General features: G+C 71.2%; 92 protein-coding genes and 2 pseudogenes (2 of these 94 cut by a window edge). 62 read left to right on the forward strand and 32 right to left on the reverse strand.

Features of this window, described 5'->3' with window-relative positions:
• Positions 1 to 1,434, forward strand: partial view of an excinuclease ABC subunit UvrA gene (gene uvrA, locus ACZ4N5_RS24805; RefSeq protein WP_467759249.1) — the 3' portion only. Its footprint begins 1,053 nt before the window's first position; 1,434 of the gene's 2,487 nt are visible here — the last part of the coding sequence; its start codon lies off the left edge, out of view; it ends in the stop codon at positions 1,432 to 1,434.
• On the opposite strand, the pseudogene ACZ4N5_RS24810 reads toward uvrA, so the two are convergent.
• A pseudogene (locus ACZ4N5_RS24810) lies at positions 1,407 to 1,618 on the reverse strand (transposase); the annotation flags it as partial. The gene uvrA and the pseudogene ACZ4N5_RS24810 sit on opposite strands and share 28 nt — an antisense overlap.
• 165 nt (positions 1,619 to 1,783) lie before the next feature.
• Positions 1,784 to 2,971, reverse strand: coding sequence for an MFS transporter (locus tag ACZ4N5_RS24815; RefSeq protein ID WP_467759250.1), 1,188 nt, complete (start codon positions 2,969 to 2,971; stop codon positions 1,784 to 1,786).
• Between the two features lie 266 nt (positions 2,972 to 3,237).
• On the opposite strand from ACZ4N5_RS24815, the gene ACZ4N5_RS24820 reads away from it, so the two are divergent.
• Positions 3,238 to 4,128: a LysR family transcriptional regulator gene (locus ACZ4N5_RS24820; RefSeq protein WP_467759251.1), complete on the forward strand. Its 891-nt coding sequence runs from the start codon at positions 3,238 to 3,240 to the stop codon at positions 4,126 to 4,128.
• Between the two features lie 165 nt (positions 4,129 to 4,293).
• Here the strand turns inward: ACZ4N5_RS24820 and ACZ4N5_RS24825 are convergent, their stop codons facing one another.
• A complete protein-coding gene (locus ACZ4N5_RS24825; protein WP_467759252.1) occupies positions 4,294 to 6,075 on the reverse strand; it encodes a PucR family transcriptional regulator in 1,782 nt (593 codons plus the stop codon).
• Positions 6,076 to 6,358: 283 nt separating this feature from the next.
• Here ACZ4N5_RS24825 and dnaK point away from each other — a divergent pair, with 283 nt between their 5' ends.
• From dnaK to ACZ4N5_RS24890, 13 genes and pseudogenes are all read left to right on the forward strand, one after another.
• Positions 6,359 to 8,263: a molecular chaperone DnaK gene (gene dnaK / locus ACZ4N5_RS24830; protein ID WP_467759253.1), complete on the forward strand. Its 1,905-nt coding sequence runs from the start codon at positions 6,359 to 6,361 to the stop codon at positions 8,261 to 8,263.
• Between the two features lie 8 nt (positions 8,264 to 8,271).
• Complete coding sequence (locus ACZ4N5_RS24835) at positions 8,272 to 8,883, forward strand: nucleotide exchange factor GrpE (protein ID WP_467759254.1); 612 nt, start codon at positions 8,272 to 8,274, stop codon at positions 8,881 to 8,883.
• Between the two features lie 6 nt (positions 8,884 to 8,889).
• Entirely contained in the window at positions 8,890 to 9,843 is a 954-nt protein-coding gene (locus tag ACZ4N5_RS24840) for a DnaJ C-terminal domain-containing protein (RefSeq protein ID WP_451174127.1), read from the forward strand.
• Positions 9,840 to 10,247 (forward strand): chaperone modulator CbpM, encoded by a 408-nt coding sequence (locus tag ACZ4N5_RS24845; RefSeq protein ID WP_467759255.1) that lies wholly within the window; start codon positions 9,840 to 9,842, stop codon positions 10,245 to 10,247. Before ACZ4N5_RS24840 ends, ACZ4N5_RS24845 begins: the two co-directional genes overlap by 4 nt.
• Complete coding sequence (clpB, locus tag ACZ4N5_RS24850) at positions 10,238 to 12,877, forward strand: ATP-dependent chaperone ClpB (protein WP_467759256.1); 2,640 nt, start codon at positions 10,238 to 10,240, stop codon at positions 12,875 to 12,877. Before ACZ4N5_RS24845 ends, clpB begins: the two co-directional genes overlap by 10 nt.
• The gene (trxA, locus tag ACZ4N5_RS24855) at positions 12,874 to 13,320 is read left to right on the forward strand and encodes a thioredoxin (protein ID WP_467759257.1); all 447 of its coding nucleotides are present in this window, start codon (positions 12,874 to 12,876) and stop codon (positions 13,318 to 13,320) included. Before clpB ends, trxA begins: the two co-directional genes overlap by 4 nt.
• A gap of 5 nt (positions 13,321 to 13,325) precedes the next feature.
• Positions 13,326 to 13,589: a UBP-type zinc finger domain-containing protein gene (locus ACZ4N5_RS24860; RefSeq protein ID WP_467759258.1), complete on the forward strand. Its 264-nt coding sequence runs from the start codon at positions 13,326 to 13,328 to the stop codon at positions 13,587 to 13,589.
• Positions 13,589 to 15,403 (forward strand): FAD-dependent oxidoreductase, encoded by a 1,815-nt coding sequence (locus tag ACZ4N5_RS24865; RefSeq protein ID WP_467759259.1) that lies wholly within the window; start codon positions 13,589 to 13,591, stop codon positions 15,401 to 15,403. Before ACZ4N5_RS24860 ends, ACZ4N5_RS24865 begins: the two co-directional genes overlap by 1 nt.
• Before the next feature lie 207 nt (positions 15,404 to 15,610).
• Positions 15,611 to 15,971: pseudogene (locus tag ACZ4N5_RS24870) on the forward strand (short-chain fatty acyl-CoA regulator family protein); the annotation flags it as partial.
• 43 nt (positions 15,972 to 16,014) lie between these two features.
• Positions 16,015 to 16,434, forward strand: coding sequence for an aspartate 1-decarboxylase (gene panD, locus ACZ4N5_RS24875; protein WP_467759260.1), 420 nt, complete (start codon positions 16,015 to 16,017; stop codon positions 16,432 to 16,434).
• A gap of 50 nt (positions 16,435 to 16,484) precedes the next feature.
• Entirely contained in the window at positions 16,485 to 16,829 is a 345-nt protein-coding gene (locus ACZ4N5_RS24880) for a GNAT family N-acetyltransferase (RefSeq protein ID WP_467759261.1), read from the forward strand.
• Complete coding sequence (locus ACZ4N5_RS24885) at positions 16,829 to 17,503, forward strand: aspartate/glutamate racemase family protein (RefSeq protein ID WP_467759262.1); 675 nt, start codon at positions 16,829 to 16,831, stop codon at positions 17,501 to 17,503. The genes ACZ4N5_RS24880 and ACZ4N5_RS24885 overlap by 1 nt, the downstream gene beginning before the upstream one ends.
• A gap of 886 nt (positions 17,504 to 18,389) precedes the next feature.
• On the forward strand, positions 18,390 to 18,614 hold the full coding sequence (locus tag ACZ4N5_RS24890) for a hypothetical protein (protein WP_261706625.1): 225 nt from the start codon (positions 18,390 to 18,392) through the stop codon (positions 18,612 to 18,614).
• 275 nt (positions 18,615 to 18,889) lie between these two features.
• Here ACZ4N5_RS24890 and gndA read toward each other — a convergent pair whose 3' ends face one another.
• On the reverse strand, positions 18,890 to 20,329 hold the full coding sequence (gene gndA / locus ACZ4N5_RS24895) for an NADP-dependent phosphogluconate dehydrogenase (RefSeq protein ID WP_467759263.1): 1,440 nt from the start codon (positions 20,327 to 20,329) through the stop codon (positions 18,890 to 18,892).
• Between the two features lie 498 nt (positions 20,330 to 20,827).
• Here gndA and ACZ4N5_RS24900 point away from each other — a divergent pair, with 498 nt between their 5' ends.
• On the forward strand, positions 20,828 to 22,021 hold the full coding sequence (locus tag ACZ4N5_RS24900) for a transglycosylase family protein (RefSeq protein ID WP_467759264.1): 1,194 nt from the start codon (positions 20,828 to 20,830) through the stop codon (positions 22,019 to 22,021).
• A gap of 15 nt (positions 22,022 to 22,036) precedes the next feature.
• Here the strand turns inward: ACZ4N5_RS24900 and ACZ4N5_RS24905 are convergent, their stop codons facing one another.
• The gene (locus ACZ4N5_RS24905) at positions 22,037 to 23,416 is read right to left on the reverse strand and encodes a DMT family transporter (RefSeq protein ID WP_467759265.1); all 1,380 of its coding nucleotides are present in this window, start codon (positions 23,414 to 23,416) and stop codon (positions 22,037 to 22,039) included.
• Between the two features lie 210 nt (positions 23,417 to 23,626).
• On the opposite strand from ACZ4N5_RS24905, the gene ACZ4N5_RS24910 reads away from it, so the two are divergent.
• The 8 genes from ACZ4N5_RS24910 to ACZ4N5_RS24945 all read left to right on the forward strand — a co-directional run bounded on the left by ACZ4N5_RS24910 (position 23,627) and on the right by ACZ4N5_RS24945 (position 34,482).
• Positions 23,627 to 24,376, forward strand: coding sequence for a (2Fe-2S)-binding protein (locus ACZ4N5_RS24910; RefSeq protein WP_467759266.1), 750 nt, complete (start codon positions 23,627 to 23,629; stop codon positions 24,374 to 24,376).
• A gap of 86 nt (positions 24,377 to 24,462) precedes the next feature.
• On the forward strand, positions 24,463 to 25,614 hold the full coding sequence (gene glgA / locus ACZ4N5_RS24915) for a glycogen synthase (RefSeq protein ID WP_467759267.1): 1,152 nt from the start codon (positions 24,463 to 24,465) through the stop codon (positions 25,612 to 25,614).
• A gap of 81 nt (positions 25,615 to 25,695) precedes the next feature.
• Entirely contained in the window at positions 25,696 to 26,925 is a 1,230-nt protein-coding gene (gene glgC / locus ACZ4N5_RS24920) for a glucose-1-phosphate adenylyltransferase (RefSeq protein ID WP_467759268.1), read from the forward strand.
• A gap of 297 nt (positions 26,926 to 27,222) precedes the next feature.
• Positions 27,223 to 29,556, forward strand: a complete 2,334-nt coding sequence (locus ACZ4N5_RS24925) for a GH92 family glycosyl hydrolase (RefSeq protein ID WP_467759269.1) — start codon at positions 27,223 to 27,225, stop codon at positions 29,554 to 29,556.
• Between the two features lie 155 nt (positions 29,557 to 29,711).
• Complete coding sequence (locus ACZ4N5_RS24930) at positions 29,712 to 31,040, forward strand: wax ester/triacylglycerol synthase family O-acyltransferase (protein ID WP_467759270.1); 1,329 nt, start codon at positions 29,712 to 29,714, stop codon at positions 31,038 to 31,040.
• A 101-nt stretch (positions 31,041 to 31,141) separates the two neighbouring features.
• Complete coding sequence (locus tag ACZ4N5_RS24935; protein ID WP_467759271.1) at positions 31,142 to 32,656, forward strand: SDR family NAD(P)-dependent oxidoreductase; 1,515 nt, start codon at positions 31,142 to 31,144, stop codon at positions 32,654 to 32,656.
• Positions 32,657 to 32,782: 126 nt separating this feature from the next.
• On the forward strand, positions 32,783 to 33,448 hold the full coding sequence (locus tag ACZ4N5_RS24940) for a hypothetical protein (RefSeq protein ID WP_467759272.1): 666 nt from the start codon (positions 32,783 to 32,785) through the stop codon (positions 33,446 to 33,448).
• A 74-nt stretch (positions 33,449 to 33,522) separates the two neighbouring features.
• Positions 33,523 to 34,482, forward strand: a complete 960-nt coding sequence (locus tag ACZ4N5_RS24945; RefSeq protein WP_467759273.1) for a hypothetical protein — start codon at positions 33,523 to 33,525, stop codon at positions 34,480 to 34,482.
• A gap of 67 nt (positions 34,483 to 34,549) precedes the next feature.
• On the opposite strand, the gene ACZ4N5_RS24950 is transcribed toward ACZ4N5_RS24945, so the two are convergent.
• Both ACZ4N5_RS24950 and ACZ4N5_RS24955 read right to left on the reverse strand, forming a co-directional pair.
• On the reverse strand, positions 34,550 to 35,377 hold the full coding sequence (locus tag ACZ4N5_RS24950; protein WP_467759274.1) for an SDR family oxidoreductase: 828 nt from the start codon (positions 35,375 to 35,377) through the stop codon (positions 34,550 to 34,552).
• A gap of 415 nt (positions 35,378 to 35,792) precedes the next feature.
• Positions 35,793 to 36,353: an HD domain-containing protein gene (locus ACZ4N5_RS24955; RefSeq protein WP_467759275.1), complete on the reverse strand. Its 561-nt coding sequence runs from the start codon at positions 36,351 to 36,353 to the stop codon at positions 35,793 to 35,795.
• Positions 36,354 to 36,879: 526 nt separating this feature from the next.
• Between ACZ4N5_RS24955 and ACZ4N5_RS24960 the strand changes: the two genes are divergently transcribed.
• Positions 36,880 to 37,056: a hypothetical protein gene (locus ACZ4N5_RS24960; protein ID WP_467759276.1), complete on the forward strand. Its 177-nt coding sequence runs from the start codon at positions 36,880 to 36,882 to the stop codon at positions 37,054 to 37,056.
• A gap of 156 nt (positions 37,057 to 37,212) precedes the next feature.
• Here ACZ4N5_RS24960 and ACZ4N5_RS24965 read toward each other — a convergent pair whose 3' ends face one another.
• On the reverse strand, positions 37,213 to 38,553 hold the full coding sequence (locus ACZ4N5_RS24965; protein ID WP_467759277.1) for an amidase: 1,341 nt from the start codon (positions 38,551 to 38,553) through the stop codon (positions 37,213 to 37,215).
• A 122-nt stretch (positions 38,554 to 38,675) separates the two neighbouring features.
• The gene (locus tag ACZ4N5_RS24970; protein WP_467759278.1) at positions 38,676 to 39,719 is read right to left on the reverse strand and encodes a LacI family DNA-binding transcriptional regulator; all 1,044 of its coding nucleotides are present in this window, start codon (positions 39,717 to 39,719) and stop codon (positions 38,676 to 38,678) included.
• Between the two features lie 221 nt (positions 39,720 to 39,940).
• On the opposite strand from ACZ4N5_RS24970, the gene ACZ4N5_RS24975 reads away from it, so the two are divergent.
• The 10 genes from ACZ4N5_RS24975 to ACZ4N5_RS25020 all read left to right on the forward strand — a co-directional run bounded on the left by ACZ4N5_RS24975 (position 39,941) and on the right by ACZ4N5_RS25020 (position 53,775).
• Positions 39,941 to 41,230 carry an ABC transporter substrate-binding protein gene (locus ACZ4N5_RS24975; RefSeq protein ID WP_467759279.1) on the forward strand — a complete coding sequence of 430 codons (1,290 nt, stop codon included), beginning with the start codon at positions 39,941 to 39,943 and terminating at the stop codon, positions 41,228 to 41,230.
• 6 nt (positions 41,231 to 41,236) lie between these two features.
• Positions 41,237 to 42,217 (forward strand): carbohydrate ABC transporter permease, encoded by a 981-nt coding sequence (locus ACZ4N5_RS24980; protein WP_467759280.1) that lies wholly within the window; start codon positions 41,237 to 41,239, stop codon positions 42,215 to 42,217.
• The gene (locus ACZ4N5_RS24985; RefSeq protein ID WP_467759281.1) at positions 42,214 to 43,131 is read left to right on the forward strand and encodes a carbohydrate ABC transporter permease; all 918 of its coding nucleotides are present in this window, start codon (positions 42,214 to 42,216) and stop codon (positions 43,129 to 43,131) included. The genes ACZ4N5_RS24980 and ACZ4N5_RS24985 overlap by 4 nt, the downstream gene beginning before the upstream one ends.
• A gap of 120 nt (positions 43,132 to 43,251) precedes the next feature.
• Positions 43,252 to 44,484, forward strand: coding sequence for a glycoside hydrolase 5 family protein (locus ACZ4N5_RS24990; protein WP_467759282.1), 1,233 nt, complete (start codon positions 43,252 to 43,254; stop codon positions 44,482 to 44,484).
• Positions 44,485 to 44,607: 123 nt separating this feature from the next.
• On the forward strand, positions 44,608 to 46,650 hold the full coding sequence (locus ACZ4N5_RS24995; protein WP_467759283.1) for an endo-beta-N-acetylglucosaminidase: 2,043 nt from the start codon (positions 44,608 to 44,610) through the stop codon (positions 46,648 to 46,650).
• A 63-nt stretch (positions 46,651 to 46,713) separates the two neighbouring features.
• A complete protein-coding gene (locus ACZ4N5_RS25000; protein WP_467759284.1) occupies positions 46,714 to 49,731 on the forward strand; it encodes an alpha-mannosidase in 3,018 nt (1,005 codons plus the stop codon).
• A gap of 111 nt (positions 49,732 to 49,842) precedes the next feature.
• Positions 49,843 to 51,198 (forward strand): L-fuconate dehydratase, encoded by a 1,356-nt coding sequence (locus tag ACZ4N5_RS25005; protein WP_467759285.1) that lies wholly within the window; start codon positions 49,843 to 49,845, stop codon positions 51,196 to 51,198.
• Positions 51,195 to 51,959 carry an SDR family NAD(P)-dependent oxidoreductase gene (locus ACZ4N5_RS25010; RefSeq protein WP_467759286.1) on the forward strand — a complete coding sequence of 255 codons (765 nt, stop codon included), beginning with the start codon at positions 51,195 to 51,197 and terminating at the stop codon, positions 51,957 to 51,959. The genes ACZ4N5_RS25005 and ACZ4N5_RS25010 overlap by 4 nt, the downstream gene beginning before the upstream one ends.
• The gene (locus ACZ4N5_RS25015) at positions 51,956 to 52,939 is read left to right on the forward strand and encodes an aldo/keto reductase (protein WP_467759287.1); all 984 of its coding nucleotides are present in this window, start codon (positions 51,956 to 51,958) and stop codon (positions 52,937 to 52,939) included. Before ACZ4N5_RS25010 ends, ACZ4N5_RS25015 begins: the two co-directional genes overlap by 4 nt.
• Positions 52,936 to 53,775: an amidohydrolase family protein gene (locus tag ACZ4N5_RS25020; protein ID WP_467759288.1), complete on the forward strand. Its 840-nt coding sequence runs from the start codon at positions 52,936 to 52,938 to the stop codon at positions 53,773 to 53,775. Before ACZ4N5_RS25015 ends, ACZ4N5_RS25020 begins: the two co-directional genes overlap by 4 nt.
• A 33-nt stretch (positions 53,776 to 53,808) precedes the next feature.
• On the opposite strand, the gene ACZ4N5_RS25025 is transcribed toward ACZ4N5_RS25020, so the two are convergent.
• Positions 53,809 to 55,242 carry a lipase maturation factor family protein gene (locus ACZ4N5_RS25025; protein ID WP_467759289.1) on the reverse strand — a complete coding sequence of 478 codons (1,434 nt, stop codon included), beginning with the start codon at positions 55,240 to 55,242 and terminating at the stop codon, positions 53,809 to 53,811.
• Positions 55,243 to 55,359: 117 nt separating this feature from the next.
• Between ACZ4N5_RS25025 and ACZ4N5_RS25030 the strand changes: the two genes are divergently transcribed.
• From ACZ4N5_RS25030 to ACZ4N5_RS25040, 3 genes are all read left to right on the forward strand, one after another.
• Complete coding sequence (locus ACZ4N5_RS25030) at positions 55,360 to 56,640, forward strand: DUF6777 domain-containing protein (protein WP_467759290.1); 1,281 nt, start codon at positions 55,360 to 55,362, stop codon at positions 56,638 to 56,640.
• Between the two features lie 78 nt (positions 56,641 to 56,718).
• On the forward strand, positions 56,719 to 58,794 hold the full coding sequence (locus tag ACZ4N5_RS25035) for a SpoIIE family protein phosphatase (protein ID WP_467759291.1): 2,076 nt from the start codon (positions 56,719 to 56,721) through the stop codon (positions 58,792 to 58,794).
• A gap of 38 nt (positions 58,795 to 58,832) precedes the next feature.
• Positions 58,833 to 59,693: an Fpg/Nei family DNA glycosylase gene (locus ACZ4N5_RS25040; RefSeq protein ID WP_467759292.1), complete on the forward strand. Its 861-nt coding sequence runs from the start codon at positions 58,833 to 58,835 to the stop codon at positions 59,691 to 59,693.
• A gap of 11 nt (positions 59,694 to 59,704) precedes the next feature.
• Here the strand turns inward: ACZ4N5_RS25040 and ACZ4N5_RS25045 are convergent, their stop codons facing one another.
• From ACZ4N5_RS25045 to ACZ4N5_RS25055, 3 genes are all read right to left on the reverse strand, one after another.
• On the reverse strand, positions 59,705 to 60,385 hold the full coding sequence (locus ACZ4N5_RS25045) for an anti-sigma factor family protein (protein WP_467759293.1): 681 nt from the start codon (positions 60,383 to 60,385) through the stop codon (positions 59,705 to 59,707).
• 219 nt (positions 60,386 to 60,604) lie between these two features.
• Positions 60,605 to 61,120, reverse strand: a complete 516-nt coding sequence (locus ACZ4N5_RS25050) for a hypothetical protein (RefSeq protein ID WP_467759294.1) — start codon at positions 61,118 to 61,120, stop codon at positions 60,605 to 60,607.
• A gap of 135 nt (positions 61,121 to 61,255) precedes the next feature.
• Entirely contained in the window at positions 61,256 to 61,804 is a 549-nt protein-coding gene (locus ACZ4N5_RS25055) for a sigma-70 family RNA polymerase sigma factor (protein WP_355847025.1), read from the reverse strand.
• Between the two features lie 274 nt (positions 61,805 to 62,078).
• On the opposite strand from ACZ4N5_RS25055, the gene ACZ4N5_RS25060 reads away from it, so the two are divergent.
• Positions 62,079 to 63,227, forward strand: a complete 1,149-nt coding sequence (locus ACZ4N5_RS25060; RefSeq protein WP_467759295.1) for a CapA family protein — start codon at positions 62,079 to 62,081, stop codon at positions 63,225 to 63,227.
• 13 nt (positions 63,228 to 63,240) lie between these two features.
• Here the strand turns inward: ACZ4N5_RS25060 and ACZ4N5_RS25065 are convergent, their stop codons facing one another.
• Positions 63,241 to 63,705, reverse strand: coding sequence for a universal stress protein (locus ACZ4N5_RS25065; protein ID WP_467759296.1), 465 nt, complete (start codon positions 63,703 to 63,705; stop codon positions 63,241 to 63,243).
• 100 nt (positions 63,706 to 63,805) lie between these two features.
• Here ACZ4N5_RS25065 and lysX point away from each other — a divergent pair, with 100 nt between their 5' ends.
• Together lysX and ACZ4N5_RS25075 are read left to right on the forward strand one after the other, a co-directional pair.
• Entirely contained in the window at positions 63,806 to 67,084 is a 3,279-nt protein-coding gene (lysX, locus tag ACZ4N5_RS25070) for a bifunctional lysylphosphatidylglycerol synthetase/lysine--tRNA ligase LysX (RefSeq protein WP_467759297.1), read from the forward strand.
• A gap of 85 nt (positions 67,085 to 67,169) precedes the next feature.
• Entirely contained in the window at positions 67,170 to 68,015 is an 846-nt protein-coding gene (locus ACZ4N5_RS25075; protein WP_467759298.1) for a polysaccharide deacetylase family protein, read from the forward strand.
• A gap of 110 nt (positions 68,016 to 68,125) precedes the next feature.
• Here ACZ4N5_RS25075 and ACZ4N5_RS25080 read toward each other — a convergent pair whose 3' ends face one another.
• Positions 68,126 to 68,788: a class F sortase gene (locus ACZ4N5_RS25080; RefSeq protein ID WP_467759299.1), complete on the reverse strand. Its 663-nt coding sequence runs from the start codon at positions 68,786 to 68,788 to the stop codon at positions 68,126 to 68,128.
• Positions 68,789 to 69,119: 331 nt separating this feature from the next.
• Here ACZ4N5_RS25080 and ACZ4N5_RS25085 point away from each other — a divergent pair, with 331 nt between their 5' ends.
• Positions 69,120 to 69,611 carry a hypothetical protein gene (locus tag ACZ4N5_RS25085; protein WP_467759300.1) on the forward strand — a complete coding sequence of 164 codons (492 nt, stop codon included), beginning with the start codon at positions 69,120 to 69,122 and terminating at the stop codon, positions 69,609 to 69,611.
• 130 nt (positions 69,612 to 69,741) lie between these two features.
• On the opposite strand, the gene ACZ4N5_RS25090 is transcribed toward ACZ4N5_RS25085, so the two are convergent.
• Both ACZ4N5_RS25090 and ACZ4N5_RS25095 read right to left on the reverse strand, forming a co-directional pair.
• Positions 69,742 to 70,269 (reverse strand): hypothetical protein, encoded by a 528-nt coding sequence (locus tag ACZ4N5_RS25090; RefSeq protein ID WP_467759301.1) that lies wholly within the window; start codon positions 70,267 to 70,269, stop codon positions 69,742 to 69,744.
• Positions 70,270 to 70,494: 225 nt separating this feature from the next.
• On the reverse strand, positions 70,495 to 71,259 hold the full coding sequence (locus ACZ4N5_RS25095; RefSeq protein ID WP_467759302.1) for a bestrophin-like domain: 765 nt from the start codon (positions 71,257 to 71,259) through the stop codon (positions 70,495 to 70,497).
• A gap of 894 nt (positions 71,260 to 72,153) precedes the next feature.
• Here ACZ4N5_RS25095 and ACZ4N5_RS25100 point away from each other — a divergent pair.
• The 4 genes from ACZ4N5_RS25100 to ACZ4N5_RS25115 all read left to right on the forward strand — a co-directional run bounded on the left by ACZ4N5_RS25100 (position 72,154) and on the right by ACZ4N5_RS25115 (position 77,610).
• Complete coding sequence (locus ACZ4N5_RS25100) at positions 72,154 to 73,101, forward strand: SCO0930 family lipoprotein (protein WP_467759303.1); 948 nt, start codon at positions 72,154 to 72,156, stop codon at positions 73,099 to 73,101.
• A 466-nt stretch (positions 73,102 to 73,567) separates the two neighbouring features.
• Positions 73,568 to 74,380, forward strand: coding sequence for an SAM-dependent methyltransferase (locus ACZ4N5_RS25105; RefSeq protein WP_467759304.1), 813 nt, complete (start codon positions 73,568 to 73,570; stop codon positions 74,378 to 74,380).
• Positions 74,377 to 76,512 carry a putative bifunctional diguanylate cyclase/phosphodiesterase gene (locus ACZ4N5_RS25110; RefSeq protein ID WP_467759305.1) on the forward strand — a complete coding sequence of 712 codons (2,136 nt, stop codon included), beginning with the start codon at positions 74,377 to 74,379 and terminating at the stop codon, positions 76,510 to 76,512. The genes ACZ4N5_RS25105 and ACZ4N5_RS25110 overlap by 4 nt, the downstream gene beginning before the upstream one ends.
• Before the next feature lie 318 nt (positions 76,513 to 76,830).
• On the forward strand, positions 76,831 to 77,610 hold the full coding sequence (locus ACZ4N5_RS25115; protein WP_467759306.1) for an oxidoreductase: 780 nt from the start codon (positions 76,831 to 76,833) through the stop codon (positions 77,608 to 77,610).
• A gap of 332 nt (positions 77,611 to 77,942) precedes the next feature.
• Here the strand turns inward: ACZ4N5_RS25115 and ACZ4N5_RS25120 are convergent, their stop codons facing one another.
• Positions 77,943 to 78,833 (reverse strand): LysR family transcriptional regulator, encoded by an 891-nt coding sequence (locus tag ACZ4N5_RS25120; protein WP_467759307.1) that lies wholly within the window; start codon positions 78,831 to 78,833, stop codon positions 77,943 to 77,945.
• 120 nt (positions 78,834 to 78,953) lie between these two features.
• Between ACZ4N5_RS25120 and ACZ4N5_RS25125 the strand changes: the two genes are divergently transcribed.
• The 5 genes from ACZ4N5_RS25125 (at position 78,954) to ACZ4N5_RS25145 (ending at position 84,321) form a co-directional block, all read left to right on the forward strand.
• Positions 78,954 to 79,625, forward strand: coding sequence for a succinate dehydrogenase (locus ACZ4N5_RS25125; protein WP_467759308.1), 672 nt, complete (start codon positions 78,954 to 78,956; stop codon positions 79,623 to 79,625).
• 2 nt (positions 79,626 to 79,627) lie between these two features.
• Positions 79,628 to 81,589, forward strand: coding sequence for a fumarate reductase/succinate dehydrogenase flavoprotein subunit (locus ACZ4N5_RS25130; RefSeq protein ID WP_467759309.1), 1,962 nt, complete (start codon positions 79,628 to 79,630; stop codon positions 81,587 to 81,589).
• Entirely contained in the window at positions 81,586 to 82,335 is a 750-nt protein-coding gene (locus ACZ4N5_RS25135; protein ID WP_467759310.1) for a succinate dehydrogenase/fumarate reductase iron-sulfur subunit, read from the forward strand. Before ACZ4N5_RS25130 ends, ACZ4N5_RS25135 begins: the two co-directional genes overlap by 4 nt.
• Positions 82,336 to 82,600: 265 nt before the next feature.
• Positions 82,601 to 83,371 carry a GNAT family N-acetyltransferase gene (locus tag ACZ4N5_RS25140; RefSeq protein ID WP_467759311.1) on the forward strand — a complete coding sequence of 257 codons (771 nt, stop codon included), beginning with the start codon at positions 82,601 to 82,603 and terminating at the stop codon, positions 83,369 to 83,371.
• The gene (locus tag ACZ4N5_RS25145; protein WP_467759312.1) at positions 83,371 to 84,321 is read left to right on the forward strand and encodes a lysophospholipid acyltransferase family protein; all 951 of its coding nucleotides are present in this window, start codon (positions 83,371 to 83,373) and stop codon (positions 84,319 to 84,321) included. Before ACZ4N5_RS25140 ends, ACZ4N5_RS25145 begins: the two co-directional genes overlap by 1 nt.
• Positions 84,322 to 84,531: 210 nt before the next feature.
• Here ACZ4N5_RS25145 and ACZ4N5_RS25150 read toward each other — a convergent pair whose 3' ends face one another.
• Positions 84,532 to 86,904, reverse strand: coding sequence for an ATP-binding cassette domain-containing protein (locus ACZ4N5_RS25150; protein WP_467759313.1), 2,373 nt, complete (start codon positions 86,902 to 86,904; stop codon positions 84,532 to 84,534).
• Between the two features lie 187 nt (positions 86,905 to 87,091).
• Positions 87,092 to 87,592, reverse strand: a complete 501-nt coding sequence (locus ACZ4N5_RS25155) for a methylated-DNA--[protein]-cysteine S-methyltransferase (RefSeq protein WP_467759314.1) — start codon at positions 87,590 to 87,592, stop codon at positions 87,092 to 87,094.
• A gap of 206 nt (positions 87,593 to 87,798) precedes the next feature.
• Between ACZ4N5_RS25155 and ACZ4N5_RS25160 the strand changes: the two genes are divergently transcribed.
• Together ACZ4N5_RS25160 and ACZ4N5_RS25165 are read left to right on the forward strand one after the other, a co-directional pair.
• Positions 87,799 to 88,572 carry a nuclear transport factor 2 family protein gene (locus ACZ4N5_RS25160; protein ID WP_467759315.1) on the forward strand — a complete coding sequence of 258 codons (774 nt, stop codon included), beginning with the start codon at positions 87,799 to 87,801 and terminating at the stop codon, positions 88,570 to 88,572.
• Between the two features lie 78 nt (positions 88,573 to 88,650).
• Positions 88,651 to 89,619, forward strand: coding sequence for an aldo/keto reductase (locus ACZ4N5_RS25165; RefSeq protein ID WP_467759316.1), 969 nt, complete (start codon positions 88,651 to 88,653; stop codon positions 89,617 to 89,619).
• Here ACZ4N5_RS25165 and ACZ4N5_RS25170 read toward each other — a convergent pair.
• Positions 89,606 to 89,815 (reverse strand): hypothetical protein, encoded by a 210-nt coding sequence (locus ACZ4N5_RS25170; RefSeq protein WP_467759317.1) that lies wholly within the window; start codon positions 89,813 to 89,815, stop codon positions 89,606 to 89,608. The genes ACZ4N5_RS25165 and ACZ4N5_RS25170 overlap by 14 nt on opposite strands.
• A gap of 654 nt (positions 89,816 to 90,469) precedes the next feature.
• Here ACZ4N5_RS25170 and ACZ4N5_RS25175 point away from each other — a divergent pair.
• Complete coding sequence (locus ACZ4N5_RS25175) at positions 90,470 to 92,530, forward strand: ricin-type beta-trefoil lectin domain protein (protein WP_467759405.1); 2,061 nt, start codon at positions 90,470 to 90,472, stop codon at positions 92,528 to 92,530.
• 69 nt (positions 92,531 to 92,599) lie between these two features.
• Here ACZ4N5_RS25175 and ACZ4N5_RS25180 read toward each other — a convergent pair whose 3' ends face one another.
• The 3 genes from ACZ4N5_RS25180 to ACZ4N5_RS25190 form a co-directional block, all read right to left on the reverse strand.
• A complete protein-coding gene (locus ACZ4N5_RS25180; protein WP_467759318.1) occupies positions 92,600 to 93,847 on the reverse strand; it encodes a polysaccharide deacetylase family protein in 1,248 nt (415 codons plus the stop codon).
• 221 nt (positions 93,848 to 94,068) lie between these two features.
• Complete coding sequence (locus ACZ4N5_RS25185; protein WP_467759319.1) at positions 94,069 to 94,815, reverse strand: DUF4232 domain-containing protein; 747 nt, start codon at positions 94,813 to 94,815, stop codon at positions 94,069 to 94,071.
• Positions 94,816 to 94,958: 143 nt separating this feature from the next.
• Positions 94,959 to 96,350, reverse strand: coding sequence for a serine/threonine-protein kinase (locus tag ACZ4N5_RS25190; protein ID WP_467759320.1), 1,392 nt, complete (start codon positions 96,348 to 96,350; stop codon positions 94,959 to 94,961).
• Positions 96,351 to 97,063: 713 nt separating this feature from the next.
• Between ACZ4N5_RS25190 and ACZ4N5_RS25195 the strand changes: the two genes are divergently transcribed.
• On the forward strand, positions 97,064 to 97,969 hold the full coding sequence (locus ACZ4N5_RS25195) for a pyridoxamine 5'-phosphate oxidase family protein (protein ID WP_467759321.1): 906 nt from the start codon (positions 97,064 to 97,066) through the stop codon (positions 97,967 to 97,969).
• A gap of 286 nt (positions 97,970 to 98,255) precedes the next feature.
• A complete protein-coding gene (locus tag ACZ4N5_RS25200) occupies positions 98,256 to 99,248 on the forward strand; it encodes an Acg family FMN-binding oxidoreductase (RefSeq protein WP_467759322.1) in 993 nt (330 codons plus the stop codon).
• Between the two features lie 114 nt (positions 99,249 to 99,362).
• Here the strand turns inward: ACZ4N5_RS25200 and ACZ4N5_RS25205 are convergent, their stop codons facing one another.
• From ACZ4N5_RS25205 to ACZ4N5_RS25215, 3 genes are all read right to left on the reverse strand, one after another.
• Positions 99,363 to 99,875 (reverse strand): universal stress protein, encoded by a 513-nt coding sequence (locus tag ACZ4N5_RS25205; protein WP_467759323.1) that lies wholly within the window; start codon positions 99,873 to 99,875, stop codon positions 99,363 to 99,365.
• Between the two features lie 55 nt (positions 99,876 to 99,930).
• Positions 99,931 to 100,155 (reverse strand): hypothetical protein, encoded by a 225-nt coding sequence (locus ACZ4N5_RS25210; RefSeq protein ID WP_467759324.1) that lies wholly within the window; start codon positions 100,153 to 100,155, stop codon positions 99,931 to 99,933.
• A gap of 79 nt (positions 100,156 to 100,234) precedes the next feature.
• A complete protein-coding gene (locus ACZ4N5_RS25215) occupies positions 100,235 to 100,957 on the reverse strand; it encodes a CBS domain-containing protein (protein WP_467759325.1) in 723 nt (240 codons plus the stop codon).
• Positions 100,958 to 101,269: 312 nt separating this feature from the next.
• Between ACZ4N5_RS25215 and ACZ4N5_RS25220 the strand changes: the two genes are divergently transcribed.
• Complete coding sequence (locus ACZ4N5_RS25220; protein ID WP_467759326.1) at positions 101,270 to 102,274, forward strand: Acg family FMN-binding oxidoreductase; 1,005 nt, start codon at positions 101,270 to 101,272, stop codon at positions 102,272 to 102,274.
• 117 nt (positions 102,275 to 102,391) lie between these two features.
• Here the strand turns inward: ACZ4N5_RS25220 and ACZ4N5_RS25225 are convergent, their stop codons facing one another.
• Positions 102,392 to 103,153: a GerMN domain-containing protein gene (locus ACZ4N5_RS25225; RefSeq protein ID WP_467759327.1), complete on the reverse strand. Its 762-nt coding sequence runs from the start codon at positions 103,151 to 103,153 to the stop codon at positions 102,392 to 102,394.
• 552 nt (positions 103,154 to 103,705) lie between these two features.
• Here ACZ4N5_RS25225 and ACZ4N5_RS25230 point away from each other — a divergent pair.
• Positions 103,706 to 104,257, forward strand: a complete 552-nt coding sequence (locus ACZ4N5_RS25230; protein WP_467759328.1) for an RNA polymerase sigma factor — start codon at positions 103,706 to 103,708, stop codon at positions 104,255 to 104,257.
• A 169-nt stretch (positions 104,258 to 104,426) separates the two neighbouring features.
• On the opposite strand, the gene ACZ4N5_RS25235 is transcribed toward ACZ4N5_RS25230, so the two are convergent.
• Both ACZ4N5_RS25235 and ACZ4N5_RS25240 read right to left on the reverse strand, forming a co-directional pair.
• Positions 104,427 to 105,776, reverse strand: coding sequence for a jacalin-like lectin (locus ACZ4N5_RS25235; protein WP_467759329.1), 1,350 nt, complete (start codon positions 105,774 to 105,776; stop codon positions 104,427 to 104,429).
• 32 nt (positions 105,777 to 105,808) lie between these two features.
• Positions 105,809 to 107,188 (reverse strand): glycoside hydrolase family 43 protein, encoded by a 1,380-nt coding sequence (locus ACZ4N5_RS25240; RefSeq protein WP_467759330.1) that lies wholly within the window; start codon positions 107,186 to 107,188, stop codon positions 105,809 to 105,811.
• Positions 107,189 to 107,483: 295 nt separating this feature from the next.
• Between ACZ4N5_RS25240 and ACZ4N5_RS25245 the strand changes: the two genes are divergently transcribed.
• Positions 107,484 to 108,017: a phosphatase domain-containing protein gene (locus tag ACZ4N5_RS25245; protein WP_467759331.1), complete on the forward strand. Its 534-nt coding sequence runs from the start codon at positions 107,484 to 107,486 to the stop codon at positions 108,015 to 108,017.
• A gap of 42 nt (positions 108,018 to 108,059) precedes the next feature.
• Here the strand turns inward: ACZ4N5_RS25245 and ACZ4N5_RS25250 are convergent, their stop codons facing one another.
• Positions 108,060 to 108,275 (reverse strand): dodecin, encoded by a 216-nt coding sequence (locus tag ACZ4N5_RS25250; RefSeq protein ID WP_261707589.1) that lies wholly within the window; start codon positions 108,273 to 108,275, stop codon positions 108,060 to 108,062.
• 232 nt (positions 108,276 to 108,507) lie between these two features.
• Here ACZ4N5_RS25250 and ACZ4N5_RS25255 point away from each other — a divergent pair, with 232 nt between their 5' ends.
• A complete protein-coding gene (locus tag ACZ4N5_RS25255; RefSeq protein ID WP_467759332.1) occupies positions 108,508 to 109,770 on the forward strand; it encodes an extracellular solute-binding protein in 1,263 nt (420 codons plus the stop codon).
• A gap of 86 nt (positions 109,771 to 109,856) precedes the next feature.
• Here ACZ4N5_RS25255 and ACZ4N5_RS25260 read toward each other — a convergent pair whose 3' ends face one another.
• The gene (locus ACZ4N5_RS25260) at positions 109,857 to 110,909 is read right to left on the reverse strand and encodes an Acg family FMN-binding oxidoreductase (RefSeq protein ID WP_467759333.1); all 1,053 of its coding nucleotides are present in this window, start codon (positions 110,907 to 110,909) and stop codon (positions 109,857 to 109,859) included.
• A gap of 374 nt (positions 110,910 to 111,283) precedes the next feature.
• On the opposite strand from ACZ4N5_RS25260, the gene gap reads away from it, so the two are divergent.
• Together gap and ACZ4N5_RS25270 are read left to right on the forward strand one after the other, a co-directional pair.
• Complete coding sequence (gene gap, locus ACZ4N5_RS25265; protein WP_467759334.1) at positions 111,284 to 112,297, forward strand: type I glyceraldehyde-3-phosphate dehydrogenase; 1,014 nt, start codon at positions 111,284 to 111,286, stop codon at positions 112,295 to 112,297.
• Between the two features lie 370 nt (positions 112,298 to 112,667).
• A protein-coding gene (locus tag ACZ4N5_RS25270; protein WP_467759335.1) for a bifunctional acetate--CoA ligase family protein/GNAT family N-acetyltransferase crosses the window boundary here: on the forward strand, positions 112,668 to 115,343 show its 5' portion. 36 nt of this gene lie beyond the right edge of the window; only the first 2,676 of its 2,712 coding nucleotides appear in the window; it begins with the start codon at positions 112,668 to 112,670; the stop codon falls past the right edge of the window.

Here is a 115,343-nt window from a genome sequence, read left to right on the forward strand (position 1 = left end):
CTCGGATATCTCAGCCTCGGGCGCCGCTCGACGACCCTGTCGCCCGGCGAGGCGCAGCGCCTGCGGATCGCCACCCAGCTGCGCTCGGGGCTGTTCGGCGTCGTCTACGTCCTCGACGAACCCTCCGCGGGCCTGCACCCGGCTGACGCGGAACCGCTGCTGGACGTGCTGGACCGCCTCAAGGCGGCGGGCAACTCGCTGTTCGTCGTGGAGCACGACATGGACGTCGTACGGCGGGCGGACTGGGTGGTCGACATCGGCCCCGGCGCGGGTGAGGGCGGCGGACGCGTGCTGTACAGCGGCCCGGTCGCCGGTCTTGAGAGGGTCGGGGAGTCGGCCACGAGCCAGTACCTGTTCGGGCGCGCCCAGCCGCTCGATCACCGCCCGCGCACACCGCACGGCTGGCTGCACCTGAGCGGCGTCTCCCGCCACAATCTGCACGACGTGTCCGTCGACGTACCGCTCTGCGTACTGACGGCGGTGACGGGCGTGTCCGGTTCCGGAAAGTCGACGCTGGTGACGCAGGTGCTCGCCGAGGTCGTCCGCGGCCACCTCGGACTCGTACCCGAGGAGCCCGACGAGGCGCAGCTGGAGGTCGACGTCCAGGACGCGTCGGGGGTCGAGTCGTTCGACCGGCTGGTCCTGGTCGACCAACCGCCCATCGGCCGGACTCCCCGGTCCAACCTGGCCACGTACACAGGGATGTTCGACGCGGTGCGCAAGCTGTACGCGGCGACGGACGAGGCCAGGGCGCGCGGTTACTCGGCCGGACGGTTCTCCTTCAACGTGCCCGAAGGGCGCTGCGAGACCTGCCAGGGCGAAGGATTCGTCGCGGTCGAACTGCTCTTCCTGCCCGGCACCTACGCGCCGTGCCCGACCTGCCAGGGCGCCCGGTACAACGCCGAAACGCTGGAAGTCACCTACCGCGACAAGAACATCGCGGAAGTGCTGGAGCTGTCCGTCGACGCCGCCGCCAAGTTCCTGTCCGACGTCCCGGCCGCCTCCCGCAGTCTGGAGACGTTGCGCGAGGTGGGACTGGGGTACCTGCGGCTGGGGCAGCCCGCGACGGAACTCAGCGGTGGTGAGGCGCAACGCATCAAACTGGCCACCGAACTGCAGCGAGCCCGCCGCGGGCACGCGCTCTACCTGCTCGACGAGCCGACGGCGGGGCTGCACCCCTCGGACATCGCGCTGCTGCTGCGACAACTGCACCGGCTCGTCGACGCCGGCAACACGGTCGTCCTCGTCGAGCACGACCTGGACACGATCGCCATCGCCGACTGGGTCATCGACCTCGGGCCGGGCGGCGGCGACGCGGGCGGGCGGGTGGTCGCGGCGGGCCCGCCGGCCAAGGTGGCGAGGGCGCGCCGCAGCGCCACCGCGCCCTATCTCGCGGCCCGGCTCGCGCGCTGGCATCGGCGGACCAGCTCGTAGACCCGGCCCCACGGCCCGTACTCGACGGGCACGTCCCGCCACGGAACACCGGTACGGACCCGGAACGGATGCCGTCGATCGACTGACGTCGAGGCCAGACAGGAGGCCGCGCCTCCCTGGCACCCTTCGGCAACAATAGCTCCGGCACCGCGCACTGCTCGTCCGTGAGATCTCCCCGCCCCATGAACCGTGATCATTCACAGCCCAAGATCCATTTTCGATACACGGCCCGCGTGCGCCCGGAACCTGCGGTGCACCGGGTTCAGTCGAAGGACGTGCCGTCACGCGCGCCCGCACCGAGTGCCCAGGTCCGCGCCTCCCGGACAACCGGTGATACGCCGCAGGGAGGTCAGGAGGCGCGAGCGGAGCGAGCGGGGAGCGTGCCGGGACCGGGTGCGCGGTCGCGCAACGCGACGGCGACCGACACAACGGCGCCGCAGGAGAGGACCGCCGCGAAGCCGATCATCGCGGTCTGCACGGCGAAATGCCGCAGGGCGATGCTGAACAGGACGGAGGGCAGGCCCATTCCCAGATACGCGACGACGAAGAACATGGCGAGGACCCCTGCGCGTGAGGCGGGCTCGGCCACTGAAACGGCACGTTCGACGCCTCCCTTGAAGAGCAGCCCGGAGCCGGCTCCCGACAGGGACACGGCGACCAGGTAGAGCCAGAGCGCCGGGTGGTAGAGGGCGACGGCGCACAGGACCAGGCCGACCGGGAAGACCACCGCCCCCACGGTCAGGACCCGGGGCAGTGGGAGGCGGCCCAGCACCAGCTGGGCGGCCGCCGCGGAACCGAACATGAGGAAGGCAGCCAGGCCGACCATGAGGTGCGAGTCGGTGTGCAGGGTGCCGTGGAGCACGCTCGCCCCGAGGGAGGAGATCAGGCCGAGGATCGCGAAGGCGAAGGCGCCCAGCGCGCCGGCCGCGCCGAACGTCCGCCGGCCGCCGGGGCGCAGGACGAACCTGCTGGGCGGTTCGGCCGCGGGCAGCTCCAGGTCCACGGTCTCCGGGGTGGACAGCACCAGCGCCAGGCACACGGCCATGGCGAGCGTGAAGATCGCCTGGGTGGTGATCAGGGGCGTGGGAAGCCACTCGGCGGCAGCTCCGGCGACCAGGGGGCCTGCGGCCAGACCGCCGAGGTTGGCGGCGGTGGCCACGATGCCGGGCAGCACCGAACCCGTCCGTTCCGGCCGGGCCTCGTGGTGGAGGTCGTGCAGGTACGTCGTCGCGGTCGAGGCCATCAGCCCCAGTCCGACGCCGTTCAGGATTCTGCCCGCGATCAGCCCCGGCAGGTCCCGCCACGCGATCAGTACGACCGACGCGACGATGCCGACCAGCAGCGCCGGGACGATGATGCGCCGCCGGCCGAGCCGGTCCGACAGGTGTCCCAGTCCGAGGAAGGCGGCCGCTGCGCCCACGACCATCGAGGCGTACGCCACCGTGACCGTGGTCGCGCCGAAGTGGTCCCGGGCCTCGTACAGCGGCCACAGCGGGGTCGGCGCGGTGCCGAAGGCCATCAGCACGGTGAAGGCCACCGCCACGAACCAAAAGCCGGTCGTGTGCGAGGCACGGCGCCGGGCGGGGGCTCGGGGCGGCAGGTCGGCGGGAGCGGGTGCTGGTATCCGGTGGGTCGGGTCGCCGGGAGCGTGGGCTGTGGGACGGCTGAGCGGCGTCGGTACGGCAGGCAGGGGTACCCCTCCTCGGGCGGAAGTGGATGGCGTTTTCCATCCTCCTCACCAGCGGGGATCAATGCCAACGAATGTTTTTGCTGGGCTCGAGCAATGCGAGTGATACTTCTCGTGTGGAGCTACGTCAGCTGGAGCACTTCATCGCGGTCGCCGAGGAGCTGAGTTTCACGCGTGCCGCCCGTCGGTTGCACGTGGTGCAGTCCGGGGTGTCCGCCGCGATCCGCTCCCTGGAGCGCGAGCTCGGCTGCGCGCTGTTCGAGCGCACGTCGCAGCAGGTCCGGCTCACCGGGGCGGGCGCGGCGCTCCTGCCGGAGGCTCGGGCCACCCTGCACGCCGCCCAGGCGGCTCAGGACGCCGTGCGCGAGGCACAGGACACGCTGCGCGGCACGGTGAACGTGGGCGCCATGGCCTCGGTCGAGGTGGTGGACCTGCCTGCGCTCCTCGGACAGTTGCACGCGCGGCATCCGGCGATCGACGTCCGGCTGCGGCTGGCGACGACCGGATCGGCGGGACTGGCGCACGCGCTGCTCAGCGGGGACCTGGACGTGGCCTTCCTGTCGCTGCCCGAGCACAAACCCGCCGGGATCGACGCACGGGAGCTGGCCACCGTGCCGCTCGTCCTGGTGGTGAGCGCCGCCCATCCGCTCGCGCAGCGGGGGGAGGTGGCACTTGCGGACCTCGCGGGGGAACCCTTCGTGGACTTCCCGCCGGGCTACGGCAACCGCGAGGTGGTCGACCGGGCGTTCGCTGCGGCGGGCGTCGTACGCCGGGTGGCTCTGGAAGTGCCCGACATCGACATGGGGGCGGCACTGGTCCGGCACGGTCTGGGCATCGCCTTCCTGCCCGCGTTCGCCGTTGCCCGCACCCCCGGCCTGCACGTCCTGGACGTCCACGGCACCATGCTCCGCTGGAGCATGCATCTCGGCACGTCGTCGACCCGGCGGCCCAGCTCGGCCCTGCGGGCGCTGCTCGACCTGGTCGACCTCCACGTCATCGCCCTGTGACGCCCGGGCCGCGGCCCGGGCGTCACAGGGCGATGACGTGGCCCGGGCCTCTCCCGTCGGTGGTGTCTGTCCGGGCCCCTGCGGCCGCCTCGCTCCGGCCGCGACATCTTGGGCAGCTCGCCCTACTGCCACTGACTCCGATCGCACAAAGATTCCAGCGAGGCATCAGCCGGGGCCGCCCAGCACGATCTTCCACACTCGGGTCGCCACCTGGAGGTTCAGCCGGTCCTCGACGTTCGCGAGGTCGTTGCCGCTGATGTCGCGGATGCGCTGGAGCCGATAGCGCAGCGTGCTGCGGTGGATCGCGAGGGAGTCCGCGGTCTCGTCGTAGTTGCCGCCGCAGTCGAAGTACCGGGACAGGGTCTCCACCATGGCCGTGTGGTGCCGGGAGTCATAGTCGATGAGCTGCCCGAGCCACTCCTGGACGAACGTCTCCAGTTCCCGGTAATCGTTGCCAGGCCCCAGGATGCGGTAGAGGCCGAGCTCGTCGAAGAACGTCGTGCCGTAGCGCTTGCGGGAGTGGCGGCGCACTTCCAGGGCGCGCTGCGCCTCCTGGTAGTGGTGGGGGATGTCGGTCAGGGAGTCGCAAGGGGCGCTCACCCCGATCGTCCCGGACCGTGTCCCGGTCTCCCGGGCGAGCGCCTCGTACAACGCGCGGGCGTGCGGTCTGTCGTCGGCGACCAGGACCACGTGGTCGGAACGTCGGGTCAGCAGCGAGCGCATGCCCACGGCAGCGGCCGCCCGTCCTACGGTCTGCGCGAAGGAATCGTCCGCAGTCCGGTTCGGCCACTGCACCACGACGATGTAGTGGCTGCGGTGCAGGTCGTGTCCGACTACCTCGGACCGGGCGTAGGCGCTCGCCTCGTCCGTCCCTGCCAGGAGGTCGTCGACCAGCTCGCGATGCAGCCTCAGTTCCACTTCGGCCAGATTGCGCAGGTGCGTCAGCTCCGGGGCGAGCGACGCGGCGGCGTGTTCCAGCGCGAGCACGGTGTGCTCGTCGGCCTCGCCCCGGGCATCGACCAGGGCCAGCACGCCCAGGATCTCGCCGTGCGGGCGGACCAGGGTGATCAGCCGGTCCTTTATCCGCACCGGCCCGGCCTGACGGGCGACGGCGTGCAGCATTTCGTCCTGGCGCGCGGGGTCCGGTTCGGGATAGGGGTCGGGGCGGCTGGGGCCGGTCCAGGACCTCAGCCGACCGAAGCGGTCCTCGGCCAGCGCGGGGAGTCCAGTGAGCCTGTGCAGTGCGCGGGTGATGGCTTCCTCGCCGCCGCTCGAGGCGGCGACGTCGGCCAAGAGCCCGTGAACGGCTCGCTGGTACCCCAGCTCAGCCACGACGCAGATCAGCCGCCGCTGGAGGGCTGTGCGTTCGTCTCTCAGCCGGTGCAGTTCCAGCGTGTCCTCGCGTTGCCGGCGGTGTGCGAAGGCGACTGACAGTGCAGCAGCGGTGTGCCGGACGAGCGTGGCGAGCAGGGATCGCTCGGCCTCGGTGGGCCGGGAGCGGGACGTCACCACGAGGTATCCGTGGAGCCTCTCAAGTCCCCGTAGCCCCAGGGCCCGGCCCCAGGGCCTGCCGGGTACGGTCACAGGGCCGTCGTGCCCGGCCAGCTCCCGCACCCTCCGGCCCACGACCGAGGCATGCGTCTGCCCGTTCCTCGGGCTGGGAACCAGGTCGCCGTCCACCTTGAGGTATCCGGCCTCGGCGCTGTATGGCCCCGCGGCGGCTATGTGGTCCATGGCCAGGCGCAGGATCTCGCCTTCGTCCGGGGTGTCGAACAGGGCGCGGGAGAGCACCATCAGTTCGCGGAGGGCATGATCGGCCGGGGTTGGAGCGGGTGGGCGGGACCCTCTCCGCGAGGCCGCGGGGTGCCGCCCGGCGCTGCCCCGCGGAAGGCTGCCCTCCCGGCCGGAGCAGCGGCGGTACAGGTGGTGCGCCCGGCTGCTGGCCATGGGATCACTCCGTTCTCCTCGAGCCTACAGGCGAGCGGTGGTACCTGCTTCAGGGCTGCCTCATCCGAGGGGTTCGGATTCCTCCTCTCGTACTCGTGGGGCGACCGGACCCGTGCATTCCTGACTCGCCAGGCGCAGGCGTGGAGCCACCCGGTTCGTCACCCTGGGGAGTGCTCGAGACGCTCCGTGCGCACAGGTAGGAAACCGGCGGAGGTCCCACCCCCTACCTGAACGAACGTGATCCGGAGAGTCGACGCAGGCGCCGTACCGGGAGGAGTTCCTCATGGCCAAGGCAGTGGGCATCGACCTGGGCACCACCAACTCGGTAATCGCCGTGTGGGAGGGCGGCGAGCCGTCCGTCGTGCCCAACAGTGAGGGCAACCGCACGACACCGTCCGTGGTGGCCTTCACCGACACCGGGGAACGTCTGGTGGGCCAGCTGGCCCGGCGCCAGGCGATCCTCAACCCGAAGGGCACCATCTACTCGGCCAAGCGGTTCATCGGCCGGCACTTCGACGAGATCTCCGACGAGGCCAGGGCGGTGGCGTACGACGTCGTCGAAGGCGACGGCGGGGCGGCTCGCTTCAAGGTGCGCGACAAGCTCTATGCGCCTGAGGAGATCAGCGCACAGGTGCTGCGCAAACTCGCCGACGACGCCTCCAAGCAGCTCGGGGAGAAGGTCACGGAGGCGGTCATCACGGTGCCCGCCTACTTCAACGACGCTCAGCGCACCGCCACCAAGGACGCCGGACGGATCGCGGGACTGGAGGTGCTGCGGATCATCAACGAGCCGACCGCGGCGGCCCTCGCGTACGGCATGGACAAGAAGGAGCACGAGACCGTCCTCGTCTTCGACCTGGGCGGCGGCACCTTCGACGTGAGCATCCTCGACGTCGGCGACGGTGTGGTGGAGGTGCGCTCCACCGCCGGCGACAGCCACCTGGGCGGCGACGACTTCGACCGGCGTCTGGTTGATTACCTCGCGGACGACTTCCAGAAGGAGAACGGCATCGACCTGCGCAAGGACCCGCAGGCGCTGCAACGACTGTTCGAGGCGGCGGAGAAGGCCAAGACCGAGCTCAGTTCGGTGACGCAGACGCAGGTCAGCCTGCCGTTCATCACCGCCGACGCCTCCGGGCCCAAGCACCTCACCGACTCGATCATGCGGTCCACGTTCGAGCAGATCACCGGCGACCTGGTGGAGCGCTGCCTGGGACCGGTCCAGCAGGCCATGGCCGACGCCAAGGTCGGCGAGAGCGACATCGACGAGGTCATCCTCGTAGGCGGCTCCACCCGTATCCCGGCGGTCCAGGCTCTGGTCCGTCGGCTGACCGGCGGCAAGGCACCCAACATGAGCGTCAACCCCGACGAGGTCGTGGCCCTGGGTGCCGCGATCCAGGCCGGGGTGCTCAAGGGCGAGGTCAAGGACGTCCTGCTGCTCGACGTCACACCCTTGTCGCTGGGCCTGGAGACACGCGGCGGAGTGATGACGAAGATCATCGAGCGGAACACCACCATCCCGGTGCGCCGCAGCGAGACCTTCTCCACCGCCGAGGACAACCAGCCCGCCGTCGATGTGGTGGTCCTCCAGGGCGAGCGCGAGCGGGCCGCCGACAACCGGGTGCTCGGCCGGTTCCAGCTCTCCGACATCCGGCCGGCGCCGCGGGGCGAACCACAGATCGAGGTCACCTTCGACATCGACGCCAACGGCATCCTCAACGTCAAGGCCCGCGACCGGGACACCGGCAAGGAACAGGGCATCACCATCAGCGAGAGCTCCAACCTGGACCGCAGTGAGGTCGAACGCATGGTCCAGGAGGCCGAGCGCAACCAGGACCAGGACCATGCACTCCGCGAGGCCGTCGACGCCCGCAACGAACTCGACGCCATCGCGTACCAGGTCGAGAAGCGTCTCACCGAACTGGGCGACGCAGCGCCCGCGCACGAGAAGGCACGCGCCGAGATGCTCGTGTCCGACGCCCGGGCGGCGGTCAAGGAAGAGGCGGGCGTGGAGCGCGTGCGGCCCCTGACCTCCGAACTCCAGCAGGTGTTCGCCGGGCTGGCGGCCCATCAGGGCGCCGCCACCGCGGACGGCGGTCCCGGCCAGGATGCCGCCACCGGTGGTCCCACGAGCGGCGGCGCCGGTGGCGACGATGATGTCATCGACGCCGAATTCGACAAGGGCTGAGGCGCGCCATGCCCAACCACCCCCAGGAACCCGACCGGGCCGGTTCGGATCCGGTCGGACCGGTCCCAGACGGCGCCGTACGCCCTCCTCGCGGGGATTTGCCGCAACCGGGCCCGCCGACCCGGCCGGAAGCGGCGAACGGCGAACCGGGACCCGACGCCGCCGGCCCCGCGCCCGCCGAGGACGAGTACATGACCGCGATCCGGGAACTGGAGGACCGCTGGCGGCGCGCACTCGCCGACCTCGACAACCTTCGCAAGCGTCACGCCAGGGAACTGGAGCGCGAACGAGCCGTCGAGCGGTCCCGCACGGCGGCCGCCTTCCTGCCCGTCCTCGACAACCTCGAACTCGCCCTGACCCATGCCGGCGCCGATCCGGGCGCGATCGTGGAGGGCGTCCGGGCCGTACGCGACCAGGCGGTGAACGTCCTCGAACTGCTCGGCTACCCGCGGTACGCGGAGACCGGCGTCGCCTTCGACCCGGCCCGGCACGAGGTGGTCGGCGTCGTCCAGGACCCGGACGCCCCACCGGGCACGGTCGTCGAGGTGCTGCGCCCCGGCTACGGCGACGGCGAGAGGCAGCTCAGGCCGGCCGCGGTGACCGTCGCGAAGCGGGAGTGACCGGCGATGGCACGGGACTACTACGAGGTGCTCGGCGTGTCGCGGAGCGCGAGCCAGGACGAGATCCAGCAGGCGTATCGCAAACTCGCCCGCAGGTACCACCCCGACGTCAACAAGGACCCCGCGGCGGAGGAGCGTTTCAAGGACCTCAACGAGGCACACAGCGTCCTGTCCGATCCCAAGACCCGGGCCCGCTACGACCGCTTCGGCGAGGACTTCCGCAAGATCCCCGAGGACTTCGACGAACGGGTCGCGGCCGGAGCGGGCGGCGGCTTCCGTGGTCGGAGGACCGCGGGCGCGGGCGGCCCCCGTGTCCGATACGCCACCGGCTTCGGCGACGACTTCGGCGCGGAGGGCATTGACATCGAGGACCTGCTCGGCTCCATGTTCGGAGCCGGCGCCGCCCCAGGCGGCGTCCCCGGCGCGGACCAGGAGGCCGAGCTGCCGCTCACCGTCGAGGAGGCGTACCGAGGCGGCCGTCGCACCGTCACGCTCGCCGGTCCCACCGGGCAGCCGCGGCGGTACGAGGTCGACGTGCCCCCGGGCGTCACCGACGGACAGCGCATCCGGCTGGCGGGCGAGGGCGGCCGGGGCAGTGGTGATGCCACCGCGGGCGACCTGTACCTGCGGGTGCGCATCCAGCCCCACCCCCGGTTCCGGCTGGACGGCCGCGACGTGCACATCCAGGTCCCGGTCGCCCCCTGGGAGGCGGCCCTGGGTGCGACCGTGCCGGTGCCCACGCCCGGCGGCAGCACGGCCAAGGTCACGGTGCCCGCGGGTTCGTCCAGCGGCCGGCGGCTGCGGCTGCGTGGCGAGGGCATGCCGAACCCGCGCGGCGCGAACGGCGACCTGTACGCCGAACTCCGCATCATGGTGCCGCCCACCCTCGGCGACCGGGAGCGCGAACTGTTCGAGGAGCTCGCCGCCACTTCCTCGTTCGACCCCAGGAGGACGCGATGAACGACCGACCCACGGGAGCGGCAGGCATCGGCTGGGCCGGCGGGGGCGCCCGTCCGGTACGAACGGGCGCCGACATCACCGCCTCGACGGTTGTCCGGTACGCGCTCGTGCCCGCCCCCAGGCTCTCCCTCGACGCCGTGGCCCGTCGCTCGGGCCTCCACCCCGATCTGATCCGCCGGTTCGTCGCCCTCGGCCTTGTCGACGCCGAACGCGACGCCGCGGGGCACCTGGTGTTCGACCCCACGGCCCCGGCGGTCCTTGCCCGCATCCAGCGGCTGCGCACCGGACTGTGCCTCAACTACGCATCCATCGGCCTGGTGCTCGACCTGCTCGACCGCATCAGCCTGCTCGAAGCCGCCCTGCGCGGCCGCGGCACGAGGAGTGAAACACCCCCATGGACATGAACCGTCTCACCCAGAAGTCCCAGGAAGCCCTCCAGGAGGCCCAGACCGCGGCCGTCGGCATGGGGCACACCGAGGTCGACGGGGAACACCTGCTGCTCGCGCTTCTCGATCAGGAGGACGGTCTGATCCCGCGGTTGCTGCAACAGGCCGGCACCGAGCCGATGGAATTGCGCGCTGCCGTGCGCGAGGAACTCTCCCGCCGCCCGAAGGTCACAGGCCCCGGCGCGGCGCCCGGCCAGGTCTTCGTCACCCAGCGCCTCTCCCGGCTGCTCGACGCCGCCGAACGGGAGGCCAAACGCCTCAAGGACGAGTACGTGTCCGTGGAGCACCTCCTGCTCGCACTGGCTGAGGAGAGCTCTTCGACCGCCGCCGGGCGACTGCTCAAAAAGGCCGGCATCACCAGGGACTCGTTCCTGAGCGCGCTCACCCAGGTCCGCGGCAACCAGCGCGTCACCTCCGCCAACCCCGAAGTGGCCTACGAGGCTCTGGAGAAGTACGGCCGCGACCTGGTCCTCGAGGCTCGGTCCGGGCGGCTGGACCCGGTCATCGGCCGTGACGCGGAGATCCGCCGCGTCACCCAGATCCTCAGCCGCAAGACCAAGAACAACCCCGTCCTCATCGGCGACCCCGGCGTCGGCAAGACCGCCATCGTCGAGGGCCTGGCCCAGCGCATCGTTCGCGGCGACGTCCCCGAGGGCCTGCGCGACAAGACGGTGTTCGCCCTCGACATGGGCTCCCTGGTCGCCGGTGCCAAGTACCGCGGCGAGTTCGAGGAACGCCTCAAGGCCGTGCTGTCCGAGGTGAAGGCCGCCCAGGGGCGCATCCTGCTCTTCGTCGACGAACTCCACACCGTCGTAGGAGCGGGCGCCGCCGAAGGGGCCATGGACGCGGGCAACATGCTCAAGCCGATGCTCGCCCGCGGCGAACTCCACATGATCGGCGCCACCACCCTCGACGAGTACCGCAAGCACATCGAGAAGGACGCCGCCCTCGAACGCCGCTTCCAACAGGTCCTGGTCGGCGAGCCGAGCGTGGAGGACACCATCTCCATCCTGCGCGGACTGCGCGAACGCCTGGAGGTGTTCCACGGCGTGAAGATCCAGGACACCGCGCTGGTCTCCGCGGCCACCCTCAGCCACCGCTACATCACCGATCGATTCCTGCCCGACAAGGCCATCGACCTCGTCGACGAGGCGTGCGCCCGGCTGCGTACCGAGATCGACTCGATGCCCGCCGAACTCGACGAGATCACCCGCCGCGTCACCCGCCTGGAGATCGAGGAAGCGGCCCTGTCCAAGGAGACCGACCCCGCCAGCAAAACCCGCCTGGAGGAGCTGCGCAGGGAGTTGGCCGACCTGCGCGGCGAGGCAGACGCCAAACACGCCCAGTGGGAGGCCGAACGGCAGGCGATCCGCCGTGTGCAGGAACTGCGCCAGGAACTGGAGCAGGTCCGTCACGAGGCGGAGGAGGCCGAACGCGCCTACGACCTCAACCGCGCCGCCGAACTCCGCTACGGCCGGCTCCAGGACCTGGAGCGCCGACTTGCCGCAGAGGAGGAGCAACTGGCCGCCAAGCAAGGGCAGAACCGGCTGCTGCGCGAGGTCGTCACCGAGGAGGAGATCGCCGAGATCGTCGCCGCCTGGACCGGCATCCCGGTCGCCCGCCTCCAGGAGGGCGAACGCGAGAAACTGCTGCGCCTCGACGAGATCCTGCGCGAGCGCGTCATCGGCCAGGACGAAGCCGTCAAGCTCGTCGCCGACGCCATCATCCGCGCGCGCTCCGGCATCCGCGACCCTCGCCGCCCCATCGGCTCGTTCATCTTCCTCGGCCCCACCGGCGTCGGGAAGACCGAGCTGGCCAAGACGCTCGCCCGGACTCTGTTCGACTCCGAGGAGAACATGGTCCGCCTCGACATGAGTGAGTACCAGGAGCGGCACACCGTCAGCCGGCTCATGGGCGCACCGCCCGGATACGTCGGCTACGAGGAAGGCGGCCAGCTCACCGAGGCCGTACGCCGCAAGCCGTACTCGGTCGTGCTGTTCGACGAGATCGAGAAGGCGCACACCGATGTCTTCAACACCCTGCTGCAGATCCTCGATGACGGCCGCATCACCGATGCGCAGGGCCGCACCGTCGACTTCCGCAACACCGTGATCATCATGACGTCCAACATCGGCTCCGAGCACCTCCTCGACGGCGCCACCGCCGAAGGTGAGATCAAGCCCGACGCCCGCGCCCTGGTGATGGGCGAGCTGCGCGGGCACTTCCGCCCGGAGTTCCTCAACCGCGTCGACGACATCGTGCTGTTCAAACCGCTCGGCGAGCGGCAGATCGAGCGGATCGTGGAGCTGCAGTTCGACGAACTGCGGCAGCGGCTCGCCGAACGCCGCATCACCGTCGAACTCACCGACGCCGCCCGGGAAGTGATCGCCCACCAGGGCTACGACCCGGTGTACGGGGCCCGGCCACTGCGCCGCTACATCTCCCACGAGGTCGAGACACTGGTCGGACGCGCCCTGCTGCGCGGCGACGTCCAGGACGGCGCGACGGTCCGCGTCGACGCCGAACACGGAGAGCTGGTGGTCACCTACGACCAGCCCGAGGACGTGAAGGGAGCGCGGGCGGCATGAGCACGATGCAGGCGACGACCGTCAGTTGTCCGAACTGCCGGCGCACCAACCGGGTGCCCGTGGCCGCGGAGGGCCGCCCCAAGTGCGGCCACTGCAAGCAGCCCCTGCCGTGGATGGTGGACGCGGGCGACGACGACTTCACCGAGGTCGCCGAGCGGGCCGACGTCCCCGTCGTGGTCGACCTGTGGGCCACCTGGTGCGGCCCCTGCCGCATGGTCAGCCCCGCGCTGGAGAAGGTCGCCACCGATCTCGCCGGCCGCATCAAACTCGTCAAGGTCGACATCGACAAGAACCCGCGGCTGTCGCAGCGTTTCGAGGTCCAGGCGGTACCGACACTGCTCGTCCTCGACCAGGGCGAGACGGTCGCCCGGCAGGCGGGGGCGGCGCCCGCCCCCGTTCTGCGCCAGTGGGTGGAACAGTCGATCACGGCCCGGGAAGGGTGATCCGGATGACCCTGCACGCAGACCCCCACCTCGCGCTTGTCCGGCCGGTCCAGCCGCTGACCCCAGAAGGGTGTCAGGAGTGTCTGCTGTTCGGCTCCCCGTGGGTCCACCTGAGGCTCTGCCTGACCTGCGGGCACGTCGGCTGCTGTGACTCCTCGCCGAACAAGCATGCGCGTAAGCACGCAGCTGCCGCCGCACATCCGATCGTGCAGTCGTTCCAGCCCGGCGAGGAATGGCGCTGGTGCTACGTTCACGAGGCGTTCGTCTGATGTCCGGTGACCAGCCGCTGCCGGGCGGAGAACCGGTGCCGGAGGAAGCGGACGAGGCCGTCTTCTGGGAGACCCCGGACATCCACGGCGCGTATCCGCGCCTGACGGAGGACCAGACAGCACGTCTGGCGGAGCACGGGCAACGCCGGAGCATGGTTCCGAACGACGTGCTGATCCGGGAGGGGGAGCGCTGCGAGACGTTCTTCGTCGTCCTCAGCGGTACCGTCGCCGTCGTCGAGGGCTACGGCACTCCCGAGGAGCACGTGCTGCGCGTGCACGGCCCCGGTCGTTTCATCGGTGAACTCGGGCTGCTGAACGGGCAGGTGGCCTTCTACACCGCTGTCGCCAGGGAGCCGGGCGAGGTCCTCGTCGTCTCCTTGGACCAGTTGCGCCACCTGGTGTCCCAGGACTCCACCATCGGGGACGTTGTGCTGCGCGCGTGTCTGGGCCGTCGCGCGCTGCTCGTCGGACAGGGCGTCGGCTTCCGCATCATCGGCTCGCGCTACTCGCCCGACACCAGGCGGCTGCGCGAGTTCGCCGTCCGCAACCGGCTGCCGCACCGCTGGATCGACCTGGAGACCGACGAGGAGGCCGAGGACTTGCTGCGCCGCTTCGGCGTCGGCCCGGAGGAGACACCGCTCGTCATCTGGCGGGACACCGCCCTGTTGCGCAACCCCAGCAACGCGGAACTGGCCCGGCTCATCGGCCTGCCGTCACTGCCCGCCGGAAACCGTCACGGCGACGTCCTCATCGTCGGCTCCGGACCCGCCGGCCTCGCTGCCGCGGTGTACGCCGCCTCCGAGGGCCTGAGCACCACCGTGGTGGAGGCGATGGCCACCGGCGGCCAGGCCGGCACGTCGTCCCGCATCGAGAATCTGCTCGGCTTCCCCGCCGGCATCTCCGGCGCCGAACTCACCGAACGCGCCGTGCTCCAGGCCGACAAGTTCGGCGCCAGGATCAGCATTCCGGTAGAGGCGACCGGTCTCCATCCCAAGGACGAGGACCACTACGTGGTGGCGTTCGCCGACGGCAGCGAGATCGCCGCCCGCGCCGTCGTCCTGGCCACGGGTGCCCGCTATCGCCGGCTCCGGGTGCCCGGCATCGAACGCCTGGAGGGAACGAGCGTCCACTACTCGGCGACCGTCTACGAGGCCCAGCAGTGCCGCACCGACCCGGTGGCCGTCGTCGGCGGAGGCAACTCGGCGGGCCAGGCGGTGCTGTTCCTCGCCGGGTACGCGCCGAAGGTGTGCCTGCTGGTCCGAGGCCCCAGCCTTGAGGCCAATATGTCCCGCTACCTGGTCGACCAGGTCGAACGCCATCCGCGGGTGGAGGTCATGCTGCACACCGAGGTCACCGAGGTCATCGGCCAGGAGGTGCTGGAGGAGCTCGACGTGGTCGACAACCGCACGGGCGGGCACCGCCGACTCGCGGTACGGGGCCTGTTCGTCTTCACCGGCGCCGACCCCCACACCGAGTGGCTCGCCGGCACCATCGCCCTCGACTCCCGCGGCTTCGTCCTCACCGGCCCGGAGGCCCAGGAAGCCTGCGCCTACCCCGAGGTGTGGGACCGCCGCGGGCGCTCCTGCATGACTCTGGAGACCAGCCTGCCCGGGGTCTTCGCGGTAGGGGACGTCCGTAGCGGCTCGGTGAAGCGGGTGGCCTCGGCGGCCGGTGAGGGCGCGATGGCCATCCACTTCGTGCACCGGCACTTGGGGCATTCGGCCGCACCCGGCACCACGGGCACGTCCGTTGCCGCGGGCGGCTCGGACGTCTCCCCACGCATACGTCACAAGGAGTCCGCATGGCTCGCATGACGAATGGCGGGCGATGAGATCACGAGAAGAAAGACGGAGGCGATGGCGGTGGCCGTGCCCGTCCGGCGGCACCGCGGTGGCGGTCTGAAGGAAAGGCCCGTCTGGGCACCCACCCCTCTCAGCCCCCTGGTCTCTCAGCCCCCTGGTCGAGGTCGACGAACTGCTCAACCCGATGAGCGGCCTGCTGGAGTCGGCGGTGGGCGCGACACCGGGCGTGCCGTCACCCGGCACCGCGGCGGCTGGGGCGAACCCGGCAAGACCTTCGCCATCGTCCTCGGCTGCGAGATTCGCCACGCCCCACCGCCTCGTCCACGCCGGCCTCGACCTCACCAATGTCTCCGCCGCCACCGACGTCGGCATGGGCTGCCGCGTCTGCGAACGCCTCGACTGCCCCCAGTACGCCGCACCACCTCTCGGCCACCAGCTGCGGATCGACCAGGACCTGGCCGGCTCTCGTCTTCTCGCGCGGCATCAGGAAAGTCAGCAACCGGTCAGTGTGAGTCCTCGAACACCTGGCGACAGCAGACCGAATATGCGAAACGATGTAATCTCCGAAGACGGCCCTTGACCTGCGATAGCAGGCAGGGAGCAGACGAATCGGGAGTTTCTTCGTGCTTCGTACCATGTTCAAGTCCAAGATCCACCGTGCCACGGTCACCCAGGCCGACCTGCACTACGTCGGATCCGTCACCATCGACGCCGATCTGCTCGACGCCGCCGATCTGCTGCCGGGCGAGCTCGTCCACATCGTCGACATCACCAACGGCGCCCGCCTGGAGACGTACGTCATCGAGGGGGAGCGCGGATCGGGAGTCGTCGGGATCAACGGAGCGGCGGCCCATCTTGTGCACCCCGGTGACCTGGTGATCATCATCAGTTACGCTCAGGTCACCGACGCCGAGGCTCGGACGCTGCGGCCTTCCGTCGTGCACGTGGACCGCGACAACCGGATCGTGTCCCTCGGTGCCGACCCGTCCGAGCCGGTACCGGGCTCGGACCAGCAGCGCAGCCCACAGGCCGTCACCGCCTGATCCGCGACGGCATCGCAGGACCCCTGGAACCGAGGACCCGAGGAGTGCCCGTGAGCGACATCGAGATCCGCGACGACCGGCCGGCCGGCCGCCTTGAGGCGTTCGCCGGTGACCAAGTGGTCGGGCACATCGAGTACTTCGTCCTGGAAGAGCCCGCGCGAGCCCTCGTCCCCGTGCACACCATCGTGGAACCGGCGCACGAGGGCCAGGGCATCGCCGGCTCCCTCGCCCGAGAGCTGTACGGCATCGCCGCACGCGAGGGCGTTGTCGTCGCGCCGCTCTGCCCGTACGTCGTGAAGTGGGCGGAGCGGCACCCCGAGGAGGCTCCGGTGGCCGACCCGGCGCTGCTGAACGCGGCGGTGGAGTGGCTCACGGCGCATCCAGGACGTTTCTGATGGCCGGGGCGCCGCTCCCGCCCCGGTCCGGACCGCTCGCCCTGCTGCACACCTCACCGACGCATGTCCCCGTCTTCGACGCGCTGCGCGACGAGGCCCACCCGGGCCTGGAACTGCGCCACTTGGTCGACGAGGAACTGCTGGCGAGGGCCCGGCGCGAGGGGCCCGAGGCGGTGGCCGACGACGTGCGGGCGCTGCTCGCCAGGGCCGTCGCCGACGGCGCGCGGGTCGTCCTCTGCACCTGCTCGACCATCGGTGCGGTCGCGGAGCGGGCCGACGCCGGGGTGCCCGTGCTCCGCGTGGACCGTCCGATGGCCGCCGCGGCGGTGGCAGCGGGCCCCCGGATCGTCGTCCTCGCGACGGTGACGAGCACCCTGGGACCGACCGTCGCCCTGGTCGAGGAGGAGGCCCGCCGCGCGGGTCGCCCCGTGGACGTCCGTACGGCGCTGGTCGCGGACGCGTGGGCGCTGTTCGAAGCGGGTGACACGGACGGCTGCGCCCGCGCGGTGGCCGACGCCGCCGACGCGGTCACCGACGTCGATGCGATCGTCCTCGCGCAGGCGTCCATGACCGCGGCCCAGCGGTTCACGACCACCTCGGTGCCGGTGCTGTCGAGCCCGAGCCCGGGGCTCGCCGCGGCGGCGGACGTGTTCCACGCGGCGCACGCCGGGTAGGCCGCGCCCGGCCGGCGGGTGGGCCCCGTCCGACCAGCGGGTGGGTCCGGCCCAGCCTTCGGGTAGGCCCCGTCCGACCAGCGGGTGGGCACGGCCCCGCCAGCGGTGGGCTTCGCCCGGCCAGGGGTGGGCTCCGCCCCGCCAGCAGGCGCGCCCGGCCCGGCCAGCAGGTGGGCCCCGCCCGATCAGTGGGTGGGCTCCGCCCGGCAGGGAGGCCCCGCCCGGCCGGCAGGTGGGCCCGGCCCCGCCAGCAGATGGGCCCCCGCCAGTGGTCGCGCGCCGCATCACCCGTGGGCCGGCCAGCCGTTCGTGGTGCACCCGGGTTGGCCCACCCGGTCGCCGTCTCTCGCACGACGGGGTGAGTGGGGTGAGTGGGCGCGCCCCCGCCGGGTACGCGTGGGACAAGTCCAGAGCCGACGCATCGACTGGCTGGAGGACCACCATGTCGCATCCGTATCCCGACCCCGTGAAGCCGGGACCCACCCCGGGGCCGAGCCCCGACCGCCCGGAGCCCTTCCCGGACCCGACGCCGAAACCGGGCGGTCCCGATCCCGTCCCCGGTCCCAACCCGGATCCCGCCCCCGGGCCGGAGCCCGTCCCGTCGCCCTCCCCGATCCCGAAACCGCCGGGCCCCGACCCGGTACCGGAACCCCAGCCCCGGCCCGGACCGCTGTCCTGACGGACGTCCGGCGTTCGGCCTCTACGGGTGCCCGGCCGGAGGCGTGAGCGACCGGGGCTCACGCGCCCGGCCGGGGGCGCCGCACGGATGCCGCGTCTGCGCACGAGTTCGCGGCCTCTCGGTCGCGCGTCACGCGGAACGAGGGCGAGGGCGAGGGGGAACGAGCCCTGATGACCAAGGCCCGCGCCTGTTCAATACACTCCGCCGATGAACAACATACGGTGCACTCAGTGCGGTGTGGTGGGGCTGGAGCCGGGCTTCGTCGAGGACTCCGGACAGGGCGCTCGCGGGTTCGCCCGGTGGATCGAAGGCGCCCTTGAGCGAGGCCCGCTCGGTGGTGCCAAGAGGATGGGCCGACCGCACTGGCAGATAGATGCCTTTCGCTGCCCCAACTGCGCACACCTGGAACTGTTCGCCGCCCAGCGGGACTAGGTTCGCCGCCCGGCAGGGCGAGGTCCGTCCGGCACATCGGCCGCCGGCACCGTGAGCACGCCGACACCCTGTTCGCCCCCCCCCGAGCACGCCAGAGCCGCCACGACCCCGCTCGGGGAACGTGACGGCTTCGGCGAGGGCGAGGTGTCCGGGCCTGGTGACAGGACTGGGCCCGGCCCCGGCGACAAACCCGCGGGCCCGAACGCAGCCCTACGCCCCACCCCAGTAGAGAGTCCTGGGCCCAGGCGACAACCCTACGGCACCGGCGGCAGCCCTTACGCCTCGACCTCCGACCGGTCGCCGCCCCACAGCGTGTGGAACGAACCCTCGCGGTCCGTCCTGCGGTACGTGTGCGCCCCGAAGAAGTCCCGCTGCCCCTGGGTGAGGGCGGCCGGCAGGCGTTCGGCGCGCAGGGCGTCGTAGTAGGCGAGGGCCGCGGAGAAGCCGGGAGTGGGCACGCCCTGGCGGGTCGCGGCGACGAGGACCTCGCGCCAGTCGTCCTGGGCCGCGGCGATCTCCCGGGCGAACGTCTCGTCCGACAGCAGGCTCGGCAGGTCGGGCCGGGCGTCGTAGGCGGCGCGGATGCGGTCGAGGAAGGCCGCCCGGATGATGCAGCCGCCGCGCCAGATCGAGGCGACGGAACCGAGGTCGATGTTCCAGTCGTACTCGTCGCTGCCCGCGATGATCTCGTGGAAGCCCTGCGTGTACGAGACGATCTTCGACGCGTACAGCGCCTGCTCCACCCGGTCCGCGAAGGCCGCGGCCTCGGACGCGTCGAGCTGCTGCGCCTTCGGGCCGGCGAGGTCGCGCGAGGCGGCGCGCAGGTCGGCGTGTCCGGACAGGGAGCGGGCGAAGACCGCCTCGGCGATACCGGACACCGGCACGCCCAGGTCCAGCGCGATCTGCACGGTCCAGCGGCCCGTGCCCTTCTGCTCGGCCCGGTCCTGGACCACGTCCACGAACGGCTTGCCCGTCGCCGCGTCCACGTGCGACAGCACCTCGGCGGTGATCTCGATCAGGTAGGAGTCGAGCCGGCCGGTGTTCCACGTGCGGAAGATGTCCGCGATCTGCGCGGGGGAGTACCCGGCGACGTCGCGGAGCAGCTGGTAGGCCTCGCCGATCAGCTGCATGTCGGCGTACTCGATGCCGTTGTGGACCATCTTCACGAAGTGCCCGGCACCGTCGGGACCGACATGCGTGACGCACGGCGACCCGTCGGCCGCCTTCGCGGAGATCTTCTCCAGCATCGGGCCGAGCGAGGCGTACGACTCGACCGAGCCGCCCGGCATGATGCTCGGCCCGTGCAGCGCGCCCTCCTCGCCGCCGGAGACGCCCGTGCCGACGAAGTGGATGCCCTGCTCGCGCAGCGCGCGCTCACGGCGCCGGGTGTCCGCGAAATGCGCGTTGCCGCCGTCGATGATCATGTCGCCGGGCTCCAGGAGCGGGGCGAACTCCTGGATCACCGCGTCGGTCGGATCGCCCGCCTTCACCATGATCACCAGACGTCGGGGCCGCTCCAGCGCCGCCACGAACTCCTTCGCGGTCTCGGCCGCGACGAACGTGCCCTCGTGGCCGAACTCCTCCACCAGCGCGTTCGTCTTCGCCACGGTGCGGTTGTGCACGGCGACGCCGTAACCGTTGCGTGCGAAGTTGCGGGCGAGATTGCGCCCCATGACCGCGAGACCCGTGACGCCGATCTGGGCTGAAGTGCTCATTCGGTTGGCTCCTAAGAAGTGCGGTAAGTCCGGTGGCCGATACGAAAAAAATCCCGGTATCGGTGCGACCGGTCGTACTCGTCCGTGCTGCTCGCCAGTATTGCCCCAGGCCATCCTGACGTGTCGGAGGTGTCCACGCAGGAGAACGTCACGGCGCCGCGAGGGCGGATTTCGGACAGGCCGTACGGCGCGGGCTGCCGGCGGCGAGGGACCCGGGCGCCCCGGACGCGGGTCCCGCTCCGGCGTGTTCCCGTCCGTCGACTCGGCCGGCCGCCTGTCGCCGGACACAGGAACCCGATGTCGACAGGCGTCGGAGGGGCGGGCGGCGGACCCCGGTCCCGCGGCGGCCCGGTCACCCACCGTGCGGAGCGCGTTCGCGCCGACGGCAGTACGGGACCCGGCCAACTGCCTTTTGGGAGCGACCGGTTGCCGCCTTGTCCTGGCCTGTTCCCAGCGCTTACTTTTGCCGCTCCTGACGCATGTCTAGGGGGCTCCCTCATGGCCGTACGCGGTCGGCACCGCCGGTATCAGCCGAACAGGATCAATCGCGCCTCACTCACCGTCACGGCGGGCGGCGCCGGCATCGCGCTCCCGCTCGTCGGAGCCGGAGTCGCCCACGCGGCCGATGTCGGGACCTGGAACAAGGTCGCCGCCTGCGAGTCCAGCGGCAACTGGAGCATCAACACCGGCAACGGCTATTACGGCGGACTGCAGTTCACCCAGTCCACCTGGGAGGCGTACGGCGGCAAGGCCTACGCCCGGCGCGCGGACCAGGCGACGAAGGACCAGCAGATAGCCGTCGCCGAGAAGGTGCTGAAGGGCCAGGGGCCCGGCGCCTGGCCGGTGTGCTCGGTGCACGGCGGGCTGACCAGAGGTGGCGCGAGCCCCGACATCAGCCCGGCCGGGACCGCGCCGCGGACGGCGAAGCAGCGCTCGGTGCGGGACGTGAAGCCGCAGACCACGCCGCAGTCGCAGGCCGGGACAGCCGAGATGTACACCGTCGTGCACGGCGACACGCTCTCCGGCATAGCCGACTCCCGGCATGTCCAGGGCGGCTGGCAGGGGCTGTACGCCGCGAATCACAGCACCGTCGGCTCCGACCCGGACCTGATTCTGCCGGGCCAGCGGCTCACCCTGCGCGGCAAGGCCCAGGCGCCCGCGCAGCACGCGCCGACGAAGGCGCCGTCGAAGACGCCCGCGCGGACGCCGGCGAAGAAGACCTCGACCCACACCACGTCCCCGCACAGGACCACCCCGCACAGGACCACCCCGGACAAGGCCGAGACGCACTCCCTCGTGGCCCCGGTGCAGGCGGCGACCGGCACGCCCTACCGTGCCGCTGGCTCCCACTGGTCGAAGGGCTACCACACCGGCGTCGACTTCCCCGTGCCGACCGGTACCTCCGTCGCGGCTGTCGCGGCCGGCCATGTGGTCAGCTCGGGCTGGGGCGGGTCGTTCGGCTACCAGGTGGTGATCCGGCACGCCGACGGCCGCTACACGCAGTACGCCCACCTCTCCGCGATCTCCGTCAAGGCGGGGCAGAGTGTGGTGGCCGGTCAGCGCATCGGCCGCTCCGGGTCCACGGGAAACAGCACGGGCCCGCATCTGCACTTCGAGGTGCGGACGGGGCCCGGCTTCGGTTCGGACATCGACCCGGTGGCTTACCTCCGGGCCGGCGGAGTCAGGGTGTGACGCGGGGGCGGTGCGTCAGGATTTGACGCGGGTGCGGTGGTGGTTGACGAACGGCATCGGCACGTAGGGCACACCGAGCATGGCGGTCAGGAAGGGCAGCTCGTCCCCGGCCGCCGGGTCCTGCGCGGCGACGACCTCCATCGCCGGCACGGCAGCCTTGAGCGGAGCCGGTACGAACACGCCACCCACGACAGGCTGCGGAGCCGCCAGGAACACGGCCTCGCCGCCCGTCTGCGGAGCCGGTGGCACCACGCTTCCGGCACCCGGTTGCGAAGCCGGTACGAACCCGTCGTCGCCCCCGGAGGAGGGCTTGGGCAGCCCGGCCAGCAGCTTCTCCACGGTCGCCTCGGTGACCGTGAGAACGCCGAGGTCGGACACGACCGCGACGGCCGGCTCAGGGAGCCGCGGGACCGAGACGGCCGGGACGACCGGCTCGGGGAAGTGCGGCTCCGCGACGGCCACCGGAGCCGCCTCGTCGGCGGGCCGGTGCGCGTCGTCATTCGGCTGTCCGGCGTCCGCCTCTGGCACGGCCGCGAGCTCCGGGGGAGCGGTCGCGGTTCGGTCACTGCTGCCGATCCGCTCGATGGTGAGCAGGATCAGACCGCCCGCCGCGACCACGCCGCAGCCCAGTGCGAGCGCGGTGCCGGTCGCGCCGTAGCGGAAGGTTTCGCCGAACATCGTGATGCCGACGGCGGCCGCCACGACGGGGTTCACGACCGTCAGAGTGGCCAGCGGCGCCTCCAGGCCGGCACCCCGGTAGGAGGCCTGCGAGATCAGCATGCCGGCCGTCGCGAAGACGCCTATGGCCGCGAGGCTCGACAGGTTGGCGAGCGACACGTGCTGCGACCAGTCCACCGCGACGGTCTTGGTGAACACGGACGACATGCTGAAGGCGACGCCCGCCGCGACCGCCAGCAGCACACTGCGCACCGCCGCGTGCCGGTGCGCCGCGCGCCCAGCAGCCATGAGGGCCGCGACCGCGCCGCCCGCCACCACGGCCAGCGCCAGGCGCTGGACATTGCTCAGGGACTGTGCGTCGGACGCGCCGACCAGGGCCAGCAGACCGGCGAGACCCATCGTGGCCATGATCGCGCCGCGCCAGGCGGCCGCCCCGGCCCTGCGGCCGACGAACAGGGCCGCCATCGGAAGCGCGAAGACGATGGTCAGCGCACCGAGCGGCTGTACGAGGCTCAGCGGACCGAACGCGAGGGCGAACACATGCAGCAGCCCGCCCAGGCCGGTCAGCGCGACGGCGGCCCACCAGCCCGGCCTGTGCAGCGGCGCGTAGGTCTGGCCGGGAGAGGTCATGGCGACCTGCTCCTGAATGATCGCGCCACCCGCATACGCGACGGCTGAGACGAACGACAGCACCACGGACAAAGCGAGGGCACTCATGAGTCCCTCCTCTGCGTACGGCGCGGAGCAGCAGCCCGGCGCGACGAACGGTCGGCTTCCATGCAAACAACGATGCCGTGCGATTTAGTTCTCGTCGTCGTCCCTGAGCAGTCATTGGGTCCTACTGCCGATGGAGTACGAATCGCCCCTTGTCCTCCCCAGGGTGGGCGACACCACGGCCCGATCCACTGGTGGTTACCCCTAGGGGGCTTGGTACTACTGCTCTTCGTGGACCTCGACCCCCAACTCGCTGCGCTCGACGCGCTCGGCGGATTCTTCGTACTACGCACCGGCGTACCGCCGCGCGGCCCCCTCCCTACCCTCGCGAGCGCCTTTGCCAACCCGCAAGCCGGGACGCCTGCGGAGGTTTACGGAGATCCGATAACTTTTCGCGTCCGGAAGGTCGCCCAGAGTATTCGGGCTCCGGAGTCACGGATCGCGGTCTCGGTGGCGCAGCAGGGTCTCGCGGCCCGCTTCTGGTCGATCGCGCTCGGTGCCGCCGCGCTCTGCGGCCGACTGCCCGACCTCGATCCGGAGCTGCTGCGCTGGGACCCCGACGCCAGTGCTCCGGACGACCTCTGGCTCTCCGAGGTCCGCACCCGGCCCGTGACCGATCTCGACACGGTCGTACGCGCCGGACTTCTCGTCCCGCTGAACGCGGCCCTGCGCTCACGCCACCGCGTCTCACCGGGCCTGTTGTGGGGCAACGCCGGCTCCGCCCTGGCCGGTACCGTCCGTCAGCTGGACCGCTGGGCGCTCACCCACGGACGCCCGGACGTGGGGGAGCGGGCCAGGACCCTGGCCGGCCGGCTCTTCGAGCACCCCGACCTCTCCGGCACCCTCGACCCCAGGACGCTCCGGCGCCGCAGTTGCTGTCTCTACTACCGGGTGCCCGGCGGCGGAGTCTGCGGCGACTGCTGCTTCGACCGCCCACCGCGGCCCGCGCCCCGCCGGACCTGACACAGGGGCTTACCGCGTGGTCTTCCGTATCGGCTTCAACTGAGTGACCATGAGGGGCACCAGCCGGGCTACGACGGGGGTTCTGTGTGCGCGTGGGACTGCTGACCCGGGAGTACCCGCCGGACGTGTACGGCGGTGCGGGCGTCCATGTCGAGTTCCTCGCACGGGAGTTGCGCGCCCTCACCGAGCTCGATGTGCACTGCTGGGGCGAAGGCGGCACCGGCGGAGTCGTCCGTCACCGGCCCTGGACCGCACTCGACGGCGCCAACGACGCCCTGCGCACCTTCTCCGTGGACCTCTCCATCGCCGCCGCCCTCGAAGGCCGCGAACTGGTCCACTCCCACACCTGGTACGCCAACCTCGCGGGACACTTCGGAAAGCTCCTGCACGGCATCCCGCATGTGATGACCGCCCACTCCCTCGAACCGCTGCGCCCCTGGAAGGCCGAGCAGCTGGGCGGCGGCTACGCCCTGTCCAGCTGGGCCGAGCGCACCGCCATCGAGGCCGCGGACGCCGTGATCGCCGTCTCGGGCGCCATGCGCGAGGACATTCTCGGCTGCTACCCGGCCCTGGACCCGGCCAGGGTGCGCGTCGTGCACAACGGCATCGACACCTCCCTCTACCGGCCCGACCACGGCACCGACGTCCTGGAGCGGATCGGCCTGGACACCGGGCGCCCGTACATCCTGTTCGTCGGCCGCATCACCCGGCAGAAGGGCGTGCCCCATCTCCTGCGCGCGGTACGGGACATAGACCCGGCCGCGCAGGTGGTGCTGTGCGCGGGTGCCCCCGACACCCCGGAGATCGACCGGGAGTTCCGCGAGCTGTACCAGGAGCTGAGCGGCGTGCGCGACGGCGTGCACTGGATCCCGCAGATGCTGCCCCGGCCCGACGTCATCCAACTCCTCACACATGCCGCCGTGTTCGTCTGTCCCTCGGTGTACGAGCCGCTCGGCATCGTCAATCTGGAGGCGATGGCCTGCGGGACGGCGGTCGTGGCCTCGCGCGTCGGCGGCATTCCCGAGGTGGTCGAGGACGGCGAGACCGGCCTCCTCGTGCCGCTCCAGGGCGACTTCGAGGCGGAGCTCGCGACGGCCCTGGACTCCGTGCTCGCCGACCCCGACAGGGCCCGTCGCATGGGCGAGGCCGGACGGCGGCGCGCGGTGGGGGAGTTCGGCTGGGACGCGGTGGCCCGAAGGACTGTCCAGCTGTACGAGGAAGTCCTCAAACCGGGGTAACCATCGGACAGACGAACTTCAGAACATGGGGCGGGTCCGGGCAGCCGGGCGTGACCCGACCGGGCGTAGAGGGGCGGCGGCATGCGGCGCGGTGGGCGCGGTGGACCTTCGGTGCTGGGAATCGTACTGGCGGGCGGTGAGGGCAAGCGGCTGATGCCGCTCACGGCGGACCGGGCGAAACCGGCGGTGACCTTCGGCGGCACGTACCGCCTCGTGGACTTCGTACTCTCCAATCTCGTCAACGCCGACATCCTGCGCATCTGCGTGCTCACGCAGTACAAGTCGCACTCGCTGGACCGGCACATCACCACCACCTGGCGGATGTCGAGCCTGCTCGGTAACTACGTCACGCCGGTCCCGGCCCAGCAGCGGCTCGGGCCCCGCTGGTATCTGGGCAGCGCGGACGCGATCCTCCAGTCGCTCAACCTGATCCACGACGAACAGCCCGAGTACGTCGCGGTGTTCGGCGCCGACCACGTCTACCGGATGGACCCCCGGCAGATGCTCGCCCAGCACATCGAGAGCGGCGCGGGGGTGACGGTGGCCGGGATCCGGGTGCCGCGCGCCGAGTCGTCGTCCTTCGGCGTCATCAGCCCCGGTTCCGACGGCCAGAGTGTGCGGGGCTTCCTGGAGAAGCCCGCCGACCCGCCGGGCCTCGCGGACGACCCCGAGTGCGTCTTCGCCTCGATGGGCAACTACCTCTTCACCACCAAGGCGCTGATCGAGGCGCTCCAGCGGGACGCCGAGGACGAGAACTCCGTGCACGACATGGGCGGTTCGATCCTGCCCGCGCTCACCGAGCGGGGCGAGGCGCAGCTGTACGACTTCAGCGACAACCACGTGCCCGGCGAGACCACCCGCGACCAGGGCTACTGGCGCGACGTGGGAACCCTCGACGCCTACTACGACGCCCACATGGACCTGATCGCCGAGCGTCCCGCCTTCAACCTGTTCAACCGCAGCTGGCCCGTGTACACGAGCTCCGGGCAGCTGTCGCCCGCGCGCTTCAACGCCGGAGGCATCGCGAGCGAGTCCATCATCAGCGCGGGGTGCCTGATCCGCGGGCAAGTGACGCGGTCGGTGCTGTCGCCGGGTGTGGTCGTCGATCCGGGGGCGGTGGTGCAGGGCTCGATCCTGCACGACAACGTCAAGATAGGGCGGGGTGCCGTGGTGCGCGGCGCGGTGCTCGACAAGAACGTCGAGGTACCGCCGGGTGCGACCATCGGCGTCAATCCGGAGCGCGACTCCGACCTCTACACGGTCTCCAAGGGTGGCGTGATCGCCCTGGGCAAGGGTCAGCGCGTGCCCTGACCGGCCGCCGCGGGCGGACAACGGCCTCGGACACCCGGCCCGTCGGGCCCGGTGACTCCGGGGCCGTTTGTCATGTCCCTGGACAGGGGGCGGAATCCCGTGTTGTCATGCCAACTGCCGCTGATGACAACGTTGTACAGCGCTGACAACGATGTCATAGGCTGCGGCGGTCTCGGACGTGCCGTGCCCGGACGCGACGCGTCGGGCGGGATCTCCTCCGGTTGCCCGGAAAGCCGGTCTCCCGCCCCGACCATGCATGAGGACAACGTTGTCGATCACCCACCGGAGGTCTCCCGCATGAGATGGACCCGGCGCCTGCGCCTGTGCACGGCCGGGCTGGTGACAGCCTCCGCGCTGTTCGCCCTGCCCACCGCACAGGCCGCCGAGCCGCGCGACGGCCAACTCACCGATCTGGTCAACCCGTTCATCGGAACGGAGAACGAGGGCAACACCTATCCCGGCGCCGCCGTGCCCTTCGGCATGGTGCAGTTCTCGCCGGACACCGGCCACAACACCGGCTACGACCACTCCCAGAACCACATCCGCGGTTTCTCCCTCGTCCACCTCTCGGGCGTCGGCTGCGGCCTCGGCGGAGACCTGCCCGTGCTGCCCACGACGGGGGACGTCACCCGGACGGACGACGCGCAGTACGCGGCGGAGTTCGGTCACGACACCGAGGAGGCGCACCCCGGCTTCTACAAGGTCGGCCTGAAGTCCGGGATCGAGGCCGAACTGACGGCCACCGCGCGCACCGGCGTACAGCGCTACACGTTCCCGGCCACCGACAAGGCCAACGTGCTGCTGAACGCCGGCCAGTCGCTGCACAGGACGGTCTCGACGAAGGTCGAGATCCTGGACAACCGGACCGTCCGCACGGCGATCACCGGCAGCGGCTTCTGCCAGGCCACCAAGCCGTACACGGTGTACACGATCACCCGCTTCGACCGGCCGTTCACCACCTCGGGCACCTGGAACGGCGACTCCGTGACCGAGGGCTCCCGGGAGACCGCCGGCACCACCGGGCGCACCGGCGCCTTCGTGCGCTTCGACACCACCGAGGACCGCACGGTCGAGGCGACCACCGCGCTCTCGTACGTGGACGCCCGCGGCGCGGCCGTCAACCTCCGCTCCGAGGGCGGCCGTTCCTTCGACGCGGCTCTCGGAGCCGCGCACCGCGCCTGGGAGGACCGGCTCGACGACGTACGCGCGAAGGGCGGCACCGACACTCTGCGCCGCACGTTCTACTCGTCGCTCTACCGTTCCTTCCTCGCGCCCAACATCGGCAGTGACGCCGACGGCCGCTACACCGGCTGGGACCAGCGGATCCACCGCGCCAAGGGCTTCACGTACTACCAGAACTGGTCGCTGTGGGACACCTACCGCACCCAGTCGCAACTGCTGGCCCTGCTCGCGCCGAGCGAGGCGCGCGACATGGCGATCTCCGTGATCAAGATCGACGAGGAGAGCGGCTGGCTGCCCAAGTGGGGCTACGGCACGGCCGAGACGAACATCATGACCGGTGACCCGGTCACCCCGTTCCTCACGAACGCCTACCAGCAGGGTCTGCTCAAGGGGTACGAGGAGCGGGCGTACCGCGCTCTGAAGAAGAACGCCGACGGCGTGCCGCCCGCCGACTCGCCGGCGGTGGGCCGCGAGGCCAACAGGGAGTACATCGCGAACGGCTTCGCCCCCTATATCAAGGGGCGCCCGCACACGAAGCCCGGCGACTCCGACTACGACCACGGCGCCTCCGTCACCCTGGAGTACGCCCTGTCGGACGCCATGCTCGGCGAGATGGCACGGGAACTGGGCCACGACGAAGACGCCGCGCGCTACCTGGCGCGGTCCCAGAACTACCGCGCGATCCACGACCCTTCGACAGGCTTCTTCCGGGCCCGGGACGCTTCCGGAGCCTTCACCGGACCCGCCGACCCGGCCCAGAGCGAGGGCTTCCACGAGGGCACGTCCTGGCAGTACCAGTGGCTCGTGCCGCAGGACCTGCCCGGCATGGTCGACCTGATCGGCGGCAAGCAGGCGGCGAACGACCGGCTCGACTCGTTCTTCGCCTACGGGAAGTTGCTGCAGGACCCGGCCAAGACCGCCCGCGAGGTGTGGGTCAACGGCCCCTACGCGTACTACAACGCGGACAAGTACAACCCGCAGAACGAGCCCGACCTGATCGCCCCGTACACCTACCTGTCGACCGGCCAGCCGTGGAAGACGACCGATGTCGTGCACGCGGCCCTGACCCTCTTCACGGACGCGCCGACCGGGATGACCGGCAACGACGACCTCGGCACGATGTCAGCCTGGAACGTCCTGTCCTCCATCGGCATCTTCCCGGTGCAGCCCGGCTACGACACCTGGGGTCTGTCCACGCCCGTCTTCGAGCGGGTCGACCTCAGGCTCGACCGGCGCTACTACCCGTTCGGGGCGCTGACCGTCACGGCGCCCGGCACGTCGGACACCGATCGGTACATTCAGTCGGCCCGCGTGGACGGATCTTCCTACGGCCGTACGTATCTGACGACCCACACCCTGCGGCGCATCCACGCGATCCGTTTCACGGTCGGCCCGGAGCCGTCCGAGTGGGGAACGGCGGCCTCCGCGGCACCCCCGGTCCTGAAATGACGCCCGGTGTGTCCTGACGTGAGCGAGTCCCGTCCCTCCTTCGAGGGGCGGGACTTAATCAGCTGTTAACTGTGCGTAACTTGATCGTACTTGACCGTAATCACCAGTCCGGGTTTGACTGCAAGTTCACCCGTCGTCGACGCGAGAGCAAACCTTTGATCTCCGACCTCCTCGCACCACTCGACCTGGCGTTCTGGAACATCGAGTCCGACCGGCACCCGATGCACCTCGGAGCCCTGGGTGTCTTCGCCGCGCACTCGCCCACCGCCGGCGCCCACGCCGCGGACCTGCTCGCGGCCCGCGCCGCCGCCGTCCCCGGGCTGCGCATGCGCATCCGTGACGTCTGGCAGCCGCTCGCACCCCTCGCCTTCGGCAGTGCGGCCCGCGAGCCCGCACCCGACTTCGAGCCGCTGGACCACGTCCTGCTGCATAAGCCGACCGCCGACTTCCACTCCGAGGCCGGCCGGCTCATGGAACGCCCGCTGGAGCGCGGCCGGCCACCGTGGGAGGCGCATGTGCTGCCCGGCGAGGACGGCGTGTCCTTCGCGGTGCTCTTCAAGTTCCACCACGCGCTCGCCGACGGGCTCAGGGCGCTCATGCTCGCCGCCGCCATCATGGACCCGATGGATCTGCCCGAACCCCGTCCGCGCCCCGCTGAGGCGCCCCGAGGGCTCTTCCCGGACGTCCGCAAGCTGCCCGGCCTGGTCCGCGGCACGCTCTCCGACATGGGCCGCGCCCTCGACATCGGCACCTCGGTGGCCCGCGCCACACTCGGCGTGCAGTCCTCGCCCGCCCTCACCTCCGCGCCCACCGGCACCCGGCGCACCGCCGGTGTGATCATCGACCTCGACGAGGTGCACGTCGTCCGCAAGACCGTCGGCGGCACCGTCAACGACGTCCTGATCGCCGTCGTGGCGGGCGCCCTGCGCCGCTGGCTCGACGAACGCGGTGACGGCAGCGAGGGCGTCTCCCCGCGCGCCCTGATCCCCGTCTCCCGGCGCCGGCCGCGCACGGCGCACCCACAGGGCAACCGGCTCTCCGGCTACCTGATACGGCTTCCCGTCGACGACCCGGACCCGCTCGGCCGGCTGCGCGCCGTACGGACGGCGATGGACCGGAACAAGGACGCCGGACCCAACCGGGGCGCCGGCGCCGTCGCGCTGCTCGCCGACCACGTTCCGCCGCTCGGGCACCGGCTCGGCGGTCCGGTCGTGGGCCAGGCCGCCCGGCTGCTGTTCGACATCCTCGTCACCAGCGTGCCGCTGCCCAGCCTCGGCCTGAAGCTCGGCGGCTGCCCGCTCACCGAGGTCTACCCGTTCGCCCCGCTGGCCCGTGGCCAGGCCCTCGCGGTGGCCGTCTCGACCTACCGGGGGAGCGTCCACTACGGGCTCGTGGCCGACGCGGAGGCCGTGCCGGACCTCGATCTGCTGGCCCGTTCCCTGACCGAGGAGGTGCGCGCACTGATCACCGCATGCACGCCGTGATCACCACGGGTTTGGTGCCGCGCCGATTGGTCCGTAAAATTCCGCCTTCGAAAGCGAGCGCGGTTCGAACGCGGCGCACAACCCGAGGAACGGCAGCAGCGATGACGGTGACAGAGGACGGCCGGGCGACCCCCGCCGTGGACACGACAGATGTGGCGGCCGTCGCGTTCGGTCCCGGTATCGACCCCGAGCGACTTGCCGTCTGCCTCAGCGTGCTCGACGAACTGGAGAAGATCGACGTCGACCACCCCGACGCGATCGCCGTGCGCCGCGCCACCGCGGGCGTCTACCGGACGGTGAAGCAGCGCCGCCGCCAGGAGCGCCGCGCCGCCAAGACGGCCCACGACAAGCAGGTCACCGAGTCCACCGCGACCGGCTCCGCCCAGCGCATCGACGACGAGACCGAGGGCATCCTGCCGTCGTCGGTGACGGAGGAGGGCAAGATCGCGGGGATACTCCAGCGCCCGCGCTCCTGCTACACCTGCAAGACGCGGTACGTCGAGGTCGACTACTTCTACCACCAGCTCTGCCAGGACTGCGCCGCCCTGAACCGCGACCGGCGCGACGCCCGCGCCGACCTCACCGGCAAGCGGGCCCTCCTCACCGGCGGCCGCGCCAAGATCGGCATGTACATCGCGCTGCGCCTGCTGCGTGACGGTGCGCACACCACCATCACCACCCGCTTCCCGAAGGACGCCATCCGCCGCTTCAAGGCCATGGACGACTCGGCGGACTGGATGCACCGCCTGGAGGTCGTCGGCATCGACCTGCGCGACCCGGCCCAGGCCGTGGCGTTGGCCGACCAGGTCGCCGAGCAGGGCCCGCTCGACATCCTGATCAACAACGCGACGCAGACCGTGCGCCGGCTGCCCTCCGCCTACGCCGCGCTCGTCGAGGGCGAGAGCGCCCCGCTGCCGGCCGGTGAACTGCCCTCGAGCCACGTCATCGGCGCCTTCAACTCCGGAGCGGTCGACGGACTGACCGCGCTGCCCGTCGGCGTCTCGGGGCTGGACGCGCAGAAGGTGGCCGACCTCGCCCTGGTCGCCGGCAACGCCAGTGTGGTCCGCCACCGCGACGGCACCGCCATCGACGCGGGGGGCCTGGTCCCCGACGTCGTCGACAGCAACACGTGGGTGCAGACCATCGAGCAGATCTCCCCCGTGGAACTGCTGGAGACCCAGCTGTGCAACTACACGGCACCGTTCATCCTGATCAGCAAGCTGCGGTCGCAGATGGCCGAGGCGGCTCGCAAGGCGCCCGCGGGGCGCGCCTACATCGTCAACGTCTCGGCGATGGAGGGTGTGTTCGGCCGCGGCTACAAGGGCGCGGGCCACCCGAACACGAACGCGGCGAAGGCCGCCATGAACATGGTGACCCGCACGAGCGCCCAGGAGATGTTCCAGACCGACGGCATCCTCATGACCTCGGTCGACACCGGCTGGATCACCGACGAGCGCCCGCACTACGACAAGCTGCGCCTGGCCGACGAAGGCTTCCACGCCCCCCTCGACCTCGTCGACGGCGCGGCCCGAGTGTACGACCCGATCGTTCGCGGCGAGCAGGGCGAGGACCTGTACGGCGTCTTCATGAAGGACTACGCGCCCGGCAAGTGGTGAGCGGGGGACGGGAGGGGAGCACGCGCGCACCAGGTGCTCCCCTCGTGCGCCCTTGTGTGCGACGGGCAATCCCGCCAGCCTCTGTTTTCTGACGACGCTTCAGGATCGCCGAGTAGCATGGCGCCCATGACCGAGTTGTTCGCGTTCATCGACGACGCCATGTCCCGCTCGCAGGATCCGGAAAAGATCATCGTGACAGTGTGCGAGAACGGCTGGCTGCGCGAGCACCTCATGGCAGCGGTAAAGGACAGGACGCTTCTTTCCGGAACTCTTTGTTATAGGCACCCGAACGGCTTCTACAAAATAAAGCTGCTTTCTCCGGGCGCTGATTCATGGGCCCTCCGGCTTCACCTCTGGGACGGTCCCGTGGCGCAGTCCGACGTCCATGACCACCGGTGGGACTTCTCTTCGTACATCGTGTGGGGCGGATTGCTGGAGTCGCAGTTCGTTCTCGAACGCGGCGCGGGTTCGACGCCGGTCTTCGAGCTGGCGCAGCGTCCGTCGTCGGGGGAGTACCGCTATACGCCCGACGGGGTGGGGCGCCTGCGGGAGACCGCCCGCACCCGGCGGGTCGCGGGTGAGTCGTACACGCTCGACCACCGTGTCCTGCACCGCGCCGATCCCGATGGCACCTACCCCGTTGTCACGGCTGTGCTGCAAGGACGGGATCTCAGGACCAGCACCGTCGTCGTCCCCGTGGCCGAGCGCGACACATCGGCCGAGGTCGGTCTGCTCGACTCCGACGGCGTCGCGAATCTCATGGAACGGGTGGCAGAAAGGCTGGCCGCATGACCAGTTCCGTTTCCGGCGGTACGGACGGCGTCCGAATATTCGCCAAGTACGCGCGGCTCTGGGCCGTTGTCGTGATGCTGGCCTCCACCGTGGTGGGGGTTCTGCTCATTTTATGGGGGGTCTTCTTCGACCTGGACAAGGATCTCTCGACCGCTCTGGCGGCGATCGGTGAATCCGTCATCGCGTCGGTTCTCGTCTATGTCATGGTTTCGCTGTTCCTGGATCCCGTGCGGCAGCGGCTGCAAGCCCAGGAACTCGCCGGTTATGCGATCGACGTAGCGCATTCCCAGTTCCAGGAGCGCTTCGAAGTCTCTTTGCCGAGCGAGGTCTTCGAGTCGGCCGATGTGCCGAAGGTGGCCTTCCGGGAGGCATTCGAGGCGCTCCTCGTCACGTCCACGCGCTACGACAGCAAGGGCTCGGCGGCCGAGTTCGCAACCTTTCGCCTCGCTCTCGGCAGTCAGAAGCGCGCCTTTCGCCGACTCGACCAGATCAGACTCTGCCTTCTCGATCCGCGGGCCGAAGACAGCCTCCGGGCCCATGTGATCATGCGCCAGCGCGAACACCAGGGCAGAAGGCCGGTGCCCACCGTCGACCAGGGTATCGAGGCCCTTCAACGGCAGATCTTCATCTCGCTCACCGCCCTGCACGACCTGCGCTCGTCGCTCCCGACCCATGTGTATCTCCACCGTGACCTGCCGTTCTTCCGGTGCGAGATGTTCGACGGGGGCATGTTCCTCACGTACAACCTCGACGGCACGGAATACCCCGAGAACCTGCAGTTCTCCTCGCGGACCCGTCCCTATCGGGCCTATCACGCGAGCCTCGACATGACGCGGCGGTTCGCTTCCCGGGAGATCCGTTTCGGATCGGAGTCGGCGCTCGGTGTCGACTCCGATCCCCGCTTCCTCGAGCTACTGGCGGAACTCGGCTGCCGGATGTCCCTGGACGAGCTGCGAGCGTTCCGCGACGAGCGATTCCGCCGTTTCCGCGCGCAATTGCGCGCGGCGCGGATAGACGAAGGGGACATTTTCTGAGGCGCGAGGGGGTGAGCGCTGAGGCGGTGGGGTGCCAGGGGCTGTGCGTCCGGTCGCACGTTCGGGATCACCGGCCGGCGCGCGGACCCCGCCCGTCGGGTTTCCGTGCCCGCAGACGTTCGTGGACGGCGTGCGCGGGGGAGCCCGGGCACGCCGCCCTCACCCGCGTTCCCCCGTCGACCAGCAGGTCGGCCCCGGTGATCCACTCGGCCGCGTCGGACGCCAGCCAGGTCACGGCACGGGCGATGTCCTCGGGTCGGCCGATACGGCCGAGCGGGAGTCCGGCGCCCAGCTCGTCCTCGGAGTGCTCCCATACGAAGCGGGCCATCTCGGTGCGGACGAGACCGGGGGAGACCGAGTTGACCCGTACCTTCGGGGCCAGCTCGCCGGCCAGCTGCTGAGTCAGATGGAGCAGGGCGGCCTTGCTGGTGCCGTACGCGCCGACCTGAGGCCCGACGTGTCCGGCGCCCTCCGTGCAGACGTTCACCACAGCTCCGCCGTGCTCGCCCATCCAGGCCCGCCACGCGCACTGCACCAGCCGCAGCGGCGCCTCGACGTTGACGGTGAACGCGTCGCGCCAGCGTTCCGGGTCGGCGTCCATGAGGGGGCCGTAGGGCTGGTTGGTCGCGGCGTTGTTGACCACGATGTCGACGCGCCCGAAGGCGCTGAGCGTCAGCGCGGTCAGTTCCGTCAGATGCGCCCCGTCGGCGACGGAACCCGCGAGCCCGATGCCGCCGACCCGCTCGGCGGCGCTGCGTACCGAGTCCGGGTCGCGTGCGGTCACACACACCCGCACACCTGCTCCGGCGAGCGCCTCGGCGACGGCGAGACCGATCCCGCGCGAGGCCCCGGTGACGATGGCGGCCCTGCCCTCGAGTCCGTACGGCGACATCATCCGCGTACCGTCTCATGACGGACCGTCAGCCGACAGGCCTCGGCGAAGACTGCAGCCGCCCGCTGGGCATGAGGGCCGAGGGCCGAGCGGAATCGCTCCCCTGCGGAGTCCGTGCGGAGTCCGTGCGGGGTGGGGCGGTCTCGTGCCGTGGTCCGTGCCGGAGGAGCCGCCTCGCCGTGCTGCGGACGGCCCGGAGCGAGACGTCGGTTTCGGCGGTGGCGCCCGTAGCGGGCGGTGCGGCACGGGCGCGCCAAGGCCTGTCCGAACAGTTCGCGTCGGTTCGGGCCGCGGCGTTCGGTGCCGTGCGTCGCAAGGCGGGGGTCGCCCTCGTACCGGGCGTACTCGGGCGTGCCCGACCAGGCAGCGAGGTGCGGTGCCAGGCGTCGCGGGCCCGGTGGGAAGGGTCAGACAGGCGCTAGTCCACGGCCCCGAGGCGCGAGGAACGTTGCGCCACCAGTTCCAGCACTGTGCGCCAGTCCTCCATGACCCCGGCGTACAGGCTGACCACCTTGCCGGCGTCGTCCGCCTGCCGCAGGGTCACCGCGTCCTCGGCCAGCGGGTCGAGTTCGAAAGCGGCCGCCTCGCGCGGGGTCATCGTGCCGCCCTGCGCGGCCAGGGTGAGCGTGCTCTGCGGGGACAGTCCGCGGCCCGGCGACGTGGTCGCCAGATAGCGCTTCGCCGCCACATGCAGGCGTACGAGACGGGAGACCCGCTCGCCGAGCAGCGGCCGTACCGCGTCGGCCGCGTGGTCGGCGTGCCCGGCGTCGTCCCCCGGCCTGAGCAGATGCCCGATGTCGTGCACCAGGCCCGCGACCTGGAGTTCCTTGTCGCTGGGATGGCCGCGGCGCAGCAGCGCGGCGGTCTGCAGGGCGTGGTCGTGCAGATCGACGGGGTCTCCGCTGCGGTCCGGGGTGTCCCAGGCGCCCCGGCAGGCGTGCAGTAGATCCATCAGCTCCTCGACGCCGCGCAGCTCCATGCGTCAGTCCTCCCGCGAGAAACGCCGTTGCCGCGCGACAGCAGATCATGGCCTCCTTGCGAACCGGCCAACGGGACCTGAACTGCGTGCCGTCTTCGGAGCCGGACGCGCGCGGCGACATCGGTCCACGGTGACTTCAGCCATGCCCGTGGCCGGTCCCGACGGCCCCGCCCAGGGGCGATATTGAGCCGAATGGGTGGTCGCGAAGAGGGCATCATGTTTCAAATCGCCGCAGATCGGGGCCTGATGAGTCCTGGATGACGTGTGACAGTAACCTCAAGTTTTCAGCCCCATAGAGCGGGGGCATGCTCATTTGGTTACGCTGTAGCCGACGGGCAGCCTTACTGGGGTCCACCCACACCCACGGTCCGTCCCGGGACAAGCCGGTCACCACGGCCTGCTCTCACACGAGTTACCGGCGCCACCGCGTCCCTAACTGCTTCGACTCAGACCCGAGCGGGCGTCAGGCGACCCGAGCACCGGGCACTAGCGTCCCGAGGGTGACCCGACACATAAGGAGTGCGCGGTGACACCAGAGAAGACGAATCGCGATCAGGGCCCCAAGGAACACACGGAGCGCCTGGCCGGTGGGTCCGACACCAAGCTCGGAAGCCTGGACGTGTGGGCCAGGTCCGCCCCCATCCGCCTCGCGGGCTACGAGGACGACCTCGCCGAGCCCCACATCCTGCCCAGCGTCGACTGACCGACGCCAGGATCCGGCACGATCGACGACGGCATGGGTGTGCCGGACTCGCGCCCATGCCGAGCCGAAGAAGCCGCGGCCGACGACCGGCCGCGGCTTCGGCGTGTGACGACAGCCTCCAGCCGCTCGACACAGCCTCCAGCCGGCAGACAGTCCCTAGCCGAGCGGTGCGGTACGCCGCCACGGGTGCAGCACTTCCAGCTGTCCCGCCACATCGAGCAGCGCCGCCTCGGAGCCCGGCAGGCCGACGAGCTGGACGGCACAAGGGGCGCCGTTCGGCAGTTTTCCGAACGGGACCGACATCGCGGGCCAGCCGGTGAGGTTCCACGGCGGAGTCATCGGCGAGTAGTTGGTGTTGGCCAGGACATTGCGCAGCCAGCCCCGCTTGTGCCAGTCGACGGCGGCGGGACTGCGCCGGGCGAGTGCCGGGGTGAGCAGCACGTCGTGCTCCGCGAAGAACGCCGCCAGACGCCCGCGCAACTGCTCGCGGCGCACCCCCTTGCGTACGCCGGTCACGAAGCGGCGTCCGACCGTGGCGTGCACCCGGGTCCGCCGGGCCAGTCTGCGCGGGTCGAGTTCCTCCGCGTCCACCGCTGTGCCCGCCGTCCAGTGCGCGAGCGAGGTCGTGCTCAGCCAGAGCGGGTACGGCGGGTTCGCGGACCGCACCTGGTGGCCCGCCTCGGCCAGCAGCGCGGCGGCCTCCCGGGCCGCGTTCGTATACGGCCGGGTGACGCGAATACCCGCCAGGGGGCTGCGTACGGACACGGCGATTCTGCGGGTGACGGGCTCCGTGGGCGGTGCCGGCTCGATGTCCGCGAGGAGGGAGAACATCAGCCGGGCGTCCTCGACCGTCGTGGCCAGCGGGCCGTTCTCCGACATCCCGAACCAGTCGCCGTGACCGATCCCGGCGGGGATCACGCCGTGGCCCGGCTTCAGGGTGACCAGACCGCAGTTGGCGGCGGGGATGCGCAGTGAACCCATCCCGTCGTTGCCGAGCGCGATCGGCACCATCCCGGCGGCCACCGCCGCCGCGCTGCCGCCCGAGGAGCCGCCCGCCGTGCGGGACAGGTCCCAGGGGTTGCGGGCGTTGCCGTACACGCCCTCCGTGGTGCCGAAGACGCAGAGCTCGGGCACGTTCGTCAGGCCCACCACGATGGCGCCCGCCGCACGCAGCCGGGCCACGGTGACGTGATCCTCGTCGGCGGGCGTGTCCGGGGTCGCGGCGGAACCGTTGCGGTTCGACTCGCCGAGCACCGCGAGGTTGTCCTTCACCGCCACCGGCACGCCCGCGAGGGGGAGTTGGCCAAGATCCCGGGTGGCCAGTTCGTCGGCCTCCGCGAGGGCGGCCTCGGCGCGGACCGTGCGGAAGGCGCCGACATGCTCGTCGAGGCGTTCGATCCGCGCGAGGTGTTCGGCCACCACCTCGCGGGGTGTGACCCTCTTCTCGCGTACGGCTGCGGCGATCTCGGTGGCGGTCCGGCCGGCCCAGGTGGTCACGGGCGCTCCTCACTCGTGGCGTACTGGTGAGTAGTTACGGGGAGCACTCTGCCCGCAGTGGGGCGTCGCGTCGAGAGCCGTCCGCCTTGGAGATTGGGTCGGGCGGTCGGTCGCAGCCCTCGTCACCCCCCGCCGGGGCCGGTGCTCTCCCGCTCGATCAGCCGCGGCACCGGCACCCGCACCGTCCGAGCCGGGCCACCGTCCAGGAGCGCGGTCAGTTCCTGGGCCGCCGTGCGGCCGAACTGGACCGTGTCGCGGGAGAGCGCGGACAGCCAGGGCCTGACCATGCGGCACAGCGGGGAGTCCTCCCAGGCGACGACACTCACGTCGCCCGGGACGGTGAACCCCAATTCGGTCGCGGCGGCGACGCCGGCGAGGGCCATCACGTCGGTGTCGTAGACCAGGGCGCTCGGCGGGCGGTCGCCCTCCAGCACCCGGCGGGTGACTGCGGCGCCCTCGGCGTCCGAGTAGTCCGTGGTCACCGAGCGGACCTCGGCCAGGCCCCGCCGCTCCGCCTCCGCCCGCAGCGTCCGGATACGGCGCTCGGTGTGGGCGAGGCCCGGCAGTCCGGCGATGTGCACGATCCGGCGGTGGCCGAGGGCATACAGCTCGTCGACGACCGCGGCCATCGCGCCGGCGTCGTCCGCCCAGACCGTGGACAGTCCCGGATGCCGGGCGTCCGGCGTCCCGCCGATGACCACGGCGGGCAGACCCAGTTCGTCGAGGAGACCGGGACGTGGATCGGCGACGCGGGGGTCGACGACCAGCACGCCGTCCACGCGGTGCTCGGCCCACCAGCGCCGGTACACGGCGCACTCGGCGTCGACGTCCTCGACCACCTGGAACAGCAGGCCGAGATGACGCTCCGCCAGCACCTCCTGGATCCCCGAGATCAGCTGCAGGAAGAACGAGTCCACGCCCAGGGTGTCGGCGGGGCGTGCCACCACCAGACCGACGGTCGCCGCGCCCTCGCCGGACAGCTGGCGCGCCGCGGTGCTGGGCCGCCAGCCGAGCTGGTCGGCGACCCGGCGCACCCGGTCGCGGGTCACCTCGGAGACTCCGGGCCGGTCGTTGAGCGCGAAGGAGACCGCGCTCTCGGAGACCCCGGCGCGCCGCGCGATGTCCTTCATCGTCGGACGGCGCGCCGGGGACCGCTTGGCCGGCATGATGGCTCCCCATTTCTCCAAGACGTTCACTAATGCGCTTGAGTGACGGAAGCCTAAAGCGCATTAGTGATCGTGTGCAAGTAGGAGTTGATAATGCTCTGACCTGCACTAATGTTAGGCGGATTCCTTTAGTGGGTCCGAATGCATTGACTTCTCCGAAGCCCGCCGGGCATGGTCGCTGGCGCCACCATCTGCCGACGCAGCAAGGGAGCCGTGTCACCGTGCCCATGCCCCGCAGAGCACTTCTCGCCGCCGCCGTCGCCCTCGTCCTGCCGCTCAGTGCCTGCGGCTCCGGCGACGGTGGCGGCGGATCGACGGACGCCTCCGGCAAGGTCGAGGGCGACATCACCTTCCAGACCTGGAACCTGAGGGCCAACTTCAAGGCCTACTTCGAGGGCGTGATCGCCGACTTCGAGAAGAAGTACCCGGGAACCCACGTGAAGTGGATCGACCAGCCCGCCGAGGGCTACGCCGACAAGATCAGCGCGGACGCGGCGGGCGGCACCCTGCCCGACGTCGTCAACGTCTCGCCCGACCTCGTCGCCCCGCTCGCCAAGGCGGGCCTCGCCCTCGACCTCGACAAGTCGGCCGCCCAGTACAAGAAGGAGTACCTGGACGGCGCCTGGGCCAGCCATGAGATCCCGGGCACGGCCGGCACGTACGCCTTCCCCTGGTACCTCAACACCGGCCCGCTGTTCTACAACAAGTCGCTCTTCAAGGAGGCCGGCCTCGACGGGTCGCGGCCGCCGACGACGTACGACGAACTCTTCGCGGACGCACTCCAGTTGGCGAAGAAGAGCGACGGCAAGGTAGCCACCCTCGCCAACGTGCCCACCGTCGAGGACTTCGGCCGCTACGGCGTCGAGCTGATGAACAAGGCGGGCACCGCGTTCTCCTTCAACGACGCCAAGGGGGTCGAACTCCTCGCCAAGTACAAGGAGTTGTACGACGCCAAAGCACTCGACGCGCAGGCGCTGACCGCCACCGCGGAGTCGTCCGGCAAGAAGTTCCTGACCGGCGCCGTCGCCATGAATCCGGGCAGCGCCCTGGACCTCGGCAACTTCAAGAAGCAGGCGCCGAACCTCTACAGGAACATCGGCATCACGGACCAGATCACCAGCACCGGCAAGGTGAACATGTACGTCATGGGCGTGATGGTCAACTCGCGCACCAAGCACACACCGGCCGCGGTCGCCTTCGCGCACTACGTCACCGACGCGCAGAACCAGATGTCCTTCGCCAAGAAGGTCGCGATCTTCCCGAGCACCGCGGGCTCCCTCGACGACCCGTACTTCACCCGGGAGGACGGCACCGACGAGACACGTGTACGGATCGCCGCCGCCAAGTCGCTGAAGAACGCGGTCAATTACACACCGGTCCTGTTCAGCGAGCAGATGAAGACCGCACTGCGCAACGAGGTCGCCAAGGCGCTCCAGGGCAAGGAGAGCCCCAAGACGGCTCTTGACGACGCTGTCAAGGCCTGCGACACGCTGCTTCAGCAGCAGGGCTGAGCGGACATGGCGAGTTCCTCCAGCACCGTGCGGGAGCCCCGGCCCCTTTCCCGGGGGTGGCGGCCCCTCGGCCCGGGGCGGCGGGCAGATGCCCGGGGGCGACGGCCCGACACCCGGGTGCGACGCCAACTGGTCAGCAGTCCCTGGCTGTTCGCCGCTCCGGGACTCCTGGTCGTGGCCGTCTTCATCCTGTATCCGTTCGTGTCGACGGTGATCAACTCCTTCACCGACCGCCGCACCCTGATCCCCGGCAGATTCGTCGGCCCGGCCAACTTCCGGGAGCTCCTGCACGACGACATGTTCTGGACCGGACTGCGCAACAGCACGCTGTACGTCCTCGGCGTCGTCCCCGCGCTCGTCCTGCTGCCGCTGCTGCTCGCCCTCCTCGTCCAGAAGAACATCCCCGGCATCACCTTCTTCCGGTCGGCCTTCTACACCCCGGTCGTCGCGTCGATCGTCGTGGTCGGGCTCATCTGGGTGTGGCTCCTCGACGAACGCGGCCTGGTGAACTCGCTGCTGGAAACGATCGGGATCGGCAAGGTCGGCTTCCTCAGCGATCAGTGGCTGCTCCTGCTCAGCGCCATGGCCGTCACGGTCTGGAAGGGCCTCGGCTACTACATGATCATTTACCTCGCCGCGCTCGCCAATGTGCCCCGCGAACTGCACGAGGCCGCCTCGGTGGACGGCGCGGGCGCGGTGCGCCGCTTCTTCACGGTCACCGTGCCCGCCGTCCGCTCCACCATGGTGCTGGTCGCCGCGCTCTCCTCGGTCGCCGCCTTCAAGGTGTTCTCCGAGGTGTACCTGATGGCGGGCCCGGACGGCGGTCCGGCAGGCGAGGACACCACTCTCGTCATGCTCGTCCAGCGCACCGGCACCGGACTGACGGGCCGGGTCGGCTACGCGTCCGCCCTCTCGGTGGTCGTCTTCGTCGTCACCGTCGCGTTGATGCTGCTCGTGCTGCGCGCGGACCGGAAGGAGGACGTGTGAGCGTGCTGGAGAAGGTACGTCCCGTCGAGCGGCGACCGGAGACGGAAGACCGGCCGCGCCGCCGCGGTGTCACCGACGAACACGGACGCCGTATCCGCGCCTGGGAACTCGCCCTGCGCTACCTGTTGTTGCTCGGCGTCCTCGCCCTCACCGTCGGCCCCTTCCTGTGGCAGCTGTCCACCTCTCTCAAGGGGCCCACCGAGGACGTCTTCAGTTCGCCGCCGAAGTTCCTCCCCGGCCGTCCGACCCTGCACAACTACCGGCGGGTCGCCGACACCATCCCCGTGTGGGACTACGCCCTCAACTCGCTCAAGGTCGCGGGCGCAGGCGTCGTCACCAACTGCGTGGGCTCGGCGCTCGCGGGCTACGCCCTGGCCCGGCTGCGCTACCGGGGCCGGCGCGTGGCCATCCTGGTCTTCATCCTCGCCATGCTGGTGCCCGTCGAAGGCATCATCATCGCCCAGTTCACCACCATGCGGGAACTCGGCCTGAACAACACGCTCATCGGGGTCGCCCTGCCCGGCTGCATCGGGGCCATGAACGTGCTGCTGATGCGTAACGCCTTTCTCAACCTCCCCTACGAGATCGAGGAGGCGGCGTACGTCGACGGTGCCAACGTCTGGCAGCGATTCCTGCGGATCGCGCTGCCCTCGGTGAGGGGCACCCTCGCCGTCGTCGCGATCTTCGCCTTCATGGGCGCGTGGGACGACTTCCTGTGGCCGCTCATCGTGCTCAGCGATCCCTCGAAGTTCACCCTGACCATCGGACTCAACTATCTGCACGGCACCTTCGCCAACGACGAACGCCTCGTCGCCGCGGGCACGATCATCGCCGTGGCGCCGCTGATCGTCCTCTTCGCCTGTCTCCAGCGGTACTTCTTCCGCGGGGTGGGCGAGGGAGCCGTGAAGGGCTGACGAGGGCGGGCGATGCGCCGCCGACACCCTGTCCCTCCGTATCCCCGTACTGCCGTATCCCCGTACTGCCGCATCCCCGTACTGCCGTATTCCCGTACTTCCGATTCGCAAGGATCCCGTATGCCTCCTGCCGTGCGCTTCGGCGTCAACTACACCCCGAGTGCGGGGTGGTTCCACCACTGGCTCGACTTCGACCTGGACTCCGTACGCGCCGATCTCGACTCCGTCGCCGCGCTCGGCCTGGACCACATCCGGGTCTTCCCGCTGTGGCCCTACTTCCAGCCCAACCGGACGCTGATCCGTCCGCGGGCCGTCGAGCAGCTCGTCGCGCTCGCCGACGCGGCCGGCGAGCGGGGACTCGACGTCGACGTGGACGGTCTGCAAGGACATCTGTCGAGCTTCGACTTCCTGCCGGCCTGGACACAGACCTGGCACCGGCGGAACATCTTCACCGATCCTGACGTGGTCGAGGGGGAGGCGCGATACCTGCGGACCCTGGCCGCGGCCCTCGCCGACCGGCCGAACTTCATCGGCATGACGATCGGCAACGAGGCCAACCAGTTCGCGGCCGGACCGCATCCCGACCCCGACCGCATCACGGCCGCCCAGGCCGAGGCGTGGCTCGCGCGCCTGCTGGCCGCCTGCGAGGAGGGCGCCCCGGGCAAGGCGCATCTGCACGCCTCCTACGACGCCGCCTGGTACCAGGACGACCAGCCGTTCACGCCTGAGCACTCCGCCCGGCTCGGCGCGATGACCGCCGTGCACTCGTGGGTGTTCAACGGGACGGCACAGCGCCACGGCCGTACCGGCGTCGCCACCGAGCACCACGCCGCCTACCTCATCGAGCTGTCCAAGGCCTGGGCCGACGACCCGCACCGGCCGGTCTGGCTCCAGGAGGTCGGCGCGCCGGCCCCGCTGATCCCCGCCGACCACGCGGCCGCCTTCACCGAGGCGACCGTCGCGAACGCCCTGGACTGCCCCGGCCTGTGGGGCGTGACCTGGTGGTGCTCGCACGACGTCAGCCGCGACCTCGCCGACTTCCCCGAACTCGAGTACAGCCTCGGCCTGTTGACCAACGACCGGCGGACCAAGCCCGCCGGGGAGAGCATCGCCCGGATCGTCAAGGAGGGCCGTCCGGACGCACCCGCCCCGCGTACCACCGCGCTGGTCGTCGACACCACGCCGGGGCGTTCCGTCTGCGCGCCGGGCGGCCCCGTCTTCGAGGCCTTCGCCCGGCTGACCGCCGACGGCGTCCGCCCCACCACCGTCCTCGCGAGCCGCGCCGCAGACAAGGAACACCTCGCCGCCCGCGGCATCACCGAGGTCGTCACACCGGGTCAGGCCACCGCATGACCCCAGCACCGAAGTCCGTCCTCCAGGGACTCACATCCTGACCCCAGCACCGTCGACGTCCCCCAGGGCCTCACCGCACGACCTCAGCACCGTAATCCGTCCCCCAACGATACGGAGCACACAGTGAACCTCAGCAGACGCACCGTCCTGCTCGCCGGAGCCGGTGCCGCCGCCGGACTCCTCCCCGGCCTGCCGGGCACGGCCGCGGCCGCCACCCGCGACCTCCAGCCCTATGCCTCCTACTGGTACCCCGACTCGCTGCCCTCGGGCACCCCAGGCGCCGGGATCACCTGGCGCGGTCTGAAGGCATGGAGCGCCGACAGCGACGCGGACCTGGCCTTCAACGCGGCCACCGTTCCGCTCGCCACGCGCTTCACCCCGGTCCCCGCGAACACCACGGCCCGCTCCGGCCAGGCCCGCGTCCAGTCCCTGGTCTCCTTCGGCCCCACGTCGAGCAACCCCGCCCAGGGCGCGGCCACCGCCGACTACTACGCGCTCACCCACTGGTCGTACGTCGACGAACTCGTCTTCTGGGGAGGCTCGTCGGGCGAGGGACTGATCCTCGCGCCCAACGCGCCGATCGTCGACGCAGCCCACCGCCACGGCGTACCCGTCCTCGGCAATGTGTTCCTGCCGCCGGTCGCCTACGGCGGCCAACTGCGGTGGACCCGCGACCTGGTGCAGAAGGACTCCGCCGGGCACTTCCAGCTCGCCGCCCAACTCGTCGCGGTGGCCGCCGCGTACGGCTTCGACGGATGGTTCATCAACGCCGAGACCGGCGGCGGGAACACCGCGCTCGCCACCGACATGCTCGGCTTCGTGCGCGAACTCAGGGCGCTCGGCGCGGCCGAGGGGCAGCGCGTCACCTGGTACGACGCGATGACCGTGAACGGCGCGGTGAGCTGGCAGGGCGCCCTGAACAACCAGAACACGGCGTTCTTCCAGGCCGCCGACACCATGTTCCTCGACTTCCGCTGGTCCCGGAGCAGCCTCGCCTCGTCCGCGACGACCGCTCAGCAACTCGGCCGCGAACGCTACGAGTTGTGGGCCGGCGTCGACGTCGAGGCGAGCGGCACGAACGCCTCGGTGAACTGGGACGCCATCGTGCCGACCGGTACGGCACACATCACCTCCATCGGCTTCTACCGGCCGGAATGGACCCGCAACCACCTCCCGGCCAGCCGCACACCCGGCGACTTCCACGGCGCCGACGACGCGTTCTGGACCGGCGCCTCCCTCGACCCCGCCGCACCCGACCCGACGGCGAACTGGCGCGCGCCCGCCGTCTCCGTCGCGGACCGCTCCACCGTCACCTCCGTCCCCTTCGCGACCGTCTTCAACACCGGCCACGGCCTGAAGTGGTACGAGGACGGGAACGCGACGTCCGACGCCGCCTGGAACCACCTCGGTCTGCAGGACCGGCTGCCCTCGCGCCGCTGGGTGGTCCGCACCACCGGCCGACGCCCCTCGGTCACCTTCGACTTCGCGGACGCCTGGCGCGGTGGCAGCAGCCTCCTGGTCTCCGGCGACCTCGACGAACCGGCCACCCTGGACCTGTACGTGACGCGGCTGCCGCTCGGCCCGGACACGGTCGTCGAGCTGACCCACCGCACCGACGCGGGCGATGCGTCCCTGGAACTCGCCGTCGCCACGGCCGACCCGGACGCGGCCGGCGCGGCGCCCCCGTACACGTACTTCCCGCTGACGTCGGTCGACGGGCTGACGTCGGGCGACGGCTGGCAGACCACCACCGTGCCGCTCGGCGGGCTGTCGGGCACCGTACGGGCCCTGGGTGTCCGGCTGACCGGGGCCGGAGTCCCGGTGCGCTGGCGGCTCGGCGGTCTCGCCGTCCGCGACGCGGTGCCGACCCCCGCCGCGCCCACCGGCCTGCGCGTCACCGACGCCGAGGGCGGCAGCCTGCGCCTCGCCTGGCAGGCCGCCCCCGGTCCGGCCGACGACCCGACGGCGGGGGCCACCCGCCACTACGAGCTGTACCGGATCCTCCTCGACGGCACGCGCCGCTTCCTCGGCGGAACCTGCCAGAGCGCCTTCTACGTCGGCGGCCTCGCCCCCGAACAGGGCGAGACGGCCGCCGTGTTCGAACTGCGTTCGGTGGGGGAGCTGTTCACCCTCTCGACCCCCGCGACGACCACCCACACCTGGTAGCCCGTACCCGTACCCGCACCGCGCACCCCGCGCCGCTGACCCCTCACCCCACGGAGCACTCGCATGCATGACGACCGCACTCTGGTCGAAGCCCGTCTCAAGCGCGTCCTGGACGAACGCGTCCGTCCGGCCGTGTACCCCGAGTCCGTACCGCTGGACGTGGCGGTGTGGAACGCGCCGGGCGAGCCCGTCCCGGTCGCCGAAGGCCTCGCCGCCCCGCCGGAACCGATCGAAGTGGGCGCGCGCTGGGGTGCTCCGTGGGGCACCAGCTGGTTCCGGGTCACCGGCACCGTCCCGAAGGAGTGGGCGGGCCGGACGGTGGAGGCCCTGCTCGACCTCGGCTTCGACGAGAACATGCCCGGCTTCCAGTGCGAGGGGCTCGTCCACCGGCCCGACGGCACTCCGGTGAAGGGCCTCAACCCGCGCAACCAGTGGGTCCGGATCGGCGCCCCGGTCGAGGGCGGCGAGCCGGTCCGGCTGCACATCGAGGCCGCCTCCAACCCGGTGATCCTCGACTACCACCCCTTCCTGCCGACCCGGTTGGGCGACAAGGAGACGGCGGGCAGCGAGCCGCAGTACCGGCTGGAGCGGATGGATCTCGCCGTCTTCGACGAGACGGTGTGGCAGCTCGTCAACGACCTGGAAGTCCTCGGCGAGCTGATGGCCGAGCTTCCGGTGGAGTCCGCGCGGCGCTGGGACATCCTGCGCGCGGTGGAACGGGCCCTGGACGCGGTGGACCTCCAGGACGTCAACAGCACGGCGGAGGCGGCGCGTTCACAGCTCCGGGACGTACTGGCGGCGCCCGCCGTGCCGTCGGCGCACCGGATCAGCGCCGTCGGGCACGCGCACATCGACTCGGCCTGGCTGTGGCCGCTGCGCGAGACCGTCCGCAAAGTGGCCCGCACGACCTCCAACATGACCGCGCTCCTGGAGGAGGAGCCCGACTTCCTCTTCGTCATGTCCCAGGCCCAGCAATGGGCGTGGGTCAAGGACCACCGGCCCGAGGTGTGGGCCCGGGTGAAGAAGGCGGTCGCCGACGGGCGGTTCGTGCCCGCCGGAGGCATGTGGGTCGAGTCGGACACCAACATGCCGGGCTCGGAGGCGATGGCCCGTCAGTTCGTGCACGGGAAGCGGTTCTTCCTCGACGAGTTCGGCATCGAGAACGACGAGGCCTGGCTGCCCGACACCTTCGGCTTCGCCGCCGGCCTACCGCAGATCATCAAGGCGGCCGGCTCCAAGTGGCTGCTGACACAGAAGATCTCGTGGTCGCAGACCAACAAGTTCCCGCACCACACCTTCCGCTGGGAGGGCATCGACGGCACCCGGATCTTCACGCACTTCCCGCCCGTCGACACCTACAACTGCTCCATGAAGGGCGCCGAGATCGCCCACGCGGCGAACAACTTCAAGGACAAGGGCGTCGCCCGGCACTCCCTCGCCCCCACCGGCTGGGGCGACGGGGGCGGCGGCACCACACGCGAGATGATCGCCAAGGCGGCCCGGCTGCGCGACCTCGAAGGCTCCGCGACCGTGGTCTGGGAGACCCCCCAGGAGTTCTTCCGCAAGGCCGAGGCCGAATACCCCGACGCCCCCGTGTGGGTCGGCGAGCTGTACCTGGAGCTGCACCGCGCCACCCTCACCAGCCAGGCGAGGACCAAGCAGGGCAACCGGCGCAGCGAGCACCTCCTGCGGGAGGCCGAACTCTGGGCGGCGACCGCCGCCGTACGGAGCGGATTCCCCTACCCGTACGAGGAGTTGGACCGGCTGTGGAAGACGGTGCTGCTCCACCAGTTCCACGACATCCTGCCCGGCTCGTCCATCGCCTGGGTGCACCGGGAGGCCCGCCGCACCTACGAGCGGGTCGCCGGGGAGCTGGGCGCCGTCATCGACGCCGCCCAGCGCGCACTGGCCGGCGACGGCTCGACGGCGCTGGTCTTCAACTCGGCCCCGCACAGCAGGGGCGGGGTCCCGGCGGGCGGCGCCGCCGCACCGCGCGTCGACGGCGAGGTGCGACTCGCTCCGCGCACCGGCGGCGGCCACGTCCTCGACAACGGCCTGCTGCGCGTGGAGATCGACGAACGGGGGCTCGTGGTCTCGGCGTACGACCTCGAAGCGGACCGCGAGACGATCGCACCCGGCCGGGCCGCCAACCTGCTCCAGATCCACCCCGACTTCCCGAACATGTGGGACGCCTGGGACGTCGACGAGTTCTACCGCAACACGGTCACCGACCTGGTCGACACGGACGAGGTCGCGCCCGCCGGGGACGGCGCGTCGGTCCGGATCGTCCGGTCCTTCGGGGCGTCGCGGGTCACCCAGGTGCTGTCGCTGAGCCCGGGGGAGCGCCGGCTCGGCATCGACACCGAGGTGGACTGGCACGAGACCGAGAAATTCCTGAAGCTCGCCTTCCCGCTCGACGTGCACGCCGAACGGTACGCGTCCGAGACCCAGTTCGGGCACTTCCACCGGCCCACGCACACCAACACCTCATGGGAGTCCGCCAAGTTCGAGGCGTGCAACCACCGCTTCGTGCACATCGAGGAACCGGGATGGGGCGTCGCCCTCGTCAACGACTCGACGTACGGCCACGACGTCACCCGCACCGTGCGGAGCAGCGACTCCGGTACGACCACCACCGTGCGCGTCTCGCTGCTGCGCGCCCCGCGCTTCCCCGACCCGGAGACCGATCAGGGGTCGCACCGCTTCCGGCACGCGCTGGTGCCGGGCGCCGCGATCGGCGACGCGGTGCGCGAGGGCTGGCGGATCAACCTGCCCGAGCGGCGGGTGACGGGTGCGCGGGAGGTCGCGCCTCTGGTCACCGTCGACCAGGACGCGGTCGTCGTGACGGCGGTCAAACTGGCCGACGACGGCAGCGGGGACGTCGTCGTCCGCTTCCACGAGTCCCAAGGCGGCCGTACGAGGGCCACTCTGACGGCCGGGTTCAGGGTCTCGGACGTCACCGCGACGGACCTGCTGGAGCGACCGCTCACGGACGTCCCGTCCCCGGCCCGGGAGGGCGACCGGATCAGCCTGCGGCTGCGCCCGTTCGAGCTCGTGACCCTCCGGCTGAAGCGCGCCTGACGCCCGGAGACGGCGTCGTTCCCGGTTCGAGCCGCTACGGTTCGAGCCGGGAACGCAGCCACTGCTCCACCTCACCGATGTGCCCGACGAGGACCGACCGAAAGGCCTCCCGTGTCCCCGAGCCCCGCCCGTATCGCCGCGGTCGACACCTACGACATCCGCTTCCCCACCTCGCGCGAACTCGACGGCTCGGACGCGATGAATCCGGATCCCGACTACTCGGCGGCGTACGTCGTCCTGCGCACCGACGCCGCCGACGGAGCCGAGGGGCACGGCTTCAGCTTCACCATCGGGCGGGGCAATGATGTCCAGGTCGCCGCGATCGACGCGCTACGGGGGCACGTGGTCGGACGGTCTCTCGACGAGCTGTGCGCCGACCCCGGCTCCCTCTCCCGGGACCTGGTCGGCGACAGCCAGCTGCGCTGGCTCGGACCCGAGAAGGGCGTGATGCACATGGCGATCGGCGCCGTCGTCAACGCCGTGTGGGACCTGGCCGCCAAACGCGCCCGCAAACCGCTGTGGCAACTGCTCGCGGACGCCGATCCCGGCTGGCTCGTCGGCCAGGTCGACTTCCGCTACATCACGGACGCGCTGACGCCCGAAGAGGCGCTGGAACTGCTGCGCCGTGGCCGGGAGGGAGCCGCAGGCCGCGCCGCGACCCTGCGCGCGCAGGGCTTCCCCGCGTACACCACCTCACCCGGCTGGCTCGGCTACGGCGACGAGAAGCTCACCCGTCTCGCCGTGGAGGCGGTCGCGGGGGGATTCCGGCAGATCAAGCTGAAGGTGGGAGCGGACCTCGCGGACGACCTGCGCCGTTGCCGCGTCGCCCGTGCGGCGGTGGGCCCGGACATCCGCATCGCGATCGACGCCAACCAGCGCTGGAACGTGGACGAGGCGATCACCTGGACCAGGGCGCTCACCGAGTGCCGGCCGTACTGGATCGAGGAGCCGACCAGCCCCGACGACATCCTCGGCCATGCCGCCGTGCGCAGGGCGGTGGCCCCCGTCAAGGTCGCCACCGGCGAGCACGTGCAGAACCGCGTCGTCTTCAAACAGCTGCTCCAGGCCGGCTCCATCGACATCCTTCAGATCGACGCCGCACGCGTCGGAGGTGTCAACGAGAACCTCGCCATCCTGCTCCTCGCGGCCAAGTTCGGCGTGCCCGTCTGCCCGCACGCCGGGGGCGTGGGCCTGTGCGAACTCGTCCAGCACCTCTCGATGTTCGACTTCGTCGCCCTGTCCGGCACCACCGACGACCGTGTCATCGAGTACGTCGACCATCTGCACGAGCACTTCACCGACCCGGTCGTGATCCGCGACGGCCACTACACGGCACCCACCACGCCCGGCTTCTCCGCCGAGATGCGGCCCGAGTCGATCGCGGAGTTCACCTACCCCGGCGGCGCCTTCTGGGCCGCCGACCTCGCCCAGCGGAACGTCAACGACCGCAAGGAAAGGACAACATGACGGATCCTCAGGACTTCGATGGGCTCAGGGCGCTGGTGACCGGAGGCGCTTCCGGGATCGGCAGGGCCACCGCCGACCTCCTGGCCGCCCGCGGCGCCCGGGTCGCCGTCCTCGACCTCGATCCCTCGTCCGTCGACAAGCCGCTGACCGGCCACCGCGCCGACGTCACCGACGACGCCTCTGTGCGGGCAGCCGTGGCCGCCGCGGTCGCGGACCTGGGCGGCCTCGACATCCTGGTGAACAACGCGGGCATCGGCGCCCGCGGCACCGTCGAGGACAACGACGACGAGGAATGGCACCGGGTCCTGGACGTCAACGTCCTCGGCATCGTGCGGACGACCCGCGCCGCCCTGCCCCACCTCCGGGAATCCACGCACGCGGCGATCGTGAACACCTGCTCGGTCGCGGCCACCGCGGGCCTGCCCCAACGGGCCCTGTACTCGGCGTCCAAGGGCGCCGTCCACGCCCTCACCCTCGCCATGGCCGCCGACCACGTCCGCGAAGGAATTCGCGTCAACTGCGTCAACCCCGGCACGGTGGACACCCCGTGGGTCGGCCGGCTCCTGGACGCCGCTCCCGATCCGGCCGCCGAGCGCGCCGCCCTGGAGGCCCGCCAGCCCACCGGCCGCCTGGTGTCGGCACCCGAAGTCGCTGGCGCCATCGCCTACTTGGCGAGCCCGCTGTCCGGATCCACCACCGGCACCGCGCTCGCGGTGGACGGCGGGATGCAGGGGCTGCGGTTGCGCCCGGCGGTCCGGTGAACTCCCTCGGCAGGAGCGGCGTCCCCGTCAGCGCGCTGTCATTCGGCGCGGCAGGCATCGGCAACCTGTTCACCGAGGTCACCGACGAGCAGGCGCGCGAGGCGGTGGACGCCGCCTGGACGAGCGGCATCCGCTACTTCGACACCGCCCCGCACTACGGCCTCGGCCTCTCCGAACGGCGCCTGGGCGCGGCCCTGCGCGACCGGCCCCGCGCCGAGTACACCGTCTCGACCAAGGTGGGCCGCCTCCTGGAGCCCGTGGAGACGGGCGGCGACGACCTGGCCGACGGCTTCGCGGTGCCCGCCACGCACCGCCGTGTCTGGGACTTCGGCGCCGACGGTGTGCGCCGGAGTCTGGACGCAAGCCTCGAACGGCTGGGCCTCGACCGCGTGGACGTCGTCTACCTGCACGACCCCGACGACCATGCCGAGCAGGCCTTCCGCGAGGGCTACCCCGCGCTGGAGAAGCTGCGCTCGCAGGGCGTGGTCGGCGCGATCGGCGCGGGCATGAACCAGACGGAGATGCTCACCCGGTTCGTCCGCGAGACGGATGTCGACGTCGTGCTCTGCGCGGGCCGCTACACCCTCCTGGACCACAGTGCCCTCGCCGAATTGCTGCCCGCCGCCCTCGACCACGGCACCTCCGTCGTCATCGGCGGCGCCTTCAACTCCGGCCTGCTGGCGGACCCATGCCCGGGAGCGACGTACAACTATGCGGTGACGTCCCCCGAGTTGCTGGACCGCGCACTGCGCCTGAAGGCGATCGCCGAGCGGCACGGCACCACCCTGCGCGCCGCCGCCCTGGCCTTCCCGGCCGCGCACCCGGCCGTGGCGAGCGTCCTGGCAGGCGCCCGTTCGGCGGCCGAAGTCCGCGACTGCGCGGAGCGGTTCGCGACGCCGGTGCCCCCGGGCTTCTGGCGCGAACTGCACACGGAGGGCCTGCTGCCCGCCGCCCCCCTCCCCGTACGGGAACTGCCGTGACCGTCGACGCGCACCACCACGTCTGGGACCTGTCGGTGCGTAACCAGGACTGGATCACCGGACCCGAACTCCGCCCGCTGCGGCGGAACTTCGGCATCGCGGACCTCGCACCGGAGGCGGCCGCCGCCGGGGTGGACCGCACCGTCCTCGTCCAGACGGTCACCGTGGCCGAGGAGACCCCGGAGCTCCTCGCACTCGCCGAGCGGAGTCCGCTGGTGGCAGGCGTGGTCGGGTGGACGGACCTGACCCGGCCGGACGTCGCCGACGAACTCGCCCGGCTGCGGGAGATGCCCGGCGGCCGTCACCTCAGGGGCATACGCCATCAGGTCCAGGGCGAGCGCGACCCCGGATGGCTGCTGCGTCCGGACGTGCGGCGCGGACTGGCCGCCGTCGCGGACGCGGGGCTCGTCCACGACCTGCTCGTGCTGCCGCGCCAACTGCCCGCCTGCGCACGGGCGGCCGCCGAACACCCCGGACTGACCTTCGTGCTGGACCACTTGGGAAAGCCGCCGATCGCCACCGGCGCCCTGGACCCCTGGGCGGGCGCGGTCCGCGAACTGGCCGCGCTGCCCAACACGGTGTGCAAGCTCTCCGGGATGGTCACCGAGGCGGACCCCGCGCGGTGGACCCCCGACGACCTGCGGCCGTACGCCGACACGGTCCTGGAGGCCTTCGGCCCCGACCGGACGATGTTCGGCTCCGACTGGCCGGTCTGCACACTCGCAGCGAGTTACGACCAGGTCCTGCGGACAGCAGAGGAGTTGACGGCGACCCTGAACGAGCACGAGCGCCGGTCCGTCTTCACCGGCACGGCCACCCGCGTCTACCGCCTCTGATCCCCATCCGCCCGCCCGTCCGCACGTTGAGGGTCACCGGTACGGAACGCGGCGCTCGGCGGCACCCTCCAGTCGTGTGGGCGGGAGGAAGTCGCGCACGTACGTCCGGTGCCAGCACGCGCCGGTCTCACGCAGTTCGCGCCAGGTCGTGTACCGGTAGCGGAACAGGCGGACGCGCACGTAGCGGGGCGGCGCGTCGGCGGGGAACGGGGAGCGGCGCAGCAGTCGCAGGGTGTCACGGTCGTTCTCCAGGAGCCGTTCCACCAGACCCGAGAACCAGGTTCCGGCGTATCCGGGAGAGAGCGCCACGAACCACATCATCCAGTCGAGCCGCAGATGGTACGGCGCGAACTGACGCGGCCAGTACCGCGGATCCCCCGGCTTGCCCTTGAACTCGTACTCCCGCCAGTCCGCGTCCTCGCGCGGCACCTCGTCCGCGGTGCCCTCGACGATCACCTCGTGACGCACCCGGCTGACGCTGCCGAACGCCCCGTAGGTGTTGACCAGATGGAGCGGGTCGAACGAGCGGTTCATGACCTGCCGCCGGGAGATCAGATTGCGTGCCGGACGGTAACTGAGGGCCAGCAGGCCCGCGGCCACCACGAGGACGACGACCTCGTACCAGAGAGGCGCGGCGGCGACATGCGGCGCGGTGCCGGGGAGCTCGGTCACGCTCAGCGCGAGCACGATCGTCGTCCAGTTCAGCCAGGAGAAATTGCCCGACAGCACCAGCCACAGCTGGGTCAGGATCATCAGCGAGGCCGCCGCCGTCGCGACCGGCTGCGGGGTGAACAGCAACACGGGCAGCACGAGTTGGGTGAAGTGGTTCGCGGCCACCTCGACACGGTGGAACGGCTTCGGAAGATGGTGGAAGAACCAGCTCAGCGGACCCGGCATCGGCTGGGTCTCGTGGTGGAAATAGAGGCAGGTCAGCTTCCGCCAGCAGGCGTCGCCCCGCATCTTGATCAGCCCCGCGCCGAACTCGACGCGGAACAGCACCCAGCGCATGAGGAACAGCACGACGACCGGCGGCGCCACCTCGTCGTTGCCGAGGAAGACCGCGAGGAAGCCCACCTCCAGGAGCAGCGACTCCCAGCCGAACGAGTACCAGGTCTGGCCGACATTCACGATCGACAGATACAAGGCCCAGGGGACCAGCCACAACAGCATCGCGCCCCAGAGCGGCAGCCGCCCGTCGAGGCCCGCGATCAGCGCCACCGACACCGCGCAGCCCGTCCAGCACCAGCCCGCGAAGAAGCGGTCCGAGTAGCGCAGATGGAACACGCTCGGCGCTTCACGGAACGCGACCCGCTGCACGAAGCGGGGCACCGGCAGCATCCCGCGCTCCCCGATCAGCGCACGGAACTGCAGGGCCGCGCCCAGGAACGCGACGAGATACAGGACGGCGAGCGCCCGCTGGAAGACCAGCCGGCTCAGCCAGTAGTCGGGTGCGACGAACCACTCCATGGCGCGTGCTCCTCTCCCCACCATTGTGACGCTGGGTGACCGATCTCCGCTTGCGTGCGCCAAGAGAGTGACGCAGAGAATGGTGCACGAATTGCCCGGGACGAACGGGAGAACGTGGTGCACATACCCACCAGGACCCATGTCGCGGCCTGCGCGCTCGCGGCCTCACTCCTCCTCGTCGCAGGCTGTGGCGGCGGCGACAGGGGCAAGGCATCGAACGGCTCGACCGGCGGCGAGGTGTTCCTCCAGCCCGCCGCCGCCCAGGGACCCGACCCCTTCACGGAGTCCACGGACATCTCCACCGAGACCCCGCCACCCGTCACCCGAACGCCGCAATCCACGCCCGCCGGCACGCAGGCAGTGCGCTCGTTCTCGGGCGCCACACCGGGCCTCTACGGAGGCACCCGGAACGCCGGCAGCTGCGACGTCGAGAAGCAGATCCGGTTCCTGGACGCCGACCGGGACAAGGCCCGCGCCTTCGCCGAGGTCTCCGGCATCGCCCCGGGATCCGTCCCGGACTATCTGCGCCAGCTGACCCCGGTCGTACTGCGCGCCGACACCGGCGTCACGGACCACGGATTCGGCGACGGACAGGCGACCGGCTTCCAGGCCGTGCTCCAGGCCGGTACGGCCGTCCTCGTCGACAACCGGGGCGTACCCCGGGTCCGCTGCGCCTGCGGCAACCCGCTGGGCCGGCCCACCCCGCTCGACGGGAACCCGGACACCCGGGGCACGCCCTGGAGCGGGTACCGGCCCGCCCAGGTCGTCGTCGTGACCCCGGCGCCCGTCGTGATCAACGACATCACGATCGTCGACGTGGCCGACAACACCTGGATCGAACGGCCGGTCGGCTCCGACGGCCACCGTCACGACCAGGTCGTACCGCCGCCCGACGGCCAGGCCCCGGGGCCGCACGACCCCTCCTCCAGCGCCTCGCCGGGCGGGCGGAGCCCGTCCCCGGACGCCTCCTCGACCGACTGCGTCACGCCCACCGCGACGGAGACCGCGACGCCGGGGAACGGGGAGAGCACCCCGGGCGAGACCGCCGGGCCCGGCACCGCGCCCACCGGCACGCCGACGGACGGCGCCGCCAGGGACGTATCCCGGCCGGACCGGTCCTCGCCCCCGACGACCGAGCCCTCGCACTGCCCCACCGCCACGGCACCGCCGACCAGGGAACCGGGGGCCAGCCCGGCCCCCTCGGGCGGGACCACCGCCCCCGACCGCTCCGGCTCCCCGGAACCCTCGTCACCGGAGGCCCAGCCCGACGAGCCGGGCACGCCCGAGGACACCGCCCCGGACAGCCCCGACGCCCCCGACGGCGGCGGGCTGATCCCCGACGAGCCGACCGGTCCGGACAGCGTCTTCGACGTCTCGGCCGACGTCCTCGACAGGTGAGCGCCCGCTCGTCCGGGGAGCCCGGAAACGGGCTCCCCAGAAGTCGAATAATCGGGCAAATGCTGGCATGGTTGCCCCATGGTTGATCGGGGAGCGAGCGCCCTGTCACTCCCGGACGACTGGCCCGCCCACCCGGATCCGATCCTGGCGCTCAATCGCATGGGCAGCTTCGACTGGGACCTGGACACCGGTCTGATGCAGATGGACGCCCAGGCCCACGAGGTCTTCGACATGCGCTCGGACGAATACGACGGGCAACCCGCCACCCTGGGCGTCCGCGTCCCGCCGGCCGAGTCGCTCCGTCTCGACACCATGGTGTCCCACGCCCTCAAGGATGGCAGCGAGAACTACGGCGCCTATTTCCGCATCCGCCGCCGCGACGGCACCCTGCGCTGGACCCACACCCAGGGCTACATCCGCCGCGACGAGACCGGCAGGCCGCGCCGGATCATCGGCATCGTCCGCGACGCCACCGACGAGCTCGACGAGAGCGCGGCACGCCGTGAACAGGCCGTCCAGAACGAGGTTCGGCGCCAGCAGACCAATGTCGTCCAGCTGACCACCGCCGCCCTGGCCCACGCCCGCACGGTCGAGGACGTCATCGACGTCCTTCAGGACACCCACGGCCTCACCCACCTGGGGGCGGCCAGCCTGGTCATGGGCCTGGTGGAGGCCGGCCGCATCCGCATGGTCGCCACGGGCCCGGAGGACAGCTACGTCCCCGGCACCCGGGTCACGCGCCTGGACGCGCAGTACCCGATGAACGAGGTCGTACGGACCCTCGCGCCGCACTTCATCGAATCGCCCGAGGAGTTCGCCGAGTCGTACCCGCTCCTGTGGCCGAACATCACCGGCCTGAAGATCACCTCGGCCGCGTATCTGCCGCTCATCGTGCAGGCCCGCCCCATCGGCGCGATCGGCCTGCTCTACAACGACCGGCGCGGCTTCTCGGAGGACGAGCGCAACGTCCTCGTCGCGCTCGGCAGCAGCATCGCCCAGAGCCTCCAGCGGGCCATGTTCTACGAACAGGAGAAGGACCTCGCCCAGGGCCTCCAGCAGGCCATGCTGCCACGCTCCATCCCCAGCGTGACCGACGCCGACGTCGCCGTCCGCTACCGCTCCGCCTCCCTCGGCCGGGACATCGGCGGCGACTGGTACGACCTGATCCCGCTGCCGGGCGGCCGCGTCGGCGCCGTCATCGGCGACGTCCAGGGCCACGACACCCACGCCGCCGCCGTCATGGGCCAGCTGCGCATCGTCCTGCGCGCCTACGCCGCCGAGGGCCACACCCCGGCCACGGTGATGGCCCGCGCCTCGGTCTTCCTCGACGAACTCGACACCGACCGCTTCGCTACCTGCCTGTACGCCGAGATCGACCTGTCCACCGGAGTGGCCCAGGTGGTGCGGGCAGGTCACATCGACCCGCTGGTCCGGCACACCGACGGAACCTGCCGCCGGCTGCCCGTGGAAGGCGGCCTGCCGCTCGGCCTGTCCGCCGAGTTCGGACGCCTCGAATACCCGGTCGCCAGCGTCGAACTCGACCCCGGCCAGACACTGCTGCTGTGCACCGACGGGCTCGTCGAGGAGCCCGGCATCGACCTCGACGAGGGCATGCGCACCCTCGCGGAACTCATCCGCGGCGGCCCGGAGGACGTCAGCGACCTCGCCGACCGCCTCATCGACATGGCCGAGGCCCGCGGCGGGGACGACGACGTCGCCCTGCTGCTCCTGCGCCGCCACAGTGTGATCGACCAGCGCTCCGGCGGGCGCCTCCAGCAGCACGTCGCGCCCGGCGACCCGGAGGCGCTCATCGAGGCCCGCCACATGATCCGGGCCGCGGTCCGCGCCTGGGGAGCCCGTGACCGGGCCGACGAGATCGAGCTGGTCGCCGACGAACTGATCACCAACGCGCTCATGCACACCGAGGGCTCGGCCATCGTCACCCTGCGCGTCCTGACCGGATCCGACCGCAGACTGCGCGTCGAGGTCGAGGACTCCTCCAGCGCGCTGCCGCGCCGCCGAGAGGCCGGCGAGTCCGGTGTCTCCGGCCGCGGACTGCTGCTCGTCGACCGCCTCACCGACGTCTGGGGCGTCGAGGCCCGCGGCGGCGGCAAGTGCGTGTGGTGCGAGTTCATGGTCCGGGAACGGAACTGATCCCTGGCGTTGTCGGCGCCGGATGGCACTCTGGATGTATGCCGGAACTGCCCGAGGTCGAAGCGCTCAAGGACTTCCTGGCCGGTCGTCTCGTCGGCCGCCGCATCGTGCGTGTGCTGCCCGTCGCCATCAGCGTCATGAAGACGTACGACCCTCCCGTCTCGGCCCTGGAGGGACGCGAGGCCACGGCCGTCCGCCGGTTCGGCAAGTTCCTCGACATCGACGCGGACGGCCTGCACTTCGTCACGCATCTGGCCCGCGCGGGCTGGCTGCACTGGAAGGACACGCTTCCCGACGGCCCGCCCCGGCCCGGCAAGGGCCCTCTCGCGCTGCGCGTCGCACTGGAGACCGGCGAGGGCTTCGACCTCACCGAGGCGGGCACCCAGAAGCGGCTCGCCGTGTATGTCGTCGAGGACCCGCAGCTGATCCCCGGAGTCGCCCGGCTCGGCCCGGACCCGCTCGCCGACGACTTCGACGAGCAGAGGTTCGCCGGGCTGCTCCAGGGCGAGCGGCGCCGGCTCAAGGGCGCGCTGCGCGACCAGAGTCTGATCGCGGGCGTGGGCAACGCCTACAGCGACGAGATCCTGCACGCCGCCCGGATGTCCCCCTTCAAGATCGCCTCCTCGCTGACCCCCGAGGAGACCCGGCGGCTGTACGAGGCGCTGCGCGGCACGCTCGCCGACGCGGTGGAGCGCTCCCACGGGCTGGCCGCCGGACGGCTGAAAGCGGAGAAGAAGACCGGTCTGCGGGTGCACGGGAGAACGGGGGAGGCCTGCCCGGTGTGTGGTGACACCATCCGCGAGGTCTCCTTCAGCGACTCCTCGTTGCAGTACTGCCCGACCTGCCAGACCGGCGGCAAGCCGCTGGCGGACCGGCGGATGTCCCGGCTGCTCAAGTAGGCGGGCGCTGCTCAGGGGGAGTTGAGCGTCACGAGGTGTTTGCCGTCCGCCGTGCGCACCTCGAACTGGCGGATCTCGCCGGTCCGCATCGACGAGCCGCCCTGCATGGTGATGGCGGCGCCGTTGTGCGGGGGCTCCATCCAGCTCGTCACCGACTGCTCCGAGCCGTCCTCGCCGATGGCGACGAGCTCGCAGGAGCGGGGGCCCTTGGCGTCCTTGACCTGGACCTCGATCTCACTGCCCCAGACCCGGTCCCGGGTCGTCACCTGGGCCCAGACCCCGGTCTCCGCGTCGGTCCTGGCCATCTGGCTCGCCGGGGGGTCGGCCGCGGCGACCTGGTCCGAGGGGGAGCCGTGCGCGGCGACGAGGGCGATCGTGGGACCGCCCGCCGCGAGCACCACGGAGGCCGCCAGTGCGTACAGGAACCGCCGGCGCCCGGCGCGGTTGCGCGTGGCCACCTCACCGAGCAGCCGGTCGAGCAGCCGCGGGCCAGGAGCGGCGAAAGGGTGCACAGTGCGTGGCGTCGACCGGCGGTACAGCATCAACTGCCGTGTGGCGGGGCGGAACTCGCTGACGTACGCCGTGCACCGAGGGCACTCCATGAGGTGGTCCTCGAAGCGGAAGGCTTCCGCCTCGCCGAGCACGCCGAGCGCATAGGCGCCGACGTCGCGATGCCGTTCCAGGGACCTCATACCGAATACCGAATCCTCGTGGCGTTGGTGCGGACTGTGAGTGGTGTTGCTGTTGCCCACGGGTACGCACCAGACCGTCGAATCACTCAAGACTCGTTCGGAATCGGGGTCAAGACATTCGGAGCACGGGCGCTCGCGGATTGGTGCGAGCCCGAAAAAACTGTTCCCGGCGCGGTCACGGCCGCCCTCGGAAGAGTCGTTGGCGTGTCACGGCCGCCGTCAGAAGAGGTGGATGGCCAGATGCCCGAGCGGCAGTCCCAGCCGCCAGGCCGCCGTCCACACCTTCGGACCGTCGTCCTCACCTGGTACGGAGCCGCCGCCGGGCACCGCGTCCAGGTCCGGAGCGAGCAGTTCCGTCTCCTCCAGCCAGCGCCAGGCCGCGGACGCCAGCTCCAGATCGGGATCGGGCGCGGCGGATCCGGTGGCCTCGGCCGCGCGCCGCGCCAGGTGTTTGCGCACCCACGTGTGCCAGGGCTGGTCGTACGCCGTCAGCGAAAGCCAGGTCTCCAGTTGGGTGATGACCCGGATTCCGGAGAGTTCGCCCCCGCTGTCCGACAGGAAGATGGTCAGCGCGAGGGCGTCGCGCCCGGCGCGGAACTCGAAGGAGGTGGGCGGCATCAGGTCGCCCGTACGCAGCAGTTCGTCGGCGATGTACTCGGCGTACAACCAGGCCATGGGGACGGTGAGTTCGCCCCCGTCGGTGCCGTCCGTGCTCTCTTGCCCTCTGTGCAGCATCCCTTCCTGCCTTCCTCCGGTGCGTGCGCGTCGCCCGACCCCGGGCCCCAGTCCGGAACACGGATGAGGCAAGCTGATTGCTCAACCATGGTCCTCAGCAAGGCGCTTTACGGAGGTTTGACTAAGCCTTCGGTTTCACCGCAGGTCGGCCGCGTATCCCGGAAGAACCCGGCGCAGGGCGCGCAGCGCGTAGTACGCGCGGGACTTCACCGTACCGGGCGGAATCCCCAGTGCCGCGGCGGCCTCCGCCACACTCGCCCCCTGGAAGTACACCAGCACCAGGACTTCACGGTGTTCGGGAGTGAGTGTCTTCACAGCCTCCCGCACATCGAGCGTCGCCGCCGACCGTTCGGCGTGATCGGCACAGACCCGTGCGTTGTCGAGGACCGCGTCCCCGACCTCCGGAGGGCGTGCCTGCCGGGCCCGGCGTGCGTCGATGGCCAGCCGCCGCCCCACGGTCAGCAGCCAGGGCCGTACGGAGTCGAAGTCGTCGGCGCGCAGGGCCTCGGGGTGCTGCCAGGCACGTACGAACGTCTCCTGCAGCAGGTCCTCGGCGCGCTGGCGGTCGCCGTCGGACAGGCGCAACAGCAGGGCGAAGAGGGGGCGGCCGTGCTCACGCTGCAGCGCGGCCAGCTCGTGCTCGGCGGTCGTCCCGTGGGTGATGGTGGTGGTTCCGGCCGTCATGGCGTGTATGTCAGCGTGTCGCGCCCCTCGCGGACAGGCCGGGAACACGGTTGTGCGGTGGGCGGTCGAAGCCGTCGGTGAACGGTGCGCCGAACGGTCCGCCGAGGTGGAGCCCCGGATTCCGGGGCCACGGCCGTCGCACCGCTGTTCGCCCCGACGGGCATGTCCGTGAGCGCCGAACGGGCTAGCGGCGCTTGTGTCTCCTTGACTGCCGGCTGCCCGTGTACGTGGATGCGTATCTATTAGTCATTAAATACGACGGTATGGGGCCAGCATGATCACACGCGCGCGACAGATCAATCTGGCCCTCGCGGCCGCCCTCATCGCGGCCGCGGCGGCCTGCCAGGCCCACGACTCGGCCGCGCACCCGCGCAGCGGACAGCCGGCCCCCGCCCCCGCCCGCGGCTTCACGCTCGTCGCAGGCGGCGACGTCCTGCCGGACAGCTCGGTAGTCGAGCGGGCGAACTCCGACGCGGGAGGCAGCGGATACGACTTCCGGCCGATGCTCGCGGGCGTCCGGCCCGTCGTGTCCGGGGCCGACCTGGCGATCTGCCGGATGGAGACCGTGTACGACGCCGGCTACACCGGCTCTCCCGCCTTCAAGTCCCCGCCCCAGGTGGCCGAGGGCCTCGCCGCGACGGGTTACGACTCCTGCTCCACCGCCTCGAACCACACCCTGGACGACGGCGCCGACGGCGTCCGGCGCACCCTGGACACGCTGGACCGCGCGGGAGTGCGGCACGCCGGATCGGCGCGCACCGCGCAGGAGGCGAACGACGCCACCCTGATGCGAGCGGGCAGCGCCCGGGTCGCCCATCTCGCGTACACCGACGACGCGAACGGGCTCCCGCTCCCGCAGGGGCAGCCCTGGGCGGTCGGCCTGATCGACCCCGACCGGATCCTCGCGGACGCCCGTGCCGCCCGGAAGGCGGGCGCCGACGTGGTCGTCGTCTCCCTCGACTGGGGCACCGCGTGGCAGGACGAGCCCGACGAGCGGCAACTGCTGCTGAGCAGACAGCTGACCGCGTCCCGCACCGACGGGCGGCCCGACATCGACCTGATCCTCGGCGACCACGCACACGTCCCGCAGGCGTACGAGAAGGTCAACGGCACCTGGGTCGTCTACGGCACGGGTGACCAGATCGCCGGCGGGATGTACAACGACCAGGGCGTCCAGGACCCGCGCGGCGACGAGAGCACCCTCGGGCGCTTCACCTTCGCCCCGCCCGCGCGACCGGGAGAGCGGTGGGAGGTGACGAAGGCCGAGTTCATCCCGCTGGCCTTCGACCTCGACGCCGGCCGGGTCGTCGATCTCAACGCCGCGCTGGACCAGGGGGCCGCGGTCGGCCCTGTGCGCGACCGGATCCGGGACGTCGTCCTCGGCCGGGGCGCGGGCCGGGCCGGCCTCGTCATGGGGAAGTGACGCGGGAGCCGTCCTACGGCACGACCGTGACCGGCCAGCGCCCCGCCTTCACCAGACGGATCGCCACCGAGCCGACGATACGGTGCCCCGCCTGCTCGGAGGCCCCGACCACCACGGCGTCCGCCTTCAGCTCGTCCGCGGCGGTGACCAGGCCGTTGTAGGGGTCGCCGTGGAAGGTGTGGAACTCCCAGCGCACATCGAATATGTCCTTCACCCGCTCGGTCGCGTCGCGGATGTACTGGATCAGATCCGCGGCGATCTCGTCGGTCGTCTCCGCGACCGGCACCCCGAGCGCCGCCCCCGCCGCCATCACCGGCTGGATGTAGACGACCGCGAGCAGCGCCCGCTGCCGCCTCGCCAGGCCCCCGGCGTACGCCGCGGCGCGCAGCGAGGAGTCGGAACCGTCCACGCCGACGACGATGACCTTGGGACCGTCCGTCCCGCGCTCGAATTGATGCGCGTGCTGCTCTTCCGTCACGGCTGCGAGGCTATCGGAACCCGCAGGTCCCACGGCCTCGGGGGAGCGGGGAGATTCGCCCGACGGGCGGGGCGGCGCCGCTCTTCCTACAGTCGGAACCATGAGTGCCACCGTGGAGGCCCGCCCGCCGAAGACCACCAGCGGCCCGAAACGGCCGCCCCGGGACGGCTTCCTCAGCAAGGTGCCCGAAGGCTTCGCGGCGTTCTTCGGCGCCATCGGCCTGCTCTGCACCCTGCTCGCCTTCATTCCCCCGGTGCGCGCGGTGCTGCGACCTGTGGTGCGCTTTCTCGACCTTCTGATCATCCCGGTCAGCGCCAACCTCGCGTACGCCGTCTTCCTCTTCCTGCTCGCCGCCGCGACGGCCGCCCGCAAGAAGATCGCCTGGTGGCTGGTGGTCGTCTACCTCGGCCTGCTGGTCCTCACCGACGCCCTCGGGGTCGCCGCCGGCCTGTACGCCGCCTCGATCCCCTCGCTGATCGTCTGCGGGCTCCTACTCGCCCTGCTGATCGTGGCCCGCCGGGAGTTCTACGCCGACTCGCGGCGCGCCGCCGTACGACGGGCGCTGCTCGTCCTGTTCACCGGACTCGTCGTGGCGATCCTGCTCGGCTGGGGCCTGGTCGTGCTGTTCCCCGGCACTCTGCCGGAGGGCCAGCGGCTGCTCTGGGCCGCCAACCGGGTCTGCGGCGGACTGGTCTCCGGGCGTTCGTTCGACGGCCGCCCGCCGCGCTGGCTGTTCTTCGTCCTCGGCCTGTTCGGCGCCCTCGCCCTGCTCAACGCCGCCGCCGCGCTGTTCCGTTCCCAGCGCCTGGTCGCGGCCCTGCACGGCGACGAGGAGGCCCGAATCCGGGCCCTGCTCCAGGCGTACGGCGGTGACGACTCACTCGGCTACTTCGCCACCCGCCGCGACAAGGCCGTCGTCTTCTCGCCCAGCGGCAAGGCGGCCGTCACCTACCGCGTCGAGGCCGGAGTGTGCCTCGCCAGCGGTGATCCCGTCGGCGACCGGGAGGCCTGGCCGCACGCGATCGGCGCCTGGCTGGACATCGCCCGCCGCTACGGCTGGGCGCCCGCCGCGATGGGCGCCTCCGAAGAGGGCGCCAAGGCGTTCGCGCGCTCCGGGCTCGGCGCCCTGCAGCTCGGCGACGAGGCGATCCTCCAGGTCGCCGGCTTCGACCTGTCCGGCCGCGACATGCGCGTCACCCGGCAGGCCGTCAACCGCGTCAAACGCACCGGTGCCACCTGCCGGGTACGCCGGCACTCCACCCTGTCCGAAGCCGAGATGGAGGAGATCGTCAGCCGGGCCGACGCCTGGCGCGACACCGAGACCGAGCGCGGCTTCTCGATGGCCCTCGACCGGCTCGGTGACCCCGAGGACGGCGACTGCCTGCTCGTCGAGGCGATGGGCTCCGACGGCAAACTCCTCGCGCTGCTCTCCTTCGTGCCCTGGGGCCGCGACGGCATCTCGCTCGACCTGATGCGCCGCGACCGCAGCGCGCCCAACGGCGTCATGGAGTTCATGGTCGCGGAGACGTGCGCGGTCGCCGGGAAGTTCGGTGTCCGGCGCATCTCCCTCAACTTCGCCGTGTTCCGCTCGGTCTTCGAAGAGGGCGCCCGCATCGGCGCGGGCCCGGTGCTCAGACTCTGGCGCAGGCTGCTCTTGTTCTTCTCCAAGTGGTGGCAGCTGGAGGCCCTGTACCGCTCCAACGCCAAGTACCACCCCGAGTGGTACCCGCGCTTCATCTGCTACGGCGACACCGGCGCCCTGGCCCGTATCGGCATGGCCTCCGCCATCGCCGAGGGCTTCGTCTCCGTGCCCTCGCTGCGCACGCTGTGGGGCAAGGGGCACCCGAAGGGCGGACCCAAACCCGCCACGACCGCGGGGCTGCCCTCGCTGACGGCCCTCGGACTCGGCACGGGGGACGGGGCCGAGGCAGGCGATCCCACCACCGGTCTGCCCGACCAGGTCCGCGTGCGGCACCGCAAACTCGACCGGCTGCGCGCCGACGGCACCGACCCCTACCCGGTCGGCATCCCGCCGCGCACCCATGTCCTGGCCGACGTCCGCGGCGGCGAGGACGTGACCGTCGCCGGACGCGTGATGCTCGTCCGCGACTTCGGCGGTATCGTCTTCGCCGTGCTGCGCGACTGGTCGGGCGATCTCCAGATCGCCCTCACCCGCAAGGAGTCCGGTCCCGCGCTCGACCGCTTCCGGCAGGTCGTCGACATCGGCGACCACATCAGCGCCGACGGTCTCGCGGGCGCCAGCGACACCGGCGAACCCACGGTCTTCGTCGTCTCGTGGCAGCTCACCGCCAAGTGCCTGCACCCGCTGCCCGACAAGCGCAAGGGACTCGCGGACCCCGAGGCCAAGGTCCGCCGCCGCTATCTCGACCTGGTGTCCAGCCCCGCCGCCCGCGATGTCGTACGGGCCCGCTCCACGGCCGTCCAGGCGCTGCGCCAGGGCCTGCTCGACCGCGGCTACCTGGAGGTCGAGACCCCGATGCTCCAGCAGATCCACGGCGGCGCCAACGCCCGGCCGTTCACCACCCACATCAACGCCTACGACCTGAACCTGTATCTGCGCATCGCACCCGAGCTCTACCTCAAACGGCTGTGCGTCGGCGGCATGGAGAAGGTCTTCGAGATGGGCCGCACCTTCCGCAACGAGGGTGTCTCCTACAAACACAACCCCGAGTTCACGATGCTGGAGGCCTATCAGGCCTTCGCCGACTACGACGTGATGCTCGACCTCACCCGCGAACTGATCCAGGGCGCCGCGACCGCCGCCTTCGGCTCACCGATCGCCCGCAAGGACGGCACCGAGTACGACATCTCCGGGGAGTGGCCCGTCAAGACGGTGTACGGGGCGGTCTCCGAGGCGCTGGGGGACGAGATCGACGCCGACACGTCGCTGGAGGCGCTGCTGCGGCTGTGCGACCGCGCGGGCGTGCCGTACACGGCGGACGACGGACGCGGCGACGTCGTACTGGAGATGTACGAACGTCTGGTCGAGGAGAAGACGCAGCTGCCCACGTTCTACAAGGACTTCCCGACCGAAGTCTCCCCGCTCACCCGGCAGCACCGCACTGACCCGCGGCTCGCGGAACGCTGGGACCTCGTCGCCTTCGGCACGGAACTGGGCACTGCCTACTCGGAGTTGACCGACCCGGTCGAGCAGCGCCGACGGCTCACCGAACAGTCGCTGCTGGCCGCCGGGGGAGATCCCGAAGCCATGGAACTCGACGAGGACTTTCTCGACGCGCTGGAGTACGCCATGCCGCCCACCGGCGGGCTCGGGATCGGCGTCGACCGGCTCGTCATGTTCCTCACCGGGCTGACAATCCGGGAAACGCTGCCGTTCCCGCTGGTGCGCCGCCGCTGAAAAAAATGGTCCAGGCGGGTGCTTTCGAGAGGCCTCACCGGTGTTGCTCGGCCGATTGGCCCCTCCGCCGGGTGACTGATTAGTCATGAAAAAGGATCAGCTGATTACCCGGCGCCGGGCGTTGATCGCCGGCGCCGCCGTCCTGGGGGCGGCCGGGGCGGCGGGCACAGCCCGTGTCCTGACCGCCGGTCAGGCCGCGGAGCCGGTACGCGGTCTGCCGCTCTCCGGCCCGCAGGCGAACCGGGCCCTCAAGCCCTCCGCCTACCGCCTCCAGCCGCTCGCCGGCTATGGCCCGCCGCCGCACGGAACGCCGCTTCGGACCCTCGTCCGGCACGAGCCCTTCATGCGCGTGTCCGGGCGCGGCCGCTCCATGGTGCTGACCTTCGACGACGGCCCCGACCCCCACTACACCCCCGAGATCCTGCGGACCCTGCGCGAGTACGACGTGCACGCCATGTTCTTCGTGTGCGGGGCGATGGCCGCCGACAACAAGGACCTGCTGAGCGAGATGGCCGACGACGGACACATCGTCGGCAACCACACCTGGAGCCATCCGCTGCTGACCAAGCTCTCGCGCTCCGCGATCCGCTCCGAGATCGAGCGCACCAGCGAGGTCATCGACGACGCCTACGGCGAGCCGCCGGTCTGGTTCCGCGCGCCGTACGGGGAGTGGAACCGGGCGACCTACCAGATCGGGGCCGAACTCGGCATGGAGCCGATGGCCTGGACGATCGACACGAACGACTGGGCGAGGCCGGGGACCCGCGCGATCGTCGGCACCATTCAGAAGGAGGCCTCCCCAGGTGTCGTCGTCCTCTCCCACGACGCGGGCGGCGACCGCTCGCAGAGCGTGCAGGCACTACGCACCTATCTCCCGCGCCTGCTCGACGCCGGCTACCACATGACGGTGCCGCGCCGTAAATACGCCTAGAACCGAGAAAGGGCCCCGCGCACCACGCGTCGCGGGGCTTTCGGCCGGGCCGGCCGGCGGGAGGCGGAATGCCTCACCGACCGGCTTTCCGCCCGCCCGGTCCGGAACGCTCAGCGCACCTCGGACAGGCGGGCGAAGACGACCACGTTTCCGTCGTATCCGTGCTGCTTGGAGAAACCGCCCCCGCAGGTGATGACGCGCAATTCGGGGGTGCCCTTGCTGTTGTACACACGGTCGCCGGGGAAATCGCTCTTCGCGAAGACCTCGATGCCGTAGATCTCGAACACGGCGGTCTTCCCGTCCTTGCGCAGGACCTCGACCCGGTTCCCCTTCTTGAGCGCCCCGAGCCCGTAGAAGACGGCGGGGCCCCGCATGTTGTCGACGTGGCCCACGATCACGGACGTGCCCTTCTCGCCGGGCGAGACCGCGCCGGTGAACCAGCCGGCGAGATTGGGGTCGTCGGGCGGTGGCGCGTCGACCCATCCGTTCAGGTCCAGGCCCACCGGCATCACCGGGGCGTCGACCCGGATGGCCGGGATCCGCACCCGGTCGACCACGGAGTACGGCAGCGGGGCGGGCGCTTTCGTCAAGGTGCCACCGGGCGTGCGGCTGTCCGCCGCGGCCGCCGAGGCGGGCTGCGGGGGGCCCACGTCGAACTCACCGGAACCATTCCGAATGAGTGCGAGGCCGGTCAGCAGAACAAGCGCTATCACGCCCCAAGGAGCGCGCTTCCTCTGCCGCTCCTCCTCTTCGGCCAGCTCGGACGCAGACATTCGCAATCCCCTCTCGACGCGGCCGTCGCCTCGTCATCCGCGCATATGAGCACGCTAATGGCAGCGGGACCGCCCGGCGACGGGACGCGGGCGAACGGGTGGCGGAACGAATGCCTCGTGCGCCATCCGAGTTGCCGTGACCAGGAATTTTCTGACGGTCCGTGACCTGCGGCAATATCCGATTGTGTGGAATTCCTTCGGCGTGTCTTCTCACCAGGACGGACCATTCCCGAAATGCGGCCCCGTGCCCGGCATCTGAGGGTCTGTCTGGGAGGCGCTTTCTCGCCGATCCACCGGGGACGGTTCCCGGGGCGCCCCCGCGGAGGATCACATGCGTACTACTCGTGCCCTGGCGGTGTCTGCCGCCGCGGTCGCCGCCGTGGGGCTCGCCGCCCCGATGGCCGCGGCGTGGAACACCCCGAGCAACATCGTCGCGATGCCCAGCGTCATCGCCCGCGGCGGCCAGCTGACCGTGACGGTCGACGGGTGCCCGAGGGGAGGCACCATGACCTCGCCCGCGTTCCATGAGGCGAGGCTCAGGCCGCTCCTGGGCAGCCACAACGAGTCGTCCAGCGGTACGGCCACCATCAACCAGGACGCCCGTCCCGGGTCGTACGACATCACCGTCAACTGCGACGGGACGGGCCCGCTGACCCGCCCGGCCGCGTTCACCGTCATCGGCGGTGTGAGTGGTGGTCTCGGCGGCAGCAGCTCCACCGGTGCCACGCCCACCGACATGGCGATCGGCGGCGGCCTGGTGGCCGCGGCGGCCGTCGGCGGCGGGGTGTTCTGGATGCGGCGCAGGTCGGAAAGGCACATCTGACCGTTCCGCCGGCGGAACGGCCGGTCCCGCCCCCTTCGGAGGCCGGCCGTCCGCCGCGCGGAGCGCACATGACAGCCCTTCGCTCCGGATCCCCCTGACAGGGTCCGGGGCGAAGGGCTTTGCCGGCCCGTCAGGATTCGTCGGAGGTGGTGCGTCGGCGCGACAGGTACCAGGCGGCGCCTACGGAACCGGCGATGAGGGCGGCTCCCATCCCGATCTCCTTCAGGTCGAAGCCGCCGACGCTGCCGCCGACTCCGGCCCGGACGCCCCGCTGCAGGGGGATCGGGGTCGGAGTGACCGGCCGGCCGCCGGCGATGGTGAGACCGGTGCTGCCGCTCGCTCCGCCGCACGAGAACGTCACGTCGTACACGGCCCCGGCTCTGGCGTCCCAGTCGACCATGGCGGTGGCCGAGGACTGCCCCGGCGGGATGCTGACGGTGTCGAAGACCCCGGAGGTGACCGTGGCGGTTCCCCTGCACCCGCCGTCCCGCTTCAGGAGCAGTGACACCTGACCGCCCGCGGCGATGGTCGACGGCTGCACGCTGAAGGCGAACGGGGTGATGTTGTGGTCCCCGTCACCGGCGAAGGCGGCGGGTGCGGTGAAGGTCAGGGCGGTCATGCCCAGCAGTGCGGCCGAAGCGACGCGTATCGCGCGCATGATGAGCCTCCAGGTCCCCGAGGAGCCTTGCTGCGGATCTTTTCCGCTTGCGCCGGAAATGCACCTCGATGATCGAAACGCTAGGAAAGGGTGAACAGGGGCGCGATCCCAGTAGCGCGAACGGGGCAATCCTGTGGGCCGTTCGAGGGATGTCGTGCGTGCGGACGGGGGACGGACGCGGCGTGGCGTCCGTCCCCCGTCCGTCGGGTCTCCCCAGCGGAGCCGTTACCCGGGAAGCTGCGGGAACAGCGTTGTGAAGGGCTCCGCCGACGCCGTGATCCCGCGGCTGTAGGGCGCGTCGAAGTCCCAGATCAGGAAGAGCAGGAAGGCGATCAGGGCGGAGAACAGCCCGGCCAGGATCAGTTCCCGGGCGGTGCGCCGGATCTGCAGCGCGAAGATCATCCCGACCGTGACCACGGCGCCGGTGATCAGCCCGAACCAGACCACCCCCGGCATGGTCGCCCCCGTGGAGTCGGCCCGGGCGCTGCGGGCGGTGTCGGCCGCCGTCACCTGGTCGAGGAGCGGCTGGTACGCCTGCGCCTCGAAGTCCGACTTCGGCTGGTAGTCGGTGACGTCGTGCCGGATCCGGTCGAGGAGCCGGCCGCCCTCGGCGGTCACCCGGCCCTGCTCGGCCATGGTCTTCCACTCGGTGGTGACCACGTGATGGACGTACGTGTCGACGTCACCGCGGATGCGGTCGCGCACCTCGGGCGGGTAGACCCGGACCCGCTCGGAGATCTCGTGCAGGGCCTGAGCCTCCGCCTGCACATGGTCCTGGGCGCCGCTGCGGGCCTCCCAGACACCGGCGATGGCCAGACCGAGAACGATGGCGTACACCACGCCGATCATCATCGTCATGTACTCGATGACGTCCGGGGTCTCGGTGGGGTCCTCGTCCTCGCGGGCCCTGCGATGGCGTACGAGGGTCACGATGAGGACCACGAGACACGCGGCCGCCATCGCGAGGGCGAGAACAAGCCAATCCGACAAAGTGTGCCTCCAGGGTCAGCGCGGGCGCAGCGCCGCGACGGCGAGCACCGCTGGCGCGGTGATGAGCAGAGTGAACGAGACCAGCGACGGACCGCTGCGGGGCTGGTGCTTGTGCGGCGGCGTGCGGTACGCCGGGTAGCTGACCGGAACCGGCGGGGGAGTGGGACGCGCGCTCGGTGTCGGCCGGGGCTTCGGCGTGGGTCTCGGCGCCAGGACGGGCGCCGGCCGCGGCGGCAGGGGCCTCGGTCTCGGCGCGGGCGGAGGAGGCGGCGGGGGCGGCGGTGGGGGCGGCGGTACGGGCTTCGGCGCGTGGGTGGGCGGAGGGGGCGGCGTCGGCTTCGGTGGCGGAGGGGGCTTGGGGGGTGGCGGCGGGGTCGGTGTGGGTGTCGGCGGGCAGGGCGGGGTCGGGGCCGGGCACCGGGTGGTGCTCCCGGCGACGGCGACCGCCCCGCTGCCCGCCACGGCCACCGCGGTGATCCCGTCGCCGCCGGGCCCCGTGGAGGCGTACGCGCAGGCGTCGGCCGCGGCCGTTCCGCTCGGCGCGCCGACGAGGAGCCAGGTGAGCGCCGTCAGCGCCAATACGCGTATGACGAGGGCGGATCGGGTCCGCTGGGGTGCTTGCACGACGGAGATCATGAGGCGCGCGGAACCCGGCCACGCCGGAGTGTCCGGGATTGCCCCCGAAGGGGGTACCTCCGGCTCCCGGCGGCTGACGTGCGGGGCCGGAAGGCGCGGGCGCGGATCGAACATGCGGGCGAGTGGCTCGTACGCGTCACAGTATTCCGAAAGAAATTTGAAGCACGTTTGAACACTCCTGCCCCTCCCGCCCGTACCTAGGGCCATGCGCGGCGCTGCAGGGCGCTGCAACACTTATGCGAACAGCGGGAGTTACCAATGAAGACCTCCTGGCGGAGCGCCTCACTCGTAGCGTCAGCTGCGGCCGTGCTGGCGCTCACGACGGCGTGTGGTCAGGAACAGGGCACCCCTTCGACCGGCGCTCAGAACGTGGGTGCCACCTCGGTGGCGGGAGGCTACGGGACAAGCGCCACCGCCGGTGCGGGCAATGGCTACGGCGCCGATTCCAAGGACCAGAGCGCTGCCGCCAAGCCGGAAGTCGCGGGCCAGCTCGCCGTGACGGAAAGCGTCAAGCTCGGCAAGGTGCTGACCGACGGCGCCGGATTCACCCTCTACCGCTTCGACAAGGACACCGCCGAACCGCCGAAGTCGAGTTGTGACGGCGCCTGCGCCACCGCCTGGCCGCCCGTGCCCGCCGAGGGTGCCGAGGCCGCCACCGGCGTCGACAAGGCGCTGCTCGGTGAGGTCACCCGGACCGACGGTACGAAGCAGCTGACCATAGGCGGCTGGCCCATGTACCGGTTCGCCAAGGACACCAAGGCCGGTGACACCAACGGTCAGGCTGTGGGCGGTACGTGGTTCGCCTCGGCGCCCAACGGCAAGAAGGCGACACTGGCCGCCCTCCCCGGCCTGTCGGTCCGCAACGACCCGAAGCTCGGCCAGATCGTCGTCGACAAGAACGGCATGACCGTCTACCGCTTCATGAAGGACCAGGCCTGGCCCGTCTCCAAGTCGGCCTGCACGGGTGCCTGCCTGGAGAAGTGGCCCGCCGTCGCTCCGGTCACCGCGAGCGACACCAAGGGTGTCAAGAAGAAGGGCCTGATGGGCTTCACCCGCCCGGACGGCGTGAAGCAGATGACGGTCAACTGCTGGCCGATCTACACCTTCTCCGGTGACAGCGCACCCGGTGACACCAACGGTCAGGGCGTGGGCGGCACGTGGTACGCCGTCTCGCCCGACGGAAAGCCGGTCGGCGCGGCCAAGTAGGGCATCAACCCCCCACGGTTGGTCAACTCCCCACGGTTCCGATCAGCACCCCACTGTTGATCGGCTCACCCGAACAGCACCAAACGCGTCGCCAAGGGTCCGCCCCCTCCGCACGGAGGGGGCGGACCCTTGTGCGTCCCGGCGCCGACGAAGCATTTCGGCCGTCGCCGGAACGTGAAAGATCCCGGCGGCGGATCGGATGTGAAAGAACGCCGCGACCCGACCGGCGACTTGGCCACGCTTCGTGACCCCGCGGAGCTTTTTGGAATGCTTCGGAGTGATTTCGCAGGGGCGGTGAGTGGCGTGCCCGGGATGCGTTTGCAGATGCCAATTGGGCACTTGCCCGAGGCAGTGACCGGGAACGGACGGTCAATTTCCGTTTTGACTCGCCCCTTTGGCGGGCGATCAGTAGCCTCTGCTCGAACACCGGATCGTCTATGTCGTCGCCTACGCCTTGGAGAGATAGATGGAGCGTCCCGCCTGGGCCCCTCGCAGCATTGACATCTCAGTGCCGAGCGTGTCCCGAATCTACGACTATTACCTGGGCGGTTCGCACAACTTCGAGGTCGACCGGGAAGCGGCACGCAAGGCGATGGAGTTCATGCCGGGCCTTCCCAAGGTCATGCAGGCGAACCGGGCGTTCATGCGCCGGGCCGTTCGTTTCGCGGCCGGCGAGGGCATCGACCAGTTCCTCGACATCGGTTCCGGCATCCCCACGTTCGGCAACGTCCACGAGGTCGCCCAGAGCACCCGGCCCGGCGCACGGGTCGTCTACGTCGACCACGATCCGGTTGCCGTCGCACACAGCCAAGCCGTACTGCGGGACAACGAGGACGCGGACGTGGTCGCCGCCGATCTGCTCAAGCCCCAGGAAATCCTGGTGAGTCCGCAGGTTCAGCGGCTGATCGACCTGAACCGTCCGGTCGCGCTGCTTCTCGTTGCCATACTTCACTTCGTGGAAGACGCGGACGACCCGTACCGGGCAGTGGCCGAACTGCGCGACGCCCTCGCGCCGGGAAGCCTGCTCGTCGTCACGCATGCCGCGTTCGAGGGGATCCCGCTCGCCCGGGAGCAGGCCGAGGGCGCGGTCGACGTCTACAAGAACATCCGCAACCCGCTGATCATGCGCACGCGCGAGGAGATCGCGCGGTTCTTCGAGGGGTACGACATGGTGGAACCCGGACTGGTGCCGATGCCGAACTGGCGGCCCGACACGGCACCCGAGGACGAGGACCCTTATTCCTTCTCCGCGTTCGGCGGCGTGGGACGCACGGCGTGACCGCCGAGCCGGACGGGCCGGAAGACAGACTGCGCCGGTTCGCGACGATCTGGAGCCGCGCGGTCTTCCCGGTCACCTCCACCTCGCTGACCCGGCCCGAGTTCGAGGAACAACTGCTGCCGCTCGCCAGGCGGTTGAGTGAGGCCCTGCGGGCCAGGAACTTCGAGGCGGCCGCGGGACGGACCGTCGGCGCCGCACTCGTCGCCGCCCACTGCACCGACCCCGAGGCCCTCAGCCGGGCCCTCGACTGCGTCGACGCCTACCTGGTGCTCTACTGCGGCGAGGACGGGCCCGGGGAGGCGCTGCGGACCCGCTCCGCACGACTGCAGCACGCGATGGCCGCCGGGTACGCCGAGGCGCTGCGCGAGCGGACGCTCGCCGAACAACAGGCCATCTCACAAGCCGCGTTGACCGCGCGCAGCGCCGTCGCCGAGGCGCTGCACGACAGCGAGGCCCGCTTCCGCGCGGTCTTCGAGGGCGCGGCCATAGGAATCGGAATCGCCGACCTCGACGGCAACATCCTCCAGGTCAACGGAGCCCTGCTGCGTATGTTCGGCGGTTCCGAACAGACCATGCGCGGCCGCAAGGTCCCCGATTGGACGCACGCCGAGGACGCCCCTCAAGTGTGGCGGCTGTACGAGGAGTTGGTGCGCGGCAAGCGTGAGCACTACCACGTCGAGAAGGCCTTCTACCGTCCTGACGGCACCGCCCTGTGGACCAACCTGACGGTCTCCCTGCTGCGCGACGCGGACGGCGAACCCCAGTACCAGCTCGCGCTGATGGAGGACACCACCGAGCGGCGGCTGCTCAATCTGCGGCTGCGCTACGAGGCGACCCACGACGCGCTCACCGGACTGCCCAACCGGACCCTGTTCTTCGAGCGTCTGGAGAAGGCGCTGGCCGCGGGCGAGGGACAGCGCTTCGGCCTGTGCTACCTCGACCTCGACGGCTTCAAGACCATCAACGACAGCCTCGGGCACGCGGCCGGCGACCGGCTGCTCGTCGAGGTCGCCGACCGCCTCCAGTCCTGCGCGACCGCCCCCGGCGAGATGGTCGCCCGGCTCGGCGGCGACGAGTTCGTGGCCCTCACCACCGGCCCGAACACCGAGCGCGAGGTCGACGAGCTGGCCGGGCGCATCATGAACGCGCTCGTCACCCCGATCAGCATCGACGGCCGTGACCTGACCGTGCGGGGCAGCGTCGGCGTCGTAGAGGGCCCGGCCGGGGAGCGCGGCGCCGCCGAGGTGCTGCGCAGCGCCGACATCACGATGTACCGGGCCAAGTCCGCGGGCGGCAACCGCTTCGAGCTGGCCGACCCCGAGGCCGACGCCCGCGCCATCACCCGGAACGGACTCACCACCGCGCTGCCCGCCGCCCTGGACCGGGGCGAGTTCTTCATCGAGTACCAGCCGCTGGTGCACCTCGGCGACGGCAGCGTGAGCGGCGCGGAGGCACTGGTGCGCTGGCTGCACCCGCAGCACGGTGTCCTCGGCCCCGACCGTTTCATCCCGCTCGCCGAGCACACCGGACTGATCGTGCCGCTCGGCCGCTGGGTCCTGGAGCAGTCGGTGCGCCAGGCCCGCACCTGGCAGGAACGGTATTCCGGCTCGGGCCCGCTCCGCGTCAACGTCAATCTCTCGCCGTGCCAGCTGACCCATCCCGGCCTGGTCCAGGACACGGTCGACATTCTGGAACGCGAAGGTCTCGACGCACAGGCGCTGTGCCTGGAGGTCACCGAGTCCGCGCTGATCGGCGCGGACGACGACCTGCTCAAACCACTGCGCAGGCTCGCCGAGATGGGCGTCGACATCGCCCTGGACGACTTCGGCACCGGTTACTCGAATCTCGCCAACCTCCGTCGTCTGCCGGTCAGCATCCTCAAGCTGGACCGATCCTTCACCCGGAGCATGCAGCAGTTCCCGGCGGATCCGGTCGACCTGAAGATCGTCGAGGGCATCGTCGCCCTGGCCCACAGTCTCGACCTCGCGGTCACGGTCGAGGGCGTGGAGACCGGCGCCCAGGCCGAACAGCTGCGGATACTGGGCTGCGACACCGCCCAGGGCTGGTACTACGCCCGTCCGGGACCGCCGGAGCGGCTGCACGACCTGGCGCTCGTCGACGCGGTCGGCTGAACGCCTTCGCGCGGCGCGGTCTCCCGGAACGGAGACGGCGCCGCGCCGCGGTGTCAGGCCGCCGGCCTGCTGTCCCGGCCGGCCTGCCACACCGCCCGGCACCCCGGCCCGGCGCACAAGCCCGCCGCGATTCGCCCGGTGTACATGGCCCGGCCCGGCCGTCGGCCACGACCGGTGTGCTGTGTGGCCCGGTACGGCCGTGACGGCCGATCGTGGGAGCCGCTGCCGGGACGCCTCGCGCGCCCGGCCCTCCCTATGCCTCACTGACCGTATGCCTCATTGACGGAACGCACCTCTCACAGATGGAGCCGAGACGGAATGAGTACGGAACTTCAGGGCAGGACCGCCGTCGTCACCGGAGCCAGCAAGGGCATCGGGCTCGCGGTCACGGAGGCGCTGGCCGGCGCGGGCGCGACGGTGATCGCGGGCTCCCGCGGCACGTCCGAGGGCCTCGACGCCCTGGTCGGGAAGGGGAACGTCACCTGGGTGCCGGTCGACCTCACCGAGTCCGACGCCGCCGGGCGGCTCGTCGAGGCGGCGGCCGGGCGGATCGACGTGCTGGTCAACAACGTGGGGTCGGCCCCGGCCCGCACCCGCGGCTTCCTGTCGGTGACCGACGAGGAATGGCGGCGCACCGTCGATCTGAACCTGCTCGCGGCCGTACGGGTCACCCGTGCGGCCCTGCCGGCGATGCTCGCCGCCGGACAGGGCTCGGTCGTGACGATCGGCTCGGTCAACGCGACCCTGCCCGACCCCCTCGTGATCGACTACAGCGCGGGCAAGGCCGCCCTGGTCGCGTTCTCCAAGGCACTGTCGAAGGAGGTCGGCCCGAAGGGCATCCGGGTCAACACCGTGAGCCCCGGCCCGGTGGAGACCGACCTGTGGCTCGGCGGCGGGGGAGTGGCGGCGACGGTCTCGGCCGCCGCGGGGCTCACCCCCGACGACGTGGTCGCCCAGGCGTCGGGCGCGACCGTCACCGGCCGCTTCTCCAAGCCGTCGGAGGTGGCCGACCTGGTTCTCTTCCTCGCCGGAGACCGCTCGCGCAACATCACCGGCAGCGACTTCGTCATCGACGGAGGCTTCATCCCGACGTGGTGAACCCGACGTGGTGAACCCGACGTGGTGAACCCGATGCGGCGAGCCCGACGTGGTGACCCCGATGTGGCGGACCCGGCGTGTTGAGCCTCGACGTGGTGACCCCGGCGCGGGGACCCCGATGTGGTGAACCCGTCGTGGTGAGCCCGATGCGGCGACCCCGGCGCGGAGACCACGATGTGGTGAACCCGATGTGGTGACCCCGGCGAGGTGAACCCGGCGCGGCGAACCCGATGTGGCGGACCCGACCTGGTGAGCCTCGACGTCGTGGACCCGGCGAGGTGGCCCGGGCCGGGCGTGCTCCGGCGGCCCAGCGCGCCAGGGTGCGGCCGCCGTCAGTGTTCCAGCAGCATCCGCTGAAGCTCCCGGGCCGCCCGCGGCGGCGCCACATCGCTGCGGTGCGCCAGCGCGATCGTCCGCTCCAGACCGGGCCGGGCCAGCGGGGTCACCCGCAGGCCCGGCCCGGACCGGGCGGCCACCATCCGCGGTACGACGGCCACGCCGAGGCCCGCCCGGACGAAGCCCAGGACCGCGTCCATCTCGCCGCCCTCGACCGCGAAGTCGGGTTCGAAGCCCTCGGCGCGACAGGCCGCGACGGTCAGTTCACGCAGGTCGTAGCCGTGCCGGAACATCACCAGACGCTCGCCCTCCAGATCGGCGACGCGCACCGTGCGGCGGCTGCCGCCACCCCCGGGCGCGGGGGCCTCCGGCGAGGACACCACGACGAGGTCCTCGCGCAGCAACTCCACCGTGGTCAGCGCGGGGGACGGGGTGGGCAGGGGCAGGACGACCAGGGCGAGGTCGAGGGCGCCGCGCGCGAGTTCCCGTACGAGATCGTGCGAGCCGCCCTCCTCGATCAGCAGACGGATGCCTGGATAGCGGTCGTGGAAGGCGCGCAGTACGTCCGGCAGCAGGCCCGTGCACAGGCTGGGGGTCGCGCCGAGCCGCACCCGGCCGCTGCGCAGCTGGGCCAGTTCCTGCACCTCCTGCCGGGCCGTGTCCGCGTCCGCGAGGATGCGCCGGGCCAGCGGCAGCAGCGCCTCGCCCGCGTCGGTGAGGGTGATGTTCCCGCGCGCCCGCTGGAACAGGTCCGCGCCCAACTCCCGCTCCAGCGCCTTGATCTGCTGGGACAGCGAGGGCTGCGCGACATGCACCAGTTCGGCGGCCCGGGTGAAATGCCGGGTCTCCGCGACGGCCACGAAGTACTGGAGCTGCTGGAACTGCACCCTTCGACGATAGCTCACGCCTATGGAAACGAGCCGGACCATGTCTTGGACTGATCGGATCCCCGCGACCTAGCGTTCTGTCCCATGGCTTTGGCAACGCGGACGGACCGACGGCCGTCCATGGCACGCACCGTGTGGGACAGCTCCGTCGGCAAGAAGACCGTGATGGCCGTCAGCGGCCTGATCATGCTGCTCTACCTGGTCGCCCACATGATCGGGAATCTGAAGATCTACTTCGGCGCGGGCGAGTTCAACCACTACGCCCACTGGCTGCGCACCGTCGGCGAACCCTTCATGCACTACGAGTGGACGCTGTGGCTCATCCGGGTGGTGCTGGTCGTCGCCGTGGTCGCGCACGCCATGTCCGCCTACCAGCTCAGCCGGCGTGACATCAGGGCGCGCCCCAGCAAGTACGTGCACAAGAAGCGGGGCGCGAGCTACGCCACCCGCACGATGCGCTGGGGCGGGATCATCCTCGGCCTGTTCATCGTCTGGCACCTCCTCGACCTGACCACCGGCACGGTGCACCCCGGCGGCTTCCAGGAGGGCCACCCGTACCAGAACGTCGTGGACACCTTCTCCACCTGGTACGGCAACGTCGTCTACATCGTCGCGATGCTCGCGCTCGGTCTGCACATCCGGCACGGCTTCTGGAGCGCGGCCCAGACCCTCGGGGCCGGCAGCCGCAGCCGCGACCGTGCCCTGAAGACCATCGCCAACGTCCTCGCGCTGCTGCTCACGGCGGGCTTCGTCGCCGTACCCGTGGGCGTCATGACCGGAGTGGTGAGCTGAACATGAACACTGAATACGCCCACTTCACGACCGGGGAGCCCCTCGCCGACACCAAGGCGCCCGCAGGTCCGGTCAACGAGCGCTGGGACAAGCGCCGTTTCGAGGCCAAGCTGGTCAACCCGGCCAACCGCCGCAAGCACACCGTGATCGTCGTCGGCACCGGGCTCGCGGGCGGCTCCGCGGGCGCCACGCTCGCCGAACAGGGCTACCACGTCGTCCAGTTCTGCTACCAGGACTCCCCGCGCCGCGCCCATTCCATCGCCGCGCAGGGCGGCATCAACGCCGCGAAGAACTACCGCAACGACGGCGACTCCGTCCACCGGCTCTTCTACGACACCGTCAAGGGCGGCGACTTCAGGGCCCGCGAGTCCAACGTCCACCGCCTCGCGCAGATCTCGGTCGAGATCATCGACCAGTGCGTCGCCCAGGGCGTGCCCTTCGCGCGCGAGTACGGCGGCCTGCTCGACACCCGCTCCTTCGGCGGCGTCCAGGTGTCCCGCACCTTCTACGCCCGCGGCCAGACCGGCCAGCAACTCCTGCTAGGCGCCTACCAGGCGCTGTCCCGGCAGATCGCCGCCGGCAACATCGAGATGCACCCGCGCACCGAGATGCTGGACCTGATCGTGGTCGACGGACGGGCGCGTGGCATCGTGGCCCGCGACCTGATCACCGGCAGGATCGACACGTACTACGCGGACGCCGTCGTCCTGGCGAGCGGTGGCTACGGCAACGTCTTCTACCTGTCGACGAACGCGATGAACTCCAACGCCACCGCGATCTGGCGGGCCCACCGGCGTGGCGCGTACTTCGCCAACCCCTGCTTCACCCAGATCCACCCCACCTGCATCCCGCGCACCGGCGACCACCAGTCGAAGCTGACGCTGATGAGCGAGTCGCTGCGCAACGACGGCCGGATCTGGGTGCCGAAGGCACACGGCGACACCCGTCCGCCGAACGAGATCCCCGAGGACGAGCGCGACTACTACCTGGAGCGCATCTACCCGTCCTTCGGCAACCTCGTGCCCCGCGACATCGCCTCCCGCGCCGCCAAGAACGTCTGCGACGAGGGCAGGGGAGTGGGCCCCGGCGGCCAGGGCGTCTACCTCGACTTCGCGGACGCCATCCGGCGCATGGGCCGCGAGGCGGTCGAGGAGAAGTACGGCAACCTCTTCGACATGTACGCCCGGATCACCGCCGAGGACCCGTACACCGTGCCCATGCGGATCTACCCCGCCGTGCACTACACGATGGGCGGACTGTGGGTCGACTACGACCTCCAGACCACGGTCCCGGGCCTGTTCGCGATCGGAGAGGCCAACTTCTCCGACCACGGCGCGAACCGGCTCGGCGCCTCCGCCCTGATGCAGGGCCTCGCGGACGGCTACTTCGTCCTGCCGTCGACGATCAACGACTACCTCGCCCGCAACCCGCACCGCGCCGGCGACGACGAGCTGAGCGACGAACATCCCGCCGTTCAGGAGGTCTTGGCCGAGACCGAGGACCGGCTGCGGCTCCTCCTCGCCGTCGACGGCGACCGCACCCCCGACTCCTTCCACCGCGAACTCGGCGAGCTCATGTGGGAGTTCTGCGGCATGGCCCGCACGGAGAGCGGGCTGCGCAAGGCGCTGGAACGCATCCCGCAGATCCGCGAGGAGTTCTGGCGGCGCATCAAGGTGCCCGGCAGCGGAGAGGAGTTCAACCAGTCCCTGGAGAAGGCCAACCGGATCGTCGACTACCTCGAACTCGCCGAGCTGATGTGCCTCGACGCGCTGAACCGCGCCGAGTCCTGCGGCGGCCACTTCCGCGAGGAGTCCCAGACCCCGGACGGCGAGGCTGCCCGCCGGGACGAGGAGTTCTCGTACGCGGCCGCCTGGGAGTTCACCGACGCCGGCACCGCGCCCGTCCTGCACAAGGAAGACCTGGTCTTCGAGTACGTCCACCCCACCCAGCGGAGCTACGCATGAAGCTCACCCTGCGCGTCTGGCGGCAGAAGAACGCCGACGCCGACGGAGCGATGTCCACGTACGAGGTGGACGGCATCTCGGCCGACATGTCCTTCCTGGAGATGCTCGACACCCTCAACGAGGAACTCATCCTGAGCGGCGACGACCCCGTCGCCTTCGACCACGACTGCCGCGAGGGCATCTGCGGCGCCTGCAGCCTGGTCATCAACGGAGACGCGCACGGCCCCGAGCGCACCACCACCTGCCAGCTGCACATGCGCTCCTTCCGCGACGGCGACACGATCGACATCGAGCCGTGGCGGGCCGCCGCCTTCCCGGTCGTGAAGGACCTCGTGGTCGACCGTTCCGCCTTCGACCGCATCATCCAGGCCGGCGGCTACATCACGGCCCCGACCGGCGCCGCGCCCGAGGCACACGCCACCCCCGTCCCGAAGCCCGACGCCGACTTCACCTTCGAGCACGCCGAGTGCATCGGCTGCGGTGCCTGCGTGGCGGCCTGCCCGAACGGCGCCGCGATGCTGTTCACCTCGGCCAAGATCAATCACCTGAACGTGCTGCCACAGGGCGCCCCCGAGCGGGAGACCCGGGTGCTCGACATGGTGGCGCGGATGGACGACGAGGGCTTCGGAGGCTGCACCCTCGCCGGGGAGTGCGCGACCGCCTGCCCGAAGGGCATCCCGCTGGTCTCCATCACCAGCATGAACAAGGAGTGGCTGCGCGCCACCCGCAAGCAGGGCAGGCGTTAGCCGCAAAGTCGTTCGCCGTACGGTGCGGACGGGCGGGACCGGGTGTGGTGCTCATACCCGGTCCCGTCTCGCTTTTCCGGGGCACCCCTGTCATTCAACAACCTCACATCCGCCCTCCTGGCACTGGTCACGCGCACGCCAACCGGCGTCGGAAGAACAGGAGCGCGCAGACCGTTCGGATCCGGCCTGCCTCCCCCGAGCTACCGACTCCGTTCGAGCAGGGGGTACCCCCTCCGCCGAACCGGCCCGTGACCAGGAGAGTGCCATGACCGGCGTTTCCACCCTCGACAGCCCGACCCAGCCCGTCGCCCCCACCCGCTACACCGTCACCCTGGCCCACGACGAGGCCGATGTCCGGGCCGCGCAGCGGCTGCGCCACGACGTCTTCGCCGGGGAGATGGGCGCCCTCCTGAACACCCCGCAGCCCGGTCTCGACATCGACGCCTTCGACGCGTACTGCGACCACCTGCTGGTCCGCGACACGGAGACCGGCCAGGTCGTCGGCACCTACCGGCTGCTGCCGCCCGAGCGTGCCGCGATCGCCGGACGGCTCTACTCGGAGAGCGAGTTCGACCTCGGGCCGCTGGCCGGAATCCGCTCCGGGCTGGTCGAGGTCGGCCGCTCCTGCGTCCACCCCGACCACCGCGACGGCGCGGTCATCGGCCTGATCTGGGCCGGGATAGCCCGCTACATGATCGACGGCGGCCACGAATGGCTCGCCGGCTGCTGCTCCATACCGCTCGCCGACGGCGGCACGCTGGCCGCGGGCACCTGGGACCGGGTGCGGGCCAAGCACCTGGCGCCCGAGGAGTTCCGCGTCCGCCCGCTGCTGCCCTGGAGCGCGGAAGGCGTCGCCCGACCCGCCCGCACCGAACTGCCCCCGCTGCTGCGCGGCTATCTGCGTCTCGGCGCCTGGGTGTGCGGCGAGCCCGCGCTCGACGCGGACTTCGGCGTCGCCGACATGTACGTGCTGCTGTCGATGAGCCGGGTCAACCCGCGCTACCTCCGCCACTTCCTCTCGCTCGTCCCCGCCTGATGAGCACGACCCGCGCCGGAGCACCGCGTCTCACGGTCGTCCGCCGTCCCCGGTACGGCGGAGGGCCGCGAGCGGTGGTGCTCCCCGGAGCCGTCCCCGCGCCACGGCGGCCCGCCGCCGGCCCCATCCGGGGGACCAGCGCCTGGCTGCCCACCGCTCCCTGCTCGCCGCGCGGCTGCGTGGAGTCCGTACGGCCCTGGACGGGCGTGCCGCGCGCCGTCCTGCGGCTGACGGCGCTCCTGGTCGTGGTCTTCCTCGGGATCGCCCTGATCCCGCTGGCCGGACGGCTGCGGGCGGTGCGGCGGGACCGGTGGATCCGCCGCTGGTGCCTCGCCGTGGTGCACACGGCCGGGGTCCGCACGCGGATCACCGGGGCCGCCCGTCCCACCGGCGGAATGCTGATCGTGGCCAACCACATCTCGTGGCTGGACATCCCGTTGCTCGCCGCCGTGCGTCCGGCGCGGATGGTCGCCAAGACCGAGGTGCGCGGCTGGCCCCTGCTGGGCGGACTGGCGGCCCGCGGCGGCACCCTCTTCATCGACCGCGACCGGTTGCGCGCCCTGCCCGGCACGGTGGAGCGGATCGCCGGGACCCTGCGCGGCGGCTCGGCCGTCGCAGCGTTCCCCGAGGGCAGTACCTGGTGCGGCCGGGCCCGGGGGCGCTACCGCCGGGCCCTCTTCCAGGCCGCGCTGGACGCCGGTGTGCCGGTCCAGCCGGTGCGCATCCGGTACCGGTTCGCCGACGGGGCGGCGAGCACCGCGCCCGCCTTCGTCGGCGAGGACTCGCTGCCGGCCTCGCTGTGGCGGGTGGTGTCGGCGCGCGGCCTGGTGGCCGAGGTCGTCGTGCGGCCCCCGCTGCCGCCCGGCAGCCACCCCGACCGCCGCGCCCTGGCCGAAGCGGCGCAGGGGGGTGGACACAGCCCCGGCTCATGCTCCGGGGCGCACCCCTGACATCCGAGGGCCCCGCCAGGGCCTGTCCGACCATGCGCGTCGGATCGGGCCGCGGCGTCCGGTGCCGTGCATCGCGAGAGGGAGGGTCGCCCTCGTACCGGGCGTACTCGGGCGTGCCCGACAACGCGGCGTGGGGGTCCCCCCTGCTCGAAGAGCTTGGGGGAGTGCGGTGCCAGGCGTCGCGCGCCGGCGGGAATGGTCGGACAGGCCCTAGCGGAGTCGCCCGAGCGCCCGGGCGAGGTACGGTGCCGTCCGTCCGGCCGCCTTCGCCACTCGCTCGGGAGGCCCGGCGGCCACGATCCGGCCGCCCTCGTCGCCCCCGCCGGGGCCCAGGTCGATGACCCAGTCGGCGCCCGCCACGACCGTCATGTCGTGCTCCACCACCACGACGGTGTGACCGGCGTCCACCAGACCGTGCAACTGGCCCATCAGCACCTCGACATCGGCCGGATGCAGTCCCGTCGTCGGCTCGTCGAGCAGATAGAAGGTGTGCCCCCGGCGAACCCGCTGCAACTCGCCGGCCAGCTTGATGCGCTGGGCCTCACCGCCCGACAACTCCGTGGCGGGCTGCCCGAGTCGCAGATAGCCGAGGCCCACGTCGAGCAGTGTGTCGAGGCTGCGCGTGACGGCGGGAGTGTCCGTCTCGGCGAAGAACCGCGCCGCCGCCTCGACCGTCATGTCCAGGATCTGCGCGATGTTCCGTCCCCGGTACGTCACTTCGAGGGTCTCGGGGTTGTACCGCGCGCCTCCGCAGTCCGGACACGGGGCGTACGTACTGGGCAGGAACAGCAGCTCCACACTGACGAAGCCCTCGCCCTGACAGGTCTCGCAGCGCCCTCCCCCGGAGGAGGCGCCCCCGGCCACGTTGAACGAGAACCGTCCCGCACCGTAGCCGCGCGCCCTGGCCTCCTCCGTCGCGGCGAACACCTTGCGCACGACGTCGAACAGCCCTGTGTACGTCGCCAGATTGGAGCGGGGCGTACGGCCGATGGGCTTCTGGTCGACACTGACCAGCCGGCCGACTCCCGCCAACTCCTCGGTCACCTCGCCGATCAGCGTGGACTTCCCCGAGCCGGAGACCCCGGTGACGGCGGTGAACACACCGAGCGGGAACTCGGCGGTCACCCCGCACAGATTGTGCCGGGTCACCGGGCCGACCCTCACGTGCCCCCGGGGCGGGCGCACCGGGCGCGCCGGAGCAGGGGAGCGGTCGAACAGGAAGCGCGCCGTCGCGGACTCCCGCGCGCCCTCCAGTCCGGCGACCGGGCCGCTGTGCAGGACCCGGCCGCCGTGCTCCCCGGCGTGCGGGCCCACGTCGACCAGCCAGTCCGCGCCGCGCACGACATCGAAGTGGTGCTCGACGACGAACACCGAGTTGCCCGCCGCCTTCAGCCGCTCCAGTACGGTGAGCAGAGCCTCCGTGTCGGCCGGGTGCAGTCCGGCGGACGGCTCGTCGAGGACGTACACCACACCGAAGAGCCCGGAACGCAACTGCGTGGCCAGGCGCAGCCGTTGGAGTTCGCCCGCCGAGAGGGTGGGGGTGGCCCGGTCGAGGCTGAGGTAGCCGAGTCCGAGCTCGACGACGGGCAAGATGCGGGAGGTGAGGTCCTCGGTCAGGACACGGACGGTCTCGGAGTCTCCCGTGAGGGACTTCGCGAGCTCGACCAGCGGCAGCGCGGCCAGTTCTGCGATGTTCCGCCCCGCGAACGTCACGGCCAGCGCCTCCGGCCGCAGCCTGCTGCCGTCGCACCCCGGGCAGGGAGCAGCGGCGAGGAACAGCTCCGCCTTTGCCCGCAGGGTGGCGCTCTTCGTGTCGGAGAAGGTCTTCAGCACATAGCGCCGGGCGCTCATGTACGTGCCCTGGTAGGGGCGTTGGATCCGCTCGGCGTCGCGCACCGGATGCACGGTGACGACCGGCTGCTCGTCCGTGAACAGGATCCACTCCCGCTCCGCGGCGGGCAGTTCGCGCCAGGGCCGGTCCACGTCGTACCCGAGCGTGTCGAGGATGTCCCGCAGGTTCTTGCCCTGCCAGGCCCCCGGCCAGGCGGCGATCGCGCCCTCGCGGATCGACAGCGACGGATCGGGGACGAGCAACTCCTGCGTCGTACGGTGCACTTGACCGAGACCATGGCACTCGGGACACGCCCCGGCCGCCGTGTTCGGCGAGAACGCGTCCGAGTCGAGCCGCTCGGCGCCCGCCGGATACTCACCCGCGCGCGAGAACAGCATCCGCAGCGAGTTGGACAGATTGGTGACCGTGCCCACGGACGAGCGCGAGGTCGGCGAAGACCTGCGCTGCTGAAGGGACACCGCAGGCGGCAGACCGGTGATCTCCCCGACCTTGGGCGCCCCCACCTGATGAATCAGCCGCCGCGCGTACGGGGCGACCGACTCGAAGTACCGCCGCTGCGCCTCCGCGTAGATCGTCCCGAAGGCCAGCGACGACTTCCCGGACCCCGACACACCGGTGAACACCACGAGGACGTCCCTGGGGATGTCGACGTCCACACCCCGCAGATTGTGCTCCCGGGCACCGCGGACGCGGACATAGGAGTCGTGGGGGCGGCCGTCGGGGATGGGCATCGGCGGGACTCCTGTGGGCGGCCCGGTACCGCGGGCCGGTGGGCCGCGGCCTGGGCGTCGGTGGGGCACGGGGCAAACCCCACGATTCTAGGCCGTGGTCGGTCCCGCGACCCGGGCGAGGCGCCGACGGGGGTCCCGGAGGGCGGTCCGGCCGGGCTCGGAGCCACCGTGGACGCGTCCGCGCCGGTCAGGACGGCACGTCCTCCAGGTCCAGGAGCTGTTGCTTGCGTTCCAGGCCCCCGGCATAACCCGTGAGCGCGCCGCTCGCGCCGATCACGCGGTGGCAGGGGCGGACGATCAGCAGCGGGTTCGCCCCGATCGCGGTACCGACGGCACGGACCGCGGCCCTGGACGCGCCGATCCGCGCGGCGATCTCTCCGTAGCTGAGCGTGGTGCCGTACGGGATGGTCTCCAGGGCCTTCCAGACGCGCCGCTGGAAGTCGCTGCCGCTCGTCACGTACTCGATGTCGAAGGCGGTCAGCCGGCCGCCGAAGTACGAGCGCAGCTGGGAGACGATCTCCCGGAAGGCCTCCGGGTCCTCGCGCCAGCCGTCCTGGACGACCGCGCCGTACTTCTGGTCCGGCACGGACAGCGCGGCGAGCGCGGTGCCGCCCTTCGCGGTGACCGACTCCTCACCCACCAGCAGCAGTCGGCCGAGCGGGCTGTCCATGGTCGTGTAGACCGTCATCGGTCCGGTCCTTTCCGAGGTCTCACAGCGTGTTCACCCTCAACAGTGCGCCCCGCGGCACATTGCGTCCGGCGGGATTCGGACAGAGCGCTGAGCGAGCGCTGCGGGAACGTCGTACGGGACCCGGCCCCACCTGTTGAGGTCGCGCCGGGGACGGTACGGGCACACGATCGAAGTCGACCACTCCGCACGGCCCAGGAGTCCACATGGTCTGGATCCCGCAGATCTCCGACCTCGTCGACCGGCTCGGCGCCGCCGAGCTCGCCGACGCCCTGCGCGACCCGGCGTCGGCCACCGTACCCGTCGCCCTGGACGACCCGGAGGCGGGCCGGATCAGCGGTGTCGGTGTCCTGGCCGCCTGGCTGGCCGTGCAGGACACCTGGCGGGCGGAGCGGAAGGCGGAGATCGAGGAGGTCGCCACCACGCTCGGTGAGGGGCGGGCCGTGGGTGAATGGGTCGTACACCTGGAGGGCCCGGAGGGCGAGCGCATCGGGCTGCCCGTGGCCGCCGCCGTGGACCCCGCCTCCCCGCTGCCGGTGCGGATCCACCACTCCCGCCTGCCGCTGCTCGGCCGGCATGTCGTGCGCCGCCCGATGGTGCCGCCGGACCCGCAGGCGCACCTCTCCGACGTGGTGGGCGCCTACAAGGCCGCGCTCGACGCGGGGGACACGGCGGCCGTCGTCGCCGCGTTCGCGCCGGACGGCTCCTTCCGCGGGCCCAACGGTGACGTGTACCGGCACACCGGGACCAAGGAGCTGACAGAGCTCTACGACGCCTTCTTCTCCGCGGGCGGTGGCATCCCGCTCAAGCTGTGCACCGTGACGGACGACGGCACCCGCAGCGCGTTCGAGTACATCTGCGACCGCTGGGGCGACGCCGATCTGCCGCCGCAGCCGGGCCTCGCGGTGTGCGCCCGGGGCGGCGATGGCCTGATCGCGTCGGCGCGGGTGTACGACGACGTGGAAGCCCCCGTGGAGTAGGGCTGCGAGGCGCTCGTGGCGGGCAGGGATCTGTCCTCGGAGCTCCCCACCCCCACTGGCACGAATCCAGGAGTGAGCATGCAGTACGTGAAGCTCGGTTCGACGGGTCTGGACGTCTCCCGGATCTGCCTGGGCTGCATGAGTTTCGGCCTGCCCGACCGAGGTGTCCACGAATGGACCCTCGACGAGGAGGCCTCGCGCCCGTTGATCCGGCAGGCACTGGAGGCCGGGATCACCTTCTTCGACACGGCGAACGTGTACTCGGACGGCACCAGTGAGGAGATCGTCGGACGCGCGCTCGCCGAGTTCGCGCGCCGCGACGAGATCGTCATCGCCAGCAAGGTCCACGGCGCGATGCACGAGGGCCCCAACGGCCGTGGCCTGTCGCGCAAGGCGATCATGACGGAGATCGACAACAGTCTGCGCCGCCTCGGCACCGACTACGTCGACCTCTACCAGATCCACCGCTTCGACCGCCGCACCCCCGTCGAGGAGACGATGGAGGCCCTCCACGACGTGGTCAAGGCGGGCAAGGCCCGTTACATCGGGGCGAGTTCGATGTACGCGTGGGAGTTCTCCAAGGCCCAGTACACGGCCGAACTGCACGGCTGGACCCGGTTCGTCTCCATGCAGAACCACTACAACCTCCTCTACCGCGAGGAGGAGCGCGAGATGCTGCCGCTCTGCGCCGACCAGGGTGTCGGCGTCCTGCCGTGGAGCCCGCTCGCCCGCGGCCGGCTCACCCGCGACTGGGACACGGCCACCGAACGCAGCCGCAACGACGAGTTCGGCCGGAACCTGTACCAGGACGGCGACCGCGAGATCGTCGACGCGGTCGCACGCATCGCCGCCGAGCGGCAGGTGCCGCGCGCCAGGATCGCGCTTGCCTGGCTGCTGGGGCGCGGCACGGTGACCGCGCCCATCGTCGGCGCCACCAAACCGCTGCACATCGAGGACGCGGTCGCCTCCCTCGACGTGGAGCTCTCGGACAAGGAGATCGAGGCGATGGAACAGCCGTACACGCCCCGGGCGATCAGCGGTCACTGACGAGCGGGAGCGGCCACAGCGCCGACTGAGACCGGGCCCGCCACACCGAGTCGGCCGTCACCGATGCGCTTGTCGCGGCGCCCGAGCACCCGGCGCCCGGCATGACCGCGCCGGCCGCCTCCGCGCCGGCCGCCTCCGCGCCCGCCGCCTCCGCGCCGGCCGGCACCGCGCCCAACGTCACCGCGTCGGCCGCCATGGCGCCCGTCACCCCATCGGGCGCACGACGGCCGGCGTCTCCGGGACGGGTGGCACGGTCACGATGGCCGGCCCACGGTGAAGGCTCCGCGCCGGCCCACCGTGAAGGCTCTGCGTCGGCCCACGGTGAATGCTCCACGCCGGCCCGCCGCGAAGGTTCCGCGCCGCCCCGTCGGAACCTGGGAGATCGGCGCCCGAGCGACAGGAATTCCGTGCGGAAAGGCGCTCGGATGAGCGCATGAGAGCGCTCCCATTGCGGAGACTTCGGACGGATGGTAGATCCTTCGGGTTTCCGAATTCCTTTTAGCGCGAGCTTGACTGACATTTGGTCAATATCCGGGGACGGCGCCGCATTAGGAGAAAATCAGGGATCGCTTGTTCCTGCTCGCCGCCCTGTGCAAAGGTGTGCGTTGTCGGCGTGCAGACAATATTGGCTTCGCTCTGCGCGCGTGCGGCGCGCCCGCTCCCCCTCGCCCGAAAGGGCCGTCAGAGGTGGTCGTTCGCGGCGTCACCCCCCATGGGTAGACCCTCCGGCTCCGTCGGGCGGTCTACATGCCCATTGGTATGGACTATTTGCCACGCTACCTTTGGGAGGAAAGCGGACGTGAATGACGGAACGCTGTCTCATTCGTCTGACCCCGACCGCTTGTTCGAGGTGTCGGATGAGCGGCTCGCGGCCGAGCTGAAGAGCCAGGGAGGCACGCCCGCGAACTATCCCGTCGGAGAACTACTGGACCGCCACTGGGAGGCGGTGTTCTCTTACGCGCGGCTGTGCACCGACGGCGTACGTCCCGCCGGAATGCTCACCACTGCCTCATTCACGCGCCTGTTCGGGGATTCTCTGCACCAGGGCGGTCCGAGTGCCGCGTGGCGGCCTCAGCTGCTCGTCACCGTCCGCCGCATAGCGGCCGAGTGGCTCACGGACCCGCGGCGCGAACTGCTCGATCCCGGACTCCTCGCCGAAGCGGACCGGGAGGACCGTGAGGACCGGGCGGCGGCACGACTGCTTCCGCCGGAGGGCAGGCGCCTGATCTCCCGGGCGTTCCAGCGGCTGCCCGAACCGGCCCGCTGCCTGCTGTGGCACGGGGAGGTGGAGGCCGAACAACTGGACGTGCCCGCCGCCCTGTTGGGGATCTTTCCGGAGGACGCGGCCACCGAACTGGAGCGGGCCAGGGAACGCCTGCGCCAGGGCTGCCTGGAGATCCACCACGAACTCGCCCCCGGGGACGAGTGCCGCCGCTACCACCGCATGCTCGACGTCTCCTTCCGGCGCGGCGGCGCCGACCTCGACCCCGACCTGCGGCGCCACATGGACGAATGCGGCCACTGCCGGTACGCGGCCGACCAGTTGAGCCAGTTCAACGGCGATCTCGCCGTCCCGCTCGCCGAGGCGGTGCTCGGCTGGGGTGCCCGCGACTACGCGGCATCCCGGCAGGCGCGGGCCGCCGCCGGCGCGGAGGCGGACCGAGAGCCGGGGACCGGCCGGACGGACCAGGACGCGACTTTCGCCGACGGAGCGACGGCCGCCGGGAGTTGGCCGAATGCCGAGACCGCCCGCATCGTCGAGTTCCAGCCCGAGGCCGACGCCGTACGCCCACCGGGCCTTCCGCCGCGCACCCCGCCGAACGCTCCGCCGCACACCGGCACACCGCCCACGGCCCAGGCGGCCGCGCCGCAACCGGCCGGCCCCTCCCACCGGGGCGCGCCCGCACCCGGCGGAGGCACCCGCCCCTCCCGCCGCCGAGGTACGCCGCTCTCCGGCGTCGGCACGCGCTCCTCCCGCAGGGCCACAGGGCACAAGGCCCCCCGGCGCGCTCCGGGGCGCCGAAGCGTCGCCCTCGCCGTGCTGACCGTCAGCGCGCTGATCCTGGTCCCGCTGGTCCTGTGGACATCCCACGCGGACCCCGGCGTCCAGAGCGGTACGGCCGACGGCAGCCACTCCTCCGCGGCACCGAGTCGGCGTACGAACCCGTCCTGGGTCGGGACCGGCGAGCAGAAGGACGGCGCCGCGCGCGGCCGGCTGCGCAACGCCGCGACCGGGTTGTGTGTCGGTATCGCCGGAACCGCGCCGGCGAGCGGTGTGGAGACCCGGCTCATCGCGTGCTCGTCGGAGGCTGCGACGGAATGGTCGTACGCGGCGGACGGGCTGTTGCGCGACGCGGCCCACCCCGATCTGTGCCTCGACTCGCACCTCGGCTACTCAGTCCAACTGGCCTCCTGTACGGGCCCGTCGCAGCCCGCCACCAAGAACGTCCGCTACGACTTCACCCTCCAGGGCATGCTCGTGCCCCGCTGGAACCAGGATCTCGCCCTCGCCCCCGCGTCGGCCGAGGGGGAGTCGGCGCTCGTCCTCAAGCTCCGTACGGACGAACCCATCCAGCACTGGACGTTCGACACCTCGTCCCCCTCGCTCCAACTGGAAGTCGTCAACTGGGACTCCACGACCGGCGACGCGAAGGGCTCCACGACCCGGGACCGGTCCACGGCCTCGACGTCACCGGCACCCACCGCCACCCGGACACCCACCTCGACGCCGTCGGCTGCGGGTCGGTCCACGTCGACCGCGGCTGCCTCCGACGGCTCCTGCTCCTCCCTCTCCGCCTACTGTCCGGGGGGCGGGCACGACGGCTCGGTCCGGGACGGCGGATACGGTACGGGCTCCGGCACCGGCGGCTACGGATCGTTCGGCGGAGGAGGCGACGGAGGCCGCCGGTGATGCAGTGACGCGGTGACGAGGTGACGCGGTGGCTCCGAGGGGCGCTGCCGGTCTCCTGCCTTCGGGCCGTCAGGACGTCGCGGTGCCGGGGGACTTGGCGCCCGAGCCAGCCGTGCCCAGGAAGTCGGCCCAGCCGCCGAGCGGTGACTGCCCGGGGCTGAGTGTGCGCAACTTCCGCAGGACCGCCGGGTCCTGGGCCTCCAGCCACTGAACGAGCTGGCGGAAGGACACCATGCGGACGTCGTCGTGGGCCGCCATACGCGAGATGGCCTCTTCGACGGCGTCCATGTAGATGCCGCCGTTCCAGCGCTCGAAATGGTTGCCGATGAAGAACGGGGCCCGGTTGCTCTCGTAGGCCCGCCGGAAGCCGGCGAGGTAGCTGTCGCGGGCCTGGGCGCGCCAGGCGTCGTACCGGGTGCGGTCGCCGAGCGGGTTGGCGTTCGATTGGTTGGCCATCAGGTTGTAGTCCATCGACAGGACCTGGAACGAGTGGCCGGGGAAGGGAATGGACTGGAGCGGGAAGTCCCAGATCTTGCCGCCCAGTACCTTCCCGGGCCACATCTGGAGTCCGCCGGGCGAGCTGGCGTCGTACTTCCAGCCGAGAGCGGCGGCGGTCGGCAGCAGATTCGACTGACCCTCCAGACAGGGGGTCCGGCCGCCGGTCAGCTCCTTCTCGTAGTCGAAGGGCAACGGTTCCAGGTCGGTGAAGCCGGTGTTGGTCCGCCACTCGGTGACGAACTTCTTCGCCTGCTCGATCTCGCTGCGCCACTCGGCGGGCGACCAGCGGCGGACCCCGTCCGGGCCGCAGAAGTGACCGTTGAAGTGGGTGCCGATCTCGTGGCCCTCCAGCCAGGCCGCGCGTATCTGCTGGAGCGTCGCGTGGATGTGCCGGTCGGAGAGATAGCCGATCGCGGAGGCGCCGACGGGGTGCTGCGGCGGGTGGTAGAGGTGCTTCTTCGACTCGGGCAGGGCGTAGATGCCACTGAGGAAGAATGTCATCGACGCCCCGTGGTCGGCGGCGACCTTGCGGAAGCGGGAGAAGAGCTTGTTGCTGAGTTCCCCCGCGCCGTCCCACGAGAAGACGACGAACTGCGGGGGGCGTTGGCCGGGCTTCAGGCGCTCCGCCCGCGGCTGCTTCGGCTGCGCTCCGGTGTCCGCGGTGGAGCCGTCGCCGATCGGCTTGACCGGCCGGAACCGCGCCCGGCTGTTCCCGCCGCTGCCCACGGACCAGTCGTTGGCCGAGCAGGCCGACAGGGCTCCCAGCGCGCCCGCCGACGCCGTCGCCGCCAGCAGTCGCCTGCGTGAGACACCGCTCATGATTCTTCCCCCGTTGTTCTTGGTACCGGCCCGGGTCGTGTGGCCGGAGCCTTCGTCCGTTTGCGACGCACCGCTCACCGGGCGCGTCAAACGGTGTGATGCGCGAAGTTCCGGAAAAGGTCGCGCGAACCTGGACGTGTAGCCGTTCCGTGACAAACCCCGCCACCTGGGGGACGGGTGGCGGGGCTGGGGGGAGCGGGACGGCCGTCGTGCCCGTACGGTCAGACGCCGCTTCCGGGGCGGACGACCGTCAGGGAGACCGACGAGGCGTTGCCGGACACGGGCACCGTGCCCCCCGACCACGGCACGGTGAGGGAGTCCCTCTCGTCGGGCGGTGTGACGATCAGCGAGGCGGGCGTCGCCGTATGGGCCCCGCTGATCTCCGGGTTGGAGAAGGTCAGACCCGACCACGCGCTGTGGCCGGGCGCGAGTACGACCGTCGTCGGCGTGCCGGAGGACCGCAGCGGGTCGGGGCCGAGCTGCTTGCCGGACGCGTCGACGAACGCCGCTCCGGGGTAGCCGCGCACGGTGCAGGTGCGTCCGGAGCGGTTGGTCAGCACGATGGGGAAGTTCTCCTGCCCCGCTCCCGGGTCGTTTCTGCCGACCGAGGCGCGCAGTTCCGAGGTGTGGCAGCGGCCGCTGCCGGCGGCGGCGCTCCCCGAGGAGGCCGAGGCGGTTCCGCTCCCTGTTCCGGTCCCTGTTCCCGTCTTCTTCGAGGGGGCGCTCGCGGCCGGGCTCGACGGGCCGGTGGAACCCGCCTTCGTGCTCGTGCCGCCGGAGGCCGGTCCGGCTGTGCCGGGAAGGGTCTTCGGCGCGCTGGTCGGGGTGCCGTTGCCGCAGGCTGCGAGCAGGCCCAGCAGCGCGACACCCGCGAGCAGCGCGGCCCGCCGGGCGGCGGGCGAAGCGTGGTGCGTGGACACCGAGTCGGACCGGTCCGGGTTCGCCACCGTGCGCGGGAAGGTCGACATGTCACCACTCCTTGGATGTCTCCGCACGAGCTCATCGCCCGTGCGCGGGGCGCATTGTGCCCCGTCACTATTCTCGGATGCGCCCGGGGGCCGAAAAGTTCGCGGGACCGCCGACGAATTCCGCCGGGATCGCCCGGCCGGGATCAGGCCTTGAGACGTACGGAGCCGATGACAGCGTCGGCCGTGTCGTCGGCGCCGCTGTCCTGGCGGATCTGGACGTACACCTGGGGCTGCCCGGCGCCGCCCGCCGCGGTGAGCGCCGCCTCGGTGAGGGAACCGTCCTTGCCCGGACAGTCGTCCCAGGTCCGAATCAGCCCGTGCCAACGCGCGCCCGAGTAGGACCGGCTTCCGGCGTAGTGGCACCCGGGGTGCGTGACGGCGCGGATCCCGCCGGTCAGGTCGCCGTGTTCGCTGAGTCCGACGAAGGCTCCGTCGACGCCGGAGCCGAGGTCCTGCCAGCGCTCCAGGTGGTCCGCGACGACGAGACCGGGTTCCGTGCCGTCCTTGAGTCCCAGCGTCCGTGGATTCCACCCGGAGTCGCGCAACTGCCCGCCCCAGCCGGCCGGTACCTCCACCGTGATCCCGCCCGTGCCGTCCGCGACTTGGAGGGTCTTCGCGGCGGGTTCTCGGGTCAGCAGTACGGCGGTGGCGCCGACGGCGCAGGCCACGACGACGCCGGTCAGCGCAAGCAGCGCGGTGCGCCGACGCCGCCGGGACGTGGGGGCGCCCCCGTCCGTGACCTCCCCGGCCAGCCGGTCCAGCTCCGCGGCGAAGGCGGCCGCGGTCGGCCAGCGCCGCTCCCGGTCGGGTTCCATGGCCCGCAGCAGCGCCCGCCCGACGTCCGGGCCGACGTCCGTACGGAGCCGGTCGGGGCGTTCGACCTTGCCGGGCGGGCCCGGAACCGAACCGGTGACGAGATGGTGGCCGAGGGCGCCCAGGCTGTACACGTCGGCCCGTGCGTCGATCCCGGAGCCGGGCTGGGCCTGCTCGGGCGGGGTGTAGCCGGCCGAACCCGCCGCGATGGTGAGTCCGGAGGCCTGGGCCAGGCTCTTGGCCAGCCCGAGGTCGGCCAGCAGCACCCGGTCGGCTCCGCCGGGCGTGGTGCGCAGCAGCACGTTGGACGGTTTGATGTCGCGGTGCACGATCCCGGCCTCGTGCAGCGCTGCCGCGCCCCGGGCCGCCAGGGCCGTCAGGCGCAGTGCCTCGGCGACGGGCAGCGGTCCGGCCTCGATCCGGTCGGCGAGGGTGCCCCCGTCGGCGTACTCCATGACGAAGTAGGGCCTGCCGTCGGGGAGTTCACCGATGTCGTAGACCTGGACGACCCGGTTCGAGTCGGCCTTGCGCAGCAGTCTGGCCTCGGAGAGGAAGCGTTCCCGGATGTCCAGGCGGTCGATCCAGTTCTCGGAGAGCACCTTGACCGCGACGGTCGCGTCGAGGACGTCGTCATGGGCGAGCCAGACCACGCCGAAACCACCGGCGCCCAGGCGTCGTTCCGGACGGTAGCGGCCGATCCGCTCCAGGGGATCCCTCAGCACGGACGCCCCATGAAACGGCCTGCCGAACGGCCCGTCGACCGGTGGGATCGGCAAGGGCCGGGGTGGTTGTCCGTCGTCGCGCTGCTGGTGACGCCGGACGAACACCCCCGAGGCACGCGCCGGTACGTGTTCTCGGTCGCTCGACGCCGGAAGGGGTGTTCACCGCGGTCGGGTCCTGTTGGCCGTGTCCGTGAAGGCTTGCGCCTCCTGTGTTCACCGACGGGCATGTGCTCTCCAGGGCGAGGCGGATGCCACGAGCGCCAGGCCGTGGCTGCGGTCCGTGTGCGGACGGCAGCTTGTGGTGGCGCTCGGACCACTGAAGCGTACCGGTCACGTTCTTCACCGAACACGCCGCTCGGCGTGGAGTCGGTTCCCCTCGGGGCCGTGGCTGCGGCGGGCGCAGTGTGAGCTTTCGCCGCTGGGCTTCTCCGGTGACCCGGTCGGCGGCGGCAAGGCTCTCGGGTGAGCCGCCGCCCGGGCCCACGGTGACGGCCCGGCCCCATGGCGGCCGCCTCGGTCTCGTACGAGGCTGGAGGGACGATGAACCGGTTTCCTCCAGTCCCTGCCTGCCGACGGGCGGCACACGTCGGCCGCTCACCGCGACGAGCTGCCGGTTCTCCCCGGGCGACACGTCCGCGGGGCGTCGCATGCGGCGGTGTCCTGTGCGTGCCACGTTGGTTTCAGCACCCTCTCTTCAGGAAGCGGAGGCGATCATGCGAGCTCATCTTGGAGATCACCTCGTGATCGACGGCGTGACGACGGGAGGCACCCGGCGCGACGGAGAGATCATCGGTCTTCACCACGCGGACGGCACACCTCCCTACGACGTTCGCTGGTCGGACACGGACGAGGTGACGATGGTGTTCCCCGGGCCCGACTGCCATGTCTGCCCCGTCGAGGACATGTCCGGCGGCACCTCCCCGTCGGACGAGGAAACGAGCCGCCCGGCCGCCACGAGCTCGCCGCACGCGACCCCCCACCCCGGTGACATCGGTCGGCGCCTGACCGCCGAGCGGGAGCGGCAGGGGATGAGCCGGACCGAAACGGCACGTCGCGCGAGAATGGCGCCCGACTATCTGACGTACCTCGAGGAACGCCAGGCCGATCCGAGCCCCGCGAGTCTCATCAGACTGGCCGACGCGCTCGGCGTCAGCGTCGAGGCACTGCGCGGAGGCGGCGGCGATCTGCCGCCCGGCCGGGGGCGGGCGCTCATCCACCCGCAGTTGCGGGACCTGGGACCCGACGAATGCCGCGCCCGGCTCTCCACGCACGGCGTGGGCCGCATCGCGGTGTCCACATCCGAAGGCCCGGCTGTCGTTCCGGTGAACTACGAGGTCGTGGACGACACGATCGCCTTCCGGACGGCTCCGGGATCAGTGGTGGCGGAGGCGGTGGGAGCGCAGGTCGCCTTCGAGGTCGACCATCTGGACGAGGCGATGAGCCAGGGCTGGAGCGTGCTCGCCGTCGGTGCCGCGCAGGCTGTCACGGAGCCCGAGGCCGTGCGACGGCTGGCCGATCTCGCGCACTCCGAGCCATGGGCGGGGGGTGACCGTCAGATGTGGGTGTCGATCCGGCCCGAGCGCATCACCGGACGTCGTATCACCGCTGCCGATCGGTGACGGGTCGCGGACGGCCGCTCTCATGAGCCCGCCGCGGGCCCGGATGCCCGCCAGGGCCCGTCCGGCAGTTCGCGTCGGAGGGGACCGCGGCAGCTGGTGCCGTGCGTCGCAAGGCGGAGGGTCGCCCTCGTACCGGGCGTACTCGGGCGTGCCGCCCGACAACGCGGCGAGGTGCGGTGCCGGGCGCCACGGTCCCGGCGGGAATGGTCAGGACAGGCCCTGGCACCCACGAGGCAACCGAAGAACGGCCCCTCCGGGGGCTGGCGACCCGCGAAGGGAGGCTCCCATGAGCCCCCAGACACCGTCCGACGAGTGGGTGACGTCCCTGGTCCACGATGCCGCCGCCGCCCCGTCGATGCACAACGCGCAGCCCTGGCGCTTCGCCTACCTCCAGGGCAGCCGGACGGTACACGTGCGAGCCGACTTCGACCGCGCCATGCCGCACGCCGACCCCGACACCCGGGGCCTTCACCTCGGTTGTGGCGCGGCGCTGCTGAACCTGCGGGTCGCGGCGGTGCACGGGGGCTGGTCCCCGGCCACCGGCCTGCTGCCCGACCCCTCTGATCCAGGACTGCTCGCGGCCGTGCAGCTGGCCGGCTCCGGCCCGAGCGAGAGCGGCCTCGCCGCGCTGTACCCGGCGATACACCGGCGGCACACCAGCCGCTTCCCGTTCGAGGCGACGGAGATTCCCGAGGCCATCCGTACGGCGCTCGGTGACGCGGCCCACCACGAGGGGGCCTCCCTGGAATTTCCCGACGTATGGCGGCTGGAGGAAGTACTGGAACTGATCGAGGAGGGCGAGGCGCGCAACCTGACCGATCCGGGCAGCAGGGAGGACCTGGCCGCCTGGACCCGCCTCGACACCCCTGCCGGGACCACGGCTTCCGACGGGGTCCCGGAGCAGGCCTTCGGTCCGCTCAGGCATGGTGGCAGGGCTCCCGTGCGCGACTTCGCCGGGAACGAACCCGTGGCACGGCGCGACACGCGCGAGTTCGAGCACTCCCCTCAACTGGCCCTCATCAGCACGGCCGGCGACCGTCCGGCCGACTGGCTGCGCGCCGGACAGGCCATGGAGCGCGTGCTGCTGCTGGCCACCCTCGAGGGCCTGTCCAGCTCGTTCGCAACTCAGGCGCTGGAGTGGACCGACCTGCGCTGGCCGCTTCGCGACCCGGTGTCGGGGAAGGGCAACGTGCAGATGGTGCTGCGCCTCGGATACGGCCCCGACGGTCCGGGCGCACCACGCCGTCCGGTGCCGGACGTACTCGACATCCGGCCCTGACCCGCCCGGGAACGGATCGTCCGAGTACTGCTGCTGGCGCCTGTCCGGCTGATCACGCCGGAGACGCCGATCCGGCGCCGCAGGTTTCCTCCGGCCTGACCCGCCGGACAGGCCCTAGGCGGCTCCGTCGAAGGACACGGAGCGGACCTGCGCGGCCTTCGACGACGACGTCGGCAACTCGGGGGCGGGCACCGCCACCACCGGCACGGTCGCATGCCGCAGGCACTCGCGGCCGACCGTGCCGATCGCCGGCACTCCGCTCTGCTTGTGCGTCGTGCGACCCAATGCGAGCAGGAGGGCCTTGCGTGACGCCCGCACGAGCACCCGTGCGGGCGGCCCCTCCAGCAGGACCGCGCGCACGGAACCATCGATCTGCGAGCCGTACACCTCGTGCAGTGTCCGGGAGAGCAGACGCACGGCGTCCTCCCGCTTCTCCGCGGCCGTCGGACGGGCCGAGGCGGGAGCGTACGGGGCGAAGGCCGGCACGGCCGGTTCCCAGGCGTGCACGGCGACCACCTTCACCCGCAGGGCATGGGCCTGAGCGGTGGCCCAGCGCAGGGCGGCCCCGGACGCCGCGGATCCGTCGACGCCCACCACGATGTACCTGTCGGCGGCGAATTCGCTCATGACAGCCTCCCCGGAGGGTCGGTTGGGGACGGGCCCGCTTCGGAGCCGGCTCCGGTCAGCCCCGGTAGTGCCGGTGGTCGTCGTGCTTGCCCATGTAGTGCCGCTCCTCGATGACGGACTCCCGCTCGCCGGGGCGCAGCACCGCACCCGGCGTGGTCATGAAGGCGATGAGCCCGATGGCTCCCGCCGCCATGAGGAGGAAACCGACGACGAACGAGCTGTAGCCGAACACCAGACAGCCACCCACGACCGTCGCGCCTACGAGAACGAGAGGGATCATGACTGCTTCCTTCTTTCCTTGCTTCGCTCGGCGTCCGGAACGCGCTGCGGCGCCGAGGGCGTGAGCCGCGGACAGCGGCTCAGAGTTTGCGCATCCAGTCACCGGCCGTGCCCCGCAGGGCGTGTTCGGCCGATGGGCGGCGGGTGTCGTCGATCCGGTACGACAGGTGGTCGACGACGTCCACGACACCGTCCACGCGGCGGGTCGCGGCGAGCGCCACGGGCAGGTCGCCGCGCCGCTCCAGCCGGCCGGTGAGGGTGACGACACCCTCCTTCACGTAGACGTCGACGGTCTGCCGGGCCAGCCACAGTGTCTCGGCGAGGACGGTCTGTCGTACGTCGCGCTCGATCTCCTCGTCCGTGCGCAGGAAGCTCCGGAGCAGGTCGCCCCGGGTGACGATCCCCAGGAGCCGGGCCTCCGTGTCCACGACGGGCAGCCGTTCGACGCGGTGCTCGGCCATGAGACGGGCGGCCGCTCGGATCGAGGTGTCGGCGCGCACCGTGACGGCCGGCGCGGACATCACTCCTTCGGCCGTACGCGCGCGGCTCCCGGCCCTCGCCCACCGGCCCCCGCGGCGCAGTCGGAGCAGCCGGCCCACGAGGGTGTCCGGGGTGGTGCCGGCCTGCCGCGGCACGAGGTCGGACTCGGAGACCACTCCGACGACCCGGTGGCCGGGGCCCACCACCGGGAGCCCGCTGATGCGGTGTGCTTCCAGCCGGCGCACCACTTCCTTGAACGATGTGCCGGGGTCCGCCGTGATCACGTCACCGACCATCACAGCGTCGACCCGTGTGGCCTTCATCTGCGCACCTCCTGACCGATCGGACCTCCGGGATCGTGCAGCCTTGGCCGACGTTCCCCGTGAGGACTTGAGTCCAGCGTCCTCCGGAGGACCCGGAGGGCCCATGGGCCGGGGAGGTACGACGTCGGGCCGAGTGGCCCTCCCCGGTGTGCTCCACCCACCCGGATCAGCCTCCCCCGTCGGGCAGTTGGGGAGCAGTGGTGGCGTACCTGGGCCGCTCGGTCCGCTCGGGGGACCGACGGCCCATCCCCGTACGAAGGGGAGATGACGACCATGAGGCCAGGATCATCCCAAGGAAGGGCGGTTCGGCTCATGACCGTCGTCAGTGCACCCTCCCGCTACGCCTCGAACTACCTTGTTCGCGCTGCTGTCATGGCGCCGTCCGTGTACAACACACAGCCCTGGACGTTCCTCGCGCAGGAGCGGGACGGGGGCATCGAGTTGCACGCGGACCTCACCCGGCGACTGCCGGTCTCCGATCCGTTCGGCAGGGAGGCGCTCATCAGCTGCGGCGCGGCGCTGTTCAACCTGCGCCTCGCCATGCGGCATGCGGGGTTCACCCCGGTCGTCCGGACCTTCCCGCAGGCGCAGGACTCGTCCTGCCTGGCTCGGGTGACCTGGGGGCCCTACGACGACCCCACGTCCGACGAGGACCGCATGTACGGCGCTCTGCGCAAGCGGCACACGGTGCGCGGGCCGTTCGCGGCGCGGCCGCTGCCCGCCTCCTTGACCGACGCGTTGCGTGAGCACGCCCACGACGAGGGTGCCACCCTGCTCTGCCTCGACGACGGCGACAGCCGACGGCAGCTGGCCGAGCTGGTCCGGGCCGGCGAGGACGCGCACCGGACCCGTCCGCGGTACGCCGCCGAACAGGGCCGGTGGACCTGGCGCGTCGCGCTGCCGCGGACCGACGGTGTGCCCGTCGACGCGGATGTGATGCACCCGGACTCCACGTCGTTCGCCGGCCGGGACTACTCGGGAGTGACCCGCATGTTCCCCTCACCTCCCCGCCGGCTGCCGGCGCGGACGGGGCTGGTCGCCGTACTCGGCACGGACCGCGACGACCGGCCCGACTGGCTCCGGGCCGGACAGGCCCTGGAGAAGGTCCTGTTGGCCGCGGCGGCCCACGGGGTCATGGCGGCCTTCCACACCCAGCCTCTGGAACTCCCGGCTCTGCGGGCACGGATTCGCCGGACCCTGACGGCCGGGGAGTTCCCGCAGATGATCGTTCGCCTCGGCTACCCGCTCCGCGTCCGACCGACGCCCCGGCGCTCTGTCGCGGAGGTCCTCACGGTGAGGGATCCCCGGTCCTGCTGAGCCGCCGTCGTCGGGACGCTGCCGTGCGCGGGGACCCCGTGCGCGGCAGCCCCCTGTGCGGGGGCTGGACGCTGGATGCGGGAGAGTGACAGGGGCGGTGAGAGGCGTCGACCGATGTCAGCCGCGCAGGGTCAGCGGTACCGTGTCGACGACCACCGGGCCGCCGTTCCGCGACGGGACGAAGTAGGCGGTCAACACACCCGGTCCGGTCCGGTCGGCCCTGCGGGGGAACGTCACGTCGAAGGTTCCGCGGGTTCCGGAGCCGGACGTGGCCCGCACCTGGACATCGGCAGAGCCGCGGCCGGCGGCGTCGGTGACCTTCAGCCGGAACACGGCCTCGAACGTATCGGCGCTGCCCCACACCCGGACGGATGTGCTGACCGTGTCGCCGATCATCGGGGACTCCACCAGGACGGCCGGCGTGACGTCCTCGAAGTCCGCACGTCCCACAGGGCCGTTGAGGACGACGTCCGTGCCGCCGAAGTCCTTGACCGGTTTGCCGTCGAGTTCGAAACGAACATCCCGGACGCCGGGGAAGCGGGTCACCGTGAACACGATCTGGGCGAGTCGCGCGCGCCGGGAGGGTCTGCTGCCACCGTCGTCGTACCGGCCGGACAGGTCGACGGTCGCGATGTGATCGTGCACGACGAGGGAGCGGAGCTTCGTACCGGACGGAATCGCCGTGCTGCGGCCGTGGTCCCGTTCGTAGCGGGTGGGGCCGTTCAACAAGGCTCGTACGGCACCGGTCGCCGTGGCGGGAGCGGTCACGGTGCGCGGCGCGGCCGAGACGTGGGCGCCGTGCAGGAAGTACGCCGCCGCGCGGGCGCCCCGGGTTCCCGCCGACGCGCTTCCCGAGGGCTCCGGGACCGTGGGTCCCACGCCGGTGGTAGGTGACGGCGCGGGCGTGCCGGAGACACCGCCGGACGCGGCGGACGTGTCGGCAGGAGAGCCGGCAGGAGAGCCGGACGGAAGGCCGGACGGACGGCCGCTGCCGTGCGGCGCTTCCGAACCGGTGCCCGTGCCACAGGCTCCGACGACGAGGAGAGACAGGGTCAGAGCCGCGGCGGCGCGCACCGACGAGTGGCGCCCATGGGGGCGTCGAGTTGGGGTTTCGCTCATCATGGCGACCTCCTGTGACGTTTCCAGCCAAGTGCCTGCGCGGGTGCGCCACCAGGGGCCGTACGGTACTCGGTGTGGACCGCTCGCAGGATGCCGGAGGAGCCGTTCGGCCCGCCGGCGACGTCGACCCGCTCGCCACGCCGTCGAACAGAGACGATGGCGCCCCCTCCAGGTGACGATTCCCGAAGAAGGGCCCGCATCCGGAATGACGCCCGGAGCGCGGGGCCGGCGGGCGCGCGCTGTCGCACATCTGCTGGACAGGGCGTTCGACTATCATGCCTGGCCTGTGATCGACAGCGAGGGGAGCGCCCGGTGCGGGACGCGGCGGAGACCGAGGAGCTGGCCCTGCGGGCGGCCGCCGGCGACCGGGCGGCACTCGACGTCCTGCTCCGGCAGGTCCGGCCCGAGGTCGTGCGGCGGTGCGGACGCTTTCTGCCCTGCCGCGAGGACGCCGAGGAGGCGGCCCAGGACGTCCTTCTCCAAGTGGCCCGGAAGATCGCGACGTTCGAGGGTCGCAGCCGCTTCAGCACCTGGCTGTACGCGGTTGTCGCCAATTGTGCCCGGCAGAAGTACCGCGAGCTGAAGCGGCGCGCCGCCGAGCGACCGGAAGTGATCGACGCCGGGCAGTACGTCGATCCGCGCACCACGAGTGTCATCGCGGGTTCCCGGATAGACCTCCTGGAGGCACTGGAACGCCTGGAGCGCGAACACCCGCATCTGGTCGAGCCGTTGGTCTACCGCGACATCTGTCAGCTGGAGTACGCGGAGGTCGCCGAGCGCGTCGGCATTCCGCTCGGCACGCTCAAGTCCCGTCTGCACGAGGCGCGCAGAAAAGTCAGGCCCTGGCTGTCCGAAGCCTCCTGACGGCTGCTCGACCCGGGTCCGCCGCGGCCCGGCGCCGCGGTGATCGCTTCCCGAGCTCACCTCCACGTGCCCTCGAACAACCTGACGGAAAGGCGAGTTGGGCTGCTCGTCCCGTTCCCCGCCGGGTCCGGGAACCCGGCGGGGAACGACTTCGGTGCCTGCCCTCCGGTCAGCGCTGGGTGTAGATGAAGCCGATCTTGTCGACCTCGTCGCCCGCGCGGCCGTGGAAGCCGGCGATCTGCCGGCCGGCCGGAGCGGTGCGGGTCACGCAGTCCGACGTCGTCGTGCCGCCGGCCAGAGTGCGGCCGAGGTTCGTGGTGAACTTCGTGTAGAAGATCCGGGTGTGACTGTCCTTCACGCCCTCGCACAGCTGCGCGGAGGTGACGTACTCACCGCCGCCCAGTGTCAGTGAGGCGGCGGTGCCGCCCGTGCCGCCGTGCGCGAACGTCGTGCCGTCGCTCAGCGTCAGCCCCATCCGGTCGACCCGTGCGCCGCTGCTCAGGGAGACGGTGCTCGCGCGGGCGCCGGCCGGCACCGCGGCGATGTCGTTGAAGTAGTCGCCGTGCGGCCCGCCGAACTGATCGCTGAGCTGGAAGGCCGTGTTGCGCGACCAGGTGAACGACGCGGTGATCGGGTCGTGGTCGGAGAGCATCAGGCCGTCGGAGGTCAAAAAGCGCGTGTGCTCGTTGTTGTAGCTCGTGGCGTTGAGCGCGACGAGCTTGCTGCCGCGGTAGAGGATCTTGTCGACGACCTCGCAGGTGTCGGGCACGGTGGTGCCGCTCTGGTCGCAGACGAGCGCGTCGCTTCCCTTGGCGGGCGGGGTGCCGCCCCGGACGATCTGGACCCAGGCGTCCGTCAGCCCGTTGGCCGCGGCGAACTCCGCGATGGTGTCGCCGGAGCGGGTGTAGCGGGTGTTCGTGTCGCCCATGACGACGACGGCGTTGCCCGCGGAATGGGTGTTGATGAACGCGGTGAGCTGGTTGAGGTTGTCGGCGCGGGAGGCGAGGTCGCCGTCGTTGGTGCCCGCGTTGGTGTGCAGGTTGTAGAAGTCGACGTAGACACCCTCGGCGAGGCGTTCCCGCATGAAGGTGAAGCCCTTGGGCGTGAGGCAGTCGCCGGAGTCGATCTGGCAGGAGTTCCAGCCGACCCGCTCGAAGTCGTCGGTGTCGTAGGAGATCTTCGAGAGGGTGTTGAGGCCGCTGCCGATGCCGGCGCCGCCACTGGTGGGAGTGCGGTACGGGTGCGCGGTGTCGGCGGCGTACAGGGCCGCGTGATAGTTGAAGTCCTCCTCGACATGGACGATGTCGTAGGGGGCGATGAGTCCGCCGATCGCCGTGGTGCTGGAATCGCGGGGTGTCGGCGCGCTGGAGATGCCGTCGGGCAGCCCGGCGACGTTGTAGCTGAGCACACTGAAGGTGCCGGAATCGGCGGCCGTGGCCGGGGAAGCGGCCGCGGTCAGTCCGCCGAGTGCGGCGGCGGCCGCGGCCGCACCGGCGAGAAGTCTGCGGAGAGGGGACATCGGGGGTTGTCTCCTGAGGGGGCGAAGGGGCGTCAAGAACCGACCGAGAAGGTGGCGTCGGCCTTGTCGGTGGACGTGGAGATCGGATCGATGCGCAGCACGTAGTCTGCGTGCCTGAGGTGACGGTCCGGGTGGTTGTAGGAGCGGAAGGACGACCACGACGTGTCGGCCAGACCTGCCGTCCGGTAGAACGTGGCGTCCTGGGCGAACGTCGTCGTCCCGTCGTTGACGTCGAGCGCCATCTGGTAGTTGCTGTGCCGCAGATAGCGCGTCGGGTAGTTGACCGACCGGAACGAGATGCCCGCCGTGTCGGCCAGTCCGGGCACCAGCGTCCACTGCGAGTCCGTGTACGGGTCGAAGGGGTACTCGTCGATCCGGCCGACGTAGTTCGAGTGCCGGACGTAACGTGCCGGATAGTTGTAGGACTTGATCCGGTTCCAGGCGGGAGCGCCCCACTTCGCGAGGAGGTTCCCGTACTCCGTCGTGGTGATCGGCTGGATGCTCGCGTGCTTGGAGTTGAGCGGCTGTGTGTAGAGCCGCTGGTCGACCGCCGTCCAGGTGCCGCTCGCGAGGTCGGCGGACTGCCAGGCGTAGAACACCCCGTTGGGCGTGTAGGTGTCTCCCCAGAGGAACCAAGTCGCGGTCGACTGGGACTTGATGAGGATCGGGGCCTCGGTGCCGCCGTGCGCGACGGGGGTGCTGAACACGGTGAAGCTGCCGGGGTTCAGGGACGTCGACCTGGCGCCCACCAGGGTCTGGTCCTTCTTGAAATAGAGGTAGTTCACGCCGCCGACGCCCACGGCCAGATCGCCGTCGATCACGTCGTAGCCGGGGTCGAAGAAGACCTGCGCCGCCGACGCCGTCACGAAGTCGGACGTGTAGTTGACCATGATGACGTTGTGGCCGCTGGAGTCGACCGCGGAGTAGATGATCCCGTACTGGCCCCGCCCCGCGTCCCAGTACGCCTCGGGCGCCCAGCTGTGGGTGGCCATGTCGTGGAGCTTCAGGCGGCGGTAGCCGCTGAAGGACCGCAGGTCGGCCGAGTCCCAGACGTGGATGTACTGGCTCTGCAGACTCCAGTCGGTGCCCTTGAGGTCTGTGGCGAGCACCACGAAAGTGCCGTCCTGTCTGCGCACGATGAACGGATCGCGCAGACCGCCGGTGCCGCCCGTCGGAGTCACGACGGGCTTGTTCTGGTTCAGTGGCGTCCACTGCAGGGAGTCGGCGCTGACGGCCAGATGAAGGCCGTAGTCCGCTCCGTCGCCGTTCGGGGACTCGGTGAAGTAGCCCATCACATAGGCGGTTCCGGCCGCGGCGCGGGCGGCCGGGGCGCCGAGGGCGAAGGCGGCGGTGAGGCCGGCCATCGCCCCGAGAGCGACGCGCCGGGAGGGCTGAAGGGGCCTGTCGTTCATGCCGGTCTCCTCGATGGGCGTGACGCCGTGTCGGGTGTGGTCATGTGCGGCTCTCCTCGGATCGGTCACGGGGCCGGCGAGAGGGGGTTCACCAAGAAGGGCGGGGCGGGGTGCGCCCGGACCTCCGCATGCCGAAGAGCGGGGTGGTGGGTCCCTCCACCGCCCCTCTCGTGTTCGATATATCGAATGCTGTGCGACATGCTGCGCGAGGCATTACGGTAAGGGCTTACTGGGTGATGTGAACAGGGCCCGTAGGGACGGAAGTTGAGCATGTCGACGCGTGGGGCCGGGTGTCATGGCGCGCCCGGTGTCGGTGCCGCTCTCTAGGCTGGTCCGCGTGAAGGAACAGAGCAGTAGGCCACTCGCCGTGTTCGACCTGGACGGCACCCTCGCGGACACCGCGCACCGGCAGCGGTTCCTGGAGCGCGCGCCGCGGGACTGGGACGGATTCTTCGCGGCGGCGACCGAGGACCCGCCGCTCGCGGAGGGCGTCGCGCTGGCGCTGAGCAGCGCGCGGGAGTGCGAGGTGGTCTATCTGACGGGCCGTCCCGAGCGGTGCCGGCGGACGACCGTGGACTGGCTGGCCGCACAGGGCCTGCCCGAGGGGCGCATCTGGATGCGGCGCAACGACGACCGCAGGCCCGCCCGGCGCACCAAGCTGGAGGTCCTTCGCCGGCTCGCCCGCGACCGGGAGATCCGCGTCCTTGTCGACGACGACGAATTCGTCTGCGAGGAGGCGGAGCGGGCCGGCTTCACGGTCGTACGGGCACGGTGGGCGGCCGCGTCGGCGGCGCTGAAGGACGCGCAGGGGCGGGAGGGGCGGACCTGAGGGGCTCTAGGCGGGTGGTGGACCCGTGACGCGCGGGTCGGGTCAGTCGGCGTCCTCCAGCCGGAAACCGAGCTTCAGACCGACCTGGTAGTGCTCGATCCGTCCGTTCTCGATCTGGCCCCTGACCTGCGTGACCTCGAACCAGTCGAGGTTGCGCAGGGTCTGCGAGGCCCGGGTGATCCCATTGCGAATGGCCTGGTCGACGCCTTCGTGGGAGGTTCCGACGATCTCGGTGACCCGGTAGGTGTGGTCGGACATGCGGGTGCTCCTCTCCGCCGTGGCGCGAATGCCACGCGTCATTCCACGGTGCCCCAGGGCGCCGCGCTCCGCGAGACGGCGGGGTGACCCGAGTGACGTCGGGTGGCGATGGGCCCTTGACGGAGATGATTGGTCCATACCAAACTCCAGACGCCCGTTCGAGCGACCGGCTCGTTCCCCCACGTCGGGCCCCTTGCCCCTGTCCGCAAGACAGAACAGGACCCTCGTGAACGTGAAACGCCGCCTTTTCGCCGTCGTCTGCGTCACCGCCTCCCTGCTCACCGCCTGCGGCACCCTCCCCGGCAGCGGCGCGCACCGGAGGACCGTCACGGTGTGGCTGATGAAGGACAGTGCCTCCAAGGAGTTCCTGAAGCGGTTCACCGAGGACTTCGAGCGCCGGCACGGTGACCTCCGGCTCGACATCCGCATCCAGGAGTGGACCGGGATCGGTGAGAAGGTGCAGGCGGCGCTGAAGCGGGACGACCAGGCCGCGCCCGATGTCATCGAGGTCGGCAACACCCAGGTCGCGCAGTACGTCGACGGGGGTGGCCTGAGGGACATGACCCTGGAGTCGATGCGTGACTGGGACATGAACCACTGGCTGCCGGGCCTCGCCACACCAGGCCGGTTCGGATCCCACCAGTACGGCATCCCCTGGTACGCCGCCAACCGCGTCGTCATCTACCGCAAGGACCTGTTCGCCGGGGCCGGTATCGAACAGCCGCCGAAGACCCGCGAGCAGTGGCTCACGGACACCGAGCGGCTCAACTCCGGTGACGACCAGGGCATTTACCTGGCCGGTCAGGACTGGTACACCCTCTCCGGGTTCATCTGGGACGAGGGCGGCGACCTCGCCGATGAGTCGAGCACCGGGAACTGGCGGGGCACGCTGAACACGCCGGCCGCGCTGCGCGGCATGGATTTCTACCGGCGTCTCCAGGCACTTGGCCAGGGGCCCGCGGGTGCCGACGAGGAACACCCGCCGCAGTCAGGGGTGTTCGCCAAGGGGCGGGTCGCGCAGATCGTGGCCGTTCCCGGACTCGTCCAGGCCATCGAGCGGGCCAACCCGGACCTCAAGGGCAAGCTGGGCTTCTTCCCGGTCCCCGGCAAGACGGCCGCGAAGCCGGGCGCGGTGTTCACCGGCGGCTCCGATCTCGTGGTGCCCGAGAACTCCGACGACCGTCCCGGCGCCACCGCCGTCGTCGCCGCCCTCGTCGGCGTCAAGTGGCAGACCGAGCTGGCCCGGACGATGAACTACGTGCCCAACAAGACGACGCTCGCCCACGCCGTGGCGGGCGAGGCAGGAGTCGCGGCCATGGCGGCGGGCGCCGCGCAGGGCCGGGCGACACCGTCCTCGCCCCAATGGGCCGCGGTCGAGGCCCACAACCCGATCAAGGACTGCATGACGAAGATCCTCGGCGGCGCCGACCCGGCGACGGAGGCCCGGCGCGCCTCCGACCGCATCACGACCATCCTGGAGGCCGACAGAACGTGAGGGACGCTCCGTCCCGCGCCGGTGACCCGTCCGGGCCGCCGCCCAAGACCCTTCCGGCCGGCCGTCGATGAGGACCCGTCCGGCGCTCACGGCGAGGATGTCGGGACTTCCGGAGGGGCAGCCCCGTCGACGCCCAGGAACGAGAAGGGCGAGCGGCGGGGAGTAGCGGGGCCTTCCGGGCCGTAACCGAGTCGGATGAGCATCTGGACGTGATCGAAGGGCGCTGTCGGGCTGCGCAGTTCGTCGCGCAGGTCGGGCCACTCCAGAGCCTGGTGGAGGAGCGAGGTGCGCAGGCCGTGCGCGGTCGCGACCAGCAGCACGTGCTGGAGCGACTGACCGGCGCGCAACCAGTCGGAGCGCCGGTCGTGCCCCGTGGCCAAGGAGACCAAGGTGGGGGTGCGTTCGAACGGCCGGGCAGGCAACCGCTCCATCGAACGCTGTGCGGAGAAGTCGCGCATGGGCAGCCGTTCGAAGGCGTCCTGCGGTCCGATGGCGGTGGACGGGATGCCGGTGTCGTTCGCCTCGTCCCGGTTCGTCCAGCGGCGGCTTTCGGCACTGCGGTACGGGTCGGAGTGGTTGCGGTGCTCCGCCTCCGCCGTGACCCGCAGCAGTCGTCCCGCCTCGCCCGGGGCGGTCACGGCCAGCTTGGCGCCCTCGATCTGGGCGGCTTCCACGAGGTCGTTCAGGACGCTGACAGGAACCACCTCGTCGGTGAAGGGGAACCGGCTGCTGTGCCGGCGCCAGATCGCCTCGTACAGGTGTGCGGCGTGCAGCGCACGCGGGCTCGCCTGACGTGTGATCCGGACGGAGGCGAGCAGCCCGGGGTCGCGCGGATCGGGGAGCAGCCGCGTGACCGGCTTCCAGCCGAGGTGCGTCACCGCCACCCGCAGGTTGAACAGGGCCGCGCCGGCCGCGATGTGCAGAGCCCTGCCGTGTGGATCCTCTTGGGGCAGCCCCCGCTCGGCCGTGGCGTGGATCTCCACGACGGGCGACTCGGCGCCGAGCCGGAAGCGCCACGGCTGCGTGTTGTGCATCGAAGGGGCCGCGACGGCGGCCGAGAGGAGCTTTTCCAGCGTCGATGAGTCCGGGTGGGTCGAGGACATGGCGGCCTCCTGCCGGACGAGGTGGGCCGCGGGCATGCGGCTGCCTCCAGCCTGCGAGCGTGGGCGGCGACGGCGAAGGGGCCGATCGGCCCTTGCCGGGGGCTGGACGGCTACGACTTTCTCCGCAAGGCAGCCGCTGCCGCACGCGCCCGCGCAGAGCCGGCAGACCGAGCCGAACGGCCGCCCGTCGCGCCCGCGTTGGCCCGATCGGCCCCCATCGGGGACCTGCGGCCCCTGCCCCACGGACCCGTTCGTCACGACGCTGGAACCGGACCCGGACAGGACCCCCGATTCCGCGGTCCCGCACCACTCGGCAGGCCCCGTCGCCGTCGTACCGCAACAGACACGTCCCGAGGACGCCGACTCAACCCGAGGCTGAAAATCCACACCCGTCAAAGGAGTTCACCGTCATGACCGTACGCGTCGGTATCAACGGCTTCGGCCGCATCGGCCGCACCTATCTGCGCGCGGCACTGGAGCGCGCCGAGGCGGGCACCCAGTACGTCGAGGTCGTCGCGATCAATGACATCGCGCCGCCCGCCACCCTGGCCCATCTCCTTGAGTACGACTCGACGTTCGGCCGGATCGGGCGTGAGGTTCTGCATGACGACTCCTCGATCACCGTCGACGGCCGGCGCATCGCCGTCACCGCCGAGCGGGACCCGGCGGCCCTCCAGTGGTCCGACAACGGCGCCGACATCGTCATAGAGTCCACGGGGCGCTTCCGCGACCGCGAGACCGCCGCCCTGCACCTGAAGAGCGGCGCCCACACCGTGCTGCTCTCGGCACCCGGCAAGAACGCGGACGCCACGATCGTGATGGGCGTCAACGACGACACCTACGACCGCGGCTCCGACAGGATCGTGTCGGCGGCCTCCTGCACCACCAACTGTGTCGCCCCGATGGTCAAGGTGCTCCATGAGGCCTTCGGTATCGAGCGCGGCGTGATGACCACCATCCACGGCTACACCAACGACCAGTCCCTGCTGGACGGCCCGCACAAGGACCTGCGCCGCGCCCGCTCGGCGGCGCTCAGCATCATCCCCACCAGCACGGGCGCCGCCCGCGCCGTCGGACTGGTCCTGCCCGAGCTGGCCGGAGTCCTGGACGGCATCGCGGTCCGCGTGCCCGTCGAGGACGGCTCGCTCACCGACCTCGCGGTGGTGCTGCGCCGCGAAGCGACGGCAGAGGAGATCAACGCCGCCTTCGCCGAGGCCGCAGAGGGCGCCCTGAAGGGCTTCCTCCGTGTCTCGCGGGCGCCCATCGTCTCCCGCGACGTCATCGGCGACCCGTCGTCCTGCGTCTTCGACCCGGCCCTGACCCAGGCCAACGGAACCCTGGCGAAGGTCTTCGGCTGGTACGACAACGAGTGGGGGTACACCAACCGCCTGCTCGACCTCACCGCGCTGGTCGCCGACGACTGACGCGTACAGAAGCGTCGCCACGCGCTTCCTCGCAGTCCCGTACTCCCCGCAGCGTGATCCCGTACTCCGCGCCGCGCGCCGCGGAGTACGGGATCAGCCACCCGAGGTACCAGGGTCGCCCCCGTTCCGGAGGGGGCGACCCTGGCGTCGTTCCACAGTGCCCACATCGAGCAGGTCGGGCACACGCGATGCCTTGTCTCGCGCCGGGCCCACCGGGTTCGCCCCGCCCGCAGTACGCAGGGGGCGGAGGGATCGGACGGAGACCGTGATCGGGGCCGACCGGCCCATGTCGCGCACCCGGTCAGCCCATGGGGCGGGCCCCCGGATCGCTGGATGCTCGAAGTGTTGACAGGTTTCGAGGAGGCCAGTGATGACGGACGACGACCGCCCCCCGGTGCATGCCCTGCTCCAGGACGGCACCACGGTATGCATACGTTCCGTGCGGCCCGGTGACCACGAGCAACTGCATGGTCTGTATGAGGAGATGTCCCCGGACAACCTCCGGCTGCGCTTCTTCGCCGTGAGCCACCGATCCGCCGAGATGGCCGCCGACCGGGCGTGCACCCCGCCGCGGCCCGGCTACCGGGCGCTGCTGGCCGAAGCACACGGCCAGGTCATCGGCCTCGCCGAGTACGAGACGAGCGACAAGACGGGCGACAAGACCGGCGACGGCACGGCCACGGCCGAGATGTCCATCGCGGTGGCCGACGGGCTGCACCACCGGGGCGTCGGCACCCTGCTCGTCGAGCACCTGGTCTCCGCCGCCCGTGCGGAGGGCATCCGCGCCTTCACCGCCGACGCCCTCTCCGAGAACCGCGAGGTTCTGCGGCTCTTCGCCGACCTCGGACTGCGCACGGCCCGGCACTTCGAGGGCCCCGAAGTGCGCTGCACCATCGAACTCGCCGAGGACGACACCTACCTCACGGCCGTCGAGACCCGCGGACGGGGCGCCGACGTGGCGAGTCTGGAGCCGCTGCTGCGCCCCGAAACCGTCGCTGTGATCGGCGCGGGACGCCGTCCCGGATCGGTGGGCCGGGCTCTCCTGCACCATCTGCACGCGGGCGGCTTCACCCGGCGGCTGTTCGCCGTGAACCCCAGCGTGACCTCGGTCCTCGGTGTGCCGTCCCACCCCTCGGTCAGTGCCCTGCCCGTGACTCCCGACCTCGCGATTCTCGCGGTGCCGGCCGCCGCCGTGCCCGCCACCGCCGAGGAATGCGGCAAGACCGGCGTACGGGCGCTGCTGGTCGTCACGGCCGGACTCGACGCAGACCAGGCCCAGGGACTGCTCGCCGCGTGCCGCACGTACGGCATGCGACTCGTCGGGCCGAACTGTCTCGGTGTCTCCAACACCGACCCTGAAATCGTCCTCGACGCGACCTTCGCCGCCGGCCACCCGCGCCCCGGCACGGCGGGTGTCGCCGTGCAGTCGGGCGGCGTCGGCATCGCCCTGCTCGACGGGCTGTCCCGGCTCGGCATCGGCATCTCCTCCTTCGCCTCGCTCGGCGACAAGTACGACGTCAGCGGCAACGACATGCTCCAGTGGTGGGAGAGCGACGGCCGCACCGACCTCGCCCTGCTCCACCTGGAGTCCTTCGGCAACCCGCGCGCGTTCTCCCGCACCGCCCGACGGGTGACCCGCCGTATGCCCGTACTCACGGTCGACGCGGGTCGCACCGACGCGGGCCGCCGAGCGGCCGCCTCGCACACCGCGGCCGCCGCCACCCCGACGATGACCCGGCAGGCCCTCTTCACCCAGGCGGGCATCACCGCCACCGGTTCGGTGGGTGAACTCCTCGAAACCGCTGCCCTGTTGCACGCCCAGCCGCTGCCGTCCGGCAGTCGCGTCGCGATCGTCACCAACGCGGGCGGCGCGGGCGTCCTCACCGCGGACGCCTGCGCGGAGGCGGGACTGGCCCTGCCGCCGCCGACGGCGGAACTGGCCGACGACCTGTTCACCCTGCTGCCGGAGGGCGCCTCGGTGGGCAACCCCGTCGATGTCACCGCCGCCGTCACGGAGGAGCAGCTCCGGGAGTGCGTGGACCGCGTCGCGCGGCACCCGGGCATCGACGCCGTGCTGGTGGCCCTTGTCCCCACCGCCGTCGCCGCGGCGACCGGCGACGATCTCGTCCGGGCGCTCACCGGCGGGCCCGCACGGCGGGAGCGTCCGGTCGCCGTCGTACGACTGGAGCAGGCGCTGCCGGTCGAGCTGCTGCCCGCCGTGGACGGCGGAACCATCCCCTCGTACTCCGAACCGGGCGCGGCGGCACGGGCGTTGGCCCACGCGGCCCACCGTGCGGCCTGGCTGAGCCGGCCCGCCGGGACGGTCCCCGACCTCGCGGACATCGACACCGGGCGCGCCCGGACGGTCGCCGAGAACTTCCTCGCCGCGCACCTCGACGGCGGCTGGCTCGACCCCCGAACCTGCGCGGAACTGCTCGCCTGCTACGGCATCCCGCAACTCGACTGGGCCTGGGCCGAGACCGAGGACGACGCCGTCATCGCCGCCGAACGGCTGCGCGGGCCCGACGGCCGCGTGGTCATGAAGGCCCAATGGCCCGGCGTGCTCCACAAGTCCGAACAGGGTGCCGTGCATCTCGACCTTCAGGGCGACGCCCAAGTACGCGCCGCCTTCCGGGACTTCGAGACCCGGTTCGCCGGACTCCTGGCCGGAGTGGTCGTCCAGCCACTCGCCGCGCGCGGCACCGAACTGTTCGCCGGGGTCGTCCAGGACGAGGTCTTCGGACCCCTCGTGCTGTTCGGCCTCGGCGGTACGGCGACGGAGGTGCTGGCCGACCACGCGGCCCGTCTCGCTCCTCTGACCGACCACGACGTCCACGACCTGATCACTTCGCCGCGCTGCGCGCCCCTGCTCTTCGGCGCGCACGGTTCCGGACCGGTGGACCTCGAAGGTCTGGAACAGGTGCTGCTGCGCCTGTCCCGCATGGCGAGCGATCTTCCGCAGCTCGCCGAGGCCGACTTCAACCCCGTCCTCGCGACCCCCGGCACGGTCAGCGTGCTCGACGCACGCGTCCGCCTGTTGCCGCGC

The organism is Streptomyces sp. NPDC026500, from assembly GCF_055567635.1.

Excerpts from the sequence above, each read along its gene's own strand:
- ACZ4N5_RS25050 (WP_467759294.1), bottom strand. The coding sequence starts at position 61,120 with ATGCTGCACAGAGGGCAAGAGAGCACGGACGGCACCGACGGGGGCGAA.
- ACZ4N5_RS25060 (WP_467759295.1), top strand. The coding sequence starts at position 62,079 with ATGATCACACGCGCGCGACAGATCAATCTGGCCCTCGCGGCCGCCCTC.
- gap (WP_467759334.1), top strand. The coding sequence starts at position 111,284 with ATGACCGTACGCGTCGGTATCAACGGCTTCGGCCGCATCGGCCGCACC.
- ACZ4N5_RS25185 (WP_467759319.1), bottom strand. The coding sequence starts at position 94,815 with ATGTCGACCTTCCCGCGCACGGTGGCGAACCCGGACCGGTCCGACTCG.
- ACZ4N5_RS25155 (WP_467759314.1), bottom strand. The coding sequence starts at position 87,592 with ATGACGGTCTACACGACCATGGACAGCCCGCTCGGCCGACTGCTGCTG.
- ACZ4N5_RS25235 (WP_467759329.1), bottom strand. The coding sequence starts at position 105,776 with ATGTCCCCTCTCCGCAGACTTCTCGCCGGTGCGGCCGCGGCCGCCGCC.
- ACZ4N5_RS25045 (WP_467759293.1), bottom strand. The coding sequence starts at position 60,385 with ATGAGGTCCCTGGAACGGCATCGCGACGTCGGCGCCTATGCGCTCGGC.
- ACZ4N5_RS25035 (WP_467759291.1), top strand. The coding sequence starts at position 56,719 with ATGGTTGATCGGGGAGCGAGCGCCCTGTCACTCCCGGACGACTGGCCC.
- ACZ4N5_RS25260 (WP_467759333.1), bottom strand. The coding sequence starts at position 110,909 with ATGCCCGCGGCCCACCTCGTCCGGCAGGAGGCCGCCATGTCCTCGACC.
- ACZ4N5_RS25215 (WP_467759325.1), bottom strand. The coding sequence starts at position 100,957 with ATGAAGGCCACACGGGTCGACGCTGTGATGGTCGGTGACGTGATCACG.
- trxA (WP_467759257.1), top strand. The coding sequence starts at position 12,874 with ATGAGCACGATGCAGGCGACGACCGTCAGTTGTCCGAACTGCCGGCGC.
- ACZ4N5_RS25200 (WP_467759322.1), top strand. The coding sequence starts at position 98,256 with ATGAGCCCCCAGACACCGTCCGACGAGTGGGTGACGTCCCTGGTCCAC.
- lysX (WP_467759297.1), top strand. The coding sequence starts at position 63,806 with ATGAGTGCCACCGTGGAGGCCCGCCCGCCGAAGACCACCAGCGGCCCG.
- ACZ4N5_RS25150 (WP_467759313.1), bottom strand. The coding sequence starts at position 86,904 with ATGCCCATCCCCGACGGCCGCCCCCACGACTCCTATGTCCGCGTCCGC.
- ACZ4N5_RS25250 (WP_261707589.1), bottom strand. The coding sequence starts at position 108,275 with ATGTCCGACCACACCTACCGGGTCACCGAGATCGTCGGAACCTCCCAC.
- ACZ4N5_RS24905 (WP_467759265.1), bottom strand. The coding sequence starts at position 23,416 with ATGAGTGCCCTCGCTTTGTCCGTGGTGCTGTCGTTCGTCTCAGCCGTC.
- ACZ4N5_RS25145 (WP_467759312.1), top strand. The coding sequence starts at position 83,371 with ATGAGCACGACCCGCGCCGGAGCACCGCGTCTCACGGTCGTCCGCCGT.
- ACZ4N5_RS24955 (WP_467759275.1), bottom strand. The coding sequence starts at position 36,353 with ATGGAGCTGCGCGGCGTCGAGGAGCTGATGGATCTACTGCACGCCTGC.
- ACZ4N5_RS25195 (WP_467759321.1), top strand. The coding sequence starts at position 97,064 with ATGCGAGCTCATCTTGGAGATCACCTCGTGATCGACGGCGTGACGACG.
- ACZ4N5_RS24825 (WP_467759252.1), bottom strand. The coding sequence starts at position 6,075 with ATGGCCAGCAGCCGGGCGCACCACCTGTACCGCCGCTGCTCCGGCCGG.
- ACZ4N5_RS25220 (WP_467759326.1), top strand. The coding sequence starts at position 101,270 with ATGACCGTCGTCAGTGCACCCTCCCGCTACGCCTCGAACTACCTTGTT.
- ACZ4N5_RS24970 (WP_467759278.1), bottom strand. The coding sequence starts at position 39,719 with ATGCCGGCCAAGCGGTCCCCGGCGCGCCGTCCGACGATGAAGGACATC.
- ACZ4N5_RS24840 (WP_451174127.1), top strand. The coding sequence starts at position 8,890 with ATGGCACGGGACTACTACGAGGTGCTCGGCGTGTCGCGGAGCGCGAGC.
- ACZ4N5_RS24925 (WP_467759269.1), top strand. The coding sequence starts at position 27,223 with ATGAGATGGACCCGGCGCCTGCGCCTGTGCACGGCCGGGCTGGTGACA.
- ACZ4N5_RS25210 (WP_467759324.1), bottom strand. The coding sequence starts at position 100,155 with ATGATCCCTCTCGTTCTCGTAGGCGCGACGGTCGTGGGTGGCTGTCTG.
- ACZ4N5_RS25115 (WP_467759306.1), top strand. The coding sequence starts at position 76,831 with ATGAGTACGGAACTTCAGGGCAGGACCGCCGTCGTCACCGGAGCCAGC.
- ACZ4N5_RS25165 (WP_467759316.1), top strand. The coding sequence starts at position 88,651 with ATGCAGTACGTGAAGCTCGGTTCGACGGGTCTGGACGTCTCCCGGATC.
- ACZ4N5_RS25090 (WP_467759301.1), bottom strand. The coding sequence starts at position 70,269 with ATGCGCGCGATACGCGTCGCTTCGGCCGCACTGCTGGGCATGACCGCC.
- ACZ4N5_RS24980 (WP_467759280.1), top strand. The coding sequence starts at position 41,237 with ATGGCGAGTTCCTCCAGCACCGTGCGGGAGCCCCGGCCCCTTTCCCGG.
- ACZ4N5_RS25160 (WP_467759315.1), top strand. The coding sequence starts at position 87,799 with ATGGTCTGGATCCCGCAGATCTCCGACCTCGTCGACCGGCTCGGCGCC.
- ACZ4N5_RS25080 (WP_467759299.1), bottom strand. The coding sequence starts at position 68,788 with ATGTCTGCGTCCGAGCTGGCCGAAGAGGAGGAGCGGCAGAGGAAGCGC.
- ACZ4N5_RS24940 (WP_467759272.1), top strand. The coding sequence starts at position 32,783 with ATGACCGAGTTGTTCGCGTTCATCGACGACGCCATGTCCCGCTCGCAG.
- ACZ4N5_RS24890 (WP_261706625.1), top strand. The coding sequence starts at position 18,390 with ATGAACAACATACGGTGCACTCAGTGCGGTGTGGTGGGGCTGGAGCCG.
- ACZ4N5_RS25170 (WP_467759317.1), bottom strand. The coding sequence starts at position 89,815 with ATGGCGGCCGACGCGGTGACGTTGGGCGCGGTGCCGGCCGGCGCGGAG.
- ACZ4N5_RS24860 (WP_467759258.1), top strand. The coding sequence starts at position 13,326 with ATGACCCTGCACGCAGACCCCCACCTCGCGCTTGTCCGGCCGGTCCAG.
- ACZ4N5_RS24885 (WP_467759262.1), top strand. The coding sequence starts at position 16,829 with ATGGCCGGGGCGCCGCTCCCGCCCCGGTCCGGACCGCTCGCCCTGCTG.
- dnaK (WP_467759253.1), top strand. The coding sequence starts at position 6,359 with ATGGCCAAGGCAGTGGGCATCGACCTGGGCACCACCAACTCGGTAATC.
- ACZ4N5_RS25140 (WP_467759311.1), top strand. The coding sequence starts at position 82,601 with ATGACCGGCGTTTCCACCCTCGACAGCCCGACCCAGCCCGTCGCCCCC.
- gndA (WP_467759263.1), bottom strand. The coding sequence starts at position 20,329 with ATGAGCACTTCAGCCCAGATCGGCGTCACGGGTCTCGCGGTCATGGGG.
- ACZ4N5_RS25245 (WP_467759331.1), top strand. The coding sequence starts at position 107,484 with ATGGCGCGCCCGGTGTCGGTGCCGCTCTCTAGGCTGGTCCGCGTGAAG.
- ACZ4N5_RS25135 (WP_467759310.1), top strand. The coding sequence starts at position 81,586 with ATGAAGCTCACCCTGCGCGTCTGGCGGCAGAAGAACGCCGACGCCGAC.
- clpB (WP_467759256.1), top strand. The coding sequence starts at position 10,238 with ATGGACATGAACCGTCTCACCCAGAAGTCCCAGGAAGCCCTCCAGGAG.
- ACZ4N5_RS25125 (WP_467759308.1), top strand. The coding sequence starts at position 78,954 with ATGGCACGCACCGTGTGGGACAGCTCCGTCGGCAAGAAGACCGTGATG.
- ACZ4N5_RS25100 (WP_467759303.1), top strand. The coding sequence starts at position 72,154 with ATGAAGACCTCCTGGCGGAGCGCCTCACTCGTAGCGTCAGCTGCGGCC.
- ACZ4N5_RS25240 (WP_467759330.1), bottom strand. The coding sequence starts at position 107,188 with ATGAACGACAGGCCCCTTCAGCCCTCCCGGCGCGTCGCTCTCGGGGCG.
- ACZ4N5_RS24935 (WP_467759271.1), top strand. The coding sequence starts at position 31,142 with ATGACGGTGACAGAGGACGGCCGGGCGACCCCCGCCGTGGACACGACA.
- ACZ4N5_RS25055 (WP_355847025.1), bottom strand. The coding sequence starts at position 61,804 with ATGACGGCCGGAACCACCACCATCACCCACGGGACGACCGCCGAGCAC.
- ACZ4N5_RS25205 (WP_467759323.1), bottom strand. The coding sequence starts at position 99,875 with ATGAGCGAATTCGCCGCCGACAGGTACATCGTGGTGGGCGTCGACGGA.
- ACZ4N5_RS24900 (WP_467759264.1), top strand. The coding sequence starts at position 20,828 with ATGGCCGTACGCGGTCGGCACCGCCGGTATCAGCCGAACAGGATCAAT.
- ACZ4N5_RS25075 (WP_467759298.1), top strand. The coding sequence starts at position 67,170 with ATGAAAAAGGATCAGCTGATTACCCGGCGCCGGGCGTTGATCGCCGGC.
- ACZ4N5_RS25025 (WP_467759289.1), bottom strand. The coding sequence starts at position 55,242 with ATGGAGTGGTTCGTCGCACCCGACTACTGGCTGAGCCGGCTGGTCTTC.
- ACZ4N5_RS25000 (WP_467759284.1), top strand. The coding sequence starts at position 46,714 with ATGCATGACGACCGCACTCTGGTCGAAGCCCGTCTCAAGCGCGTCCTG.
- ACZ4N5_RS24990 (WP_467759282.1), top strand. The coding sequence starts at position 43,252 with ATGCCTCCTGCCGTGCGCTTCGGCGTCAACTACACCCCGAGTGCGGGG.
- ACZ4N5_RS25010 (WP_467759286.1), top strand. The coding sequence starts at position 51,195 with ATGACGGATCCTCAGGACTTCGATGGGCTCAGGGCGCTGGTGACCGGA.
- ACZ4N5_RS24835 (WP_467759254.1), top strand. The coding sequence starts at position 8,272 with ATGCCCAACCACCCCCAGGAACCCGACCGGGCCGGTTCGGATCCGGTC.
- ACZ4N5_RS25085 (WP_467759300.1), top strand. The coding sequence starts at position 69,120 with ATGCGTACTACTCGTGCCCTGGCGGTGTCTGCCGCCGCGGTCGCCGCC.
- ACZ4N5_RS25040 (WP_467759292.1), top strand. The coding sequence starts at position 58,833 with ATGCCGGAACTGCCCGAGGTCGAAGCGCTCAAGGACTTCCTGGCCGGT.
- ACZ4N5_RS24845 (WP_467759255.1), top strand. The coding sequence starts at position 9,840 with ATGAACGACCGACCCACGGGAGCGGCAGGCATCGGCTGGGCCGGCGGG.
- ACZ4N5_RS24950 (WP_467759274.1), bottom strand. The coding sequence starts at position 35,377 with ATGATGTCGCCGTACGGACTCGAGGGCAGGGCCGCCATCGTCACCGGG.
- ACZ4N5_RS25105 (WP_467759304.1), top strand. The coding sequence starts at position 73,568 with ATGGAGCGTCCCGCCTGGGCCCCTCGCAGCATTGACATCTCAGTGCCG.
- glgC (WP_467759268.1), top strand. The coding sequence starts at position 25,696 with ATGCGGCGCGGTGGGCGCGGTGGACCTTCGGTGCTGGGAATCGTACTG.
- ACZ4N5_RS24945 (WP_467759273.1), top strand. The coding sequence starts at position 33,523 with ATGCTGGCCTCCACCGTGGTGGGGGTTCTGCTCATTTTATGGGGGGTC.
- ACZ4N5_RS25130 (WP_467759309.1), top strand. The coding sequence starts at position 79,628 with ATGAACACTGAATACGCCCACTTCACGACCGGGGAGCCCCTCGCCGAC.
- ACZ4N5_RS25180 (WP_467759318.1), bottom strand. The coding sequence starts at position 93,847 with ATGAGCGGTGTCTCACGCAGGCGACTGCTGGCGGCGACGGCGTCGGCG.
- ACZ4N5_RS24865 (WP_467759259.1), top strand. The coding sequence starts at position 13,589 with ATGTCCGGTGACCAGCCGCTGCCGGGCGGAGAACCGGTGCCGGAGGAA.